The sequence below is a fragment of the Hahella sp. CCB-MM4 genome (assembly GCF_002260525.1).
GTDB lineage: Bacteria > Pseudomonadota > Gammaproteobacteria > Pseudomonadales > Oleiphilaceae > Hahella.
The window spans coordinates 115,344-201,754 of sequence record NZ_MRYI01000012.1 but is presented as its reverse complement, the minus strand read 5'-3'; the positions used below and the strand labels follow the sequence as shown (position 1 = coordinate 201,754).

The window sequence follows — 86,411 nt, the reverse complement described above, 5'->3', positions numbered from 1 at the left end:
TGTCTTTAGAGATTTGGCTGCCTCACGGGCAAATGCTTCTAATTCTTTCCGGTTCATTGTCTACCTATCCTTAACCCTGTAATAGGGTACTAGTGATAGGCAGATACACAAATTAAATTACAGTCTCGGGTCATGCCGTAAATTTGACTTATTTTTTGTGGGATGTAAGACCTGACTCAAATATATGGCCATCATGCATCCTCTGCTTCTGGGAACGACTCGTTTCCTATTCCAAGTACGTAAACAGCATCTCGACTTGTGGCAATTTGCGCAGATCTATCAAGAGAGTCCACGAGTTCAGACTCGTATTTGAAAGGCTCAATTCCATAGTGGACACATTTATGAATCTCAATAAGATCCATAAAGTCTGACTTCAGTTCGGCTTCGAAGCGATCTAAGGCTTTTTTTAAATCTTTCTCTGGAACAACGGCAATCCCATATCCATATGTGGAACCGTCCATATTCATCGACGATCGCTCACCCATTCTGGCTTTGTGATAAATCAGCCAACAACTTTGTGTTTCCATAGTTATTCATCCTGAACGTATGGGGCGGTCATTTTATATTTGCAGACTACAGGTGTCATCTGAACTATGGGATAGGCAGGTATGGGTAGTTAGGTTGGAAACATCATCTGGGACATCTTAGGGGTCAAGCCTAATAAGGTGACTCGCCTCCCATCCTAAATATAGGATGAAGGTGACCAAACCCAATGGAGGCGAATCATCTTATTAGGCCCGGCACTGTTCATTTGGCTCCTTTAAGCGTTTTGTTAGGCCAGTTTTTTCAGTAATAAGAACATACGCCAGTAATAATGCTTCCCCATGCTCCTTTGAAGATAAATGGTTTTTTGTCACCTTTCACATATTCCTTTATCTCAAGATAGTCGACGGTATAGTTGGGTTCATAAATAGTGATAGCTTTATAAGAATTTTCGCTTGGTTCATAAACATCTAAAACCCTTGGAGAAGTACCAGACATATTATTAGTGAAACCTCCTCCAGTAATGATTCCAGTAGACCTATTAACTGTGAACTCTTTACCATTGTTTATTTTGGCGACATTACTTGTCCTATCCATAACCCCAGTATCAGATAAGGTCATTGATTCTTTCACCTGGCACTTAAAATCAGCAAAAACATAAGTACTAATGAAGATTAATACAGCAACAGATATTCGTTTCATGCTTGTCCCCGCGACATCTTATTAGGCCTGACCCCGGATATTCTCTTATTATTTGACGGAATTCCACCGCCAATGACGCTACATCAGTGCAGTGATGTAAAACTGTGTAGCGAAGGACTTGCCACTGAACATCGCAATCAACCTACCCTCTCAGGAACTGCGTAGGACAGAGCCGCTGGATGGCTTCAAAAGCCGCTTTGTGCAACTCTAGTAGTATTGGCAAGATTCTTTGCGATTGGACGTTCCAATCATCAAATACTAAGGAGGAAATCCATGGAACTGATATCTGTCTGGCTGATCTATCACAAAGCCTCAATGAGCCCCCAATCTCCCATGAATATGGACGGCTCCGAGTTCATGCAGGGTATCGGCGTAGTGCCGGCCACTAGCATGAAAGAAGCCCTCGAGCGATTCGAACACTACCTGCGTGAGCAGCACATGGCACTGTTGGACGCCACCAAGTGCGAACAATACGACCCCAAGAACTTCAGTGATCCCACCCAGGACAATCGGGAAATCATCGAAGTCGCCTCCCAGGCTTTGGAAAGCGGAGGTATTTTTTACGCCTGTGGCATTTCCTCCGAAGCAATGGATTGCATGGAGGATGAGGACGATGGCTAAATGATGAATCTGGTCGTTCTTATAGTCTGACGGTCTCAATACACGATGTAGTTGCAGTTCCCCGCCTGAATCTCAAGTATATCAATCGATACCAACTAGCTTTCACAGGCCCCACCAAAGCTGGAGAATTATTGTCAGTGGTAGTATGTTAGAAAGCTTTCAAGATTTTCTCTTTTGAATAATCTGTCATGACAAATTAAGAGTTAGAAAGGATGTCAGACAACTACCTAAAGCTAATTCCTACGGATTCACAATTCGTTCCAGACGAGTCTACATATCATGATGCTATTGCCTGTTTAGAAAAACTGACTCCTCATGGAGAGAAAGTGAGGCTAGAAGTTTATTCACACCTTACCTTCATTGATCAAGGGCAAAATTTCGAAGAGATAATCTGCCCCACATGCAAGGCAGTGCTTCGAGACAATATTGACCTTGCCGGTAAAACTGATTGCCAAAAAGTCTTCGACCAAATTGGCGTGCAAATAGAAAATGAGACATTAGAAAACAGTGGCATAAAGATGCCTTGTTGTAACAGTGAAGTTAAAGCAACCGATCTAATATTTAATTGGCCAGCCGGTTTTGCTAGGTTTGAACTGTCTGTTTTAAATCCGGGTATAGCTGGTTCATTGTCTGACGGTGATGTCTCGCAATTATCAAGGATATTGGGCTGTAAATTAATGCAAATATGGGCTCATTACTGAATGGTCTTTACAGCAACGTTCTACTCAAATATCTTCAATATTATTAAGTAATTAGTCAGATCTATAGGTGAGTTTTTGCAAACTATACACAAGAATATGATGCTCTCAGCTGTTCAAAGATTTCTCTTTGGTATGGCTTTATTTTTTGGGATTCTGTTGGTCTCATCGTTAATCAATGCTGACCTTTCTCCGGAAAATCCTGAGAAGCAAATGTTCAACATAATCGTTATAGCAACCCTTTTTATTCTTAGTGTCTCTTTTGGAGGCGGATACTGGTGGCTGAGAAAAAGAAGAAAGCATGCAGCTAATGTTAACGATATCCCATGGCATCAGCTCAACGGAGATTGAACTGCAGTATACGCATGCAGCAGAGCGATGCAGGCATTGCCTTCTTGAATAGAAACCTATTCGTTGATACAAATCATCTGAATAGGTTTCATGCCTCACTGACACCTAACAGTAACTCTCATAGGCCCGCGTGCTGCCGTACCATCTCCATTCTCTTTTCTTCCGACAGGCTACGATGCAATGCAAAGCCCTGTTCAGCGTCTGGTCCGGCGAGATACATGACTTTGCCGGTTCCGTCAGTCGCTGCCGTGTAGATCACTTCAGCGACCGACTCTGGGGTTGAATAGTTTCCACGACGTTCGCCCATTGCTGTCAGTGCTTTGCTTAGAGTGTCGCTATAAGCGTTCTCCCCGCCTTCGAAAGTACGTGCCATGGATCGGCCTGCAAAGTCAGTAGCCACACCTCCAGGAGCAATGATTTTGGCACGAATACCGAACGGCGCCAGCTCGTATGACAAAGACTCAGTGAAGCCAATGACAGCAAACTTGGTCGCGTTATAGAGAGAGAAGAAAGGGAGGGCAATGATTCCGCCCAGGGATGCAACATTGACGATAGTACCGCTGCCCTGGTTTCGCATAGTGGGAAGCACCGCGCGGGTTACAGCGAAGATACCGTCAACGTTGGTCGCAAATTGGCGCTGGATCTGTTCATCACTGGCGGTTTCAAAGGGACCAAACAGTCCATAGCCAGCGTTATTGATAAGCACATCTATACGTCCGAACTGACTTAGCGTCTCCGCCACCGCAGCCGCTACTGAGGCATCGTCAGTCACGTCAAGCGGAAGTACTTTGATGAGAGGATTCTGGGCCAGCACCTCACCATCGCTCGGATTACGCATGGTAGCCACAACATTCCAGCCACGTTCCGCAAAAAGGGTGGCAGCCGCATGACCGATTCCACTGGATGCACCCGTGATCAAAACAACGGGGGAAGTTTCAGATGTCATAACATTTCTCCTTTACCGAATATATATTCGGTTATAAGTTAAAAAAATACTCAGGATCGTATGCCGTCCCAGCAAAGCTGGAAGGCTATCTCTCGGGATTCTTCAGTGTCGATAATTTGCCCTGCGCGGATAAGGCGCGCGGTCTCTCGAATCGAACCGAAGAAATAGGAACTAATGAACGGAACCGGAACCACTTTCAGGATCTCCTCTTTCTGTCCATCAATCACAATCTGCAACAGACCATCACTGTGCCTATCAACGTAGGCACGGCTCTCATCAGTCATGAAAGTCGAGCCGACAAATTGTTCCATAAAGGTAACCTGGTCAAAGCGATGCAGGCGATGATCAAGCATTTTGTTCCACACGTTACGTATACGTGCTTTTAACGGAAGACTGCTATCAATGCCGGTGCTGTAGAAATCCAGCGCCTCACGCTTGGCGCGACGATACACCTCATTGAACAGCATCTCTTTATCGCTGAAATACACATAAAGCGTGCTCGTGCCTATGCCTGCAGCCTTGGCAATCTCAGATAGCGTCAGGCCGAACAGTCCGCGCTCTGCTGCCAGGCGGCAGGTAGCGGCTATGACGGCATTCATTTTTCTCTCATCTTTTGGTTTCATGGCGGCCACTATAAACGAATATTTTTTCGGTTACAACGAAAATGTACAAATTGTGTACTTTGATTTGCGGTGTGAATGGACACCTTTCTTTCATTAACAACGGGGCCGAAAAAGATTAAGGGTCTAGCTTCCGAATACCTGTGATGCGAAGGCGTGGACATTTGAAAAAACAGATCAATCCCGGTCTTTCCGTGGTTGTTAGACAATATTACCAACCCGATTCCCCTATTAAAGAGCACTGTAATAATTATGCCTGATGGTCTATTTACACAGCCTTGTCAGCCATCATAATCGTAGCCTTGCATTTCCCTTCCTCACATGGATTAAGTGAATGATTCCCTTTATCAACCCTAATCAAACTAGCGTTGAACGCTTACTTATAGACTTCGCACAAAAAGTTAAGCCAACCATCGCGGACTTCCAACGCCTAAAAACTTTAGGTCCTCTCTATGACAGGCTTGCTCGAAACATGAGGCGGGCTGGTGAACCGCGACCTTCCAAACATTGTGACTGCCATGCGATAGTTTCCGGAGCTCACTCAGAGGCTGTTCTCGTGAGAGGCGTATTGGCATGGTTGGGAATGCGTATTGATGATCCTCACAATGGTTGCTGGCTGCCTAAGGATTGGAAGGATAGACTGCTTATGCCAAATCATCTGAGAAACGCGGTACCTCACCGACGCATTCACCATAGTAAATATTATGAGTGGTTAAATCAGGTTATTAACGCTGATATGATCACTACTGCAGACGAGCTTATACATGCCCTTCGAATGGTACGTACCATGCTTCAAAGTGGAAATGTTCCACCAAATGTTATGCCCCAAACAGGACGTTAACAGTGTTATATACCTTAATTCTCGACACGAATAAGTACTTACATCCAGTGTTCGACTCCAAGCAGATCTTAGAAATTTTGGGGGAGACGACACAAGAGAACATTAAGTATCGGATTGATATAAGAACTGCGCCTATTTCATACAAGGGTGTAATTGCTGAGCCTTTGAAAGTGTCATTTCCGAAGGAGCGGAAAGAACAAAAGGACTTTGAAATCCCGGATATTGCGGTTCTTCAGGGGAGATTATTCCTTAGCGCAAAATCATACGAGACGTTAAACCCTCTTATTGCTCATGACGGCGAGTTCCTGCCTGTCAATTATGAGTTGGGTAGAGGTTATATCTTCGTACCTATGAGAGTTGCGGACGACGTCGACGCTGTCGACAAAAACCTATCGAAAAAGAACGATTGGGGTTACTTCAGTCATCTTTCCTTCAATGTGGACCGTTTAGGCGACTGGAAAGTTTTCCGTACAAAGTTAAACGGGTACCAATCAATATACTGTCAGGAAGTTGTTAAGGAGGCGATAGAAAGGGACCAGCTCAAAGGGCTGTATATTACTTCGGACCTCGCAAATATCTATCCTGAAGACCAAAATACAATCTCAAAGCTGAGCTAAAAAAGATATAGCGATCCAGTGAAGGCGGATCTTCAGAACACCCTTGTAGAGTGACAGTACGCCCATGCGTTGACACAGATTATTTAAGCAATAGCTGACACTGTACTGCTTCTGACAACTGCCTCAAGAAATCTAAGTTAGCCGAAACCGATTCTCCAGCCTCGTACACATAACGCCACTTAACAAATGCATTCGCGACAGATTTAAGCTCTCTGACAAAATCATCATTGGTAGCACCAACCATTTCGATAAGCTCGGCCTGTTCAGCTGGAGCTAATCTGCTAAAGAGTTCGTACAGCTCATGCCCTCTAGCTTCCTTTTTCCCCTCCATCAGCAAGGCTTTGACCCCTAGTTCAATAGAAAACGCAGCACAAACAATACCTGGCACCACCAGCATTTCTATTTTATCCTGGCTCGCTGAACGAGGTTCCATCGCTCGCAGAAAGGCCAAATGGAAGCTTCGGGAGGAGTTCTTAGCCTGCTGTATATTCAACGTTACTCCCCTAAGATGAGGCTATGATCAAATATTCAAACAACTATCGCCCAAGGTCCCGCAGCCTTTCTTGAGCCTCTGCAGTTAAATCCCCATATTCTTCGGACAAATATTCCAATACACAAAGCAATACTGAAATCTGTTCTCTTGAAAGCCACGAAAAGTTGTAGGCAGAATTCTCAGTTACAAGATCGAGGTTTTCAAAATAGGTCGGCAGATACCAATGAAAGTTTCCGGATAGATCGGTTTTTTTCAGGATAAATCTTAAGAAAGATGGAAACATCCACTGAACCGCCTTCTGACTAATGGTAGAAAACTCATCGTAGAGAACCAATACACCTTCATATGCCAATTCAGGTTCGACATACTTGGAGATTCCCGACTCTATAATCTTCCTCATAATATCGTCTTTGTCGAAGACGAATAACTCTTTACACGACGGGCGATCTACAAAAGGAAATGCTATTTCAACCCTTTCCAGAATTTCTTCTCTTGTCAGGTAACCCTCATATTCCATATGAAGACTCCTAGTAGAAATAAGTTATTAATCTGCGCCCCGAGTTACTCATCATCTCCTATAAATCCACTTAGGATGAAACCCGGTATGTATTCCCTACGGCGATAGATCAATATGGCTCCAAACACGACCATGACAACGGCCAGCAATGGCGATATATCCAGATTATCAGGGAATATAAAGGACAAGATGCCTCCGGCCATCATCACAACGCCAATGGAGAATAAAATCAACTCGAAAACTCCTTCCGCCATATGAAACTAATGGACAGAACTTTGCCCAACCGGTGAATAATACAACCCCAGCTTAACAAGAAAATACAGACCTATCAGGCCACCTGAGATACCAACAAATAACAAGAGAAATCTTTTTGGGCTGACTTGGAAATACTCGTATTTTTCCTTGGTTGTTTCTCTGGTGGTGTCATTCCGTGTAGCAAATAAACTGATGCCAAAGGCTTTCTTGCCGACGAACATGAGGATTAATAGACCAACCATGAACACCACAAATTGGTTAAGTTCCGGGTAGATCCCTTTGCCTATCACCCAAAGAGCACTGTAGGCGTATATCACGCCGGTAAACAGAGACTCTTTTTTGGTCGCCTTCTGCCTGACAATTTCCAGATAGGCGCCACATGATTTACAACGCGTCGGGGACACGACCTGCCACCACCGCAACTCCTGACTACATACACTACATTTCATTGTTCAGTAACCAATACTCTAAACACTCTGACTATGCCCGACAGGCATCTCTTGCCGACGCTCGTCATCACTACAGCATCAAGGTCTTGATCAAAAGTGTGCAGTGGGCTTTGTTTCAGACATAGATATATTAATCACCACTACTCAACTTGATTAGGTACTTATCGTCCACCGAGCCTCGCTCCAATAAATGATCCTGAGGCAACAAAAAGGGTATAGCCTACGACCAGCACCACAAACCGCCCGGCCATTTGATCTTCACCAGTTGTCACTGGAAAGCCTACAGTTGATTCAATTCCCAACATCAAACCACCAAACAAAAGGCCAAAAATCGTCGCACCTACTAATGCAAAGATATAACTCTTCATAATCTCTTCCTTAACTAATTGGCCAAAAAATTACTTTTTTTGCCTTTCGATAATCACTCAAGTAACCATCCCATGACAGTCCCCATTGAGCCCTAAAGTAACTTGAAAGATCTGTCATTCGAGTTCCATTCCACAAGTCAATATGATCTCCAGTACGGCTACTTTCTGAAGATCCACGTCTCCAATAATCAGCTAGATAAATAATTCCAGTTCGCCCGTCTAGTTTCTCGACAAAATTCGAACCAGTGTATGTTTCCCAAGCAGGGCAGCCAATAAAAGGCTTTAGTTTTAACCAAGCAGCCATTTCTTCAGCACGGATAATATGAATTCGACCGCTAGGGCAACTCCAGCATAGAGTTCCAGCAAAAGCTTTTATCTGAATACCACTGTTATTCAAGCATTGACTTAAATTTATTGCACAATGGTTATCAAAAATATCCTTTCCGGTTTTTGGATCTTTATGAATAATTGGATCTTCAGGGAAGTTGTCCCACAGAGTACTAAACGATACTGTCATCCTAGATAGTTCCTTATACTATGCAGATTAAAAAAATGGTCCAAAGGATAGAAGCGACTTCTACTAGCTTTTCCCGTCAATTTTTTAATTGGATTATCTGTTTTTTTAACGCTCCCTCCCAGGCAACGTAATCCTTACTCTCCCACCTTTCCCATCCGTTCGATTTTCCAATACGAAATAGCCATCATGAGCTTCAGCAATCTGACGACAGAGAGTCAGGCCAATGCCTGTGCCGTGGGGTTTGGTGGTGTAAAAGGGAACAAACAGATTATCCGGGTTGGAAATGCCGGGGCCTTCGTCGGTGATTTCAATGATCAGGTATTGGTTTCTGAATTGCCAGGATATGGCAATGGCTCCCAGATCTTCTGGCATGGCCTCATCGGCATTTTTCAGCACATTGATAAGCAGTTGCTCCATCAGAACTGGATCAATAGGTAACACTGCTGGCTTGGAAGAGACTAGCTCGATCTGTCGGTGCTCAAATAGGGGAAGCAGTTTTTTTATGATCTCGGCAACATCCAGGATCTGTTTGTCGGCATTTGGCAATGTGGTCAGTTTGCGGTAGCTCTCAACAAACGTTTTCAGATTGCCGGCCCGCTCTTCAATAATTTTCAGGCCGTCGTCCACATCACGGAACTCCGGCTCGACCGGCAGTAATTGCCGCAAGACCTGACTGAGAGAAGCTATCGGTGTCAGCGTGTTATTGATCTCATGGCTGACCACTCTCAATAGGTTCTGCCAGGCTTTGTACTCTTCTCCCCGCAGTAATTGGCTGACATCTGTGATGAACAACAGAAATTGGGGCTGACCGTTTTCGAAGTACCTTTCCTGCCGGATCTGGAATTTTCCACTACGCGTGGGAAACTGCCACTCAATGACACCGTTTTGCGGACAGGAAAGAATTGATTCGATGGACAGTTCATTCAAAGTCAATCTCTTCGAAGACCACCCTTGCGATTCTGCCAGGTCGATATCCAACAGTCTGGCGGCAGTGTTATTGATAAAGGACAACTGTTCCTTTGCATCAAACGCAATAATTCCAACATCGATATTGTTGATGACTTTGCTTAACAAATACTGCTGTTGTCTGACCTCAAGCCGTTGCTGATTCATGGACTCAGACAGGCCGTTGATAATATCGATCAGATGGTTGAGGGCGTCATCTTTTCCGAACCGTTTTCCCCGCATGCTGAAATCATCGTTGGCCATTGCCTCTACCAAGTTGGTCAATGTGTCCAACTGATAATTCAGTCTGCGGGATATCGTCAAAGCACAATAGCCGATCAAAGCTGTAAACAGCAAAGCGACCAGCGCAACCAGATATCCTGAGTAGGCTTCCCGAATCATGATGGTCAGCAACATGACCACACCGGGAATGGAGGCTGCCAGCAAGAGTCGGCGTTGTGTAGATTCCAGCGAGCGGTTATTCATCCGGGTAATCAATCATCCTTGTGCTGCCCTTTGCCCAGTCGCCGGTAGAAGGCACTGCGGCTCAACCCCAGGGAGTCAGCTGCCTGACTGGCATTGCCGTCGAAGTGTGTCAGGCGCTGCTGCAGAATGTTCTGTTCCAGATCCTCAAGGGTTTGATGGACATTATGATTGACACTCAACGGTGCGGAGGAGGCGGCCGGATGATCCGCAAATTCAGCAATGCCCGGTAATACCTGTTTCACCAGAGCCCCATCCAGGCGATCACTCCTGCTGAGCAGTAGCGCTCTCTCCAGGACATGGCTGAGTTCCCGAACGTTTCCGGGCCAGGTGTAGCGCTGAAGCAGATCCAAACCTTCGGCTTCAATCGTCAGCGCGTTCTTCCTATATTTCAATGCAAGATCATCCAGCAATCGTTTGGACAAGGGCCCAATATCCTCAACCCGTTCCCGTAAGGCCGGCACCCGGAACTCAAAAGTATTTAGCCGATAATACAAATCTCTGCGAAAACCTCCCTGTTCAATCACCTCATTCAGATCCGCATTGGTCGCGGCAATGATCCGGACATCTACGCTTTGGGTTTTACTGGCACCGACCTTTTCCATCTGCTTTTCTTCCAGCACCCGCAGTAGTTTCGCCTGTTGATTGATTGGCGTATTGGCGATTTCATCCAGGAACAGAGTCCCCCGGTCGGCCAGCTCAAAGCGGCCGATACGGTTTTGCCGGGCATCAGTGAAAGCCCCCTTCACGTGGCCAAACATCTCACTCTCAAAAAGAGTATCCGTGATACATCCCATATTGACGGAGACAAAGCTTTCCTCCCGGCGTTCGGAATGCTGATGGATAAAGTTGGCCAACATGCTCTTACCGGTGCCGTTCTCCCCGGTCAGAAGGATGCTCGCATCGCTGGAGGCCACCTGTGTAATCATTTCCAGCAGCTGTTTCATGCCGTGAGACTCCGCCACAATACGATTGTCTTCGCAGGGGTTCAGCTCCTGCAGCAACAACGAATTCTGCTGCTGCAAACGGTTCTGTTTCTGGCGTCCTTCCGCTAACTGGATCTGGGTCTGAAGTGTGTGTAGCAGCCGGGTGTTGTCCCAGGGTTTCTGGATAAAGTCCGCTGCTCCGGCTTTCATCGCAGCCACCGCCAGATCGATGGTCCCCCAGCCGGTCATCACCACGACGGGCATGTCCGGAGCCAGCTGACGAATGTTTTCCAACAGCGCCAGCCCTTCCCTTCCAGAGGTCGTATCCAGCTCGTAATTCAGGTCAATCAGAGCAATGTCCGGGTCTGTCTTTTCGATTTGTTGAATAACCTCTAACGGGCGAGCGGCCACTGACACTTCGTATTGATTGACCTTCAGCAATAGCCGCAAGGTGCTCAATATACTTTCATCATCATCGGCCACCAGGACCCGGTACTGTCTTTCCATAGGATTTACTTTCCACAGGATTTAGCTGTTATTTAAAAATGAATGATTGGCCACCAGTGCACTATTGTTCCCGCAAGGCGTCCATAGGGCAGATGTTCACCGCTTTGCGGGCCGGGACCAGCGTTGCCAGCGACACAATGGCCGCAATAAACACCGATGTCAGCGCCAGCAACCACCAGATACTGATCGGGTTATGGCCCAGAACCAGCACCAGCTTGGGACCAACAACCGCCGCAACCGGTATCCCCATCGCAAGACCGATGCCAAGCTGCCACCATCCCTGCTTCAGTATCATGATCATCACCCCGGCATTGGATGCACCCAAAGCCCTACGTACCCCAATCTCCTGATACCGTTGGGCAGTTGTTCTGGACATGACACCGTATATGCCGCTACCGGCCAACAATATTGCCGCCAGACCGAACAGGTTAAACAGGACCGAAATAAACGTCAGCCCGGCGGTATTACGATGGACAATATTGCTCAACGGCTTCGACAGATACACAGGCAGCGACGCATCCAGGCCCGATACCGCTTGCTCTATCTGCTGATGGTAGGCAGTTCCGGTATGGGTAGCAATCACCGAAATCTGCGAGACCGGTGCCTGTAGTAGGGAGCGATATACCGTAGGCATACGTTTGCCGGGACCGAACGGTCGACCATGTATGACATGAGGCACCACTCCGATGACCCGATACCATTGATCATCCTCAGCCCAGCGAAGGCGCTTACCAATCACGTTAGTCTCGCCAGGCCAGTAACGATCCACAAAGGACCGCGACACAACGGCGACTCTGCCCGAATCCTGACTTCCCGTTTCGGACTCATCTCCGGCTTCGGACTCGCTCTCTGTTTCAAACTCACTTCCGGACAATGTATCCGACATCGATAGCATACGCCCCTGCTCAGGCCTGACGCCCAAAGCCTCCAACGTGCCGGGATAGACAACCACATCATTCGCCTGCGGCAGCAGATACTGTTCGGATTGAACCCGATCACCTCCCTCTATCAGTACTTTTCTCGCAGGAGTGTACTCAGCCGGCAGGCGACTCATGATTCCGGCGGCACTGACACCGGGCATCTGGCGCAGCTCGTCCGTTAACCGACGATAAAACGTCTGACGCTCCTCTAGTGTGGAATAGCTCGCCTCAGGAAGGTTCACTTTCGCGCTGTATACATCTTTGTATTCCACGCCATAGTCAATCTTCGTTGCCTGATAAACCACCAGAGACAGCAAAATCCCAATGGCAAGAACGGCACAGGATAGTGCCACTTCGAACACCACCAGCCCACGACTGATACGACCGCTACGACGGCTCTGAGCCCCTCGGGTACCGTCTCGCAGTATTTGATTGATATCGCCACCGGCGATTTTCCAGGCGGGCAACAGCCCGGTCAGTAACGCGGTCACCAGCACCAACCCCATGGCTTTGACCAGGACATCAACTTCCAGTCCAAGCTGCCACCAGAAAGGTGGCTTATCCGGGACAAAGCTGACAATCACATCATTGGTCACGGACAATCCCCACCCTGCCAACAGAAGCCCCACCAGACCTCCTGCAAAACATAGAATCAAACTTTCCCACATCATTTGCATCATGAGGCGCAGGGTCGGCGCTCCCAACGCTGCCCGAACAGCAGTTTCTTTCGCTCGTTCTGATGCCCTGACCAGCAACAGGTTGCTGACATTACAGCAGGCCAACAGCAACACACAGCCCACCGCGACCAGCATCACCAGGAAAACGGGTTTCGAATCCTCTCCCAGAAAGCTATCCATAAACGTAATGGCAAAGGCGGAGCGACCGGCATTGGACTCAGGGAAACGCTGCTCCCGCAGGGACATAATTTGTGTCAGTTCGATATCCACATCGGCAATACTGAAACCGCCCGCCCGCTTGGCAAATACAAATACTTCAGGGGCATTTTCCTCGGTAATTTTCGTCGGTTCCAGGTCACTTGGCAGCCATAGGGGATGGTTCATTGGAAAAGCATAGCCTTCGGGCATGACACCGATCACCCGTGTACTGACTCCATTAATCAATACACTTCGGGACAACACATCCTGTGCACCACCGAAATAGGTCTGCCATAACTGGTATCCGATCACCACTACCGGATTAGCCCCTTCCCCTGTTTCACTGGAATTGAACAGCCGTCCGATCACCGGTTGGGTATGAGTAAAATCAAACAGGTCCGCTTCTGACCGTATTGCCATATAACGGGCCACCTGACCGTCAACACTGAGGTTGGCCACTTCCCCATAGAAATAGCCCACATCCTCCAGACGCCGGCTACGGTCCCTGATATCCAGGTAATCCATATAGCTGACGGGGGAATCCCCCAGGCGAACACCGTTAATGCTGGGGCTGACCATCAGCATCCGCTCTCCGTCCTGAAAAGGCAGAGGTTTCAGCATCAGCCCGTTAATCACGGAATACATGTAAATGCATAGCCCAAGCCCACAGGCCATGATAGCTACGGTAAAAAGAGCGGCTCCAGGACGCTTCAGCAGCAGCCTCAGTGCGTATTTCAGATCGAATATCCAGGTCATTTCCATTCCCTCCCGGACATCAGGCGACAAGATCGGCGGCTTGGATGGATCGATCATCCAGCAACCGGCCGTCAAATAACTCAATCCGGCGGGAGGCTCTGGCGGCAGAACGGGGGTCATGGGTCACCATGCAGATCGTTGCGCCGTTCTGGTGAAGCCTTTCCAGCAATGCCATCACCGCTTCTGCATTCTTCGAATCCAGATTTCCTGTGGGCTCATCCGCCAGTATCAACGACGGCTCTCCAACGATGGCCCGAGCTACCGCCACCCGTTGCTGCTGTCCACCGGATAGCTGGGCAGGATAATGCTGACCGCGATGCACGATATCCACCTGATCAAGGGCGTTATGGACTCTCTGCCGCATATCACTCCCGCTGAGCCCCTTACGGTATGTCAGAGGCAGCATCACATTCTCCTCAACCGTTAAATCACTGATCAGATTGAATGACTGAAATACAAACCCGATTTCCCGGTTACGGATTGCTGCACGCTTTTTGGTATTCAAGCTGCTGGTTTCCATACCGTTGATCAGACACCGCCCCCGACTGGGATTGTCCAGCAGGCCTAGAATGGACAACAGTGTGGACTTTCCACATCCTGACGGACCGGCAATGGCCACATACTCACCCTTGGCAATGCTAAAACTGATATTGCTCAGGGCATGGGTTTCCAGGTCCTCGGTGTGAAAGATTTTGCTGACTCCGTCGAGCTCCACGATGGCAGACATATGATTCCCTCATGAACGGTTTAAACGAATGCTGTCCATGTGCTCCCAGGCACTATCGCTGGACAGTATGATGCGATCGGCCACATTGAGGCCACTGATAATCTGAATTTTGTCGGCAGATCCTAATCCAAAAACAACGGACACCCTTTCAGCCGTGTGCCCATCCGGTGCAAGCCGGTAGACACTGCCCGGCGCATTACTCTGGGCGAATACAGGACGCGGCACATACATCACATTTTCCAGTTGAGAAACTTCAATGGTGCCTTCAATACTGAATTCAGGACGGGCTTCCTCGGGTAAAGGGTCGGCAAACTCTATGTCCACCTGAACGGTGCCACTGACGACCATGGGATCAATTCGGATGATATTCCCCCGTATCCGGGTGGCATGGGTGTCAATGACCACAGGCTGCCCCAGGGAAATGTTCTTGATCTGGCGCTCGGGAACTTTCAGTTCAGCAATCAACTCATCCAGCGCAGCTATTTTAGCGATATTATGACCCCGCAATATCCGTTGCCCGGCCTCCAGATTCACGGACTGAATCACCCCCGCCCTGTCGGCTTTTATCGCCATTGCAGCGACCAACGCTTCAGATCTGGCCAGCGTTTTCTTCAACCGGTTAATCCTGGCCTGGGCGGCTTTGAATTCCGCCTTCTGGGTCAATATCAACTTGGCGAGCCGTTCCTGCTCTATCTTCTTCTGCTCACGCAACTGTTCCGTATCGAGTGCTGAACTTTGATAGTCCAATACTGACACAGAACCGGAATTGCGCTTGAGTAATACCGCCTCAGCATCAAATTGCAGACGAGCCCGTTCATAATCGTGGGTCGCCTCAAGGATCATCGCCTGCTGGTCCAGGATCTGGCTTTGCTGGCGGGCTTCAAGGGCGGTCATTTCGGCTTCTGCGGCTTCAATGTCCCAACGCAGCTCTTCCGTTTTCTGCACCAGTTCAGGATTTTTCAGCTCAGCGATCAGGTCTCCCGCATTCACCTTGTCACCAGCCTTTATCTGCACAGTCTCGACACGGCCTTCAACACTGGATGCGATCCAGCTGAAATGCTTTGGCACCAGCATACCGTTTCCCCTGATCTCCACGACCATATTTCCCTGTTTGACCTCTCCGATCAGCACACGGGAAGCAGGGACTTCGTAACCGCCAAAAGACAGATTTCTCATCAATACCGCCAAGCACGAAATGACAACCAAGACCAGGCAGGCCAGCCACCAGTGACGATGATTCCGGGGTTTGTCGATGCGCTTTATATCCATGAAGTGTACCGATCCAATTTATAGAAAAATGATTTATGCGAAGGAAATAGCAAGAGCAATGCCAACGATTTAATGCATTGTTTTAAAAAGCTTTTACTCTTCTTTCCTTAAGTTCGGAATATCAATAATGGGAAAGCAACAGATATAGGAACCAACAAAATCCCGGAAATGGGATAAATACCGTATGGGACCACCTACGGAAAATTGGAAAGGTTCTATACTTCAAATCAGAGTGATCTATGGAAGGGAATGTATGGAACTGAAACACCAATGTTCCCTGAGATTCCCCATAATATTGATACTGCTGGCCATTCTCAGCAGTGAGTCTGCAGCCTCATCCGATCCTGCCAATATAGAAACTATTTCAATTGCCACCGGCGAGTACCCACCCTGGACCTCACAACAGCTACCTTTTGAAGGTATCGTTTCCCATGTGGTGACCGAGTCTTTCAGAGAAGCCGGCATTCGGGTGGAGTATCACTATTACCCATGGGCAAGAAGTGAAGTTATGAACTGGCCCGGCTGGGAGAACATCATGCTGCTTCCTATTGGGCATGTGACGAAGACCGCCAGAAGGACTTTTACTGCAGCACTCCAATCATCCATGAAGAAACGGTTTTCTTTCATCTGAAATCCAGCGCATTCACACACTGGGAATCAATAGACGATCTGAGAAACTTTAAGATTGGCGCCACTGCCGGCTATACCTATACAAAAGAGTTCTGGGAAGCAGCGGACTCAAACAAATTATCTGTCGACACAGTCCCCGAAGATGAGCAAAGTTTCAGGATGTTGATTCTCGGCCGCGTGGATCTCAGCATAATGGGCAGGATTGCAGGGCTAAGTCTGCTCCGCGCAAAGTTTGATCCCGCAGAAGCCAGTATGGTGATGTATGACCCACACCCGTTAATCATACAACCAATGAGCCTTCTATTCCCCAAAACAAGGACTGAATCCCTGCAATTGCTGTTTCTGTTTAACAAGGGATTCGAAAAACTCAAAGATTCCGGCCTGTATGAGCAGTATATGAATGACCTGGTCAGCGGCTTTTACGATAAAGCTTCCGAATAGCGTCCATTAATATTCCCTATTGGCAACATTTTATCTTTACGTTAAGATTCTCAATATTATCTTTATATCAAGATTCTTAACACAGCCTTTCACCATATAGAGTGATCAACCTACATCTATCGGGTGATTCAATCACAACGTTAATTAGCTGGAAAAACCTATGAACATCACTGAAGCGCTGAACTGGCGGTATGCCACCAAACGTATGAACGGACACAAAATACCAACGGAAAAACTTAACCGAATTCTGGACGCGGCACGGCTGGCCCCCTCTTCCTACGGCTTACAGCCATACTCTGTACTGGTCATCGAAGATGAAGCCTTACGTGAAAAAATCAGCGCGGTGGCCTACAACCAGCCACAGATCATGGAAGCCTCGCACCTGCTGGTATTCGCCGCCATGGATTCTGTGGACACCCATTTTGTCGAAGAATTCATCGATCTAACTGCCTTGGAAAGAGGCATCAGCGCTGATTCCATGGAGGATTATAAAAACACCATCATTGGCGCTGTGAATAGCTTTGCAACGAATGAAGAAAGATTTCATTGGGCGGCTAAACAAGCCTATATTTCTCTTGGGACCACCATCGCTGCCGCTGCCGCGGAACAGGTGGATGCCTCGCCAATGGAAGGATTTGATCCAAAGGAGCTGGATATACTGCTAGGGCTAAAAGAAAGAGGTTTACGCAGCGTTCTGCTGTTGCCGCTGGGCTACCGTAACACCAACGCTGACTGGCTGGCAGGGATGAAGAAAGTTCGCTGGCCCCGAGATAAAATGTTTATTCGCTTTCCCCGGGCAAGCTCTCCAGCCTGATTGATAGTTATCATTCTGGTCTGACTTTGGTTTGACTCAGATCTAAATAGGATCGACGATAAAAGAGAAACTGATCACCAAGCCGGTTTCTCTTTGTCCTTAACCATCAACACTCTAATACTTCGCTACCTCCCTCAGACCGTTCCCGCAGAATATTCATCACCCGATGAATAACTGAAGAACAGCTAAAGAACAACAATAGAAACTTAAACAGTCCCGGCATTCTGATCTAAAAGTATTACAACTCGATACTTGCTTCAAATTGATTTAATCAAAGTCTCACCTTAGTCACCATCTTGTCCCATGAGCTTGGAGCCACGTTGCTTGAAGCACAACGGCGAGGAACCTGACAATAAAAGGTGAAATCCTATGGACACATCAACATCGATCAGCCCAATGCGATTCGTCATTATGCTGGTCATGACCGTTTTCCTGCCGGCCTGGGCAAACGCCGCTGGGCTGCTGAAACCCACTAATAGCCATTTGCCGAACCTGGAAATGCGCTCTCATGAAGTCAACGTGACGATCGAAAGCGGTTATGCAATCACCACCATAGACCAGGTCTTTCACAATCCGAACAACATTCCACTCGAAGCGATCTACTCATTCCCCGTGCCGGAAAAAGCCGCCGTGGGACAATTTACTTACTGGATCAATGGTCAACCTATCCACGGTGAGGTAGTGGAAAAACAAAAGGCCAGAGAGATCTATGAACAGGAAAAATCCCAGGGGCGGGATGCCGGCCTGACCGAGCAGGACAGCTACAAGACTTTCGACATATCGATCAGTCAGGTCCAGCCCCTGCAGGATACCCGCATCCGGCTGGTTTATTTTCAGCCCATACAGGTGGATACAGGGATTGGCCGCTATGTCTATCCGTTGGAAGAAGGCGGTGTGGATGAAAAGAAACTGGCATTCTGGACGGCGGACGAACGCGTAAGGGAGAAGTTCAATTTCAATCTGGAAATGAAAAGTGGGTATCCAATTGACGCCTTCCGCCTGCCACAACATCCTCAAGCCGCCATTACACGTATGGACTCACAACACTGGCTGGTCAACATCGATGCCGGCGGCAGCTCGACGGTTTCAAGCCAGGCAGAAGAGGCAACAGAGACCGGTATTCCGAATGCCTCCATGGCGCCGACTGGATCAGAGTCAGGATCACAGGAAGTTTATCGACTGGACAAAGATATCGTCGTGTACTGGAGGCTTCAACAGGGCTTGCCCGGCGCAATAGATCTGGTGACTTACAAACCCGCCGGACAAAGCCGTGGCGCCTTCATGATGACGCTGACGCCCGGCGATGATCTGGCCCCTATCAACGAAGGCAGAGACTGGGTATTGGTCCTCGACCGTTCAGGTTCGATGAGTGGAAAATACAGCACCCTGATAGAGGGCGTCCGCAAAGGCTTTGCAAAGTTCAATGCCAACGACCGGATCAGAGTGGTGATGTTTAATCATTCCGCCCAGGAAATCAGCAATGGCTGGCAACAGGCAACACCGGAAAATCTCAAGCGTATTGCCCAATTGATTGAAGGCACTACCGCAGAGGGAAGCACTAATCTGATGGATGGAATCCGTCTCGGTCTGAAACATCTGGATGCCGACCGTACGACTGCCATCTGGCTGGTGACCGATGGCGTTGCGAACGTGGGAGAAACCCGGCAAAAGGCCTTTCTCGATCTGATCCGGCAACAGGATGTGCGGTTATTTACCTTCGTCATGGGCAACTCAGCAAACCGCCCCCTGCTCGATGCTCTGGCCAAACACAGTCATGGCTTCGCGATCAACATCAGTAGCAGTGATGATATTGTCGGGCAACTGCTGCAAGCCTCCAGCAAAGTCACTCACGAAGCTCTTCATGATGTGGAAGTCAAAATCGATGGGGTCAAAACCAGCGATATATTTCCCGAAGAACCCAAAAGCTTGTATCGGGGTGAGCAGCTCATCATCTTTGGACATTATTTTAATAACAGGGGTTTTAATAATCAGAACAGTTTTAATAATCAGAACAGCTTTGATCAGGGCAAGCTTAGTCAGAGCAAGATGAAAGTGACGCTATCCGGAAAACGCTCCGGTAAGCCAGTGACTTATACTTCCGAATTCCCGATCCAGGATCAAACAGCCCATCCTGAACTTGAGCGTCTTTGGGCTTTTGCCCAGATTGATCACCTGATGGCAGAGCAACAAGAGTTTGGGGAAGATGCAGATCGTAAGGATGCCGTCGTGGATCTCGCCAAGGAATTCGGTCTGGTGACAGACTACACCTCCATGCTGGTCCTGGAAGAAGACCGATTCAAGGACTATGGCATTGAACGCAACATTGGTAAAAGAATAGAGGAAGAGGAAAAAGCCAGGACACAGCGTGCATCACAACCTGCTGTATCCACCAGAGTGGACACTCAGCAACCGGCCTTTTCTTCATCCAGATCCAGTCACAGCGGGAGTGGCGGTGGGGGTAGCAGTGGAGGTGGAAGCATGAACCTGTGGGTTATCGCAGCCCTGGCCTTACTATGGACCGCCACGATGAATTTCAGAAAGCCTCATTGATCCTGAAATGGGGCAGCATCACCTGCCCCATGCAACTCAGTAGATAGCTTTTGTCATTCCAATAGATAGCTTTTTCCATTCCAATAGATAACTTTTGTCATTTTCGAATCCTTTTATTATTTGAATTACAATGATGGTGAGTGGTTACAAACCACCAACATGAGTGTCACGAGCAAAAAAGGATTTAGCATATGAACCACTATCCATGGCTGTTTATGACCATCACCACTCTCTCACTCAGCATGTCTTTTCAGGCACAGGCTGATACTCCATTAGAAAACGGCGTTCCACTTGAGGATCTTTCCGGCTCCAGAGGAAGCGAAACGTTTTACTACATTGAGGTTCCGGATAAATCTATCAGTCTGGTAGTGCAGATTTCAGGTGGCTCTGGAGACGCGGATCTCTATGTGGCCTACAACCGTACTCCCAATACCAGCGTATTTGATTGTCGCCCTTATGAATGGGGCAACCAGGAAACCTGTACCTTCAAGCCTCCCAAGGCAGGGAAATACCACATCATGCTACGCGGCTATGACGACTACGGGGGCATGCAGCTTAAAGCAACTTATGTGACAGACGACGATGATGGCGGAGATCCACCCGGTGACTGCACCCTATCCGATGTCCAGAAGGAGTTGCTTACTGCACATAATAACGCCCGTAGCCAGGGGCGAAGCTGTGGCGGAACCTATTACGAAGCCGCTCCGGCCTTAACTTGGAATTGTAAATTGGGAGCCGCTGCGACCAAGCATACCCAGGATATGGTGGATAACAACTTCTTCAGTCATACCGGTTCAGATGGTTCCCAGGTGAGCGACCGTGTTCGAGCACAGGGCTACAACTATCGCCTGGTAGGAGAAAATATCGCCGCCGGATATTCGTCCGTGCAGCAGGTGATGGAAGGATGGCTCAAAAGCCCGGGACACTGTTCCAACATTATGAGATCCGGCTATACCGAAATCGGTGCTGAGAAAATCAGCACATCGCAAGCTGACTACCCCCACTACTGGACGACCGTCTTTGGGGATCGCTAATCAATAAAGAAAATACGGGGGCTCCTCAGCCCCCTGATTGCAAGAGACTTCGTCTTAACAATTCTACAAAATGGGAAAACCTGTGATCGACAAGAACCGTATCCCCCATAGCCTGCCACTAAGAGAAGCCGTGATTCTATTACACGGTCTTGCCAGAACACCGCGTTCGATGAGAAAGCTTGAAAATGCACTGAGCCAAAGCGGCTACATTGTCCTTAATCAGGGTTACCCATCAAGGCATTTTCCCATTCCGGAACTTGCCGAAACCTATGTTGGTCACGCGGTTTCCCAGTGCCGGGACTGCTCACGCATTCACTTTGTCACCCACTCTATGGGAGGCATCCTTGTCAGGCAGTATCTGCACCATCACCCACTGCAGAATGTAGGAAGAGTTGTCATGCTCGCACCACCCAATCAGGGAAGTCAGGTGGTGGATAAGCTCGGATGGATGCCTGCGTTTAAATACATCAATGGCCCGGCCGGCCAGCAGCTTGGAACCCAAGCAGAAAGCATTCCGAACTGTTTGCCGGGAGTGTCTTATGAAACAGCCATCATCGCAGGAAACAGGAGCATAAATTTTTTACTTTCCACGCTTTTACCGGGCGAAAACGACGGCAAGGTCACCGTGGCCAGCACAAAATTGTCTGGCATGAAGGAGCATATGACGCTTCCGGTAACCCACCCCCTGATAATGAACCATCCAAAAGTTATCAACGAAGTTCTGAATTTTCTTCAGTATGGAAGATTCCACAGTGTTAATGCCCTCTAACTCTTTAGGCGAACACCCCATCACTCCCACGCAAGTCCGTGTACAATAGCCTGCTTATCGGAGCCTATATCAGGCCCTCTGCTTTTCAATTTATCCCAGATAAGTTGTTTAGCAAAGAAAGTTGTTTACCAAAGAAAGCTATTCACCAGAGAAGGTTTCACCATGTCGCAATATCCTTTTGAAGCTGTCATTTTTGACTGCGATGGTGTTCTCGTTGATACCGAACGCCTGGCCAACCGGGTATGGAAACGCATGCTGGCCGGGTTGGACCTGCACCTGGACGACCAGGAACTGCATTTTCACTTTACCGGTCATACAACTGCCGCCAACCTAGTTACTGCCAGCAAACTTTTGGGCGCTCCGCTTCCTGACGGATTCCACGACAACCTGCGGCAAGGTTTTTTGGAAGAGGTATCACAGGGAATGCCGATGATTCCCTATATCCAGGAAGCCCTGGACGCCCTCACCCTGCCGAAAGCAACCGCCACTAACGCAATGCGCAGGGAGTTGATGTACAAGCTGGAACAGACCGGGCTCAATCAATACTTTCACCATTATGTTTGTGTGGAGGATGTTGAACGTCCTAAACCCGCGCCGGATATTTACCTTTATACAGCTGAGCTGCTGGGAGTTCCTGCGTCAATGTGTGCGGTGGTTGAGGATTCCCCCGCCGGCATCAAAGCAGCGACCGCCGCCGGAATGACCGTCTTCGCCTACAGCGCAGATATGATTGCTGAACACCAGATCGCTGCAGGTGCCGCGGCAACGTTTGACGACATGAGGGAGTTGAATCGCTTAATACAGAGTTTTTCAGCGGTCAGGGCGGGCTCGCACTAGGAATTGGGAGTATCCAGAAGATACTTCTCAAATTCATCCGCCGGTATTGGTTTGCTGAACAGGTAGCCCTGGCCAACAGGGCACCCCAGAGCCATCAGCGCTTTCACATGACCTTCTGTCTCAACGCCTTCGGCAACCAGTTCCAGGTCCATCGAACTGGCCAGAGAGACAATGGTCTTCACGATATCGTAGTCGTTATTATCCGTTAGCATGTCCCGCACAAAAGACTGATCGATCTTCAGAACATCCATTCTGAATTTCTTCAGGTAAGACAAACTGGAATACCCGGTTCCAAAGTCATCCAGCGCCACTTTTATACCTCGATCACTGAGAATTGCCAGAGTGCTCTGCGCTTTCTCGGTATCATCCATCAACGCAGTTTCGGTGACTTCCAGCTCCAGAAGATGAGGGGCGAGTGTCGATTCCTTCAGCGCGTTCTCGACCGTTTCAACAAAGTTGCTTTCAGCAAACTGTGCGGAAGCCACATTCACAGATACCGGTATTTCTTTACCGATCTCTTTCCAGCGCACAGCATAACGGCATGCCTTTAAGAGAATCTGTTGCCCCAAAGGAACAATCAGCTTGGTTTCTTCTGCCAGAGGAATAAATTCCAAAGGGGAAATATATCCTCCACCTTCCGCCGGCATTCGCGCCAGAGCCTCGACACCGACCACCGCACCATCAGACAGTCTTACCTTCGATTGGAAAAAGACCTCTATTCGGTTCTTAGCGATAATTTCGCGCAACTGGATTTCCAGATGATGGCGTTCCATGAGTTGTTGTTCCAACTCATCAGAGAAAAAGCAGTATCGATTGCGCCCTTCCTGCTTGGCGCGATACATGGCGACGTCAGCGTGACGCATGATGGTTTCCTGATCTGTCGCATCATCAGGGAAAACGCTCACACCGACACTGACCGAGACATTGTATTCATGGCCTCCCAAAGTGAACGGCTTGTGCATTGCCCCCGTCACATTGCTGGCCACAGTCTGCACGTCTTCCAGGTGTTCAAAATTGGGCACCAACAACAGAAACTCATCGCCCCCCACCCGCGCCAGCGTGCAATTCGCGTGAATCATTCTGCTGATTCTGCCGGCAACCTGCTTAATCAGCTGATCGCCGATAGAGTGGCCGAGTGTGTCGTTGATATATTTAAAATGGTCAATATCAATGAGAAAAGTCGCGACTTTCTTGTTGGTGTATTTTGCCAACTTGCAGGCGTATTCAAGACGATCATGCAGCAGGATACGATTGGGTAAGTCCGTCAGTTGATCGTGGTTCGCCAGATGACTCATCTTGACGGACATGGCAATCGCTTCACTGACATCGTGGAAAACGATGATGGCTCCAGTGATACTGCCGTCGCTATCGCGGATCGGCGCCGCAGAATCTTCCACCCGATATGAATCCCCCGCCTGGCTGAGCAACTGACAATTCATGGCCATTCCAACGATACGTTCTTCATCAAGAGCCAGCCGTATCGGATTCAGGCTGATCTGATGTGTATTCGCATCCATCAGATTCATGACATCTTCCACCGGCCTGCCAATCGCATCTCTTGAATGCCAGCCGGTCATCCTCTCAGCAATCGGATTGATAAATGTGATAATTCCCTGTGTGTCAGTCGCAATCACGGCGTCCCCAATAGAATTAAGCGTAATTCTGAGACGCTCCTTTTCATTGTAGAGAGCTGCTTTTGTCAACTTGATGGAAGTGATATCCACCATTGTCAGCAGATAGCCGATCACCTCATCGTCTTGAATACTTTTAGACACACTGATTTGAACAAACTTTGTGGATTGCCCTTCTCTGACGTATGAACCTTGAAACTGTTCTGACTCGGCATCAGATTTTTGCATAAAGCTGAGAATCACTTCGCTGAGGGACTCGGGGAATGCCTCAGCAATATGCTTTCCGGCCATTTTCGCAGACGGGACACCAAACCAGGATCCCTTGTAATCATTGCTGAACTGATTCTTCCAATCGGCTCCCCAGTAGGTAATTTGCACAGGGACCTGAGTCACCAGCCGCTGCAATTCTTCCTTGGCCTGATTCAGTGACTTGGCATGCTGTTGTATCAATAACTGGTTTTTGACTCGCAGGCGGCACGTATTGAAGTTGACCGGCTTGGTGATGAAATCGACTCCCCCATTTTCGAGAGAAGCCGCTTCAACCTCATCGCCCTGATAAGAGGTGACAAAGATAATGGAAATATTAACGGTGCGGGAATCGTTCTTTAATTGCTGACATACCTCAAATCCGCTCATGTCAGGCATGTCGATGTCCAATAAGACGATATCCGGAGACAGCTCCTTGGCCATGGTAATGGCTTCACTACCATTACGGGCACAGTATATGGAGCCTAGTTCACTGAGCGCTTCCTCCAACAGCATCAAATTTGAAGGTTCATCGTCAACAAGCAGAATGCGAGGGGTACTTTCAATGCGATTACTGAACAGCATGATGAATTTCCATATTATTCTGTAAACAGACTACGAAATCCGACTCCCGATGGATTGAGTATTGTTGAGATCCCCTAGATTTCAAGGACAAATTGCCGCATTCACGATAAGCAGAGTTGCCTTACATTCCAGTTGTACTATGGTTATCAGCTATACTCTATGATTAACAATCATACTCTCTGGTTAACCGTTATACTCTTTGCTTAACCGGTGTATTCTTTGTTTAATCGGAATACTCTTTGTTTAACCGGAATACTGTGGCTAATTAGGACCGACTTCCAAAAGGACCATGGATGACTCTCGAAAAATCGACAGACGCCAGCGGCGGTATTTTTCATCATCCCCTCCGGCCATTCAGCCAGACTACTGTTCTGATTGTGGACGATGAAGAGTTTAACCGGACCCTGCTCAGACTTACCCTGGAAGGCCACTTTCGTGTAGTGGAAGCCAGTGGGGGAAAGACTGCACTCGATATTTGCCTGACGAATCCCCCCGATTTGGTCCTGATGGATGTCATGATGGAGGACATGAGTGGTTACGATGCCTGTCAGAAACTAAAGCAACATCCTGATACTCACCATATACCCGTCATTTTCGTCACCGCAATCTCAAGCCCGGAGGAAGAAAACAAATGTTGGCAGTCGGGTGGCATGGACATCCTTGCCAAACCCATCAACGCTCCCACCCTCATCCATAAAGCCAAGGCACTGCTGACACTAAAACTCCAGGGAGACGCACTACGGGAGATGGCTTACCTGGATGGCCTGACCAGTGTATATAACAGACGCTATTTTGATGATTACCTATCCAGGCAGTTAAGTCAGTCTCGACGTAACCAAACCCCACTTTCGCTGATGCTGATAGACGTGGATTGGTTCAAGAAATTCAATGACCACTATGGTCACCTTGCAGGGGATGACTGCCTGAGAACGATTGCGCAAACATTGAAAGGTTCTTTGATGCGGCCTTTGGATATTGTGGCACGCTATGGAGGGGAAGAGTTCGCCTGTGTACTACCGGACACAGACCCCAAAGGAGCCACGCACCTCGCAGGCAATATTCTTGCAGAAATCAGAAATCTGTCTTTGCCACACGGACTTTCGTCTTTTGGACACATCACCATCAGTATTGGAGTGGCAATTACAGACTCCACAACACTCCAGGTAGATGAGCTGCTCGCCATTGCAGACCAGAAACTTTATCAAGCGAAAGAAGGCGGAAGAAACTGTTTTAGAATGGCCGCTTGATCCGTTCCGGACAGTGGAAACCTCAATCAACTTTCGTGCGTCGAATATTGCACTTGCGGCAAATTCGAAGGCCCCACATAGCAAATAGACTATTTGCTGCTATGCTCTTTGTTACCAGCCTATTTGATCACTCTTTGAACGGAAACCTGCTACCTCAGTAGGTAGCTCAGGTAGGGAAACGATATGGTTAGCCAAAATCGTCAACTCAAGGATACCGGCTCTCGACGCTTTCTTCTGATCTCTTTCTCCTTCCTGATTATTGTCGGAATTATTCTGGTTGTTCTGTCTGAGCAGAACGCCCGACGACAAACCCTGGAAGAATTCAATGACCTGATCTCCGTCCAGACATCCACAACTGCGAACCAGTTGTCCTCTGCCATCGAACGGGCCAAAAGACAGACCAGATTCATATACTCCACTCCGCCGATTCAAGGCATTGTCAGGGCACAGGCTAACGGAGGTATAGATCCGAACGATCAAACGCCATATGACATCTGGATCAAGCGGTTACAAATTATCTTCGTTGCTTTACTGGAGAATAATCCCAATATCTTTCAGGTGCGCTATATCGGAGTTGACGACAACGGCAAAGAGCTGGTGAGAGCCCAGAGAGACCTCGGCAACATCAATCTTGTTGAAGGCATCTATCTCCAGGAAAAACAAAACGAACCTTACTTTCAGGATACCCTTCAGCTTAAGCCCGGTGAGATCTACGTTTCAGACATTACACTCAACCGGGAGTATGGAAAAATTCAATTTCCCCCAGTGCCGGCCTTTCGTGTCACAGTGCCTGTATTTTCCGGACCCGATAAAATGTTCGGCATGGTCGTGATCAACATTGATGCCCGCCCCCTGTTTAAAGAACTCAAAAACAATATTGGCAATCATATCCAACTGATCTTGTTGAACGATCACGACCATTTCATGCTGCACCTGGATCCGGATAAAGACTTTGGCTTTGACCTGGGATCAGATCAAAAATGGAAGGATGTATTTACCCAGAAGCAGGAACAGTCTCCCGAGGATGGCAAACTCCTGACAGCCAAATCCTCTGACAACATCTCCGTGTTTTACCTCAAACGGAAAATCTGGCTATCACGCCCGGATGAAGATCGGCACCTCACTCTGATTTCCATGGTGTCCAATGAGGTTATCGGCAGTGCATTAATACAACGCCGGCTGTCATCCATTGCGCTTGTCTCAATAATTCTGATTGTCGTATCCATCATTCTTTTCTTTTACCAGCGATTTATGAACAGCCGTCTTGAGTTGAGTAAAACACAGACACAGTATGAGGCGATGATCAATGGTTCGAGCGATGCCATTATCGGGGTGGATGAAAAAGGCACCGTCACCAGTTGGAACCGGTCTGCCACCAACATGCTCAACTTATCTGAGCAGGATGTCATTGGTAGAGGAGTCTTTGACTTTATCAGGGTAAAGAATCCTGAAATGTTCAACCTCAATCATATTCAACGCGTTCTGGCGGGCGAGAGTCTTCCTCCTGTGGAGACTAAAATTTTGACCAGTGATCAACAGTCTGAATTTGTTGTCGCTTTAACCATTTCCCCGATTAAAAGCCCAAATCAGGAAATACTAGGGGCCGCTATTGTGGTAAGGGACATTTCAGAGCGTAAAGACTTTGAAGATCGGATTTTAGAACTGAACACATCTCTTGAATCACAGGTAAAAGAACGCACCTCAGAACTGGAGGAAGCCCGCAATCAGGCATTAACAGCCAGCAAGTTAAAGAGCGATTTCGTCGCCAACATGAGCCACGAAATTCGCACTCCCATGAACGGCATATTCGGCATGCTCAACCTCTTGAAACGGGGAACGCTTTCAGAGCAGCAGGAAAAATATCTGGCCATGGCTGAGGCCAGCTGTGAAACGTTGTCGGCCCTGATTAATGACATACTGGACCTCTCCAAGATCGAAGCTGGAAAACTTGATCTTGAGTACATCGAATTCAACCTGATTGATACGACTTGCACCCTAATCTCATCTGTCGCGCTCAAGGCTCAGGAAAAGGGGCTGGAACTGATTACCGACTTCAGTGGGGTTCAGCAACCTTTTGTCATTGGTGACCCTCATCGGCTAAAACAAATCCTCATGAATCTATTGGGGAATGCCATCAAGTTTACGTCCAAAGGTGAAATTGAAGTCACGGTATCGACCAGACAACTCGGTGATTCGGAGGTGTCTGTCAGTATCGTCGTCAGAGATACCGGCATTGGCATCAAACCGGAAAAACAGCGCAAACTTTTTCATGCCTTTACCCAGGCAGACAACAGCACCACGAGAGAATTTGGCGGCACAGGACTGGGTCTCTCCATTACTCGACACTTATGCCACCTGATGAACGGAAGCGCCTCAGTTGACAGCACACCCTCAACCGGATCGGTGTTTAAAGTAGAGATTCAGTTGGGCAGAGGGCAACAAAACGAGGCCGCATGGGAGGAGGCTATTTCACTTGAGGATAAGTATATCTGGATCATCGAAGACAACCAGACATTGGCCTCTTCGCTTCAACAACAGTTTGGCTTATGGCGGGCACATACCTGGCATACAGACTCTTTTGAACATGCTTTGAATGAGCTGAAGGACGGTGATCAGAAACCGGATATTGTGCTGATTGACAACAAGTTCGTCAGTCAAGGCTCCAGCCATCAAAATCCGCTTACCCGGCTACAGGAAATTGGAATAGAGCTAAAGCTCACCGTTATGAGTGATCAAGTTCATGAAGTGGACCTTCCCGCCACTTCAGATAGTCTTTACATCCTGATGAAGCCTGTATCTCCCTATGATCTGATACAAATGATTCAGGAGTTCTACCCAGCCCAATATCAGGAGGCAATTCCTTTCAATAGCCAGAAAGTGCGGAATTCACACCTGGAAAGCAAGCTCTACGAATATAAGGGTGTCAGGCTGATGATTGCCGATGACGTCATGATCAATCGGGAAGTCGTCAAAGACCTTTTGGAAGAATACGGCTTTGACATCACCCTGGCCTGCAATGGTCAGGAGCTCATGGAACGCCTTAAAGATTGCAATGAGCATAACCTTCCTTCGTTAATTCTCATGGACTGCCAAATGCCAAAAATGGATGGCTTCACTGCCACCAAAAAAATAAGAGTGGGGCAGGCTGGTTCCCATTTAAAAAACATTCCCATTCTGGCACTGACGGCTGGTGCTATGTCAGGTGACCGGGACAGTTGTCTTGCGGCGGGAATGAATGACTACATCACCAAGCCTATTGATCCGGCCGAATTAAAATCCAAGCTGATCAACTGGCTGCCGCCGGTTCCAGGTATTGAAAACCAGCATACATCCTCCCCGTTTCCCTTGGAGGAGGAAGCAGCAAAGTCCACTCAAGAGTCTGATGAAGGCGACCCATCGTTGAGTACTCTGCCGGTTTGGGACAGTAAGGGAGCCCTTCACCGAATGGACAATAAGGAAGCAGTGTTAAACAAAATGATTGGCCTATTCCTGCAGGAAGCACCCCAACGAGTTGCAAAGCTGCAGGAGGCCTACGGCTCTATGGATTTCGAAGAGATCAGGCGTCTTGCTCATTCGTTAAAGGGCCTGACAGGAACCATTGGCGGTAACCGGGTGCAATATATCTGCCTGCAGATTGAAACCTTTGCAACCAACGAGGAGCAGGAATCCGTCACAACGTGGTATACAGCTTTCGAGCAAGCGATTAAGGATTTGGACCAGGAGCTCAAAAAGACAAAGGCCGCATAAACCCGGCCGTGAGGAAGCGTTGGTCAGGTATTTCGTACTCTAGATTTCCGGCTAGATCCCTGAATACCTGACCTTTAAGCCGTCAATTACTCAGTTGGAACCGCTGCGTCTGCCGCAGGATCAGGAGTTTCTGCACCAGCGGCAGTTGCGTCACCGGCATAGACCATGAATTCATTGAGAGAAACCAGGCCATTCTGGTCCAGATCAATGGCTTCAAAATCCTGATGAATGGTGGCATTAACGGTGACTTCATTTTCGTCCAGCATGGAGTCACTGTTTGCGTCCAGGGCAGTAAATGCACGCTCTGAAGGTGACATGGAATCATCCATTACAGGGCGCTCCATATCGGTAGGTTCGGCAGAAATGGCTTCCTGACTCATCGTCGAACCGGTGTCAGTATAGGATTGAGTTTCCTCAGTCATAGAAGGTTGTTGCTCTGCCTCGGCTTGAGGGTTTCCTTCCTGGACTGGAGATTCGTCGGTACAGGCTAGCAGACCGCCTACCATTAAAGAACCGGCCAAAATCATGGCACTGGTGTTTTTCATCGCCTTTTGCATAGTCATTACCTTCTTCTATTCTAAATTTCTGTCACAGATACCATCTCAAGCCATCTGCGAATTTCAGGCTGACCATATCAACATTGATGCCAACTAACATTTTCTCTTTATTTTCATAAGGTTATGAATATCTATCTATACCGTTCACCCGAGAAATGTCGCAAACTCGCAACATACCTATCCCCCTCAGGCAAATACGGAAATAAATCAGAGAGTTACAGGTTTCAAAATGGCAACATTAAAGAAAGAATATTTGTTTCCAAAACCTGGGAATATGCAGCCGACCAATTAAAGTTTCACTAAACTAATAAGGAAGACCTTTATCGTCTTGAGGGAAATGCCTATGACTGGACACAAAGCACTAACCAACCACGAAGTGACTATTTGCCTGGACGGGGGAGCTGTCCTGGGGCCGTTTAAAGCAACCTGGAGCACTGAACTGACCAGCGATGTCCGGGAGCTGGTGAAGGACTATGATACGTTTCTTCAAACCGGTAAACAGAGTCGCTTTAAATATCACCTGCATGATTCAGAAAAGCGTTACGCCCATACGGTGGTCCTGCACTTTTCCAATGTCACGGGAATCTATGACCGGGTAGCACTCAGCGATGACTGATTCAGGGTAAAGCGACGACTGATTCTGGATAAAGCGATGACTGATCCCGAATGACTGGCTTTTACCCATTACATGGGGCGACGACCTGATCCACCGATGTATGACGTAACCGGGCCAGTTCCTCGGCAAATTTCCGACGGGTATATTCAGCCAGTTCAGTATCACTCATCTGGGCAAAGGATTCCGGTTCAATTGTATCCATCACCTTTACGCAGATGGGGTGACGCCCGTGAAACTCAAGACTGTGTTTGGGCAGGGCGTGAGTGGTTCCTTCGATCACTATCGGCAATATTGGCAGGCCAAGCTTCTTCGCCAGGATAAACGCTCCGGGCTTGAAGCTCTTCAATCGACCGTCAAATGACCGAGTGCCTTCAGGGAACAGATAAACAGAACTCTGCCCTTTCAAATGGGTCTCCGCAGCACTCATCATCTGTCCGATACTCTCGGCATCTCCCCGCTTCAATTTGACATAGCGGTTGAGGACCATATTCCAGCCGATCAACGGCACCTGGAAAATTTCTGCTTTAGATACCCACTTAAAATGAAAGAACAGCCCGAAAACGACCAATATATCCAGCAGGGATTGGTGATTGGAGACCACCACATAAGTGCGTCGGGGATTAATTTTATGCCTGTCGATAAAACTCACCTGCCAGGCCGGCATTGACCAGACATACAAATATGCCCAGAAGCAGGTATAGCGATGCAGATAGACCAGACGATGATCAAACCAGCGGGTGAGCAACCAGAGGACAAGAGCGCCGGCAAACAAAGCTACCGAGGTCAAAGTAATAAATAGTAAAAAGATTATGCCAATGATTTTTTTCATTATTCGCCTGTACAACATCTAACTTCAGTCACCGGCGGCAGAATTTATCAGACTTTTCAGTATCGAAAAACTCACTGGCGATTTTCACCTTACTGCACTTTTTTGCTTTAATGACTATATAAGCACGAGTTATCCAGCTAAAAATGCCAGTACGCTGTAGTTGAGATAGTCAGAAGTTGCGAGTAGTCCGGCGACTGGCCGAAGCTCCAATGGGTCTTTGCGACCTCACACCTGACAATAAACAAGGGGCAGCGTAATGGCACAATACCATACCGACAACATACGCAACATTGCACTTCTCGGCCATGTCGGCTCAGGAAAGACTACCCTTCTTGAAGCTCTGCTGGCGCGATCGGGCGAGATTCCCTCCGCGGGCAGTGTGGATAAAGGCACCACACTGACTGACTTCGATCCCCAGGAAAAAGAACTGGGACATTCTCTATACAGCTCCGTATGCAGCCTCGATTTTGAAAGCGCGCATATTAATTTTCTGGACACTCCGGGGTATCCGGATTTTATTGGAAGAGCGCTATGCGTCCTGCCCGCGGCCGACTCCGCAGCCATCGTCATCAATGCTCAGGCCGGAGTGGAAATGGTCACCGAACGGGTCATGACCGCTGCCAGACAACGCAACCTCTGTCGCATGATTATCGTCAATAAGATCGATACCAATGACCTGAATTTTACGGAGCTGTTGGACAATATCCAGGAAACCTTCGGTTCTGAATGCCTGCCGATTAACCTCCCCACGGATAACGGCAACCGTGTGGTGGATTGTTTCTTTTCTCCTGACGAATCTCTTGCCACTGACTTTTCATCCGTCAAAGAAGCTCACGATGCGATGGTGGACCAGGTCGTGGAAGTCGATGAAGAATTGATGGAGATCTATCTTGAACAGGGACAGGCACTGACTCCAGAACAGCTACATGAGCCCTTTGAAGAAGCATTGCGGGAAGGACACCTGATTCCGGTGTGCTTTGTCTCCGCCCAGACCGGCGCAGGTATCGATGAACTTCTGCAGGTGTTTGCCCGTCTGATGCCCACCCCGCTGGAAAGCAATCCGCCGTTGTTCCTGAAAGGCGAGGGGCAAGATGCCGTGAAGGCCATCGTCGAGGCTGACCCTGAAAAACACGCGGTTGCACATGTTTTCAAAGTAACCGTCGATCCCTATGTGGGTCGGTTGGGAATTTTTAGAATTCACCAAGGGACTATTTCACCGAATACCCAACTGTATATCGGGCATTCACGAAAACCGTTCAAGGTTTCCCATCTTTTAAAACTACAGGGCAAGAAGACCTGGGAAGTCAGTCTCGGCATACCTGGCGACATCTGCGCAGTATCAAAGGTAGAAGACATAGAATTTGATGCGGTTCTTCATGATTCCAATGAAGAGGATCACTATCACCTCAAATCCGTCGAGTTCCCGCCTCCCCTTTACGGTATTGCCATAGAGCCGACCCGTCGCGGCGATGAACAGAAACTTTCTGAGGCGCTGCAAAAACTGTCCGCTGAGGATCCCAGCCTTCAAATTGAACACCGTGCTTCTCTCAATGAAACCGTGATGTATGGAATGGGGGATATGCACCTGAAAGTGGTCCTTGAGAGAATGAAGGAGCAGTTTAATGTAGAAGTGAAAACCCATCCGCCGTCCATCGCCTATAGAGAAACCATCACCAAACCGGCGGACGGGCATCATCGCCACAAGAAGCAAACCGGCGGTGCCGGTCAGTTTGGCGAAGTCTTCCTGCGGATTGCACCGTTGGATAGAGGCAAAGGATTCGAATTCGAGAACAAAGTTGTCGGTGGCGCTATTCCTTCTCAGTTTATTCCAGGTGTTGAAAAAGGAATTCGGCAGGTGTTGGATTCCGGGGCGATTGCCGGCTATCCCCTGCAGGACATCAGGGTCACGGTATATGATGGCAAGCATCACTCAGTGGATTCAAAAGAAATTGCGTTCTTAACCGCAGGAAAAAAAGCCTTCCTGGAAGCGGTAAGATCCGCCCACCCTGTAGTCCTTGAGCCCGTAGTTCACCTTAGAATTACTGCTCCAGCCAGCAGCCTGGGGGACATCACCGGACACCTTTCTTCATCCAGAGGCATGATCAACGGCAGCACTTCCCTGCCCCGCAACCGCGTCGCTGTGACGGCCCTGGTGCCAATGGGAGAACTTGAGGATTACCAATCCAAATTGAAATCGATGACGGGAGGGGAAGGTCTATTTACCATGGAGTTCAGCCATTACGATATTGTTCCTCCTCCCCTTCAGCAGAAGCTGGTAAGTCAGTTCAAACACGAGGAGTAATTCGGCAATAATCGGGCAGACTTCAGTCAGGTTAAAGAGAGGTCACCAATTGAACCAGGAGATCGAGTTTCTGGTTGCTTAACTGGCGATAATCAAAATAGGGACAGAGCACCATGCGTCCCTGGCGACTGACACTGAAATCCGGGTTGATGATTTCCCAGTCATCAAACCATGTCATCACTGAGAGCGATTGCGCATGCTGTTTGCCCATAATGATGTGGACAGCATGCGTCGATAGGACCGGGGCGGAAAAAAGCAGTGCCTGCCCACTCCCCCTTTGCAGCAGCGTATGATCCCGATAGTTCTGCCAAGTACTGTCTTGCGAACGGCGGTTTTGTCCAGAACCGATCTGTCCGTTATCAGGAAGCTGACCGACTTTGCTTTTGGCTGCGAGAGAATCCAGGAAAAATGCCAGCTTGGCATACAAGTTAAAGATCTTTCGCCAATGATTGCCGGTTTTCGCGACGATATCCGCGATTTCACCTGATTCCAATACACGGAGATGGTCCAACTGATCATAGGGAGACAGTGGCGGCCGATTAGCGATATAAACCCGCAGAAACGCCTCAGGCTCACCTAAACCGGCAATAGGTGAGATTTGGCTATCTATAGAATGAGACAATTGAGTGTCGTTCCCTCAATGTTTTTGTGACCAGGACCGAGATAGGGACCAGAACAAACACCTGCCGGCTGATTTTCCACCGAGACTATTCGTCGTCAGACTCGCCGTACAATACATCTGGAGTTTTGGCTGCCCTGGCAAACAAGTGACGGTTTTCTGCAATCTTCATGGCAACCTGTTCTGCCATATCGTCTGTAAGATCCGGAACTTCCCGCTGCAAAAACATCAGCACGGCCTCGGAATATTCGAGCATTTTGTCACGCTCATCAGCGTCTTTCTTGGATGCAAACAGGAGGTTTTCGGGATCAGCCATGACATCCTCTAACGCATCGCGCTCTGAATAGTAAAGTACTCCAACGCCCATACTTAGTTTTCCTCATAATGAAATCTGTTCAACATTGGTTTGATTGAAAGTGATGTTCAATTGGTTGCGAGCCCAAACACTGTATTTATATACAGAAAATTAGTCAAGCCATTGCGTCAATTCATGACATAATGAGAATGAATGAACTAGCCGAAGATAGCAAAACCTATAAAATGTTGATTATTTCAAATTCCGTCTCAATTCCCGACAGCGAGCTTGAGTTCACCGCCATCCGGGCCCAGGGTTCCGGGGGGCAAAACGTCAACAAGGTGTCCAGCGCCATTCACCTGAGATTTGACATCAAGGCCTCCTCGCTACCGGAGTTTTACAAAGAAAAGCTTCTGGCATACAGCGATCACCGTATCACCCAAGACGGCGTCATCGTCATCAAATCCCAGGAGCATAAGAGCCAGGAGCTGAACCGCCAGGCTGCCGAACAACGCCTGATCGGATTGATTCAGGACGCCACCAGAGTCCAAAAAAAACGTAAAGCCACCAAACCGACTCGCGCTTCTCAGAACAGGCGCATGGACAGTAAAACCAAACGTGGCCAGATCAAATCAATGCGGCGAAAGATAGAAGATTAACCTCCTGACTCGTTCTTTCTTCCTATTTCATGTTACACGGAAACCCTTTATGGTCTGCCTACGTTTGGATCTGTAATGAGCCGTACCTATGATAGAGCTTCTGCAAAATACCTTTTACAGCGATATCCCCATTACCCGGGCCATGAATCTGCAAGTCCTGAAATATGACGGCATGTCGCTGACACTACGGTCGCCACTGGTTCCCAATCGCAATGATAAAGGTACCGCATTTGGAGGAAGTCTTTATTCGACGGCAGTGCTGGCTGGGTGGGGGCTTCTGTTCTTAATGACAAAAGAACGCCACATACAGGCGGACATCATGATTCATGAGAGCCATACCCGATTTATGCGCCCGGTAAACGGCGATATCGAGGCTACTTGTGTTTTTAACTCAGAGGAACAAATCGACAGGGCGTTACGCTTGTTTTCGCGCAAAGGGCTCGCACGTTTTCATTTGAATACCACCGTGACTGCGGATGACAACCAAGCCATGCTATTCGAAGGCTCTTACGCCATAGCCAGATGAAAACGCGCTATGCAGACTTACCGGGGCCGGCGCGCCCGACAGAAACGTCACATGAATAGACAGAACTACCACATAAATAGATAGGAACCATCACATGAACAAATAGTTTGCAACCTCGAACGCATCGGGTTTGCCTTCTTCATGACCAAAATAGCAGATATCCTCCATGGCCCGGCTATCCGGATCATATATTCCGACGACAAATTCCAGCTTGTGGCTTTTGGCCAGTCCATAAAGAAAGTTCAAAGGTTCTCTTAATTGAGCGGCTTTACTGGCATGGATGTTAATTCCCAGATGACGCTCGCCGGTGTCATCATCCGTCAGGTTTACCAACTCTACTTCCTCTCCCTGCTTACCTGCCCATTCCGTAATGGCAGCTGTCATAGATTCATCCACATCATCCCAGTCCATGGTGTCAACCAGCATATAGAGTTTCATTAATCGATGTACCTCAAAGGAAAAAAGAAGAGCCAGGGATTGTTTCGGATAGTCCCTTCCGCCGTCACCCTGTTCAGGAGTCGCTGGCTAGTGCCGTTTTCTGCTCGTATTCAGCGATCCTTTCACGTTCATACTGGCGCGCCGCCTTTGCCACAGAACCACTCTGCCCGGTAGTAAGCCAACGCTTCACTCGACCGGCATCCCCGATAGGGCTGCGCTTGCCAAATGAATCCAGGAATACCATGGCAACATCATTGCCGGCAATATTACTCACCATGATCAGACAACGCCCAGCCTCAGTGATATAGCCGGTCTTGCTGAATTTCACATCCCAGCTGTCCCGACGAACCAGCAGGTTAGTATTGCCGTATGCCAGCGTGTATCTGGGGTTCCTGAATCGGGCATCATACCTGGTCGTGGTAGTGAATTCGCGAATTTTATCATAGGTCAGCGCTGCCTGGATCATTTTAACCAGATCAGCTGCCGTCGATACATTGGTGACTGATAATCCGCTGGGATCAGTGAAATGAGAGTTGCTCATACCAAGTTTCTTGGCTTTCGCATTCATCGCAGTAACAAAGGCTTCTATCCCGCCAGGATGCGCCTGGGCCAGGACATTCGCGGCAAGGTTTTCTGATGACATCAGTGCCAGCAGCATGAGGTCTCCGCGACTGATTTCAGAACCCACCCGAATTCGGGAATAAGCATTCTTATGCGTTTCACGGTCAGGTTCGGAAATCGTGATAATTTCTTTCAGGGACTCGCCGGAATCCAGAACGACCATGGATGTCATCACTTTGGTGATTGACGCAATCGGCACAACCCAATCCGCGTTTTTACTGTAGAGCGTCTTGCGTTTCTCCAGATCAAATACAGCCGCCTTTACCGATGCAAGCTGAATATTGGCAGGATCTGGCCTGGCCGTCATAGTGATCTGGCTGGAAGATAGTTTTTGAGCCGGGGAGTCAGGAGCTTCCGCATGGACAACAGAAGCGAAAAATAGGCAGAAAATTGCAAGTAGTCGGATTTTTATAGTCTCCATCCAGACAATCCATCAACAACTGATATGTAACTGCGAGACATACTGACAGGCTTGAGAAGGAAGAACAAGCGGAAGACCGCCATATAAGCGAGATTTAATGAAGCAAGACACCGAAAAAACAGGACGGAACATTCTTCCGTCCTGCCTCACACTTTTCAGGAACTTTTAATCACAGGGAAAATAACTAACCACGGGAGAAATAACTAATCACAGGAGGATTAATCAGCCGCGGCAGAAATGATTAACCCCGAAAGTAGCGATGTTCAACGAAAATCGCGGGCACAACTTCTGCCGCAATTTCCCGACCACGCAACAGTACTTTCAATTTGGTACCAACAGCCGCATGCTCAGTCGCCACATATCCCATTGCAACAGGCTTACCAACCGTCGGACCGAAACCACCACTGGTGATTTCACCAATTTTTTCGCCTTCAAGCGTCAGGACTTCAGCACCTTCGCGGACCGGAGCACGGCCTTCGGGCTGAATGCCCACACGCTTACGGCTGCTGCCATCAGCAAACTCTTTCAGTGTCGCTTCAGCTCCTGGGAAACCACCTTCCCGGGCTTCGCCACTACGACGAGGTTTGGACAATACCCATTTCAGATTGGCTTCTACCAAATTGGTGTCCGTATTCAGATCATGTCCATAGAGACACAGACCAGCTTCCAGGCGTAAAGAATCACGAGCCCCAAGACCAATAGGCTCCACATCTTCATGGGCCAGTAACGCTTTCGCCAAAGCTTCACACTGGTCAGCAGGAACGGAAATCTCAAACCCGTCTTCACCGGTGTATCCTGAACGGGTCACAAAGCATTCTGCACCATTCAGGGTCGCGAAAGCCCCCTTCATGAAAGTCAGCTTGTTCAATTCCGGTGCAAAGGATTCCATAACCTTCGCTGCTGTCGGTCCTTGTAAAGCCAACAACGCCCGATCTTCCAGGATCTGCATTTCACAACGGTCACTCAAATGCTGTTTCAGGTGAGCAATATCCTGCTCCTTACAGGCGGCATTCACGACCAGGAACAGCGAGCTGCCATCATTGGTCACCATCAGGTCATCGAGGATTCCACCCTGATCGTTGGTAAACAGAGTGTAGCGCTGCTCACCTTCAGCCAGCCCGAGAATATCACCGGGCACCAGCGTTTCAAGCGCCGCTGCCGCGTCAGGACCGATCAACCTCACCTGCCCCATGTGTGAAACATCAAACAAACCGGCTTTTTCCCGGGTATGGGTATGTTCTTTGATAATGCCTGCAGGATAAGACACCGGCATCATGTACCCGGCAAACTCAACCATCTTAGCGCCCAGTTCCACATGCAGGTCATACAGTGGTGTTTTTAGTGCAGTGCTGGATTCAGCCATCGTCAGCTCCTTCGGCTTAACATTCAATAACGTTAACCGCCAGACCACCTCTGGCAGTTTCTTTGTACTTCGTCTTCATATCTGCCCCGGTGGCCTTCATGGTCTTGATGACCTTATCGAGAGATACGAAGTGGTGCCCGTCCCCACGCAGCGCCATACGGGATGCGTTGACCGCTTTGATGGCCCCCATCGCATTACGTTCGATACAGGGAATCTGAACCAGGCCACCAATCGGATCGCAGGTTAACCCCAGATTGTGTTCCATACCGATTTCAGCGGCATTTTCAACCTGATCTGGAGTACCCCCGGTAACTTCCGCCAATGCGCCGGCAGCCATGGAGCAGGCCACGCCAACTTCTCCCTGACAACCCACTTCCGCACCGGAAATGGAAGCACCTTCCTTATAGAGGACGCCGATCGCTCCTGCCGTCAGCAAAAATCGCACAATGCCATCTTCGGAGGCACTGGATACAAAGCGGTCGTAATAATGCATTACTGCCGGAATAATACCGGCGGCACCATTAGTAGGGGCGGTAACTACCCGCCCTCCAGCCGCATTCTCTTCGTTCACAGCCAGGGCATAGAGGTTCACCCAATCCATGACATTCAAAGGATCACGCATCGCTGCCTCGGGTCGCTGGACCAGCTTCCGGTATAACTCGGCAGCACGGCGCTTCACCTTCAATCCGCCCGGCAGAATACCTTCCGTTTTACAGCCTCGCTCCACGCATTCCTGCATGACATTCCAGATATTCAACAGGCCTGCACGGACTTCTTCTTCACTGCGCCAGACTTTCTCATTTTCCATCATCACCTGGCTGATGCTCATGCCATTGTCATGGCAGTGTTTGAGCAGCTGGACCGCATTGGTGAATTCGTAGGGCAAAGGCGTCCGGTCAGCAACAATCTTGTTCTCACCCACCGCCTGTTCATCAAGAACGAAACCGCCTCCTACCGAATAGTACAAACGGGTACGTAAAGCGATCCCCTCCTGGCCAAACGCAGTAAAGCGCATCCCATTTGGGTGATATGGCAGGCTCGCCCGCTTATTCATGATCAGGTGTTCAGACTCGATAAAGTCAATCTCACGCTCCCCCAGGAGAGTGATCTTTTTACTGCTTCTGATTTCCTCTATGCGGGCCTCGACCGAGGAAGTATCGACATCCTCAGGAGTATCTCCCTCAATCCCCAGCATCACGGCTTTATCGGAGCCATGCCCCTTACCGGTAGCCGCCAGAGAGCCGAATAGTTCGGCTTTCAGGGTGACAACCTCATCAAGCTTTCCTTCGTTCTTCAACCCCTGAAGAAACAGAAAAACAGCTTTCATCGGCCCCACAGTATGCGAACTGGATGGTCCGATACCGACTTTGAACAGATCAAATACGCTAACGGCCATGATCATCCTCTCCCTTTAGCAGGCTTGGAATGAAGTATTGTCATTATTTTAACACTCACACTCATTGGATTTATCGGATAACCGTTAAACGTTTCAGGACACTTTGCGGCCATACACAGGAAAACGACGGCAGATATCCGCCACTTTTTCCCGGACGGTCGCAATCACGGACTCATCGCTGATGTCTTCCAGAACATCGCAGATCCAGTTGGCCAGCTCTGTGGCTTCTGCTTCTTTAAAACCACGCGTGGTGATACAGGGAGTTCCGATTCTCAATCCGGATGTCACAAAAGGAGACTGTGGATCATTCGGCACGGTGTTTTTATTCACGGTGATGTGAGCTTTTTCAAGTGCAGCATCCGCATCTTTACCGGTAATCCCTTTGTCGATCAGATCGACCAGGAACAAATGATCATCGGTTCCGCCACTGACAATCTTGTAGCCACGAGTGATCATGGTCGTCGCCATCGCCTTGGCATTGGCAATCACCTGCTTCTGGTAATCCTTGAATTCAGGCTCCAGAGCTTCTTTGAAGGCCACCGCCTTTGCCGCGATAACATGCATCAATGGTCCACCCTGGATACCAGGGAAGATCAGTGACTGCAGTTTCTTTTCAATCTCAGGATTGGACTTGGCCAGAATCAGTCCACCACGTGGTCCACGCAGGGTTTTATGGGTGGTTGTGGTGGTGACATCAGCAATCTGGACCGGGCTTGGATACAGTCCGGCGGCCACGAGGCCGGCAATGTGTGCCATATCAACAACGAGATAGGCACCAACCATGTCTGCAATTTCGCGGAAACGCTGCCAGTCAACGACGCGGGAGTATGCGGAAAAGCCTGCGATAATCAGCTTGGGTTTATGTTCCAGAGCCAGTGCTTCGACCTGCTCGTAGTCGATCTCACCGGTTTCCGGCTTCAAGCCGTACTGAATAGCGTTATAGATCTTACCGGAAAAGTTGGGTTTGGCTCCGTGGGTAAGATGACCACCATGGTCCAGGCTCATGCCCAGAATAGTATCGCCAGGTTTGATCAATGCCATATAAACGCCCGCATTGGCCTGGGAGCCTGAATGCGGCTGAACGTTGGCATAATCGGCACCGAACAGCTCCTTGGCCCGATCAATGGCCAGCTGTTCTGCGATATCCACAAACTCACACCCACCGTAATAACGCTTGCTGGGGTAACCTTCCGCGTACTTATTGGTGAGTTCACTTCCCTGGGCTTCCATCACGCGAGGGCTGACGTAGTTTTCCGATGCAATAAGTTCGATGTGCTCTTCCTGGCGGCGACGCTCGGATTGAATCGCAGCAGCAAGCTGAGGATCGAAATCGGCAATTTTCATATCTTCATTGAACATGGTGTAGCACCTCTCGGGTTCTATGGAAGCTCCATACGCCTGCTGAACAGCCTGTTTTCAGGCACAGTGCTCCCTGCCGGATAATCAGCAAGGGAGCACCGGAGTCTCCGGTATTATTTTTAACTAAAGACTGATTGAGAGCCGTCGGCTACTCGTAGTCACTCATCGAAGGACAGGAACAAATCAGGTTCCGGTCACCATAGACGTTGTCGATACGGCCAACAGGACACCAGTATTTGTCGGCAGGCAATGCCGCTACCGGAAACACACCCTGTTCACGGCTGTATGGGCGGTTCCACTCGCCTACCAGATCACGGGTCGTGTGTGGTGCCATCCGCAGAGGACTGTTTTCAACGCTGTACTCGCCTCGCTCCACTGCGCGAATTTCTTCACGAATGGCAATCATGGCGTCACAGAAGCGATCCAGTTCCTCAAGAGACTCACTTTCTGTCGGCTCGATCATCAAAGTTCCCGGAACCGGGAAAGACATGGTGGGGGCATGGAAGCCGAAGTCGATCAGACGCTTGGCGAAATCGTCAACGGTCACTCCTACAGTATCCTTGAATCCACGCATATCCACGATACATTCATGAGCAACATAACCGTGGGTTCCGGTATACAGAATCGGATAATGCTCAGAAAGACGCTTGCTGATGTAGTTGGCATTAAGAATCGCAATACGCGATGCATCCTTCAGACCCTGAGGGCCCATCATGCGCATATAGGTCCAGGAAATAGGAAGAATACCGGCACTGCCGTAAGGCGCAGCGGAAACCGCACTGATACGCTCCTTGCTCTGGGACTCCAGCAATGGATGTCCGGGCAGGAATGGCGCCAGGTGCTCAGCAACAGCAACCGGTCCAACACCGGGACCACCGCCGCCATGCGGGATACAGAAGGTTTTGTGCAGGTTCAAGTGAGAAACATCACCGCCGAACTTGCCGGGCTGGCACAGACCGACCATCGCATTTAGGTTGGCGCCGTCGATGTATACCTGGCCACCATGATGATGGATGATATCGCAAACTTCACGAATCCCTTCTTCAAACACACCATGAGTGGACGGATAGGTCACCATAATGGCGGCGAGATCTTCGCTGTGCTTCTCGGCTTTTTCACGCAGATCATTCAGATCAACGTTACCCTTGTTGTCACAGGCAACCACCACGACCTTCATTCCAACCATCTGGGCGGAAGCAGGATTGGTTCCATGAGCAGAGCTCGGGATCAGACAGACATTACGCTGTCCTTCGCCACGGCTGACATGATAGGCACGGATGGCCAGCAGGCCAGCGTATTCCCCCTGGGAACCGGCGTTCGGCTGCAAAGAACAAGCAGCATATCCGGTTGCTTCGCACAGCATATTTTCCAGGCTTGCGATCATATCGCGATAGCCTTCGGACTGATCCAGCGGAACGAAGGGGTGAATGTCACAGAACTCTGGCCAGCTCACCGGCATCATTTCGGTGGTGGCGTTCAGTTTCATGGTGCAGGACCCCAGCGGGATCATGGTGCGATCCAATGCCAGATCCTTGTCCGCCAGCTTACGCAGATAACGCAGCATCGCAGTCTCTGAGTGATGCTGACTGAACACAGGATGCTCCAAATAAGATGAAGTCCGCTCCAAGGATGCCGGAATGCAGCTGGCAGCCCCGTCCAGATTCAAACCATCCAGAGATGCCTGATCCTGGCCGAATACTTTCAACAACGTGACAATATCTTCAGCCGTGGTTGTTTCATCCAACGAAATACCCAGACGGTCATTGTCAACACGACGCAGATTCATCTCTGCCGCAAGCGCTGCAGAATAAATAGCATCGGTCTTATCACCGGTAGATACGGTCAGAGTATCGAAGAAGAACTCCGGCATACCGCCAAATCCGGCAGCCTGAAGACCTTCCTTAAGGCTGCACGCCAGACGATGAACTCGCTGGGCAATGCGCTTAAGACCTTCAGGACCGTGATAACAGGCGTACATGGAAGCAATAACCGCCAGCAAAGCCTGAGCGGTACAGATGTTAGACGTCGCATTCTGACGACGGATGTGCTGCTCACGGGTTTGCAGCGCGAGACGGTATGCAGAATCGCCGTTACTGTCGATGGACACACCGACCAGACGGCCAGGCAGAGAGCGACGGAACTGATCCTTGGTTGCCATATAAGCCGCATGTGGACCACCAAAGAACAGGGGAACACCAAAACGCTGGCTTGATCCGACTGCCACATCAGCGCCGAGTTCACCCGGTGAAGTCAGCAGGGTCAGCGCCAGGATATCTGCCGCCATAACGACTTGGGTATTCTTATCGTGACATTGCTTGATCAAATCTTTGTAGTCACGAACATCACCGAAGGTTCCCGGATACTGCAGCAACACCGCAAAACAGTCATGCTGAGCAGCTTCATCTGCACTGGCTACAATAACATTGATATCGAGGGGAGCTGCACGGCCTTTGACCACCTCAATGGTTTGAGGGTGACAGTCTTCGGCAACGAAGAAACTCATACTCTTATTCTTGCTGTTCATGCGGCGGCAAAGTGCCATCGCTTCAGCAGCAGCGGTTGCTTCATCCAGCAAAGACGCATTCGCGATTTCCATGCCGGTCAGGTCAGCGACCATCGTCTGGAAATTTAACAGAGCTTCCAGACGACCTTGGGAAATTTCAGGCTGATAAGGAGTATAAGCGGTATACCAGGCAGGATTTTCCAGAATGTTGCGCTGGATAACAGCTGGCGTAATAGTGCGGTAGTAGCCCGCCCCGATAAAGCTCTTATAGACTTTATTGCGGTCGGCGTAACCTTTCAGTTCTTCCAGAACCTTTTCTTCTGTCACTGCCGGAGCCAGATTCAAGGGATCAGGGTTGCGAATCGTCGCGGGTACTGTTTTGTCGATCAGGGTATCAACACTGTCAACGCCCAGGACTTCCAGCATGGACTGAACTTCAGCTGCATTCGGACCGATATGCCTGGCCACGAACGCATCATTCTGCGCCAGCTCCGCATATGAAGGGATCTTGCTCATCGCTATCAGCCTCCAATCAGTTCCTGATATTGCTCTTCGCTCAGCAATCCTTCCAGCTCTGATACATCTGACAGTTCAACCTTGAACATCCAGCCTTCATTCATAGGGGATTCATTAACAGACTCAGGTGCATCTGCCAAAGCCTCATTCTGGGCAACCACCTTACCGCTTACTGGTGATTTCACATCAGCCGCGGTCTTGACGGACTCAACCACACCCACTTCTTCTCCGGCACCTACTTCACGATCAATTTCAGGTAACTCGACGAAAACCAGATCACCCAACTGCTCCTGTGCATAATTTGTGATTCCGACAACGCCAACGTTATCGCTTTCCAGGGTTAGCCACTCATGATCTTTGGTGTAGTAGGTGCGACTCATAGAAAAACTCCCAATATGATGGAAAGACTTCAACGGCCAGAGTGGTCGGTTACGGCACTTTTAAACGTATATACCGAGCCAGCAGTTGACCGTCATTTTTAAAAACTATTACTCAAACTTAGCAACGCAAGATACTCTTGCACTTTGGATTTGTTAAATTAATAGTTAAAATATAGTGATTTAAAATCTTAATAGGCCGCTATGAACTACATACCCACAGAACTACTGCACACTTTTATTGCGGTTGCCGAACAAGGTGGATTCACCCAGGCGGGCGATATCGTAGGCCGTTCCCAGCCCGCCGTAAGCCTGCAGATCAAGCGCCTTGAAGAAATCGTCGGCACAGCGTTATTCAACCGGAGCAATAAGAACCTTGAGCTTACAACACAAGGGACTATGCTGCTGCAATACGCCAGAGACATCATGTCACTCAACAAAGAGGTCATGGCCAAACTGTCAGGCCCCAAACTGGAGGGCTGCCTGCGACTGGGCATCCCCAATGAATACGCCAGCTCCTTCCTGCCGGAAATACTTGGGAAATTTGCACAGACTCACCCGAATGTCGCCCTAAAAGTCACCTGCGACCTCAGCGTCAATCTGATGGAGAGTTTCCGCCAGCGAGCATTGGATCTGGTATTTGCCTTAAGCACCAGCTTTGAGCCTATCGCCGCCACAGATGGCTGGTCGGAGAATCTGGTCTGGGTTACCAGTCAAAATCACACCTGCCACACCCGCAACCCGCTCCCACTGATTGTCGCTCCTGAGGGCTGCGTTTATCGCCACCGCATCATCCAGGCGCTCAATCGTGCCGAAATTCCCTGGCGCATCGCTTACACTTGCGCAAGTTACAGCGGGATCAGAGCAGGCGTCCTGGCAGGCCTAGGGGTCACTGCGCTTGGCGAAAGCATCGTGCCCGAAGGGTTAAGACAACTAAAATCGGCAGAGCTTTTACCTGAACTGTCAGCCGTTCAAATGCGACTCTTCTACAACCGCCAGCATACACCCGAGGCCGTTTCCGGTTTTGTGCAGTTTATTGCGGAGTCAGAGCAGATGAGCGGAGAAGTGATGCCATTGCTGGGCGCTTGACAAAAAGACACGTGAATCAAAAGGAATCCGATTTACACCCCAGTCACTGAACACATACCGACAAACTGATGTTTGCTTACAACTTATTTTTTATTGGCAAATTGAGAGGCTAACTCAGGCGACTGAACAATATTCCAGTCTTTATAGATATTGCTCAGCGTCCCGTCATCCAATAGTTCTTTTAATGCCTGATTGAACCTACTCACTATTTCACGATGATCAGGATGCTTGCGACTCATCCCCATATGTAGCGGCAATAAAGACACAGCCGGCTCACTGAATGCCAGGCGATCACCTAACTGGGGCTCCGATTCAATAAGCCCCTGAATAATCAGACGGTCCCCGACCCCCGCATCCAGACGACCGATCGAAACCATTCTCAATATACTCACCAACTCATTCAATTCCACTTTCTGCAGAAAATCAGCTTTGTCGAACTCTCCGCCATACCAGGCATTTTGTCTTACCCCGATACTGATTCCGACTAGGTCTTCCAAGCTTGAATAATGAATAGGATGATCACGCAATCGAAACAGGTAAATCTCATTAACATAATACGGATTGGTGTAATAGAACTGCTCAGCACGCTCAGGGTTATACCAAAGCCCGACCAGCGCATCGATATCTCCCCGGCGGGCCTCAGCCAACACCCTTGGCCACGGCTTGATAACCACTTTGGCAGAGTATCCCGCACGCTCCAGACAGGTCACAACAATTTCAGTGGCCACCCCTTTCCGAGGATGATCCGGAATTAAAAATGGCGGCCACGGAGGCCCAGCAATCAATAGATCCCGACTATGACAGCCCATCGACACAACCAAGGCGATCATCAAGACCAGAAAACGCTTTCGTACTCTCACCCTAGCACTCTCACCCTAGCCCCCTCACCCTGCAAGACATCAACCTTCTCGTCATGACTTTCAGTTTTACACCTGGGTCTTTGGTGCAGTCCGCTCGAACCACAACTCAAGACAAAGCAACACGATAAAAACCAGTATAGCCTCCAATCCTCAATCTTTAAGTTTATCTACTCACACCATGGATAGCCCCCGTATATAACGATCAATTTAGCGATAGTTATTTATTTGAAGGAGCCAGACACCGAAGATCGCTTTCATTAACAGACCTCGTATGGTTCTCCACCGAACTGGACCATATACCCTGGTTTACGTGGCACATTCGACTCAGGACTAGAATGCGACCTAAACTCAGAGGACTAGAAAAGGGAGGAGCACTTGATGAAAACCCCCTTGATCACACTGGTATGCACACTTCTAACATTCAGCTCTCTTGCTTTTGCCGAGCGATACTCAAACGTCGCCATTAATGGTCGCCAACTGACCATGACCGAGGCTTACGCACTTCAACAAAAAATCGGCACAGCCATAGCCCCAGGCCAATATCTGGTAGATGAAAACACCGGCTGCTGGTACAACCAGTCCACAGGCACCAGCGGATGCATTGGAGACAGAAGCACCTCTTATCAAACAACCAGAGGCGGCGGCTCCTACGACAACCAAGGTAACTGGAACCATTATGATAGCTACAGCCGCTGGGGTGTTGGTGGGACCGGCGATGGCTGCATCTACACCCCGGAATGGTCGAATTGCTGACTTTTGACCTGACTATCGCTTTAACGAAGCTCAGAGTGACCACCACGCTCTGAGCTTTTCTACCATATTCCACCCCCGATACCGACCAGTTTCATTGTTTCGAAACACCTATCTGCCACTGTTGGCCTAAACGAATGGTCGATACCGCTTACCGATAAAAATCATTAGCTTGTTCACACTCTGCTTTCTCTCCCGGCTCCATCTGATTGGCCTACTCTGGATACCAGCACCAGAGCAAGAATGTCTGGAGTTTAAGTCAAAAGGAAGCATTACATGTAACACGAATCCAATGTTACATGTAATTTATTGACACCCTCACAAATCTGATGCATAGTCACCTCATGAACAAGAAAACATCCGCACACTATCAGCGCGAATATCGCCGTCGCATGCGCGAACAAGGGCTGATTAAAAAAGAGATCTGGATACTTCCGGAAAACTCAAAAAAACTGGCAACAATCGAAAGGCTGTTACGCCAGTCCGGTGATTTTTCCAACCAGATCAAGCTGCTAAGCGAAGGAGAAGTGATTATGGAAAACGTCACATTGTGGACTACACAAAGCCTATTCAAGGCGCTTTCCGAAGAAGAACTGTTTAAATCCGAAAGAGCCACGATTGAGCTGATTGAAGGAGCGGAGCCTTCCCTCCTGATACTGATGAGAGAGTATGGCGAGCTGCCGATATTTGTAACTGTTGCCGGCGAACAGATCATTGCGGAATCCGTTCTCTGGCCGTTGTCGGAAGTTGTCGACGTTGCAGGCTTCAACGAAGCCGTGCTCAGAACACATAAATACTTTCCCCTTTCCACCATCAGCCTGGACAAGGTGGAAGATGACGAAGACTACTACCACATGTTTGGTGCACTGAGCTCCACATCAATTTTGTCGAACATTGTGTTTGAGATTGAAGTTCTAGCATCCAATGTTATCCAGGCAGCAGAGGCATATAGCGAATACCTGTCTGTAGCCGTTACCGAGGAGGTTTAAGCAATGAACGTTTGGGCCAAGATGATGACCGCTCTACGTGGCGGAGTTAATGAAGCTGGTGAAGCAATAGTAGATAGTCAGGCACTACGCATTCTCGACCAGGAAGTGCGCGACGCCTCAGAAGAGCTGAAGCAATCAAAGGAAAGCCTGGTAGCCATAATTGCTCAGCAGAAAGTGGCAGAGGAAAAATGCAGCAAGCTCAAGGAGCAGATCGGGGAGTATGAAGGTTATGCCGTCCAAGCTCTGAACAAGGAAGATGAAACCCTGGCCCTGGAAATCGCAGAAAAAATTGCGACCTTTGAAAACCAGCTACAAACGGAAGAAGACAGCGCAGCAGGCTTCAAAGAAAACGCAGACAAACTACGTGCCTCAATTCAGCAGGCAGAGGGCAATATCAAGCGCCTGAAGCAACAGGTGGATACGGTGAAAGCGACTGAAAGTGTCCAGCGGGCGCAAAAGGCCGTCGCTGCTCGATATGCCGGCTCTAACTCCAAGCTGAGAACAGCCATGGATTCACTGGAGCGCATTAAAGAGAAACAAACGCATACAGCTGCAAAAATGTCGGCCGCAGAAGAGCTATCCAAAGAGACAACTGAGGACGACCTGAAAACCAAACTGGAGAAAGCAGGCATTGTGAGCAACCCCCACAGCGCCAATGATGTTCTGGCTCGCCTGAAGCAGAAATCGAGTAAGTAACACCCGGCCTGCCAGGCCAACAACATAACCCGGCAGGCCAATTATACAAATAGGAGATACTTTATGGCGGAAAGCCGCGACTATCTGGAAATGACCTTCCGGTCGATCAACTGTTTTTCCAATGACGGAAAACTGGATGCCTCCGAATTAGGAGCTATCTTTGATATTGCCAAACGGGATGGCGTTGTGGATCAGAATGAAATTCGTGTATTGCGCAACATCATTTCGAAAGTCAAACCACACGAAATCGATGCAGCAATGCTTGAAAAGCTCAATGAAATCAAAAATGAGATTGGCTTGTAATTCCTGAGAGTAGTTAACTCCCCGGATTACGGGGAGTTTGAGCAGTACTCGAATTTGGCAACCTGGACCACCACCAAAGGAATGGGACGACACACTTCGTAGAGGAGATATTAAGTGTTTGCCATCTTACTCAGCGACAAAATGGATCCGTTTTATCAGAACATCAGTTCTTTTCCGACGGTAATCTTTACCTTTTTCCTTACTCTATGCGTACTTTTTTGGCTTGTTGCCATCCTGGGCTTGATAGATCTCGATATACTTGATTTTGATATACCCGACCCTGATGGCGACTTAGGAGTGAATGACACTCAGTTCACAGGACCCGATGTACTGGCTGGCCTTATGCTGAAGTTCGGTCTCTTTGGTGTGCCTGTCACTATTATCGTTTCCTTTTTATCGCTATTCGGCTGGTTCATCAGCTATTTTGTCGTTCATTTTTTATTTGGCCTGATACCTGATGGGCTACTACATTATTTAGCCGGAATCCCGGTACTATTCGGAGCACTGTACATTTCCGCTTATATAACAGGAGTGGTGATTCGCCCATTGCGCCCACTCTTTCGCCGGGCAAATCAGGACACGTTAAAGCAGGTGTTAGGTCAAACAGCAATAGTAAGAACCTCCCGGGTAGATAATAACTTCGGTGAAGCCACCCTTGATGATGGAGGTGCAGGCCTGATATTCAAAGTTCGCTCAACCGGCAAAGACATATTCAAGAAAGGTGACCGGGTGGTCCTGCTGGAATACCTATCGGAACAACACGTCTACAGAGTTATATCAGAAGAAGAGTTCAAAGGTTGATAAGAGCCTACTACAAACAAACCATCAACGATTAACTAAAAAATAAGACATCCGTCTTTTAAAAAGGAGTATTTATCATGGGCATAGCAGACTTATCGGTAATAGTGCCAATATTACTTGGCATTGGCATCGTATTTGTCGTCATCATGGGCCTGGCTGGCCTGTTTAAAGCCTTCTATTACAAGGTGGAGCAAGGCACAGCTCTTATTGTCAATGACATGAGTTCCACACCGAAAGTACATTTCACGGGTGCTTTGGTTTATCCGATTATCTACAAAAAGGAATTAATGAAAATATCATTAATCACCTTGGAAGTGGACCGTCGCGGCAAGGAAGGGCTGATCTGTAAAGACAATATGCGTGCAGATATTACCGTTGCTTTCTATCTTCGAGTTAACGAAACAGCGACAGATGTACTACGGGTTGCCAAAACAGTAGGAGCTACACGTGCTTCCGATCGCGAAGCAGTCCACGATCTGTTTGCTGCCAAGTTCTCCGAGGCCTTGAAAACGGTCGGCAAGCAAATCGATTTCGTGCAGCTTTTCGAAAACCGCATTCAGTTCCGTGAGAAAATTATTGAAGTCATTGGCGACGATCTAAGCGGATATGTACTGGAAGACGTCGCAATTGATTACCTGGAGCAAACTCCAAAAGCTTCCCTCGATGCCAGCAACATTCTGGACTCCGAAGGTATCAAGAAAATCACAGAATTGACGGCCGCACAAAACGTTCGCACCAATATTCTTGAGCGGGACGAAGAGCTGGCGATCAAGAAGAAAAACGTGGAAACCGTTGAAGCCATGCTTGAGTTGGATCGCCAGCAGGCTGATGCCGAAGCGCGCCAGGAGCGTGAAATCGCGACAATCCGCGCACGGGAAGAAGCGGAAACCAAGAAGGTTCAGGAAGAAGAACGCAAGAAGGCCGAAGCGACCACCATCACCGTTGAGCAGGACCTGGCGGTTCAGCGTGAGAACCAACAACGTGAAGTTGAAGTGGCAGCGCAAAACAGACTTCGTGCTGTAGCGATTGAAGAAGAAAAAGTCATTCGTGCCCGCGAGCTGGAAATCGTTTCGCGTGAGCGTGAGGTTGATATTCAGAAGATCGAGGCTGAAAAAGCTGTCGAAGTTGAGAAGAAAGAGATTGCCAACGTTATCCGCGAACGTGTTGCAGTGGATAAAACCGTGGCGATCGAAGAAGAACGCATCAAGGAAGTACGCGAAGTATCTGAAGCTGACCGCCTGAAGCAAGTACAGGTACTGTCTGCCGAAGCACAGGCTGAAGAGGATAAAGTCAAGCAGGTGAAAGCCGCTGAAGCCCAAGAACAGGCTGCGAAATTCAAGGCGCTTGAAATCACCACCATGGCACAAGCCGAACTGGAAGCGGCTGCGAAAGAAGCTGATGGTAAGAAGAAGCTGGCTGAAGGTATTCAGGCCGAAGAAGCTGCACACGGCCTTGCAGAAGCGAAAGTTCAGGAAGCCAAAGCTGACGCCATGGAGAAAGAAGGTCTTGCAGAAGCCAAAGTCATCGCCGCTAAAGGCGAAGCCAGTGCCAAAGCACAGCGCGATACCGGTCTGGTGGATGCAGAAGTCATCAGTGCCAAAGGTACCGCAGAAGCCAAAGCCCAGAAAGATGTGGGTATGGCCGAAGCCGATGTTATCCGCGAGAAGTTCAAAGCCGAAGCCGACGGTCTGGTGGACAAATTCCAGGCGATGGGCAGCATGAGCGACAAGGCACGCGACCACGAGGAATTCCGTATGACTCTGGAAACTGCCTTCAAAGAAGCCCTGGCCTCTATTGAAGCAGGTAAGGAAATCGCGCGCGAAAATGCTGACGTACTCGGCAAAGCCCTTGAGAAAGCCCATATCGACATCGTGGGCGGAGAAGAGCACTTCTTCGATACATTTGCCAAGTCTCTGTCACTCGGTAAAGCCGTTGATGGATTGGCATCCAAGAGTGGTACGGTAAGTGCGCTGCTGGACAAATTCCTGCAAGCCAAAACCGCCGATATCACCAAACCTGATGATGCAACACTGAACTAACAGATCGTTGCATACGGAGGCGGGTACAGCTCGCCTCCCCTAATCCCACCTTTAACCATCGCAATGGGTAAAGATGATTCGCTGACAACAGTTGTGAGCGGGTGCGTAAAAAGCTTTCGAGTAAAGACAGGTTACAGGAAAACAATATGGCACAGCAGGATCAAACCAAAGACACCGACCTGACCGAATCGGCGGTAGCTGAAGGTGGTGCTTATGAAGTCATCCGAAAACGTTTGATCGACCAGGGAAAACAGCTTGAGGACCAGGCAAAAACCCTAAACAACGCACGCCTTGAAGAGTTTGGCACCTCAGAAATGAGCGTGACTACCCGGGTGAGAGTCCGCACGGAAAACAACTGTATCCCCAGGGATATGGTGCAGGTTGGTGAGCTTCTTGTATTCGGCTTCAATGTCTACCTGGGCCTTAAAAAGGAAACCAAGGTTGAGGACGTTTTCGCATTGTTTCGCCTTCAGGGAGAAGGCGCAGAACAAGCCATGGAAGAAGTTGTATTGGACAACTCCTTCCTGTCTGAGCGAAGTTTTGTTAACGACTTCGACGAACTCTATCGCTATTACAAACATACCCGGCTGGTAGAGCTAACCGTCAAGGATGGAAAGCTTCTGGCCGGCTTCCAGATCGGTGAAAGACTGGAAGATATCCGCGTATTCCGCTGGTCAATCTCACCGGACGGAAAACAGGTCAAATATATCGATAATCGGGGTGAGCGGGACATTCAACTACCTCCCGCTTTCGATTTCGAGTGGACCGCCACTGTGCGTGAAGACACCGTGCATGGCCGGCATCCCCACATCAATATTCTCGACAAAGTCTTTGTGGAAACCATTAACGGGGACCTGACCATCAAGGTGGAGAACAACACCGATGACGGTCTTGGTATCTACCGCGAAGACGTAGAAGATGATACTCAATCCATCGACGATGCCAGTATTTTTTACGCTCATCTGGGCGATCTGATACTTCTGAAAATCCGCCCTTACCGCGAAGAACAGTGGCGCTATCTGATATTCAACACCCTGACCCAGGACGTGCTACGTATCGATGCCATCGGTCAATCCTGCGTACAGCTGCCAGAGGACCACGGCATCATTTTCCCCGGTGGTTACTATCTCCAGACCGGTGAATTCAAAACCTTTGACGGCGATGTAAAGGGTCTGAAATTTAAGCGGCAAATGCGCTCCCCCAATGGCGAGGATGTTCTCTATTCTTTCTATCAGCCTGAAGAAGGTGTTGTTTGCCTGTTAGCCTACAACCTGATCGAGAAGGCGATTCAGAACCCTATCTATGGTCACGGTTATGCGTTGGCAGACGACGGCACATTGGTCATCTTCACGGCGGAGGAAGAACCGACCCGGGTTCATCCCATGCAAATCTGGCAAACGCCTTTTGTCAGTGAAGAGTTTGCCAGCAAGATCCCGCCATCCAAGACGTTCTACGGGCGTATTGGCAACTCCGAACTGGTCAGAGGGGTTTCCGATCTGTTCAGCCTGGTCCGGATCATCAAAAACCAATCCGTATCAGCCAGGCTTTACGAAGAACTCAGTGTCAATGCCAATAAATTCTTCGATCATCACTTCTGGATAGAAGAAGAGGAAGTGGCAAGTATTGCCACTTTGCTGAAGGAAATCTCTGCAACCGCAGAGCTGGTCATCGATGAGTTTGAAAAGGTTCAGTCCATCCGCCAGCAATCGGCCAAAACCATGGCCAAAGCGGAGGAAGAACAGAAGTCGATACTTACTGCCATTCGCCCGGAAAACTGGGAGTCGGCAGAAGAGTATGTTGCCGCACTGGACAAGATTCGTCATCAACGCGGCCATCTGACCACGATCAAGGAACTCCGTTACATAGACACGACCCGCATTAGCGAGCTCGACGGTCAATTGGTGAAAGCCCAGGAGAACCTGAGTGAACGTACCGTGGAATTCCTCCAGGGTGAAGATGCTTTTAATCCTTACCTGGAACGCATTGACCAGCTCAATGGTGAGGTTGAAGCGGCAACCTCCATGGCAACGTTGTCCCCACTGATCGACACATTCAACAACATGGCTTCGGGTCTTGATCTGCTGTCGGAGTTGATGGCCACTCTCAAGGTAGCAGACGCCAATGTCCGCACCCAGATTGTTGACTCCATATCTGACATTTACTCCCGGCTTAACCAGAGCAAAGCCAAGGCGTCCAACAAAGGTAAGAACCTTGGTTCTGAAGAGGCAACCGCACAGTTTGGAGCGCAGTTCAAGCTGTTCTCCCAGAGCATTACCAATGCTCTAAGTATGGCCTCGACGCCAGAGCGTTGTGACGAGCAACTCTCCCGTCTGTTAATCCAGCTGGAAGAGCTGGAAAGCCAGTTCAGTGACTTCGACCAGTTTCTAACCGATATCATGGAGAAACGGGAGGAGGTCTATGAGACTTTCGAGACCCATAAGCAACAGCTGCTGGATGAGCGTCAGCGCAAGGCGCAGACCATTCTTGACGGCGCCAACCGGATACTGGCGAGCATTGAACGCCGGGCAATGAAGTTTAACGAAGCAGACGAACTCAATACCTTCTTTGCTTCGGATGCCCTGGTTCAGAAAGTTCGTGAATCCGTGGAAAAACTACGGGAGCTCGACAGTAATGTTAAAGCAGACGATGTTGAATCCCGTCTGAAGTCTGTCCGTGAACAGTCCACCCGTTCGCTACGGGACAAATCCGACATTTACGAGGCGGGTGGCAATGTCATCAAGCTGGGGCCAAGACACAAATTCAGTGTGAACACCCAGGAACTTGACCTGACCATTTTGCCCCGGGAAGACAAACTCAGCATTCACCTTACCGGGACCAACTTCTTCGAATCGATTGAACGGCCGGAGCTTTTAGCACTGAAACCATACTGGGATATGACTCTCGAGTCCGAAACCAGTGAAGTATACCGTTCGGAATACCTTGCCATGCAACTGATAGAGGCAGCAGATTCCGGTCAACATGACTTTAATATGGACACCCTGAATCAGGCATTGCTTGATGATGAGGAGCTCCTGAAGCTGATCCGAACCTTTTCGGCTCCCCGTTACAAAGAGGGTTATCAAAAGGGTGTTCATGATCATGATGCAGCCCTCATTCTGAAACAATTACTGCCGGCCATGGACAGTGCGGATCTATTGATCTTCAATCCAAAATCCCGTGGCCTGGCCCAGATTTATTGGGCAAACCTGATCAAGCCCCTGGGCACTCAATCCGCCCTGCCCGGCCGCAGCAATATTGAAGAACTCACTGGAAAAGCGGCGACCTGGCAGCAAAGAGCACAGTCTGCTCAGCTGCTTAAGAACACCTTTGCCGATACTCGGGCTATCAAGCACCTTGAACAGGAAGTCCTGGAACATCTGCAACGTTTCCTGGAATGCTATCCCCTGCCCTTCTCAGACCTGGAGCAACAACAGGCTGCCTCTTATCTTGTGGCAGAAATGGGACGTGAACGGCTGGAGTTTATCAGCAGCAAATACGCACAGGATCTTGCAGAGGAGTTCAAACGCTCACTGGATGAAGAAAGCTGGCGTACCTACCAGACCGCACAGGAGCAGCTGCACGGCCAGGTGGCAGAACGCTGGAAACTGGGCGAAGCCTGGCTGTCAGCGATGGTGGGAAAAAAGAACCTTGGGCATTTGGAACACTATATTCCTGAAGCTGTCGCGCTCATGAATGCAGGCCAAAGAATCGAGAGACGCCTCAGCCAGACAGACCTGGAGCTGGAAGTCAGCGGCCTGCTCGGCGATCATCCGGGAATGGAGCAGCAAGCACTGCGTTTCTCCCTGGACGGATTCATGTTACGTCTTCAGCGACATCAGCAGGAAGTTGTTCCCAGCTACCACAACTATCTGCGCCTTCGTCAGACGATCATTGAAGAGGAACGTTCAGCCCTACGATTGGAGGAGTTCAAACCTCGTCCGCTGAGTTCGTTTGTCCGCAACCGCCTGATTAATGAATCTTATCTGCCGATTATCGGTGACAACCTGGCTAAACAGATGGGAACCGTTGGAGAGTCCAAACGAACCGACCTGATGGGCCTCCTCATGATGATCTCTCCTCCAGGTTACGGTAAAACCACCCTGATGGAATATGTGGCTAACCGGCTTGGGTTGATCTTCATGAAGATTAACTGTCCATCCCTCGGCCATGACGTTTTATCCCTGGATCCGGCCCAAGCCCCCAACGCCACGGCACGCCAGGAGCTGCAAAAGCTCAATCTGGCACTGGAAATGGGGAACAATGTCATGCTGTACCTGGATGACATCCAGCATACGCACCCGGAATTCCTGCAGAAATTCATCTCATTGTGTGACGGCACCCGTCGCATAGAGGGGGTCTGGAAAGGCAAGACCAAAACCTACGATATGCGCGGACGCAAGTTCTGTGTGGTCATGGCTGGTAACCCGTATACGGAGTCCGGTGAAGCCTTCAAGGTCCCCGACATGCTGGCCAACCGGGCAGATATCTACAACCTGGGCGATATACTCGGCGGCATGGACGAGCAGTTCAGCCTGAGTTATATCGAGAATAGCCTTACCTCCAATTCTGTATTGGCACCTCTGGCAACCAGGGAAATGGACGATGTATACAAAATCATCGCCATGGCGAAAGGTGAACCGGTTGCCGCGACAGATCTCAAGCATCAATACAGTGGTGCAGAGTTGAATGAAATGAAGTCCGTATTACAAAAACTGTTTGTGATCCAGGATGTCATTCTCAAGATCAACCAGCAGTATATTGCCTCCGCCGCACAGGACGACCGATATCGAAACGAGCCTTCCTTCAAGCTGCAGGGCAGCTACCGGAACATGAACAAGATGGCGGAGAAAGTCTCGTCGGTGATGAACGACGATGAATTGATGCAGCTCATCTCCGACCATTATCTTGGTGAGGCCCAGCTACTGACCACTGGAGCGGAAGAAAACCTGCTCAAACTGGCGGCACTTCGGGGCAACATGACGTCCGAAGAACAGCAGCGGTGGGAGCAAATCAAGAAGGACTTCCTGCGCAACAAAGCCATGGGTGGCAGTGACGCAGACGTAGGTGGCCGCGTGGTTGCCCAGCTGACCGATCTCGTCGAAGGTATCCAGCATCTGAATCACAGCGTGGCCGAAAACCGGGCCGCTACAGCTGAGTTCCAACAGCAACGTGAGCAGGAAAGCCGGCAGGCGAATCAACAGTTCCAGAGCGGACTGCTTGAGTCCCTTAACAACCTGGGGCAAACCATCAGCAAGAGCACACCAAAGCTGAAGGTAGAGCCTAAAGTGGAAGTAAACAGTCCTCCAATTCCCGGCTTGGAAAACATCCTGCGGGTCCTGGCCGATACTTGGCAGAACAGCCTCTATCCGTTGGTACATAGCATGGATAAGAAGATTGATATCGATCTGCGAACCCAGGAAAAAATGCAGGATATTTCACGACAGCTAAAGAATCTGGAAGAGGAAATCAAACGCACCAGGAAACATGATTGAAGTAAAGCCAGATAGAGAAGAAATAGAGAGAAGAACAGGCCGGCGACTCCGATGAATAAGTTATGGTATCGCACCAAAATCATCCTGTGGCTGGCCGTTCTCATGATCGTGGTACATTTGACCAACATACTGATGAACTACCAGTTGTTGCGATACGGCATCAGGCCTCATGTGCTGAGCAGTCTTCCAGGTATATATGCCGCACCATTCCTGCATGGTGGGTTCGATCATCTATTCAACAACCTGGTGGGCTTTGCGATTTTCAGCTGGCTCTGCCTGCTCAGGTCATTGAAGCTTTATATCTGGAGCAGCTTCTTTATCATTACCTTCAGCGGCCTGCTGATATGGTTTTTCGGCCGCCCCTCAATCCACATTGGTGCCAGCGGCTGGATTTTTGGCCTCTGGAGCCTGAGTATCGCGTTAGCCTGGTTTGACCGTAGCGCATTGAATATATTTATCGCCCTGATCGTTGTGTTTCTCTATGGAGGGATGATTTATGGGGTTCTCCCCAATGATCCCCGGGTTTCTTTTGAAGCCCATTTATTCGGAGCACTTTCAGGTATAGGTGCCGCATGGCTGACAACCGTATTTAGAAAACAATCTGCCAGAATCAGATAGCAACAGGAGTAATCAAAATGCACTGCCCACAATGCCCAGGCTATACCCTGGAACCCCGTTTATTGGAAGAGAATCTTCTGGCCGCCAGTTGCCCGAAGTGCGAAGGCGCTCTGCTGCCATTGCTGAATTACCGCCATTGGGTGCAGCAACAGAACGAACCTGTTGAAAAAGTCGAAGTGGAAGTGCTCCCTGAAGACAGCGACCACGCCAAGGTCTGCCCGAAGTGCTCACGTTTGATGACCAAGTTCCGTATAGACCTGAGCACCCAGAACAAACTGGATCTTTGCACCCATTGTGATGAAGCATGGCTGGACAAAGGCGAATGGAAACTATTGAAGCAATTGGAACTTGCGGGTCAGTTACCCAAAATTTTCACTGAGGAATGGCAACGGGAGTTGCGCAGACAGCAACAGATCAACCGGGTTAACCAGCGTTACCAGGAGAGTATCGGTGAAGAGGATTTTGAAAAGGTCCGGGAATTTAAAAGCTGGATGTTACAGCACGAAAAACAGGTTGAGATACGGCAGTATCTTTTACTAAATAGCTAGCATTTAACAACTGGTGCCTAACAGCCAGAAAGTTAAGTTATGGAAACATCGCCGACTTACAGCCAAAAGCTGTGTCGGAGGACTTGCAAGGAATAGATTGTGGAAACCAATGTTTACGAAGCCCCAAAAACAGACCTCCTGACCAGTGAGGAAAAGAAGTCCTCAAATAGCCAGTTCTACATCGTTTCTATACGGAAATTCTTATTTTTGTATATTGGGACAGTGGGTCTGTATGGATTTATCTGGTTTTACAAGAACTGGGCCCAATACAAGCGCACCAATAATCTTAGTATTTGGCCGGTACCAAGATCGATCTTTTACATATTCTTTACTCATACCCTGTTTCGAAAAGTAGACGAAACACTTGGAGAACGCTCAAAGGCACTATGGAGCCCTCAAACGTTGGCTACCGGTTTCGTCCTGGCAGCAATAGTGGGCAGTATATGCGATCGTCTTTCCTATAATGACGTCGGTTCACCAATTACGGACCTCGTATCCCTGGCGCTCCTTCCGGTGAGCGCCTGGCTACTCTGCAAAGCTCAGCAGGTAATCAACGTTGCCTGTAACGATCCCGAAGGCCAGAGTAATAGCCAGTTCACCGTCGCCAATATCATCTGGCTGATTATTGGTGCATTGTTCTGGGTATTAATCTTCCTGGGGCTATTTATGGTATTTGTTGGAGACCAGCCCTTCACCCAAGGCTAATTCGAGCCTGCCGACCAAGAGGAACAGTTGTTCTAGCCTCTGCGGTCGGCATGCCTTTTATTGTGCTCAGTCAGCTTTTGCAGAAAGACTTTCAGTTCATCTTCACACCATTTCTGTGCTTCCGCCTCTGTGGCAAAGCCCTCACGACGCTTGGATACAACCGTCTTGCTGCTGGTGACTTTACGTAAAATCTCTCCGGTCCAGCTCATATCGTCCTGGACGATTCTGAAATCGTATTTTTTGCTTTTCATCATTAAAGATTTCCCGGGATGCCTGATCAAAGCGACGATGAACACTCTCACGGAGTGTCCATCATGAGATAAGAATATGACGGCTTTACCACACCAGTAAAGCCGCCGGAAGGATATACAGAAAGTCAGTGCTACGCCAGATGAATTTTACCCCGGGAGTCACTTATCCCCGGGGACTGTCAATCAAACCCAGAATTGTCACTCAAGCCCGAAATTGTCACTCAAACCCGGAATTGCCCAACCTGCTGCTGAAGAGTTTCCCCCACCAGCCGAATATCCTGACTGGATTCCAGAACCCGCTTGGTAGAACTCGCTGTATCCTCAGTAGAATGGACGATGTTGGAGACATTTTTGTTGATTTCATCCGCCACCAGGCTTTGCTCTTCTGAGGCGGTCGCAATTTGAGCGCTCATATCATTGATCATGCCAATAGCCTCGGCGACCCTCTGGAGCATCTGATCCGCCTCTCCGGCCTGTTCAAGTGAAGACTTGGTTTTATTCTGGCTTTGCTCCATCGCTTCCACAGCAGAAGAAGCCCTTTGCTGAAGCTTGGCAATCATCTCATTGATCTCTTCGGTCGACTGCTGGGTTTTACTCGCCAGCGCCCGGACTTCATCCGCCACAACCGCAAACCCACGTCCCTGCTCACCAGCCCTGGCGGCCTCAATTGCAGCATTTAATGCCAACAGATTGGTTTGCTCTGCAATTCCCTGGATCACTGTCAGTACAGACCCGATATTCAGTGTTTCCGATTTGAGATTCGCAATAGTCTCCGTCGTCGCACTCATGGCATCTGCCAGCTCTTCCACCATGGAAAGGGTACGAGTCACAACCTGCCGGCCTCTCTCCGATTCCTGCCGCGCCTCTTCGGCACTGGAGGAAGCCTTCTCTGCGCTTTGCGCAATTTCAGCGGCAGACGCCGTCATTTCATTCATTGCACTGGCGACCTGATCAGTTTCTCCCTGTTGGAGTTTGACGCTTTCCGCACTGGACTCAGATGCACTCCCCAGAGTTTCAGCTGCTGTCGATAGCTGCCCGATAGACTCCCCGACATTCAACACCAAGGCACGGATTTTCTCGATGAAGGTATTAAATTGCTCTGACAGGCTGGCCAACTCATCGTTACCCTCCGCTTTGAGTTCCTTGGTCAAATCCCCCTCACCCGAAGCGATGTCGCGCATTCTTTCCAGTGTGTCCCTCAGAGGAATAGAAATACTTCTCAACACAACCACCATGACAGCCACTAATACCAATAAAACTGACCCCATGGTTTTCATCAGCCCAAATGTCTGGGCATTCAGTTCGGCATTGACGTCGTCAACATATACTCCCGTTCCTGCAATCCACTGCCAAGGCGCAAACCCTTTGACATAACTGATTTTCGGAACCGGATCCTCATGTCCCGGCTTCGGCCAGTCATAGGCGACATAGCCTGCCCCGTCTTTCTTCACCACTTTCACAAATTCACGAAATATCTGAACGCCATTCGGGTCTTTCAGATCATAAAGATTTTTGCCATCCAGTGCCGGCTTGATCGGATGCATGAGCACCACATGTTGATAATCATTGATCCAGACATATTCCTCTCCTGCATAGCGAATCGCTTTGATTGCTTCCAGAGCCTGCTTTTTAGCATCCTCTTCTGACAGGGCTCCTTCCTGGGACTTGGCGTAGAAGTATTCAATAATACTGATCGAAGTGTCTATCACACTTCGGGTGGTATGCTGTTTTCCAGCCATGAGCGTATCAGCCGTATTCAATCTCGCCATCCAGATCATGATCAGCATGCTGACAATGACAAGGCCGAAGATCAGATTGAATCGGTTGGTGATACTTATTTTTCTGAAATAGTCCAACACAGGAGTGTACCTCTCGATTTACCGCGCCCCCTCGCTCCCATTTCAGTATAGACAACGAACCTCCCCTGGATACAAAACAACCAAAAACATAATGTATTATTGTGTTTGTTTTTAGTAACCGACCGCACTGAGTAATCGCTTGCCCAAAACCCAGTCCTATCCCATTTGACCCAACTCAATCAGGCATGCCACTAACCTCTTGATCATCCAAAAAGCCGATGTTCGGAATGGGATTAGCATCCTAAGCTTAAGGTGACTATCAACAAGTCAGTTGATCAATTTGGAAGAACTAAAAATCAAGGATTTAACGAGATGAAAAAAACAATTCTAGCAGTCGGCCTGACTGCATTTGCGACCATCACCAATGCAGGGTATCTAAGCGGCGAGCTGGACGGCACTTACCGGCCAATGCTCGGAAGTATTACCACCACGGAAATCGGCATCACCCAACCCGAACAGCTGGGCAGATTCACCGTTTTCCTGGAGAGAGAAAACTGGACCAAACTTCCCGATGAGGAGCGAGTCCGTATTCGTCGATATATGCTGGTATATGGGTTGGTTCGCGGTAAAGTTGATACATCCACATTCCTGGCTCAACATGTGCTGGTCAATGATGAACGTACAGGAACTGTATATACCCAGGACGACTCCATCGTTCCTATCAGTGGAGATATGTTCTGCAGCACAGGCGAACCGATGAGAGCGATAGAAACTATTAATCCGGTACAGGGAACTGGTGAATATGCCAACCTGGAAGGCGGGCAACTCAAGCTGTCCGTTATTGTCTATAATTGCCCGGGAACCAAAAACTTCGGCAATAACAATATGACTCTAAGGAAAGACGGTTATCTGAAGTTTTCGTCAAGCGGCGAATAACGGGGGAATAAGGGGACGCTGATACCGCGTCCCCATCCGACTTACCTGCTCCCAGAGAGCCTCTGAAAAACGTTGGCGGGGCCACCAAAGCCAACTTTGACACAGCAATGACAACACAGGTGGTTTTTCAGAAGTTTTCTAGAATGTCTGCTGCCCCCTTAACACTAATTGCATCTTATCTATATCATCGTCATCCCGGTCCAAAGGAAATGCCAGATCCATATGCAACACCCGGGTTACCCTGATCCTGCTGGATGTCACCCGAATACCAACCCCCACATCCTTTAAGACCTTTCCATTCACCCCGTTATCCCGGCCGGGAAACCAGGCCCGCCCCGCATCAAAGAAGGTCACACCCGCAACATGAAATGTCTTCAGCGGATACCAATCCCAAAAGAAACGCCGTTCCGCGGAAAACAGAAAACTATGGGAACCAGTCTGATAATTAGAGGGGTAACCTCTTAATCCGCTACTGCCCCCCAATAACAACTGGTTATCCAGAGTGAGGTTATGAACGTAGTTGAAAGTGAGTGAGGTAAACCAGGCTCGGTCACGCTCATCATTCAACTGAGTGAAATCACCCGCCAGGGTTAACGTTGCATTTTCACTGGTTTTGTCATCAAAGTCCCAGTAGCCTTCACCCTTCAATGCCAGTGTCCCTAAATGGAAAGTGTCACCATGCCGGTAGCGACTTTCACCTTTCACCACCAATTGATCTGATGTTGCTCCAAACGATCGATCCGACCACCCCAGGTTGACAGCATTTCGCCATCCCAGCGAAATATCTTCCACCTGTTGAATCTGGCTGATATTAAATGCCTTTAGATATTCATTATCTCGCCACTCATACCCAACCCATGGATATCTCAGCTTACGGTCGGCAGGAATTTCTCCTGTGGTTTCAGGCACCACACTAAACTGGTGGTTTTCTACCGCCGCCCCAAAATACAGCCTCTCTTCCCGGCTGCCATCAAAGAATGTGGACAGACCATAACTGACATCGTACAGCTCGATGTTGTGTTGAAACTCATTAATGCTCTCATCCCGGAAGAATCGCTCGTCGTTCCTGATCTCGTGAAAGCCTGCAGCTTTAAATGACCAGGGGGCCCCTGCGCGATAAAACGGATACCCGACCTGACCACTCTGCCGCTCGCCATCATCACTGTCTGCAAGCTGGAAACCTGCTTGCCAGCGACTCCCAAAGAGATTGGGATCAAAGTAGTCAACGCTGTATTCCACCTTGCCCTCCTCTTCTTCACGGCTAAAGGATACTTTTTTACCGGTGCCGAAAAAGTTCTGATCGCTCAACCCCAAAATGGTGCGGTTTTGTCCACCTGAGCGGGAAAGTCCAACGGTGGGCAACAGCGTCCAGAGATCACGGGTAACTACAGCAAGGTCGACAACATTGCCACATACACGGGAGGCTACGATCTGAGCATTGTAGAGATAAGAACTGCGCCGAAGACTACGCTCCGATTCATCGATCAAATCTTTGTCGTAAGTGTCGCCGCGGGAAAAAAGCAGCTGAGACTTTATGGCGGATTCGAAAGTGACCGGATGCAAAGCATTGACTGTGCGCTCATACCACCGAAGATTTTCTTCCTCACCATAGTCGTGATAAATATCCTGAGGATAGATTTCAATGTTGCGAATGACAGCCCCTTCTGGGACTTCCGGGAATGAACCGACGCCGTTTTCCAGATTATCGAGATCCAGGTTGGCAGGATTGGCCGTGGCCTCCACACACTCATTGCCTTCCTGTGCAGAGGGCTCAAGGTTGTCCTGGCTTTGGCGATTTGCGCCTTGGTTATTATTATTTTGGACTTGGCTATCTTGCTCCAGGCTAAATTGATCTTGGCCACTTTGGTCCAGGCTATTGGCATCCTGGCTATTGACCCCCTGGTTACTGGCCCCCTGACGATTAACAGATAGCTCTTCGGCGAATGCCGTATAGGGAAAAAGGCCTGTACACAAGCCCATCATACCGACCGTGAAGGCAAGGCTCAGTCTAGATTGACGGGTACCACAACACATATTCAATGCTTTCAGATTCCTCCCGCCGGAGGTCCCTTTCCAGCCCCATGAAAGCGCCGGTATCAGGTTATCCTGCGGCGCTGCAGAAATATTCCCATCCCTGCACTGCTTATTATTAAGTGTAGCTCCCGGTCGGAATCTGCATCACATTTATATATCGAGACTTTACTCAGTTTTACGATTCGGCCCCATCAGACTCGGCTGCTGTCGGCTTTTTGTCGCCGGTTATCAGCAGCTCCGCCGCTCCATCCTCATCAGAGGCCGGGTTGAATTCGTCCATAAAAATCTGCCAGAACGCCAGGAATAATGCAGCCAGAATCGGACCAATAACAAATCCATTCAATCCGAATAGTCCAATGCCGCCCAGCGTGGAGAGCAAGACCATAAAGTCCGGCATTTTAGTGTCTCGGCCCACCAGTATCGGCCTCAACACATTATCGACCAGCCCAATAACAAATATGCCGAACAACACCAGAATGATACCTGAAACGTATTGGCCGCTAATTAACAGAAAGGCCGCTGCAGGTCCCCAGACAAGCGCTGACCCTACCGCCGGGAGCAAGGACAGAATCACCATGACCACCCCCCAAAGCACAGCTCCGGGCAGCCCCAGGATGCCAAAGATGATTCCGCCAAGTGCCCCTTGAACGGTAGCAACCACCAGATTGCCTTTCACCACAGCCCTGGAAACCTCGGCAAATTTCCCAAGCAGGTGACGCTCACGATCATCCCCCAAAGGCAGCGCCCGAATCATCAGCTGGATCAGAGAGTCCCCATCACGCAGGAAGAAAAATGTCAGGTATAACATCAACACAAAATTGATCAGGAAGTTCACATACTCCTGGCCGACGCTGACCGCCTGGGAGGCAAAAACCTTACTTGCGGCAAGAGCAGCAGAGGAAAGCTGTTTATTGATGTTCGCCAGATCAATATCAAAACGTTCAGCCAACTCCTGCACTACAGGAATAGCCGACTTCAATTTATCGACCCAAACCTGAACAGGAATATCGCCGGACTTAATTCCCTGGTATAGATCTGCTAGCTCAACTCCCAGCATGGCAACGATCAATGACACGGGAATAACAACAATCAACAGACTGGCAACCAGGGAAATCAGCGCACTGACACTAGGCCCCTGGTTGAGCTTACTGGTTAAAAAACGGTGTAACGGACTAAAAAGTATGACCAGCACCGCTGCCCAGAAAATGGCGGAAAAGAAAGGCATAATCATCATGCCAAATCCAATCGATACGGCGACCAAAAGGATCAGGAATGATCCGTCTTCCAGTTTCTTCGTCATAAAATCCCTCATCATCTTCTGGGAAATCCGGCAGGGCACACCACATTCAGGTGAGCCCTATTGGAATAGAGTAAAAGCGTCGTGCTGGTTCAATTAAGCTGCACTGTATCAGTTTCAGCACTACCAAATCAGATATGTAATACCTGAATCAGGTTCTGCCGCTTCAGGTAACAGGTTCTACTACCTTAGGCACCTAGACTCTACAGCCTCAGGTAAACAATGCACCCACGCTTTCACCGGTGTGAATACGCTTGATGGCCTCTGCAAACAAAGGGGCAACCGACAGCGGGGTAATTTTGCTGATGCGCTTTTCTTCAGGAATATCCACGGTATTGGTCACGATGACAGATTCAATACCCGAATTCTGAATACGCTCAATGGCCGGGCCGCACAATACCCCATGAGTGGCGGCAGCGTGGACACTTTTCACTCCGGCGGCCAGCAGGGTTTCAACCGTCGAAATCAGGGTGCCGGCAGTCGAGATTTCATCCTCGAAGATGATGGCGTCTTTTCCTTTAACATCACCAACCACAACACCTTGCTTAACCTGGGTATCACTGACACGACGTTTGTCGATAATCGCCATGGGAACATTCAGGCGAGAAGAGAATTTCCCCACCCTTTTGGCTCCGCCGGCATCAGTGGCCACCGCGACCATATTGGAAGTATCGTGGTGCTCCTGAATATATTGCGCCATGGGAGGAAGAGCTGTCAGATGGTCCACAGGAATATTAAAGAAACCGTGCACCTGATCCGCATGCAGGTCCATTGTCAGCACCCGGTTAGCACCGGCAGTCTGCAGCAAATCTGCAATCAGACGGCCGGTAATAGAGATTCTGGGAGCGTCTTTCTTGTCTGAGCGAGCGTAAGAGTAGTACGGAATCACGACAGTAATACGACGGGCAGAGGCACTGCGCAGCGCATCGATCGCGATCATCAGCTCCATGATATGGTCACTTACCGGCTGAGTGAAAGACTGCACGATGAAGACATCCCTTTCCCGTACGTTATCCTGAATCTGCACATGCAGGTTGTCATTGGAGAATCGGGAAACTTCCATTGGACTTAACTCCATTCCCAGGTTGCTACAAATTTCTTTGGCCAGGGAAGGGTTGGAATTACCGGAGAATATTCTGAGTACGTCTTTCATGCTGCTGTCTCGACTCACCTGCGATAAGTAAAGTTCATTGATGTCATGTCCAGAGACCTGTCAGTTCATCATCTGAATCATGCGACTGGTATAAACGGCGCATATTATGGCAGACTCGCCACAAATTTCATGCAAATCGAACCCTGAGTGCTCAAATCAATGGCCCTGAAGTCCACTATTTTTAAAGCCACCCTGCATATTGCTGATATGGACCGCAACGTTTACGGCGATTTCCCGCTGACCGTTGCCCGCCACCCTTCTGAAACCGACGAGCGCATGATGCTGCGGCTGGCCGTTTTTGCGCTGTTTGCTGATGAAAGACTTCAATTCACCAAAGGGCTGTCTACTCAGGACGAACCGGACTTATGGACAAAATCCCTGAGTGATGAGATTGAATTATGGATTGATCTCGGCCTGCCGGAAGAGAGTCGGATCAGAAAGGCCTGTGGACGAGCAGACCAGGTTGTGATTGTCGCCTACGGTGACAGGGCAACCCCCGTGTGGTGGCAGAAAAATCAGAAGGATCTGGTTCGGTTCGACAACCTGAGGATCTATAGCATAGATCAGGAAACTCTGGCGAGTATGGCGGTCATGGCCGCACGAACAATGGATTTACAATGCACAATTCAGGATGGTCAGCTATGGCTCAGCGATGCAACGAACAACCTGAGCTTTGAGTTAAAGACCCTATTTCCTGAGGGTTGAGAGCCCCAGAGACTTGCCCCTTGTTCCAGAGATTGATCGTACTGCCGTAGACCCAATCCGTCGTCTACGGCGGATCCCGGCATCAAAATCTCTTCATCTGCAATCGCCTCATTTATTCCACTAGAGCCTCAACAGCCTCCTTCGCTTCCTTCAGGCCCACGCCATATTTCTCGCGATACAACTTAATAGCCTGAATTTTCTTACCGGACCCGGCCAGTTTACGGATGTCTTCATCCGTCGCCTGATCCGCCGGCGGAACCGGTATGCTATTAATTGTTCCCCCTTCCTTGCCACGTGATTTGATCGCAACAAGTACCAGAATCACAGCCACAACAATAATCCCAATCGTTACCGGGCTTAAATTTTCCATACAGACACCAACCTCAAAATCTTCAGCACGGAATCAGCTCCGGGCTTTAGACAGATTAGCAGCGAAACATGAATGTGGAAAAACCGATGGCGGATATATAGAGGTTAAAGGAGTTCTGAAGTGGCAGGGGGTCTATGGCGAAGGGCTATATATAGAAGTGAAATAGAATCGCGCTGAATAGAAACGCGGAAAAATTGGATAGTGGAAAATAGGGTAATGGAAAAATAGAAAGGGCGATCCTGGACAGAACCGCCCTCAGCAAATTAATGCTTAGGTGCTTCAGCAGCTTCTTCGCTCGCTGCAGCTTGTTGCTTGCGACGGACGGCTTCAGCGTAAATAGCGTCGAAGTTGACCGGTTGCAGCATCAGTGCAGGGAAACTGCCTTTAACAACCATTGTGTCTACAGTTTCACGAGCATAAGGGAACAAAAGGTTTGGACAAAATGCGCCAAGCGTCTGCGCCAGTTGCTGCGGGTTCAGACCTTCAATCAGGAAAACACCTGCCTGTTGAATTTCCACCAGGAACGCAGACTTATCGCCAACCTTCGCAGTGATTGTCAGTGTCAAAGTCACTTCCCACTGGTTTTCACTGAGCTGGTTGTTTTCTGTATTCAGATCCATATTGACCTGAGGTTTCCATTCCTGTTGGAAAGTTGCAGGCGCATTCGGAGATTCGAATGACAGGTCTTTCAAGTAAATACGCTGCAATGCAAATTTGGGTTGTTGTGGATTTTGTTCTTCAGCCATGAGCTTACCTTAGGTTTCAATATTTATAACGAGTAATGCAATTCGCACAAAGCTTACAGGGAACAGGTACTAACAGATCAATGTGCAAATTTAATGAACAAGACACCGAATAGATGTTTCGCCCAATGTAACTTCGGCCCCCGACTATTCCGCCAGAAAACCATCCAGACTTCCGGCTCTCTCCAGTGCGTACAATTCGTCACAGCCACCGATATGCTGATCGCCTATCCAAATCTGGGGAACGGTGCGTCTTCCACTCCGTTCCGTCATTTCACCACGTTTCGCTGCATCAAAGTCGACCTTGATCTCATCAAAGCCAACTTCCTTGGACTCCAGCAATCGCTTGGCCCGAATACAATAAGGACAGAACTGTGTAGTGTAAATGGTTACCGGTTTATTCTGAGACATATCTATTACGATTCCGGCCAAAATGGCCTTAGAGGAGGCACTCGCTGAAGAGTGCCGAATACACTATTTTTTCGCCAGGGGAAGATTGGCGTTTTTCCACTCAACCACACCGCCGGAAAGACGCTGCACGTTGCTAAAGCCTGCACCGGAAAGTGTACGCACCGCCATACTGGAGTGCTGTCCCATCTTGTCCGCCACAATAATGATCTTTTCCTTATGCTTCTCCAGTTCCGAGGCTCTGTCCTTCAGTGAGCTGAAAGGAATGAGAATGGAGCCACGGATAACGCCTTCGGAAGTTTCCTTCTTATCCCGGACATCCACCACCACGGCCTGCTCTTTGTTCAACAGCATAACTGCCTGTTGGGGAGTCACGGCTTTGCCGCCGCGCTTACGCTCAGTCAACAGCAACGCCACCAAGAGCGCTACGAATAGCGAGCTTAGGATCCAATGATCCATCGCAAAAAATAGAAACTTCTCCATAACCTCTTCCACCGTAAAAAACTCGGGCATTATACACATCACAGACAGGTTTCAGAAGCGCCTGCTTTGCACCATTTCGGTTCACTTTCCCCAGTTTGCTATCGAAATAACCAGCCCGCCTATTGGCCTCATACAAAGAGACAATTGCCCGAATCAGGACATTAGGTCTTAATCTGGGTAAAATACTCGGGAATTCTAGGAGTAAGACCGACCATGACAGACAAACGCATACCAACTGCACTCTTTATACTGGATGGCTGGGGCTACAGAGAAGAACAAGACAACAACGCCATTGCCCACGCCAACACCCCGTTCTGGGACAAGATCTGGAAAGATCTGCCACATACTCTGATCCAAACTTCAGGCATGGCTGTAGGCCTGCCGGACGGCCAGATGGGTAATTCCGAGGTAGGCCACATGAACCTTGGAGCAGGACGCATCGTTTACCAGAACTATACCCGCATCAATAAAGACATCGCCGACGGCACCTTCGCCGAGCTACCGGCACTGACCAACGCCATCGACAAGGCCACCGATGCAGGAAAAGCCGTCCACATTCTTGGGCTGTTATCTCCGGGCGGCGTACACAGCCACGAAGAGCATATTTTTGAAATCTGCCGGATCGCCAAAGCCCGGGGAGCCAAAGAAGTTTACATCCACGCATTTCTCGACGGTCGCGATACTCCGCCCAGGAGCGCCGGCCCTTCACTGGAGAAAGCTTCCAGCCTGATGTCCGAACTCGGTTGTGGAAGGGTTGCCTCTATCGTTGGACGCTACTTCGCCATGGACCGCGACAACCGCTGGGATCGGGTACAACAAGCCTATGACCTGCTGACTCTGGGGAAAAGCGAGTTTACTGCCCAAAGCGCCGCGCAGGCACTGGAAGCAGCTTATGAACGCGGTGAGGACGATGAGTTTGTCAAAGCCACCCGCATTCAGGCTGAAGGCGAGGCAGACGCGGCGATAAAAGACGGCGACAGTGTGATTTTCATGAACTTTCGTCCGGATCGGGCAAGAGAACTCACCCGCGCCTTCGTGGACACCGACTTCAGTGGTTTCGAACGCACCGCCACTCCCAAGTTAACTGACTTTGTCATGCTGACGGAATATGCGGCAAGCATCAAAACCACCTGCGCCTACCCTCCCTCCACCCTGGTGAACGGCATGGGAGAGTACCTCTCCAAGCTCGGAAAGACCCAGCTTCGTATCGCTGAAACCGAAAAATATGCCCATGTGACCTTTTTCTTCAGCGGTGGACAGGAAGAAGAATACGCAGGCGAAGAACGCGTATTGATCCCATCTCCTGATGTCGCCACCTACGACCTCAAGCCGGAGATGAGTGCGCCTGAAGTCACCGATAAACTGGTAGAAGCCATCAAGTCCGGACGCTACGACCTGATTGTCTGCAACTTTGCGAACGGCGATATGGTCGGCCACACCGGTAACTATGATGCCGCGGTCAAAGCAGCGGAAGCGCTCGACCAATGCCTGCAAAGAGTGTCTGACGCTCTGAATGAAGTCGGCGGCCAGTGCCTGATTACGGCTGACCACGGCAACGCAGAGCAAATGCTGGATGAGAACGGTCACCCGCATACTCAGCATACGACAGGCCCTGTTCCACTGGTGTATATCGGTCCACGACAGATTTCCCTGAAAGCCGACGGCAGACTTTGTGACATTTCGCCTTCCCTGCTGGCGTTAATGAACATTGAGAAACCTGCAGAAATGACCGGCGAATCCCTGATTCAGGCTTCCTGATCGTTTTTCCAAACCACTTTCCCTGGCTCCTCAGGGAAAGTGGTCCTCTATTACCCTTTTGCCCAACACCTGTAATCTCCTCTATACTCCCACCGGATTAACACGGACAGAACTCGGTTTCGCCGCTAGATCCATGGCAACAATTTGTAAACCATACTGACGATCTTTTGATCCAAACTAACGATAAACACTGACGTTATTACGCCTTTATGCAGTCGCCTTTTCGCTACCTCATTATTTTTCTATGCCTGTGCTTTAGCCAACCGGTCCTTTCCGGTTCAGAGCAGTGGGAGGATCATGAGCTGCAGCAACAAAAGCTGGATGCACTGAAGCAGAATATTTCCAAACTACGTACCTGGATTGACGGGGCACGTGGGGAACAAAGTCAGCTGGAAAAGGACTTGAGGGCCACCGAAGAAAAGATTCAGGCCAAAGTACGTGAAATCAATGCCATTGAATCGGATATTCATGACACCGAGGCGCAGATACGAGAGCTGGAATCCGAAGAAAAGGAACATCTGGCCTCTCTCAACCAGCAACAAGCGTTATTGGGTAAACAGATCAGGGCCGCTTACGCCATGGGACAGGAACAGGGTATCAAGCTGCTGCTCAATGCCGAAGATCCTCTCAAACTACAGCGACTAATGAACTACTACGGTTACCTGAACAGAGCCCGCGGCGACCAGATAGAAGAATATCGGGACACCATAGATCAACTTAAACAGACCCGGGCCGGAATCCTTGAGCGTAATCAGGAGTTAATCAGCTTCCGCAACAATCTGGCCCGCGCCAGGGAAAACCTTGAAGGCCAGCGAAAAGAACGCGCTGTCACACTGGCCAAGCTCACCAAAAGCTTGAATTATAAGAAAAACGAACTTGTCCGCATGGAAAAGGACCAACAGCAGTTGGAAACCCTTGTCCAGGAAGTCGAAAAAACCATATCTAACCTAGAGTTAACGCAGGATTCGGTGCCTTTTGCCAAACTCCGTGCTAAATTACCCTGGCCGACGTCTGGAAAAATGCAACGGAATTTCGGTCGCTCTGCCGGCGGTAAAAACTTCAGAATGCCTGGGGTCTTTTTTTCCGTGCCGGTTAACACCCCTGTAAAAGCGGTTCATCATGGACGAGTCGTGTTTTCTGACTGGCTAAGGGGCTTCGGCCTGTTAATGATCATCGATCACGGTGACGGCTACATGAGCCTCTATGGCTTCAACCAGGCTCTGTTGAAAGATACGGGGGACTGGGTCAACAGTGGGGAGTTGATAGCCAGCGCCGGCAATAGCGGTGGACAACAGGAAAGCGGGCTATACTTTGAAATACGTCATAAAGGAAAACCAGACAACCCCGCAAAGTGGCTTAAATAAATGTTTCGCGTAAACGCGATGCAGCAGGAATACAACGATAGAGTGGTGTCTAGAGTGAAAAGACTTACAATCGCAGGCGCTGTACTGGCCTTGGCTTTGCCTTTTGGAGTGTGGGCAGATGAACCTGCGGACACAACCGATACCGGTCAAACTGACGGCATGAAACAAGCGGATCAGGCCCCGTCAGCACAACTCCCACTGGATGATCTACGTAAATTTGCAGAAGTCTTCGATCGTATTAAAAAAGCCTACGTGGAAGACGTGGACGACACCACCCTCCTGAACAATGCGATCCGCGGAATGCTCTCGGGCCTGGACCCCCACTCCTCATATCTGGAACCCAGCGCTTTTGATGACCTGCAGGAATCCACCACTGGCGAATTCGGCGGTTTGGGCATAGAAGTCGGCATGGAAGACGGATTCATTAAAGTAATCGCGCCAATTGACGATACTCCAGCCCAAAAAGCCGGCATTGAAGCCGGAGACTTGATCATCAAGCTCGATGACCAGTCAGTCAAAGGTATGTCACTGGAAGAAGCCGTAAACAAAATGCGCGGCAAGCCAGGAACACCGATCAAACTGACCGTGGTCAAGCGGAACTCTGACGGCCCCACAGACATAGAAGTCCTGCGCGACATCATCCGGGTTACCAGTGTAAAGAATATGACGTTGGAGCCGGGTTATGGTTATGTACGAATCACCCAATTCCAGGCTCAGACCGGCTCTGAGTTCGCTAAAGCGTTGGATAAGCTGAAGGAGGATAGTCCTGACGGACTCAAAGGTGTCATACTCGACCTCCGAAACAACCCCGGAGGTGTTCTCCAGGCAGCGGTGGAAGTATCTGATGCCCTGCTGGACGATGGACTGATTGTGTACACCGACGGACGCATCAAAAGTTCCAAACTACGCTTTACCGCCACTCCCGGGGACAAAATTGATGGCGCCCCGGTGGTTGTGTTGGTAAACGGCGGCTCCGCTTCTGCGTCAGAGATCGTCGCCGGTGCGCTGCAGGATCATCACAGAGCCGTTATTCTCGGTACCGAAAGTTTCGGCAAAGGTAGCGTGCAGACCGTTCTTCCTCTGGACGAAGAGTATGGCCTGAAGCTGACCACCGCGCGCTACTACACTCCAAGCGGCCGATCTATCCAGGCACTGGGTATCGTTCCGGACATCAAGGTTCAACGCGCAACGATCACCGAAATGGAATCACAACCCGTGTTTAAGGAAGCTGACCTTTCCGGGCACCTGCTTAACGGTAACAGCGATGAATCAAAGTCTGAAGGCGCAGAAAATCCCGCGACGAAAGAAATCATCGCCAAAGACTTTCAACTTCGGGAAGCACTCAACCTGCTCAAAGGGCTGAGCATTATCAAACCTCAGAATACTGCAAAGGGATAAGCACGTTTGAGCTGGCGATCCATCCTCGGCGGCATGGGCCTCCTCCTTGTGGCGGCCCACACTTCAGCCGCAGCGATCGAAGAGGATCGCCCTCCTCCAACGATTGCCATCATCATTGATGACATGGGCAACTATAGGGAAATGGGGCAACGGGCGATTAATATCCCTGCACCTCTGACTCTCGCCTTTTTACCTTTTCGCCCCTATACGGAAGATCAGGCACGCCTCGCCCATGCCAGCGGCAAAGAAATCATGCTTCATGCCCCCATGGAAAACACCAAGAGCCTGCCGTTGGGGGCGTCAGGTCTGACCAGTGACATGGGAAGCCTGCAAATGGTCATCACCTTTCGTCGCGCATTGCGCTCAATCCCCTATGTCAGCGGCATGAACAACCACATGGGCAGCGCATTGACGCAGAATCGCCAGGCCATGGGCCTGCTGATGCGGGAGCTTAGTTCATATCCGTTGTATTTTGTTGACAGTCGAACGACCGCCATGTCAGTGGCCTATGATGTCGCCGTCGAAAATGCCATTCCGTCTCTGGGCCGGGACGTATTCCTGGATCACGAGATCACTACAGAGGCCATCGACTTTCAGTTCAAACGCCTGCTCTCCATTGCCAAGAAAAAAGGCTCTGCCATCGCTATTGGACATCCTCATAAAGAAACCATTGAGTACCTTGAAAGAGCGATCCCCCTCCTCGGCCAGGAAGGTGTTGCTATCGCTACGGTTAAGGGTCTCTGGGCGATGCGCCATAATGCCGTGGCCATGTTTGATTCCGACGACAAGGACTCCGGCGCCCGTCTGATAGCCGTATCAACCAATCACATCAAAGATAAAGATGCCGATAATGAGAAACCAACCCTTTAAGGTTGGAAATGAGTTGCTGGCGTTCCCGCTCATTTAAAAATCGACCTATCGGAACAGAAACATCCTGACACTGAACGCTTATCTGCTGGCTTTTTGAATCATCAGTTTCTATCAGTATTCGGGTATGGAGTCTGGGAAAGGACCATTGCTGCTCCGGTGCTTTGACGCCTCGCTGAATCAGGACTTCATAGGGGCTCAGCTGCACCACTTCCTGCGATGCGCACTGACGGCTTACATAGCGCAAGGCAATAAACAGGAGCGTTATCTCCGCACCGCAAAAGAAGACCACCAACGCAGCCCCCACCAGCAATGACATGGTCGCGACAATTGCGGTAACGCCCCCAGCCAACATCAGAAACACCCGGTTTCCTCGCCACCCAGCCGAATTATTCGGCGTTAGCACGATACGAGCACAGGCTTCGTCTTCGCCCGGCGTTACTTTTAACATGACAGTGTCACCAGCATCACCAATTCACCTGCCACTTGCTCTATTAGCTCCACCAGCCATCTACATCAACGGCTACGATTATTGCCAGCCCCTATTCAAGTCTAAGCGGCAATACTTTAAGAGTAGTAGGATTTTGGGTGAAGAATAGTAGGAATTTGAATGGTGAATAGTAGGAAATTGGATAATGAGTGGAGAGATTAAGTGAGGTGTGACGGAATATGGATAGAAAGAGAAATAGACAGGTAAATATGCAGAGAAAAGGCGCGCTATAAGCGCACCTCAACTCCTTGTTCCGCCATAAATTTCTTGGCTTCAGGAATGCTGTATTCACCAAAATGGAATATGCTGGCGGCGAGAACCGCGTCGGCACCACCTTGTTTGACACCATCAACCAAGTGCTGAAGATTCCCAACGCCACCTGAGGCAATAACAGGAACCGAAACCGCATCGCTGATGGCACGGGTGAGCGCTAAATCGAAACCGTTTTTGGTACCGTCGCGATCCATACTGGTCAGAAGGATCTCACCGGCTCCATAGCCCACCATCCTTTGAGCCCATTCCACTGCTTCCAAACCTGTGGGCTTGCGTCCGCCATGAGTAAAAATTTCCCAACGGTCCGGCTCTCCTTCTGCCGAAACTTTCTTGGCATCAATGGCAACAACGATACACTGATTACCAAATTTAGCGGCCGCCTCCCCTACAAACTCAGGGTTAAATACGGCAGCCGTATTGATACTCACTTTGTCCGCACCCGCGTTTAGCATTGTGCGGATATCTTCAAGCTTACGAATGCCGCCACCCACCGTCAGTGGAATGAACACCTGGCTGGCCATGCGCTCAACGGTATGAACAGTGGTACCACGATCTTCATGACTGGCCGTGATATCCAGAAACGTGATTTCGTCAGCGCCCTGCTCGTCATAGCGCTTGGCCACTTCCACCGGATCGCCTGCGTCACGGATATCAACAAATTGCACCCCTTTCACCACGCGACCTTTGTCCACGTCGAGGCAGGGAATGATGCGTTTGGCTAAAGACATAAAATTTACCTCACTGCCTGCTGCGAAGATTAGGACGCCTGTGAATCACAATAATCCTGGGCCTCTTTAACATCCAGAGTCCCTTCATAGATCGCGCGGCCGGTGATGGCACCGACGATACCGGCATCTGAAACTTCCCGAAGGCGCTTAATGTCGTTCATATCAGTGACGCCACCAGAGGCAATAATCGGCAGTCCGGAGACCTTGGCCAGAAGCGCCGTGGCTTCCACGTTCACGCCTTGCATCATGCCGTCACGGGCAATATCGGTGTATACGATGGAGGATACGCCTGCGTCCTTGAATTTGAGTGCAAGATCTGTCGCCTGGATGGTGCTGATATCAGCCCAGCCTTCTGTCGCCACCCAACCGTCTTTGGCGTCGATACCGACAATAATATGGCCAGGAAACTGCTGACAGGCCTGCTTGACGAATTCAGGCTCTTTCACCGCCTTGGTGCCAATAATGACATACTGCACACCGGCCTTGAGATAATGTTCAATGGTGTCGAAATCCCGGATACCGCCACCGATCTGGATTGGCAGATCAGGGTACTTCTTCGCAATGGCTGCAACGATTTCACCGTTCACCGGCTCGCCGGCAAATGCGCCGTTGAGATCAACCAGGTGAAGTCTGCGACAACCGGCTTCTACCCATTTTGATGCCATCGCTACAGGATCATCAGAGAACACCGTGGAGTCATCCATACGGCCCTGCTTCAAGCGCACACACTTTCCATCTTTCAGGTCGATTGCGGGAATAATCAGCATAAAATCACTCTGTTTGGTCATTGTCCGGGGGGCTTTAACCCGGGTTTAAATTCAAATTCGTTAGGGACGGCCATCCCAGCCGGCAAAATTTTTCAACAACTGGAGGCCTGCATGCTGGCTCTTCTCCGGATGGAACTGAGCAGCAAAAATGTTATTCCTGGCAATAGCGGCTGCAAAGTCCACACCGTAGTGACAGGTACCGGCAACAGAATCAAAGTTGGCCGCATCCACATAATAAGAATGCACGAAGTAAAAACGGTCGCCATCGGTAATGTTGTGCCAGAGGGGATGCTCATGACTGTGGAATACCTCATTCCAGCCCATGTGAGGCACCTTCAGACGCTCGCCAGCATTGTTTTGCTGCGGATCCGCTTCATGCAGATCAGTACCGAAGAAACGTACTTCGCCCTTGAATAGCCCCAGGCCATCCACCCCATTATTTTCCTCGCTATGATCAAGCATCGCCTGCATACCAACGCAGACTCCCAGCAAAGGACGCCCGGATTCGGCAATCTCTTTCACCAGTTGATCAAAGCCGAGACGACGGATCTCACCCATGCAATCCCGCATGGCCCCTACTCCAGGAAGGAGAACCCGATCCGCTTCTGAGATGATTCGAGTATCCGCTGTCACAATGACACGCGCATCCGGCGCCACATGTTCCAGCGCCTTGGAGACAGAATGAAGATTTCCCATCCCATAATCGATGACAGCAATGGTATTGGACGAAGCGTTTGAAGAAGTGCTCATTTTGAGTCGCAGTCCTGATTCAGCAAATTAGCGAAGATCCAGAAAACCGGTTCCCTGTTTCTTCCAGGAAACCCGGTCGCTTCTAGTATCCAAGATTCTCTTGCATCCCTTTGGGTTAAAGAGTGCCCTTGGTTGAGGGCATGATGCCGCTCATTCTTGGATCGTGCTCAATAGCCATGCGCAGAGCGCGGCCAAAAGCCTTGAAGATGGTTTCAATCTGGTGATGCGAATTACGACCACGCAGATTGTCGATGTGCAGACTCACCTGGGCGTGGTTTACAAACCCCTGAAAGAACTCGTAGAAGAGATCCACATCGAAGTTGCCGATCATGGCACGGGTGAAGTCCACATGCATTTCAAGGCCGGGACGGCCGGAAAAGTCGATAACCACACGAGACAAAGCCTCATCCAAAGGCACATAAGCATGGCCGTAACGGCAGATGCCTTTCTTGTCACCAATCGCTTTGGCAACGGCTTGTCCCAAGGTAATTCCGATGTCTTCCACTGTGTGGTGAGCGTCAATATGCAAATCGCCCTTGGCCACGATATCCATGTCAATCAAGCCATGGCGGGCGATCTGGTCCATCATGTGGTCCAGAAAAGGGACACCGGTTTCAAACCGGGCTTTACCAGTTCCATCCAAATTAACAGAACAGGTGATTTGCGTTTCCAGCGTGTTGCGGGTTACTTCCGCCTTGCGCTCAGTCATTCATCGCTCCGGGCACAGTAAAAAAGGCGCATTATACCCGTTTCGACGCCTGTAGCCTACATGGAAGCACGTATGGACAGCATGAAAACGTCTATGACGGTCATGAATTCTCATTATTGAACACCGCCAGGCCGTTGCCCGGCAGCATTCAACAATGAGGTTTTATCTGGATGGGGTAGATCAGCTGCCGAATTCTTTTTTCAGATTATCGACATATGTGTCCACCAGGGAATTGAACTCGTGCTTCACGACCGGGCTGATGGCGAGCTTTAACAGCCCCGGCAAAGGCAACGTCAGTTCCCCTTTGGTCTGGAACTTACATTCGGTTCCATCCCCTTTTTTCTGGATTGCCCAGGAGCCCTGAACAACGCCGTTCCCTTCCCCTTTTACCGGCGTCCAGGTAATGATGCCTTTGCCTTTATCTGAACTATAGCGGCTGGCATAAATGGTCTGGATGGCATGTTTGTCAACGCCGATTTTCTTCATTTCCCAGCGGTATATGTCATCCCCCAGATCTTCCAGCTTGTCTACGCGCGGGAAAAAACTGGCGGATTTGGGAACGTCGGCAAGTAAATCAAAGACGGTGTCATAGTCTGCCGCAACGTCAAATGTACGGCTGATTTCGATGGTGATACTGACGGCCACGGATTGCTCCTTCAAACTTCAATTATTATTCTGCATTGATCAATTCTGACGCAGATGCTCGTCAGAGTAGGCCTTTTGATAGGGCCTGTTGTGTCACCGGCCGGTTGCGCTACGGTTCATTTTTCTTCAGAGTAGCACAGCCCTGTCGGATGGAAATACTTCCGGTACATCCATTACCGATAAGCACCATCCTTAATGCCGGTGCGGATAGTTTGCTACGCACACCCTGTGAAGTCCAGAAAGAGCATGACTGAAGTCTTATCTACCACATTCATTCCAGAAGAATTTTCCCAAAAACTGCTGTCTTGGTTTGATCAGCACGGCCGCCACGATCTCCCCTGGCAGCATCCCAGATCACCTTATCGTGTCTGGCTGTCCGAGATCATGCTGCAACAAACCCAGGTATCCACGGTCATAGGTTACTTCAATAAGTTTGTGGAACGCTTCCCCCAAGTGGCCGACCTGGCGGCTGCGCCGATTGATGATGTTCTCGTTTACTGGGCCGGGCTTGGTTACTACGCCCGGGCGCGAAACCTTCACAAGGCCGCCATCAAAGTCATGCAGGAGTTTGAAGGCGAGTTTCCAAAACAAACCGAACAACTCCAGACCCTCCCGGGAATTGGCCGCTCTACCGCAGGAGCGATTTTGGCCCAAGCCTTCAATCTGAGAGAACCCATTCTGGACGGAAACGTCAAGCGAGTACTCACCCGGGTGGAAGGCATTCATGGCTGGCCGGGTCTGCCTGCCATTGAAAAAAATCTCTGGCAGATCGCAGAAGCTTATACACCCGAAGAGCGAGTGGTGGACTACACCCAGGCGATCATGGATCTGGGTGCGACTCTTTGCACCAGAAGCAAACCTCGCTGCGTGGAGTGCCCCTTCCAGTCAGGCTGCCAGGCTCACCTGAACAACGAAACCAGCGATCTACCCACCCGCAAACCCAAGAAGCAAACTCCCACTGTTGAGAGATATTTGTTGGTGCTACAGGATGCGGATGGTCGCTTTCTGATGGAGCGACGCCCGGCCACAGGAATCTGGGGCGGGTTATGGTGTTTTCCCGAAAGCGAAAAGGATAGCGACCTGGATACCGCCCTGGAGAGCTGGAAGCCTCATTTCCCGATCAGCAAACACTTTGATCTGGCCGAACCATTCAAGCACACCTTCTCTCACTACCACGTCATACTGAAACCGGTTTTGATGAATATCGACGGAACGCTTCCTGCGATTCGTGAAGAAGGCTTGGCCTGGATGCATCTGGAACAGAACGACCTCGCCCTGCCCGCCCCCATCTCCCAGTGGCTTGCGTCAGGCAATCTGTCCCAACACCAGTTATTGTGAAGAATCTGTAGGTGTGAGGAATCTGCAGGAAAGAGCTTTCAGGCAGCATGATCTGGATGCTCTTTCCCTATCTGATATACTCCTCACCCGGCCAGCTCATGCAGAACCCATTCATTACACAGCAGGTAAAATTCATGGCACGTACCGTTTTCTGTAAAAAATACCAGCAAGAACTCGAAGGTTTGGACCTTCCCCCCATGCCGGGAGCCAAAGGTAAAGAGCTTTTTGACACGGTATCCAAGAAAGCCTGGCAAGAATGGCTCAACCACCAGACGATGCTGATCAACGAAAAACGCCTGAACCTGATGGATCCGGACACCCGAACTTACCTGACAGAGCAGATGGACAAGTTCCTCAGCAATGAGTCAGTGGACAAAGCAGAAGGATATATTCCACCTTCTGAAAAATAAGCTTGACACTAAAACGGGAAGTAGGTTTAATACGCACCCGTTGCCGGTCAAGGCATCTGGTGTTCAGTCAGACACCAATTAAATATGTGACGTATGTGCCCAGAAAGCTCAGTTGGGTGTAGCAAACATTTTTTCGAAGCACTGCTTCGAGTTTGCGGAACGGCAGAAATCTACGATTTCTGACTGGAATGAGCAGGGGCAAGCGCAAGCTTGCTGGTGTATCGTCAAGCACCATTTAAATACATGACATTAGTGCCCAGATAGCTCAGTCGGTAGAGCAGGGGATTGAAAATCCCCGTGTCGGTGGTTCGATTCCGCCTCTGGGCACCACTTAAATTCCTTAAAAAACAGGAACTTACGAGAAATCGAAGTTCCTGTTTTTTTATGCCTGCTTCAAATGTGTCAACAAAGTGTCAACGCAATATTCATTGCCTTACTTCACTCACCTAAAAGTAGCCAAACATCACCAATCGCACGTAAGAAATCTCTCACAGAAAGGAGATGTGATTCCGTTACTCCCTGGTTCGAGTCCAGGTGTGCCCACCAACTTTCTCCTTAAAAAAACAGCTGTTATAGAACTGCCACTTTTCAAAAAACTTAAAGGACTGGCCGAAGTGTCAACGCAATATTTTGGCGCGGCATCCCCCACTCTGGAAACCAGATCGTTTTGTGCTATTAATAGCAACAACTAATATTTTTTGGAAAGGAGTCTGTAAGAGTGACAATAACAATCAGTTCCCTCGAAGGATACACACTCGCTGAGTGCACAGATGTAAAGACATACGGCCTCCCTGGCATTGGTAGCTACACTCTATGCGCTCAGCTTGAATTTGCTGTTGCCAAACCCCTTTCGGAAACAGTCTTGAGAAACCTTAACCTGAGACTCGAATGGGGGGAAAACACTCAAAGCATGATCGGGGTTGCTCCGCCTGACGGAGGTCAGCCCATATCCATACCGAATCATCGCAGTCTGACAATTTATTTTCGCTTTTCCCTCACACCTAACCAGGTTGAAGCAATCGAAAAAATGCGCTTAGGGCAAGGTTTTAATCTCACCCTTTGGTTGAGTGGAGAGGTTTGCCAAGGCTCAACGTCTCAACCATATACTGATCATGGGACTTACAAGATAAAACAGTCTGACTGGTTATCTGCGCTCAATAAAATGGGGTATGCCAATACATTACTCTACGAGTTTCGGCTACCAAGAGATATTACGGGCACTGGCGGTTCTTCGTTCAAATTTATAGAAAATGCCGAAAGGTATTTGCATCAAGGTGAATACGATCTCTGTGTAGGCGAGTGCAGAAAAGTGTTTGAACACTACCCACTACCTCCCGCAGATCAAAGTCAGCTAGGTACTATTAGAGGAAAGCTGTCTAACAAATCAGATAGGGAGTCAATGACCGTTAAAGAACGCTGGATATTACTTAGAGATGCTTTATATATGTTAACTCATCCTCCGCACCATAGTGCACAATCAGAAAGCTATAGCCGCGATCAAGCAAAAATGATCCTGACATCAACTATTTCATACTGCACTTCGATGTAGGATTCATCCAAAATTAGCGTGTTTATCAACTCACTAATCTAAATCATCGACCGCCATAGCATCGAAGAATTTATCGTGCCCTAGCGTAGCAAGGTATTCGTATACTTTCTCCTTGCCCCCTTCATTAGCATGAGTTCCCTTGCAGAATACCTTGCCTGAAAATTTGACATCGTAAAATTACAAAGAGGTAGCTTTCCGATCGGAGTAATACGCAGGTTTGGAAAGTGGAGGCCTAGTCAGAATCGCAATACTCGGATTGCTAATCCGGCCCCTTTACATTCACACATAATATGCGGTTAATTTTTTTCTTTTATTTTCAACAACTTAAAAAACATAAAAATATCACAAGCTCGAAGATTAGACGCACATGTCCACATAGCGTCCACGCAGGTCACCAAAGTGGGCATCTAATCAGATTTTGGTACAGAAACCGATATGGCTGGATAGGGTGAATGTTCAGTATTGCTTGAATCCGCCGTCCGGTGGAGGCCCTTTGGGGCGGAACGAATTTAATGTAATTGTTAGGAATTTCATGGAAATATAAAGCTAACTTCTTTACTTTGCCTCAAGCACTTTTTTTTAAAATAACGACTCATTTCGCTAACTGAAACATCCGTGCTCCAAACCCAATTAATAACGCCGTTCATCATTTTTATTGCTCTTTGATCAGTCATCCCTATCATTAGCTGCCTAGCCTCAGACTGGGGCTTACCATACTTTTTATACGTTATTACACTATCGACTGTAGGCATAACCATATCGCAATACTCAGCTATGCCGCTCACATTTTGAGAGCTCTCAGTATCATCATATTCGAAACCTTTTTTATTTAATGTGCTAGCGTATATATCATTTGCCCTTTGGGTTATGGAATCCATTCTTGATTTTTCTATAAGATTTTTAGATTCCATAAACTGAATACCTCGAGAGGCTATAGGATTACCGTTCTCTTTTGACACCAAAAACCATGCGTAAGCTTCTTCAAAGTTTCGTTCTACACCCTGCCCATTAACGTATGCTTGCCCAACCTGAAATTGGGCTGCTGCATGTCCTTGCATAGACGCCTGATACATCAACTCAAAAGACCTTCGGTAATCCTTTTTTACTCCAGTGCCTTCCAGAAGAAGCATCCCCAAACCAAATTGACCCTCAGGGTTACCACTTAAAGCAAGCCTTTCACAGGCTGAAAAGCTATATTGGTTCTGAACTTTACATCTTTGGAGATCGCTGGCTTGAACAGGAAGAGCCACCGAAATGACAAGAAGAGCTAGGACTTTAATAAATAGTTTCATAATGGTCTCCTTGGACAGCCACCAATCCTAACGCGGAGTGCGGGAGCACCTAGAGCAACGCGTAAGCTGTCCCGGCGCTCAGCGCTCTTGCTGCCACGATTTGTTAAAACTCATTTTTACTCAGTACCTTTCATGCGGTCAGGATTGGAAGAGCGTGACCGCCCATACTGAAACAATCCCCAGCCTGACGCCCCAATCACACAAACCACAATCCAATTCACAAACTGAGAAAGCATTCCCGGAGCAAAAATCGCCCCCGACCAGAATGGATTTACATCTGGATAGTCGAAGGTAATCCATTGAGCAAATGCTAAACCCATTAACAGAAAACCAAATGCTTTAGCAATCGCTGAAATCATATGTGCTCGATCCTAAGTAGTTTTAGCACCGCGATCACGTGCTTGTCACGTGCATTGCCTTGCTAACTGGTGGCCAAAAGAAGCTCATTGTAGACCGCCAGCACTTTCACCTTACCTATAACCTTGGAGCCTTCATTCATATTCATTTCTTTACCCACATTCAAACAGTGTGGGTAATGCTCTGGAGATAGCAGCTTTATATAAGCACGCGCAGACTCTCCCGGCATCAATATGTCATTTTCGAAGAAAACCTGCTCCCCACTAGTAAGAATATCAGCAGTGACCTGATGTGCAGGCCGAACACCGCTGGTTATAGGCCATCCCCTATCGGAATTTAGCGATACCAGCCCCATAAAATCAGGTTGATATTTATCAAAGTCGAATCGAGATCGCCTTTCTTTACCAACCTCAATTACATCTTCAATCGTGTAACCAGATGGATGCTTCATATTCAGTTAACGCCCGCAACACCGGGCAAATTGGAGCGCAGCGGGTATTTGATCCGAGTGATTGCGCTTGTTAGCACTTATTCGGCCGTTGCTATAATCACCTTTTCTGCGAGAAATTTTACTAAAGGAACCTCTTTACGGATTTCCAGCTCTGCCTGCCTTGTGGGTACAAAATTCTCATTTCTATTGTATCTATCTGACGAATGAACCAATGCATTTCGAATAAGCTTTATTCTCTTCGAGACATTTCCAATCACATGACCTGCCGTCAAACGAATCTCAGTAAATTCCCCGAACATCTTACGTTTCTTTGTGAACAATTTTTCGTCCAAGTGATTTTCGTAAGCACCAATAAACTCTATTAAGTCATCCTCTGAAACGT

Annotated in this window: 85 protein-coding genes and 1 tRNA gene (1 of these 86 only partly in view); 39 read left to right on the top strand and 47 right to left on the bottom strand. The window is 49.2% G+C overall.

The genetic code is table 11. From position 1 onward, the window contains the following. Window positions 1-191: 191 nt before the first annotated feature. Complete coding sequence (locus tag BTA51_RS19620; protein WP_094710360.1) at window positions 192-527, bottom strand: hypothetical protein; 336 nt, start codon at window positions 525-527, stop codon at window positions 192-194. A gap of 259 nt (window positions 528-786) precedes the next feature. Beyond that, window positions 787-1,185 carry a hypothetical protein gene (locus BTA51_RS19615; RefSeq protein WP_094710358.1) on the bottom strand — a complete coding sequence of 133 codons (399 nt, stop codon included), beginning with the start codon at window positions 1,183-1,185 and terminating at the stop codon, window positions 787-789. Window positions 1,186-1,458: 273 nt separating this feature from the next. Here BTA51_RS19615 and BTA51_RS19610 point away from each other — a divergent pair, with 273 nt between their 5' ends. From BTA51_RS19610 to BTA51_RS19600, 3 genes are all read left to right on the top strand, one after another. Next, window positions 1,459-1,806, top strand: a complete 348-nt coding sequence (locus BTA51_RS19610) for a hypothetical protein (RefSeq protein ID WP_094710356.1) — start codon at window positions 1,459-1,461, stop codon at window positions 1,804-1,806. A 212-nt stretch (window positions 1,807-2,018) separates the two neighbouring features. Continuing rightward, complete coding sequence (locus BTA51_RS19605) at window positions 2,019-2,507, top strand: hypothetical protein (RefSeq protein ID WP_094710354.1); 489 nt, start codon at window positions 2,019-2,021, stop codon at window positions 2,505-2,507. Between the two features lie 75 nt (window positions 2,508-2,582). After that, window positions 2,583-2,855 (top strand): hypothetical protein, encoded by a 273-nt coding sequence (locus BTA51_RS19600; RefSeq protein WP_141215639.1) that lies wholly within the window; start codon window positions 2,583-2,585, stop codon window positions 2,853-2,855. A 118-nt stretch (window positions 2,856-2,973) separates the two neighbouring features. On the opposite strand, the gene BTA51_RS19595 is transcribed toward BTA51_RS19600, so the two are convergent. Continuing rightward, the gene (locus tag BTA51_RS19595) at window positions 2,974-3,801 is read right to left on the bottom strand and encodes an SDR family oxidoreductase (protein ID WP_094710350.1); all 828 of its coding nucleotides are present in this window, start codon (window positions 3,799-3,801) and stop codon (window positions 2,974-2,976) included. A gap of 50 nt (window positions 3,802-3,851) precedes the next feature. Beyond that, window positions 3,852-4,400 (bottom strand): TetR/AcrR family transcriptional regulator, encoded by a 549-nt coding sequence (locus BTA51_RS19590; RefSeq protein ID WP_168188223.1) that lies wholly within the window; start codon window positions 4,398-4,400, stop codon window positions 3,852-3,854. A gap of 355 nt (window positions 4,401-4,755) precedes the next feature. On the opposite strand from BTA51_RS19590, the gene BTA51_RS30925 reads away from it, so the two are divergent. Both BTA51_RS30925 and BTA51_RS19580 read left to right on the top strand, forming a co-directional pair. Then, the gene (locus BTA51_RS30925; protein ID WP_094710346.1) at window positions 4,756-5,262 is read left to right on the top strand and encodes an AHH domain-containing protein; all 507 of its coding nucleotides are present in this window, start codon (window positions 4,756-4,758) and stop codon (window positions 5,260-5,262) included. A 2-nt stretch (window positions 5,263-5,264) separates the two neighbouring features. Further along, the gene (locus BTA51_RS19580; protein WP_094710344.1) at window positions 5,265-5,879 is read left to right on the top strand and encodes a hypothetical protein; all 615 of its coding nucleotides are present in this window, start codon (window positions 5,265-5,267) and stop codon (window positions 5,877-5,879) included. Between the two features lie 79 nt (window positions 5,880-5,958). Here BTA51_RS19580 and BTA51_RS19575 read toward each other — a convergent pair whose 3' ends face one another. From BTA51_RS19575 to BTA51_RS19525, 11 genes are all read right to left on the bottom strand, one after another. Continuing rightward, window positions 5,959-6,372, bottom strand: a complete 414-nt coding sequence (locus BTA51_RS19575; RefSeq protein ID WP_141215638.1) for a HEPN domain-containing protein — start codon at window positions 6,370-6,372, stop codon at window positions 5,959-5,961. Between the two features lie 43 nt (window positions 6,373-6,415). Next, window positions 6,416-6,889, bottom strand: a complete 474-nt coding sequence (locus BTA51_RS19570) for a hypothetical protein (RefSeq protein WP_094710340.1) — start codon at window positions 6,887-6,889, stop codon at window positions 6,416-6,418. Between the two features lie 44 nt (window positions 6,890-6,933). After that, window positions 6,934-7,122, bottom strand: a complete 189-nt coding sequence (locus BTA51_RS19565; protein WP_141215637.1) for a hypothetical protein — start codon at window positions 7,120-7,122, stop codon at window positions 6,934-6,936. A gap of 27 nt (window positions 7,123-7,149) precedes the next feature. Beyond that, complete coding sequence (locus tag BTA51_RS19560) at window positions 7,150-7,593, bottom strand: hypothetical protein (protein WP_168188222.1); 444 nt, start codon at window positions 7,591-7,593, stop codon at window positions 7,150-7,152. Between the two features lie 161 nt (window positions 7,594-7,754). Then, window positions 7,755-7,961 carry a hypothetical protein gene (locus BTA51_RS19555; RefSeq protein ID WP_094710334.1) on the bottom strand — a complete coding sequence of 69 codons (207 nt, stop codon included), beginning with the start codon at window positions 7,959-7,961 and terminating at the stop codon, window positions 7,755-7,757. A gap of 10 nt (window positions 7,962-7,971) precedes the next feature. After that, a complete protein-coding gene (locus BTA51_RS19550) occupies window positions 7,972-8,478 on the bottom strand; it encodes a type VI secretion system amidase effector protein Tae4 (protein WP_094710332.1) in 507 nt (168 codons plus the stop codon). A gap of 105 nt (window positions 8,479-8,583) precedes the next feature. Continuing rightward, on the bottom strand, window positions 8,584-9,909 hold the full coding sequence (locus BTA51_RS19545) for a PAS domain-containing sensor histidine kinase (protein WP_094710330.1): 1,326 nt from the start codon (window positions 9,907-9,909) through the stop codon (window positions 8,584-8,586). Between the two features lie 8 nt (window positions 9,910-9,917). After that, entirely contained in the window at window positions 9,918-11,339 is a 1,422-nt protein-coding gene (locus BTA51_RS19540; protein WP_094710328.1) for a sigma-54 dependent transcriptional regulator, read from the bottom strand. Between the two features lie 61 nt (window positions 11,340-11,400). Next, window positions 11,401-14,010: an ADOP family duplicated permease gene (locus tag BTA51_RS19535; RefSeq protein ID WP_094710326.1), complete on the bottom strand. Its 2,610-nt coding sequence runs from the start codon at window positions 14,008-14,010 to the stop codon at window positions 11,401-11,403. Then, window positions 13,910-14,617 carry an ABC transporter ATP-binding protein gene (locus BTA51_RS19530; RefSeq protein ID WP_094710324.1) on the bottom strand — a complete coding sequence of 236 codons (708 nt, stop codon included), beginning with the start codon at window positions 14,615-14,617 and terminating at the stop codon, window positions 13,910-13,912. The genes BTA51_RS19535 and BTA51_RS19530 overlap by 101 nt, the downstream gene beginning before the upstream one ends. A gap of 9 nt (window positions 14,618-14,626) precedes the next feature. Next, window positions 14,627-15,886: an efflux RND transporter periplasmic adaptor subunit gene (locus tag BTA51_RS19525; RefSeq protein ID WP_094710323.1), complete on the bottom strand. Its 1,260-nt coding sequence runs from the start codon at window positions 15,884-15,886 to the stop codon at window positions 14,627-14,629. A 253-nt stretch (window positions 15,887-16,139) separates the two neighbouring features. On the opposite strand from BTA51_RS19525, the gene BTA51_RS29980 reads away from it, so the two are divergent. From BTA51_RS29980 to BTA51_RS19495, 7 genes are all read left to right on the top strand, one after another. Further along, window positions 16,140-16,517, top strand: a complete 378-nt coding sequence (locus BTA51_RS29980) for a hypothetical protein (RefSeq protein WP_141215636.1) — start codon at window positions 16,140-16,142, stop codon at window positions 16,515-16,517. 191 nt (window positions 16,518-16,708) lie between these two features. Beyond that, a complete protein-coding gene (locus BTA51_RS30920; protein WP_371333220.1) occupies window positions 16,709-16,957 on the top strand; it encodes a hypothetical protein in 249 nt (82 codons plus the stop codon). Between the two features lie 160 nt (window positions 16,958-17,117). Further along, window positions 17,118-17,771 carry an NAD(P)H-dependent oxidoreductase gene (locus BTA51_RS19515; protein ID WP_094710319.1) on the top strand — a complete coding sequence of 218 codons (654 nt, stop codon included), beginning with the start codon at window positions 17,118-17,120 and terminating at the stop codon, window positions 17,769-17,771. A 369-nt stretch (window positions 17,772-18,140) separates the two neighbouring features. Next, on the top strand, window positions 18,141-20,321 hold the full coding sequence (locus BTA51_RS19510) for a VIT and VWA domain-containing protein (RefSeq protein WP_246841100.1): 2,181 nt from the start codon (window positions 18,141-18,143) through the stop codon (window positions 20,319-20,321). 191 nt (window positions 20,322-20,512) lie between these two features. After that, window positions 20,513-21,355 (top strand): CAP domain-containing protein, encoded by an 843-nt coding sequence (locus BTA51_RS19505; protein WP_094710317.1) that lies wholly within the window; start codon window positions 20,513-20,515, stop codon window positions 21,353-21,355. Window positions 21,356-21,437: 82 nt separating this feature from the next. Next, on the top strand, window positions 21,438-22,124 hold the full coding sequence (locus BTA51_RS19500; RefSeq protein ID WP_246841099.1) for a triacylglycerol lipase: 687 nt from the start codon (window positions 21,438-21,440) through the stop codon (window positions 22,122-22,124). A gap of 162 nt (window positions 22,125-22,286) precedes the next feature. Then, window positions 22,287-22,961 carry an HAD family phosphatase gene (locus BTA51_RS19495; protein WP_094710313.1) on the top strand — a complete coding sequence of 225 codons (675 nt, stop codon included), beginning with the start codon at window positions 22,287-22,289 and terminating at the stop codon, window positions 22,959-22,961. Here the strand turns inward: BTA51_RS19495 and BTA51_RS19490 are convergent. Beyond that, window positions 22,958-25,423 (bottom strand): EAL domain-containing protein, encoded by a 2,466-nt coding sequence (locus BTA51_RS19490; RefSeq protein WP_094710311.1) that lies wholly within the window; start codon window positions 25,421-25,423, stop codon window positions 22,958-22,960. The two genes, BTA51_RS19495 and BTA51_RS19490, sit on opposite strands and share 4 nt — an antisense overlap. A 293-nt stretch (window positions 25,424-25,716) precedes the next feature. Between BTA51_RS19490 and BTA51_RS19485 the strand changes: the two genes are divergently transcribed. Together BTA51_RS19485 and BTA51_RS19480 are read left to right on the top strand one after the other, a co-directional pair. After that, complete coding sequence (locus tag BTA51_RS19485; protein ID WP_094710309.1) at window positions 25,717-26,670, top strand: diguanylate cyclase; 954 nt, start codon at window positions 25,717-25,719, stop codon at window positions 26,668-26,670. Between the two features lie 183 nt (window positions 26,671-26,853). Further along, window positions 26,854-30,417: an ATP-binding protein gene (locus tag BTA51_RS19480; RefSeq protein ID WP_094710307.1), complete on the top strand. Its 3,564-nt coding sequence runs from the start codon at window positions 26,854-26,856 to the stop codon at window positions 30,415-30,417. Window positions 30,418-30,503: 86 nt separating this feature from the next. Here the strand turns inward: BTA51_RS19480 and BTA51_RS19475 are convergent, their stop codons facing one another. After that, window positions 30,504-30,980 carry an EF-hand domain-containing protein gene (locus tag BTA51_RS19475; protein ID WP_168188221.1) on the bottom strand — a complete coding sequence of 159 codons (477 nt, stop codon included), beginning with the start codon at window positions 30,978-30,980 and terminating at the stop codon, window positions 30,504-30,506. A gap of 337 nt (window positions 30,981-31,317) precedes the next feature. On the opposite strand from BTA51_RS19475, the gene BTA51_RS19470 reads away from it, so the two are divergent. Next, on the top strand, window positions 31,318-31,590 hold the full coding sequence (locus BTA51_RS19470; protein WP_094710303.1) for a hypothetical protein: 273 nt from the start codon (window positions 31,318-31,320) through the stop codon (window positions 31,588-31,590). A 61-nt stretch (window positions 31,591-31,651) separates the two neighbouring features. Here BTA51_RS19470 and BTA51_RS19465 read toward each other — a convergent pair whose 3' ends face one another. Continuing rightward, on the bottom strand, window positions 31,652-32,419 hold the full coding sequence (locus tag BTA51_RS19465; protein ID WP_094710301.1) for a lysophospholipid acyltransferase family protein: 768 nt from the start codon (window positions 32,417-32,419) through the stop codon (window positions 31,652-31,654). 256 nt (window positions 32,420-32,675) lie between these two features. On the opposite strand from BTA51_RS19465, the gene fusA reads away from it, so the two are divergent. Then, window positions 32,676-34,721: an elongation factor G gene (gene fusA, locus BTA51_RS19460; RefSeq protein ID WP_094710299.1), complete on the top strand. Its 2,046-nt coding sequence runs from the start codon at window positions 32,676-32,678 to the stop codon at window positions 34,719-34,721. Window positions 34,722-34,752: 31 nt separating this feature from the next. Here fusA and BTA51_RS19455 read toward each other — a convergent pair whose 3' ends face one another. Both BTA51_RS19455 and BTA51_RS19450 read right to left on the bottom strand, forming a co-directional pair. After that, window positions 34,753-35,343 carry a hypothetical protein gene (locus tag BTA51_RS19455; protein ID WP_094710297.1) on the bottom strand — a complete coding sequence of 197 codons (591 nt, stop codon included), beginning with the start codon at window positions 35,341-35,343 and terminating at the stop codon, window positions 34,753-34,755. Between the two features lie 85 nt (window positions 35,344-35,428). Further along, entirely contained in the window at window positions 35,429-35,707 is a 279-nt protein-coding gene (locus tag BTA51_RS19450; protein WP_094710295.1) for a YebG family protein, read from the bottom strand. A gap of 173 nt (window positions 35,708-35,880) precedes the next feature. Between BTA51_RS19450 and arfB the strand changes: the two genes are divergently transcribed. Then, window positions 35,881-36,294 carry an alternative ribosome rescue aminoacyl-tRNA hydrolase ArfB gene (arfB, locus tag BTA51_RS19445; protein ID WP_094710387.1) on the top strand — a complete coding sequence of 138 codons (414 nt, stop codon included), beginning with the start codon at window positions 35,881-35,883 and terminating at the stop codon, window positions 36,292-36,294. A gap of 88 nt (window positions 36,295-36,382) precedes the next feature. Then, window positions 36,383-36,820 carry a YiiD C-terminal domain-containing protein gene (locus BTA51_RS19440; RefSeq protein WP_094710293.1) on the top strand — a complete coding sequence of 146 codons (438 nt, stop codon included), beginning with the start codon at window positions 36,383-36,385 and terminating at the stop codon, window positions 36,818-36,820. A gap of 90 nt (window positions 36,821-36,910) precedes the next feature. On the opposite strand, the gene BTA51_RS19435 is transcribed toward BTA51_RS19440, so the two are convergent. The 7 genes from BTA51_RS19435 to gcvH all read right to left on the bottom strand — a co-directional run bounded on the left by BTA51_RS19435 (window position 36,911) and on the right by gcvH (window position 45,817). Beyond that, a complete protein-coding gene (locus BTA51_RS19435; protein WP_094710291.1) occupies window positions 36,911-37,258 on the bottom strand; it encodes a hypothetical protein in 348 nt (115 codons plus the stop codon). 73 nt (window positions 37,259-37,331) lie between these two features. Continuing rightward, on the bottom strand, window positions 37,332-38,300 hold the full coding sequence (gene pbpG, locus BTA51_RS19430) for a D-alanyl-D-alanine endopeptidase (RefSeq protein ID WP_094710290.1): 969 nt from the start codon (window positions 38,298-38,300) through the stop codon (window positions 37,332-37,334). Window positions 38,301-38,541: 241 nt separating this feature from the next. Beyond that, window positions 38,542-39,663 (bottom strand): glycine cleavage system aminomethyltransferase GcvT, encoded by a 1,122-nt coding sequence (gcvT, locus tag BTA51_RS19425; RefSeq protein ID WP_094710288.1) that lies wholly within the window; start codon window positions 39,661-39,663, stop codon window positions 38,542-38,544. A 16-nt stretch (window positions 39,664-39,679) separates the two neighbouring features. Next, on the bottom strand, window positions 39,680-41,059 hold the full coding sequence (locus tag BTA51_RS19420) for an L-serine ammonia-lyase (RefSeq protein WP_094710385.1): 1,380 nt from the start codon (window positions 41,057-41,059) through the stop codon (window positions 39,680-39,682). Between the two features lie 93 nt (window positions 41,060-41,152). Then, window positions 41,153-42,418: a serine hydroxymethyltransferase gene (glyA, locus tag BTA51_RS19415; RefSeq protein ID WP_094710286.1), complete on the bottom strand. Its 1,266-nt coding sequence runs from the start codon at window positions 42,416-42,418 to the stop codon at window positions 41,153-41,155. Window positions 42,419-42,566: 148 nt separating this feature from the next. Continuing rightward, window positions 42,567-45,437 (bottom strand): aminomethyl-transferring glycine dehydrogenase, encoded by a 2,871-nt coding sequence (gcvP, locus tag BTA51_RS19410; RefSeq protein WP_094710284.1) that lies wholly within the window; start codon window positions 45,435-45,437, stop codon window positions 42,567-42,569. A gap of 5 nt (window positions 45,438-45,442) precedes the next feature. After that, complete coding sequence (gene gcvH / locus BTA51_RS19405; RefSeq protein WP_094710282.1) at window positions 45,443-45,817, bottom strand: glycine cleavage system protein GcvH; 375 nt, start codon at window positions 45,815-45,817, stop codon at window positions 45,443-45,445. A 201-nt stretch (window positions 45,818-46,018) separates the two neighbouring features. On the opposite strand from gcvH, the gene BTA51_RS19400 reads away from it, so the two are divergent. After that, window positions 46,019-46,903, top strand: coding sequence for a LysR substrate-binding domain-containing protein (locus BTA51_RS19400; protein WP_094710280.1), 885 nt, complete (start codon window positions 46,019-46,021; stop codon window positions 46,901-46,903). 83 nt (window positions 46,904-46,986) lie between these two features. Here BTA51_RS19400 and BTA51_RS19395 read toward each other — a convergent pair whose 3' ends face one another. Beyond that, window positions 46,987-47,763: an ABC transporter substrate-binding protein gene (locus BTA51_RS19395; protein ID WP_141215635.1), complete on the bottom strand. Its 777-nt coding sequence runs from the start codon at window positions 47,761-47,763 to the stop codon at window positions 46,987-46,989. Between the two features lie 378 nt (window positions 47,764-48,141). Between BTA51_RS19395 and BTA51_RS19390 the strand changes: the two genes are divergently transcribed. The 10 genes from BTA51_RS19390 to BTA51_RS19345 all read left to right on the top strand — a co-directional run bounded on the left by BTA51_RS19390 (window position 48,142) and on the right by BTA51_RS19345 (window position 60,704). Next, window positions 48,142-48,516, top strand: coding sequence for a hypothetical protein (locus BTA51_RS19390; RefSeq protein WP_094710276.1), 375 nt, complete (start codon window positions 48,142-48,144; stop codon window positions 48,514-48,516). A 341-nt stretch (window positions 48,517-48,857) separates the two neighbouring features. Further along, window positions 48,858-49,502, top strand: a complete 645-nt coding sequence (locus tag BTA51_RS19385; RefSeq protein ID WP_094710274.1) for a YjfI family protein — start codon at window positions 48,858-48,860, stop codon at window positions 49,500-49,502. Between the two features lie 3 nt (window positions 49,503-49,505). After that, window positions 49,506-50,198, top strand: coding sequence for a PspA/IM30 family protein (locus BTA51_RS19380; protein WP_094710272.1), 693 nt, complete (start codon window positions 49,506-49,508; stop codon window positions 50,196-50,198). 63 nt (window positions 50,199-50,261) lie between these two features. Beyond that, window positions 50,262-50,501, top strand: coding sequence for a hypothetical protein (locus tag BTA51_RS19375; protein ID WP_094710270.1), 240 nt, complete (start codon window positions 50,262-50,264; stop codon window positions 50,499-50,501). A gap of 114 nt (window positions 50,502-50,615) precedes the next feature. Then, the gene (locus BTA51_RS19370) at window positions 50,616-51,302 is read left to right on the top strand and encodes a DUF1449 domain-containing protein (protein WP_094710268.1); all 687 of its coding nucleotides are present in this window, start codon (window positions 50,616-50,618) and stop codon (window positions 51,300-51,302) included. Window positions 51,303-51,379: 77 nt separating this feature from the next. Then, window positions 51,380-53,341 (top strand): hypothetical protein, encoded by a 1,962-nt coding sequence (locus BTA51_RS19365; protein ID WP_094710266.1) that lies wholly within the window; start codon window positions 51,380-51,382, stop codon window positions 53,339-53,341. Window positions 53,342-53,487: 146 nt separating this feature from the next. Continuing rightward, window positions 53,488-58,833: a DNA repair ATPase gene (locus BTA51_RS19360; protein WP_094710264.1), complete on the top strand. Its 5,346-nt coding sequence runs from the start codon at window positions 53,488-53,490 to the stop codon at window positions 58,831-58,833. Window positions 58,834-58,884: 51 nt separating this feature from the next. Beyond that, on the top strand, window positions 58,885-59,451 hold the full coding sequence (locus tag BTA51_RS19355; protein WP_094710262.1) for a rhomboid family intramembrane serine protease: 567 nt from the start codon (window positions 58,885-58,887) through the stop codon (window positions 59,449-59,451). 17 nt (window positions 59,452-59,468) lie between these two features. Further along, entirely contained in the window at window positions 59,469-59,999 is a 531-nt protein-coding gene (locus BTA51_RS19350; protein ID WP_094710261.1) for a zf-TFIIB domain-containing protein, read from the top strand. A 99-nt stretch (window positions 60,000-60,098) separates the two neighbouring features. Then, window positions 60,099-60,704 (top strand): hypothetical protein, encoded by a 606-nt coding sequence (locus tag BTA51_RS19345; protein ID WP_094710260.1) that lies wholly within the window; start codon window positions 60,099-60,101, stop codon window positions 60,702-60,704. A 32-nt stretch (window positions 60,705-60,736) separates the two neighbouring features. Here the strand turns inward: BTA51_RS19345 and BTA51_RS19340 are convergent, their stop codons facing one another. Beyond that, on the bottom strand, window positions 60,737-60,958 hold the full coding sequence (locus tag BTA51_RS19340; protein ID WP_094710258.1) for a DUF3622 domain-containing protein: 222 nt from the start codon (window positions 60,956-60,958) through the stop codon (window positions 60,737-60,739). A gap of 218 nt (window positions 60,959-61,176) precedes the next feature. Then, window positions 61,177-62,814 (bottom strand): methyl-accepting chemotaxis protein, encoded by a 1,638-nt coding sequence (locus tag BTA51_RS19335; protein WP_094710256.1) that lies wholly within the window; start codon window positions 62,812-62,814, stop codon window positions 61,177-61,179. A 312-nt stretch (window positions 62,815-63,126) separates the two neighbouring features. Here BTA51_RS19335 and BTA51_RS19330 point away from each other — a divergent pair, with 312 nt between their 5' ends. After that, a complete protein-coding gene (locus BTA51_RS19330; protein WP_094710254.1) occupies window positions 63,127-63,690 on the top strand; it encodes a hypothetical protein in 564 nt (187 codons plus the stop codon). 138 nt (window positions 63,691-63,828) lie between these two features. Here the strand turns inward: BTA51_RS19330 and BTA51_RS19325 are convergent, their stop codons facing one another. The 3 genes from BTA51_RS19325 to BTA51_RS19315 all read right to left on the bottom strand — a co-directional run bounded on the left by BTA51_RS19325 (window position 63,829) and on the right by BTA51_RS19315 (window position 68,174). Next, the gene (locus BTA51_RS19325; RefSeq protein ID WP_168188220.1) at window positions 63,829-65,664 is read right to left on the bottom strand and encodes a BamA/TamA family outer membrane protein; all 1,836 of its coding nucleotides are present in this window, start codon (window positions 65,662-65,664) and stop codon (window positions 63,829-63,831) included. A 235-nt stretch (window positions 65,665-65,899) separates the two neighbouring features. Further along, on the bottom strand, window positions 65,900-67,024 hold the full coding sequence (locus tag BTA51_RS19320; RefSeq protein WP_094710383.1) for an AI-2E family transporter: 1,125 nt from the start codon (window positions 67,022-67,024) through the stop codon (window positions 65,900-65,902). 208 nt (window positions 67,025-67,232) lie between these two features. Further along, window positions 67,233-68,174, bottom strand: coding sequence for a ribose-phosphate pyrophosphokinase (locus tag BTA51_RS19315; protein ID WP_094710250.1), 942 nt, complete (start codon window positions 68,172-68,174; stop codon window positions 67,233-67,235). Between the two features lie 147 nt (window positions 68,175-68,321). On the opposite strand from BTA51_RS19315, the gene BTA51_RS19310 reads away from it, so the two are divergent. Continuing rightward, the gene (locus BTA51_RS19310; RefSeq protein ID WP_371333219.1) at window positions 68,322-68,879 is read left to right on the top strand and encodes a YaeQ family protein; all 558 of its coding nucleotides are present in this window, start codon (window positions 68,322-68,324) and stop codon (window positions 68,877-68,879) included. Window positions 68,880-68,991: 112 nt separating this feature from the next. Here BTA51_RS19310 and BTA51_RS19305 read toward each other — a convergent pair whose 3' ends face one another. The 4 genes from BTA51_RS19305 to BTA51_RS19290 form a co-directional block, all read right to left on the bottom strand. After that, on the bottom strand, window positions 68,992-69,249 hold the full coding sequence (locus BTA51_RS19305) for a ribosomal protein L7/L12 (protein WP_094710246.1): 258 nt from the start codon (window positions 69,247-69,249) through the stop codon (window positions 68,992-68,994). 263 nt (window positions 69,250-69,512) lie between these two features. Further along, window positions 69,513-69,995: a protein-export chaperone SecB gene (gene secB, locus BTA51_RS19300; protein WP_094710244.1), complete on the bottom strand. Its 483-nt coding sequence runs from the start codon at window positions 69,993-69,995 to the stop codon at window positions 69,513-69,515. 144 nt (window positions 69,996-70,139) lie between these two features. Further along, window positions 70,140-70,403 carry a glutaredoxin 3 gene (grxC, locus tag BTA51_RS19295; protein WP_094710242.1) on the bottom strand — a complete coding sequence of 88 codons (264 nt, stop codon included), beginning with the start codon at window positions 70,401-70,403 and terminating at the stop codon, window positions 70,140-70,142. Window positions 70,404-70,466: 63 nt separating this feature from the next. Next, window positions 70,467-70,883: a rhodanese-like domain-containing protein gene (locus BTA51_RS19290; RefSeq protein WP_094710381.1), complete on the bottom strand. Its 417-nt coding sequence runs from the start codon at window positions 70,881-70,883 to the stop codon at window positions 70,467-70,469. A 213-nt stretch (window positions 70,884-71,096) separates the two neighbouring features. Between BTA51_RS19290 and gpmI the strand changes: the two genes are divergently transcribed. From gpmI to BTA51_RS19270, 4 genes are all read left to right on the top strand, one after another. Beyond that, window positions 71,097-72,641: a 2,3-bisphosphoglycerate-independent phosphoglycerate mutase gene (gpmI, locus tag BTA51_RS19285; RefSeq protein WP_094710240.1), complete on the top strand. Its 1,545-nt coding sequence runs from the start codon at window positions 71,097-71,099 to the stop codon at window positions 72,639-72,641. Between the two features lie 209 nt (window positions 72,642-72,850). Then, a complete protein-coding gene (locus BTA51_RS19280; RefSeq protein ID WP_094710238.1) occupies window positions 72,851-74,005 on the top strand; it encodes a murein hydrolase activator EnvC in 1,155 nt (384 codons plus the stop codon). A 54-nt stretch (window positions 74,006-74,059) separates the two neighbouring features. After that, window positions 74,060-75,403, top strand: coding sequence for a S41 family peptidase (locus BTA51_RS19275; RefSeq protein WP_246841098.1), 1,344 nt, complete (start codon window positions 74,060-74,062; stop codon window positions 75,401-75,403). A gap of 6 nt (window positions 75,404-75,409) precedes the next feature. Continuing rightward, entirely contained in the window at window positions 75,410-76,273 is an 864-nt protein-coding gene (locus tag BTA51_RS19270; protein WP_246841097.1) for a divergent polysaccharide deacetylase family protein, read from the top strand. Here BTA51_RS19270 and BTA51_RS19265 read toward each other — a convergent pair. From BTA51_RS19265 to BTA51_RS19240, 6 genes are all read right to left on the bottom strand, one after another. Beyond that, window positions 76,233-76,721, bottom strand: a complete 489-nt coding sequence (locus BTA51_RS19265; protein WP_094710234.1) for a DUF2244 domain-containing protein — start codon at window positions 76,719-76,721, stop codon at window positions 76,233-76,235. The genes BTA51_RS19270 and BTA51_RS19265 overlap by 41 nt on opposite strands. Before the next feature lie 266 nt (window positions 76,722-76,987). Continuing rightward, window positions 76,988-77,761, bottom strand: coding sequence for an imidazole glycerol phosphate synthase subunit HisF (gene hisF, locus BTA51_RS19260; RefSeq protein WP_094710232.1), 774 nt, complete (start codon window positions 77,759-77,761; stop codon window positions 76,988-76,990). Window positions 77,762-77,790: 29 nt separating this feature from the next. Beyond that, window positions 77,791-78,528 (bottom strand): 1-(5-phosphoribosyl)-5-[(5-phosphoribosylamino)methylideneamino]imidazole-4-carboxamide isomerase, encoded by a 738-nt coding sequence (gene hisA / locus BTA51_RS19255; protein ID WP_094710230.1) that lies wholly within the window; start codon window positions 78,526-78,528, stop codon window positions 77,791-77,793. Window positions 78,529-78,588: 60 nt separating this feature from the next. Next, window positions 78,589-79,278 carry an imidazole glycerol phosphate synthase subunit HisH gene (gene hisH, locus BTA51_RS19250; protein ID WP_094710228.1) on the bottom strand — a complete coding sequence of 230 codons (690 nt, stop codon included), beginning with the start codon at window positions 79,276-79,278 and terminating at the stop codon, window positions 78,589-78,591. A 115-nt stretch (window positions 79,279-79,393) separates the two neighbouring features. Beyond that, window positions 79,394-79,987: an imidazoleglycerol-phosphate dehydratase HisB gene (hisB, locus tag BTA51_RS19245; RefSeq protein ID WP_094710226.1), complete on the bottom strand. Its 594-nt coding sequence runs from the start codon at window positions 79,985-79,987 to the stop codon at window positions 79,394-79,396. Between the two features lie 180 nt (window positions 79,988-80,167). Beyond that, entirely contained in the window at window positions 80,168-80,632 is a 465-nt protein-coding gene (locus BTA51_RS19240; RefSeq protein ID WP_094710224.1) for an SRPBCC family protein, read from the bottom strand. A gap of 246 nt (window positions 80,633-80,878) precedes the next feature. Between BTA51_RS19240 and mutY the strand changes: the two genes are divergently transcribed. The 4 genes from mutY (at window position 80,879) to BTA51_RS19220 (ending at window position 83,929) form a co-directional block, all read left to right on the top strand. Further along, window positions 80,879-81,970, top strand: a complete 1,092-nt coding sequence (mutY, locus tag BTA51_RS19235; RefSeq protein ID WP_210404875.1) for an A/G-specific adenine glycosylase — start codon at window positions 80,879-80,881, stop codon at window positions 81,968-81,970. Window positions 81,971-82,104: 134 nt separating this feature from the next. Then, window positions 82,105-82,380, top strand: a complete 276-nt coding sequence (locus tag BTA51_RS19230; protein WP_094710375.1) for an oxidative damage protection protein — start codon at window positions 82,105-82,107, stop codon at window positions 82,378-82,380. Window positions 82,381-82,634: 254 nt separating this feature from the next. Further along, window positions 82,635-82,710, top strand: a tRNA-Phe gene (locus tag BTA51_RS19225). Window positions 82,711-83,098: 388 nt separating this feature from the next. After that, the gene (locus tag BTA51_RS19220; RefSeq protein ID WP_094710222.1) at window positions 83,099-83,929 is read left to right on the top strand and encodes a hypothetical protein; all 831 of its coding nucleotides are present in this window, start codon (window positions 83,099-83,101) and stop codon (window positions 83,927-83,929) included. 530 nt (window positions 83,930-84,459) lie between these two features. Here BTA51_RS19220 and BTA51_RS19215 read toward each other — a convergent pair. From BTA51_RS19215 to BTA51_RS19200, 4 genes are all read right to left on the bottom strand, one after another. After that, the gene (locus tag BTA51_RS19215) at window positions 84,460-85,221 is read right to left on the bottom strand and encodes a tetratricopeptide repeat protein (RefSeq protein ID WP_094710220.1); all 762 of its coding nucleotides are present in this window, start codon (window positions 85,219-85,221) and stop codon (window positions 84,460-84,462) included. Between the two features lie 116 nt (window positions 85,222-85,337). Next, a complete protein-coding gene (locus BTA51_RS19210) occupies window positions 85,338-85,580 on the bottom strand; it encodes a hypothetical protein (protein WP_094710218.1) in 243 nt (80 codons plus the stop codon). Between the two features lie 62 nt (window positions 85,581-85,642). Continuing rightward, the gene (locus BTA51_RS19205; RefSeq protein WP_094710216.1) at window positions 85,643-86,029 is read right to left on the bottom strand and encodes a hypothetical protein; all 387 of its coding nucleotides are present in this window, start codon (window positions 86,027-86,029) and stop codon (window positions 85,643-85,645) included. 77 nt (window positions 86,030-86,106) lie between these two features. Beyond that, window positions 86,107-86,411 carry the 3' end of a hypothetical protein gene (locus BTA51_RS19200; protein WP_094710214.1) on the bottom strand. 949 nt of this gene lie beyond the right edge of the window, so the window shows 305 of its 1,254 coding nt (coding positions 950-1,254); its start codon lies beyond the right edge, outside the window; its stop codon occupies window positions 86,107-86,109.

Excerpts from the sequence above, each read along its gene's own strand:
- BTA51_RS19490 (WP_094710311.1), bottom strand. The coding sequence starts at position 25,423 with ATGCTGTTCAGTAATCGCATTGAAAGTACCCCTCGCATTCTGCTTGTT.
- BTA51_RS19545 (WP_094710330.1), bottom strand. The coding sequence starts at position 9,909 with ATGAATAACCGCTCGCTGGAATCTACACAACGCCGACTCTTGCTGGCA.
- BTA51_RS19320 (WP_094710383.1), bottom strand. The coding sequence starts at position 67,024 with ATGACGAAGAAACTGGAAGACGGATCATTCCTGATCCTTTTGGTCGCC.
- arfB (WP_094710387.1), top strand. The coding sequence starts at position 35,881 with ATGTTGATTATTTCAAATTCCGTCTCAATTCCCGACAGCGAGCTTGAG.
- BTA51_RS19400 (WP_094710280.1), top strand. The coding sequence starts at position 46,019 with ATGAACTACATACCCACAGAACTACTGCACACTTTTATTGCGGTTGCC.
- BTA51_RS19535 (WP_094710326.1), bottom strand. The coding sequence starts at position 14,010 with ATGACCCCCGTTCTGCCGCCAGAGCCTCCCGCCGGATTGAGTTATTTG.
- BTA51_RS19615 (WP_094710358.1), bottom strand. The coding sequence starts at position 1,185 with ATGAAACGAATATCTGTTGCTGTATTAATCTTCATTAGTACTTATGTT.
- BTA51_RS19610 (WP_094710356.1), top strand. The coding sequence starts at position 1,459 with ATGGAACTGATATCTGTCTGGCTGATCTATCACAAAGCCTCAATGAGC.
- BTA51_RS29980 (WP_141215636.1), top strand. The coding sequence starts at position 16,140 with ATGGAACTGAAACACCAATGTTCCCTGAGATTCCCCATAATATTGATA.
- BTA51_RS19560 (WP_168188222.1), bottom strand. The coding sequence starts at position 7,593 with ATGAAATGTAGTGTATGTAGTCAGGAGTTGCGGTGGTGGCAGGTCGTG.
- BTA51_RS19380 (WP_094710272.1), top strand. The coding sequence starts at position 49,506 with ATGAACGTTTGGGCCAAGATGATGACCGCTCTACGTGGCGGAGTTAAT.
- gcvH (WP_094710282.1), bottom strand. The coding sequence starts at position 45,817 with ATGAGTCGCACCTACTACACCAAAGATCATGAGTGGCTAACCCTGGAA.
- BTA51_RS19475 (WP_168188221.1), bottom strand. The coding sequence starts at position 30,980 with ATGACTATGCAAAAGGCGATGAAAAACACCAGTGCCATGATTTTGGCC.
- BTA51_RS19495 (WP_094710313.1), top strand. The coding sequence starts at position 22,287 with ATGTCGCAATATCCTTTTGAAGCTGTCATTTTTGACTGCGATGGTGTT.
- pbpG (WP_094710290.1), bottom strand. The coding sequence starts at position 38,300 with ATGGAGACTATAAAAATCCGACTACTTGCAATTTTCTGCCTATTTTTC.
- BTA51_RS19505 (WP_094710317.1), top strand. The coding sequence starts at position 20,513 with ATGAACCACTATCCATGGCTGTTTATGACCATCACCACTCTCTCACTC.
- gcvT (WP_094710288.1), bottom strand. The coding sequence starts at position 39,663 with ATGGCTGAATCCAGCACTGCACTAAAAACACCACTGTATGACCTGCAT.
- BTA51_RS19290 (WP_094710381.1), bottom strand. The coding sequence starts at position 70,883 with ATGGAGAAGTTTCTATTTTTTGCGATGGATCATTGGATCCTAAGCTCG.
- mutY (WP_210404875.1), top strand. The coding sequence starts at position 80,879 with ATGACTGAAGTCTTATCTACCACATTCATTCCAGAAGAATTTTCCCAA.
- secB (WP_094710244.1), bottom strand. The coding sequence starts at position 69,995 with ATGGCTGAAGAACAAAATCCACAACAACCCAAATTTGCATTGCAGCGT.
- BTA51_RS19390 (WP_094710276.1), top strand. The coding sequence starts at position 48,142 with ATGAAAACCCCCTTGATCACACTGGTATGCACACTTCTAACATTCAGC.
- BTA51_RS19205 (WP_094710216.1), bottom strand. The coding sequence starts at position 86,029 with ATGAAGCATCCATCTGGTTACACGATTGAAGATGTAATTGAGGTTGGT.
- BTA51_RS19355 (WP_094710262.1), top strand. The coding sequence starts at position 58,885 with ATGAATAAGTTATGGTATCGCACCAAAATCATCCTGTGGCTGGCCGTT.
- BTA51_RS19530 (WP_094710324.1), bottom strand. The coding sequence starts at position 14,617 with ATGTCTGCCATCGTGGAGCTCGACGGAGTCAGCAAAATCTTTCACACC.
- grxC (WP_094710242.1), bottom strand. The coding sequence starts at position 70,403 with ATGTCTCAGAATAAACCGGTAACCATTTACACTACACAGTTCTGTCCT.
- BTA51_RS19595 (WP_094710350.1), bottom strand. The coding sequence starts at position 3,801 with ATGACATCTGAAACTTCCCCCGTTGTTTTGATCACGGGTGCATCCAGT.
- BTA51_RS19465 (WP_094710301.1), bottom strand. The coding sequence starts at position 32,419 with ATGAAAAAAATCATTGGCATAATCTTTTTACTATTTATTACTTTGACC.
- BTA51_RS19590 (WP_168188223.1), bottom strand. The coding sequence starts at position 4,400 with ATGAATGCCGTCATAGCCGCTACCTGCCGCCTGGCAGCAGAGCGCGGA.
- BTA51_RS19540 (WP_094710328.1), bottom strand. The coding sequence starts at position 11,339 with ATGGAAAGACAGTACCGGGTCCTGGTGGCCGATGATGATGAAAGTATA.
- BTA51_RS19555 (WP_094710334.1), bottom strand. The coding sequence starts at position 7,961 with ATGAAGAGTTATATCTTTGCATTAGTAGGTGCGACGATTTTTGGCCTT.
- gpmI (WP_094710240.1), top strand. The coding sequence starts at position 71,097 with ATGACAGACAAACGCATACCAACTGCACTCTTTATACTGGATGGCTGG.
- BTA51_RS19330 (WP_094710254.1), top strand. The coding sequence starts at position 63,127 with ATGAAAAAAACAATTCTAGCAGTCGGCCTGACTGCATTTGCGACCATC.
- BTA51_RS19305 (WP_094710246.1), bottom strand. The coding sequence starts at position 69,249 with ATGGAAAATTTAAGCCCGGTAACGATTGGGATTATTGTTGTGGCTGTG.
- glyA (WP_094710286.1), bottom strand. The coding sequence starts at position 42,418 with ATGTTCAATGAAGATATGAAAATTGCCGATTTCGATCCTCAGCTTGCT.
- BTA51_RS19620 (WP_094710360.1), bottom strand. The coding sequence starts at position 527 with ATGGAAACACAAAGTTGTTGGCTGATTTATCACAAAGCCAGAATGGGT.
- BTA51_RS19375 (WP_094710270.1), top strand. The coding sequence starts at position 50,262 with ATGGCGGAAAGCCGCGACTATCTGGAAATGACCTTCCGGTCGATCAAC.
- BTA51_RS30920 (WP_371333220.1), top strand. The coding sequence starts at position 16,709 with ATGGGCAGGATTGCAGGGCTAAGTCTGCTCCGCGCAAAGTTTGATCCC.
- BTA51_RS19550 (WP_094710332.1), bottom strand. The coding sequence starts at position 8,478 with ATGACAGTATCGTTTAGTACTCTGTGGGACAACTTCCCTGAAGATCCA.
- BTA51_RS19230 (WP_094710375.1), top strand. The coding sequence starts at position 82,105 with ATGGCACGTACCGTTTTCTGTAAAAAATACCAGCAAGAACTCGAAGGT.
- hisF (WP_094710232.1), bottom strand. The coding sequence starts at position 77,761 with ATGTCTTTAGCCAAACGCATCATTCCCTGCCTCGACGTGGACAAAGGT.
- hisB (WP_094710226.1), bottom strand. The coding sequence starts at position 79,987 with ATGACTGAGCGCAAGGCGGAAGTAACCCGCAACACGCTGGAAACGCAA.
- BTA51_RS19480 (WP_094710307.1), top strand. The coding sequence starts at position 26,854 with ATGGTTAGCCAAAATCGTCAACTCAAGGATACCGGCTCTCGACGCTTT.
- BTA51_RS19385 (WP_094710274.1), top strand. The coding sequence starts at position 48,858 with ATGAACAAGAAAACATCCGCACACTATCAGCGCGAATATCGCCGTCGC.
- BTA51_RS19360 (WP_094710264.1), top strand. The coding sequence starts at position 53,488 with ATGGCACAGCAGGATCAAACCAAAGACACCGACCTGACCGAATCGGCG.
- BTA51_RS19450 (WP_094710295.1), bottom strand. The coding sequence starts at position 35,707 with ATGGGCGTTGGAGTACTTTACTATTCAGAGCGCGATGCGTTAGAGGAT.
- BTA51_RS19470 (WP_094710303.1), top strand. The coding sequence starts at position 31,318 with ATGACTGGACACAAAGCACTAACCAACCACGAAGTGACTATTTGCCTG.
- BTA51_RS19510 (WP_246841100.1), top strand. The coding sequence starts at position 18,141 with ATGGACACATCAACATCGATCAGCCCAATGCGATTCGTCATTATGCTG.
- BTA51_RS19525 (WP_094710323.1), bottom strand. The coding sequence starts at position 15,886 with ATGGATATAAAGCGCATCGACAAACCCCGGAATCATCGTCACTGGTGG.
- BTA51_RS19340 (WP_094710258.1), bottom strand. The coding sequence starts at position 60,958 with ATGATGAAAAGCAAAAAATACGATTTCAGAATCGTCCAGGACGATATG.
- BTA51_RS19515 (WP_094710319.1), top strand. The coding sequence starts at position 17,118 with ATGAACATCACTGAAGCGCTGAACTGGCGGTATGCCACCAAACGTATG.
- BTA51_RS19215 (WP_094710220.1), bottom strand. The coding sequence starts at position 85,221 with ATGAAACTATTTATTAAAGTCCTAGCTCTTCTTGTCATTTCGGTGGCT.
- BTA51_RS19485 (WP_094710309.1), top strand. The coding sequence starts at position 25,717 with ATGACTCTCGAAAAATCGACAGACGCCAGCGGCGGTATTTTTCATCAT.
- BTA51_RS30925 (WP_094710346.1), top strand. The coding sequence starts at position 4,756 with ATGATTCCCTTTATCAACCCTAATCAAACTAGCGTTGAACGCTTACTT.
- BTA51_RS19420 (WP_094710385.1), bottom strand. The coding sequence starts at position 41,059 with ATGGCCGTTAGCGTATTTGATCTGTTCAAAGTCGGTATCGGACCATCC.
- BTA51_RS19265 (WP_094710234.1), bottom strand. The coding sequence starts at position 76,721 with ATGTTAAAAGTAACGCCGGGCGAAGACGAAGCCTGTGCTCGTATCGTG.
- BTA51_RS19365 (WP_094710266.1), top strand. The coding sequence starts at position 51,380 with ATGGGCATAGCAGACTTATCGGTAATAGTGCCAATATTACTTGGCATT.
- BTA51_RS19435 (WP_094710291.1), bottom strand. The coding sequence starts at position 37,258 with ATGAAACTCTATATGCTGGTTGACACCATGGACTGGGATGATGTGGAT.
- BTA51_RS19440 (WP_094710293.1), top strand. The coding sequence starts at position 36,383 with ATGATAGAGCTTCTGCAAAATACCTTTTACAGCGATATCCCCATTACC.
- BTA51_RS19210 (WP_094710218.1), bottom strand. The coding sequence starts at position 85,580 with ATGATTTCAGCGATTGCTAAAGCATTTGGTTTTCTGTTAATGGGTTTA.
- gcvP (WP_094710284.1), bottom strand. The coding sequence starts at position 45,437 with ATGAGCAAGATCCCTTCATATGCGGAGCTGGCGCAGAATGATGCGTTC.
- BTA51_RS19605 (WP_094710354.1), top strand. The coding sequence starts at position 2,019 with ATGTCAGACAACTACCTAAAGCTAATTCCTACGGATTCACAATTCGTT.
- BTA51_RS19280 (WP_094710238.1), top strand. The coding sequence starts at position 72,851 with ATGCAGTCGCCTTTTCGCTACCTCATTATTTTTCTATGCCTGTGCTTT.
- hisH (WP_094710228.1), bottom strand. The coding sequence starts at position 79,278 with ATGAGCACTTCTTCAAACGCTTCGTCCAATACCATTGCTGTCATCGAT.
- BTA51_RS19350 (WP_094710261.1), top strand. The coding sequence starts at position 59,469 with ATGCACTGCCCACAATGCCCAGGCTATACCCTGGAACCCCGTTTATTG.
- BTA51_RS19570 (WP_094710340.1), bottom strand. The coding sequence starts at position 6,889 with ATGGAATATGAGGGTTACCTGACAAGAGAAGAAATTCTGGAAAGGGTT.
- hisA (WP_094710230.1), bottom strand. The coding sequence starts at position 78,528 with ATGCTGATTATTCCCGCAATCGACCTGAAAGATGGAAAGTGTGTGCGC.
- BTA51_RS19315 (WP_094710250.1), bottom strand. The coding sequence starts at position 68,174 with ATGAAAGACGTACTCAGAATATTCTCCGGTAATTCCAACCCTTCCCTG.
- fusA (WP_094710299.1), top strand. The coding sequence starts at position 32,676 with ATGGCACAATACCATACCGACAACATACGCAACATTGCACTTCTCGGC.